86 protein-coding genes, 2 tRNA genes and 3 pseudogenes (1 of these 91 only partly in view) are annotated in these 115,343 nt (G+C 61.8%); 32 read left to right on the forward strand and 59 right to left on the reverse strand.

Annotated elements, in window-relative coordinates; translation table 11 throughout:
- Window positions 1–262: 262 nt before the first annotated feature.
- Both AC1AV0_RS03335 and AC1AV0_RS03340 read right to left on the reverse strand, forming a co-directional pair.
- Window positions 263–1,264 (reverse strand): DUF3152 domain-containing protein, encoded by a 1,002-nt coding sequence (locus AC1AV0_RS03335; protein ID WP_476571103.1) that lies wholly within the window; start codon window positions 1,262–1,264, stop codon window positions 263–265.
- Window positions 1,265–1,316: 52 nt separating this feature from the next.
- Window positions 1,317–2,048 carry an MIP/aquaporin family protein gene (locus AC1AV0_RS03340; protein WP_476571614.1) on the reverse strand — a complete coding sequence of 244 codons (732 nt, stop codon included), beginning with the start codon at window positions 2,046–2,048 and terminating at the stop codon, window positions 1,317–1,319.
- A 1,096-nt stretch (window positions 2,049–3,144) separates the two neighbouring features.
- On the opposite strand from AC1AV0_RS03340, the gene AC1AV0_RS03345 reads away from it, so the two are divergent.
- Both AC1AV0_RS03345 and AC1AV0_RS03350 read left to right on the forward strand, forming a co-directional pair.
- Window positions 3,145–3,390: a DUF6364 family protein gene (locus tag AC1AV0_RS03345; RefSeq protein ID WP_476571105.1), complete on the forward strand. Its 246-nt coding sequence runs from the start codon at window positions 3,145–3,147 to the stop codon at window positions 3,388–3,390.
- Window positions 3,387–3,806, forward strand: a complete 420-nt coding sequence (locus tag AC1AV0_RS03350) for a PIN domain-containing protein (protein WP_476571107.1) — start codon at window positions 3,387–3,389, stop codon at window positions 3,804–3,806. Before AC1AV0_RS03345 ends, AC1AV0_RS03350 begins: the two co-directional genes overlap by 4 nt.
- A gap of 52 nt (window positions 3,807–3,858) precedes the next feature.
- On the opposite strand, the gene AC1AV0_RS03355 is transcribed toward AC1AV0_RS03350, so the two are convergent.
- The 5 genes from AC1AV0_RS03355 to rpsF all read right to left on the reverse strand — a co-directional run bounded on the left by AC1AV0_RS03355 (window position 3,859) and on the right by rpsF (window position 6,071).
- Window positions 3,859–3,935: transfer RNA gene (locus AC1AV0_RS03355), tRNA-Lys, on the reverse strand.
- Window positions 3,936–4,334: 399 nt separating this feature from the next.
- Window positions 4,335–4,781 carry a 50S ribosomal protein L9 gene (gene rplI / locus AC1AV0_RS03360; RefSeq protein WP_476571109.1) on the reverse strand — a complete coding sequence of 149 codons (447 nt, stop codon included), beginning with the start codon at window positions 4,779–4,781 and terminating at the stop codon, window positions 4,335–4,337.
- Between the two features lie 18 nt (window positions 4,782–4,799).
- Window positions 4,800–5,048, reverse strand: a complete 249-nt coding sequence (rpsR, locus tag AC1AV0_RS03365; RefSeq protein WP_476571111.1) for a 30S ribosomal protein S18 — start codon at window positions 5,046–5,048, stop codon at window positions 4,800–4,802.
- A gap of 53 nt (window positions 5,049–5,101) precedes the next feature.
- Window positions 5,102–5,722: a single-stranded DNA-binding protein gene (locus AC1AV0_RS03370; protein ID WP_476571113.1), complete on the reverse strand. Its 621-nt coding sequence runs from the start codon at window positions 5,720–5,722 to the stop codon at window positions 5,102–5,104.
- Between the two features lie 55 nt (window positions 5,723–5,777).
- On the reverse strand, window positions 5,778–6,071 hold the full coding sequence (gene rpsF, locus AC1AV0_RS03375; RefSeq protein ID WP_072724607.1) for a 30S ribosomal protein S6: 294 nt from the start codon (window positions 6,069–6,071) through the stop codon (window positions 5,778–5,780).
- Between the two features lie 271 nt (window positions 6,072–6,342).
- On the opposite strand from rpsF, the gene AC1AV0_RS03380 reads away from it, so the two are divergent.
- Entirely contained in the window at window positions 6,343–7,356 is a 1,014-nt protein-coding gene (locus tag AC1AV0_RS03380) for a ribose-phosphate diphosphokinase (protein WP_476571115.1), read from the forward strand.
- A gap of 594 nt (window positions 7,357–7,950) precedes the next feature.
- Window positions 7,951–10,188, forward strand: coding sequence for an RNA degradosome polyphosphate kinase (locus AC1AV0_RS03385; RefSeq protein WP_476571117.1), 2,238 nt, complete (start codon window positions 7,951–7,953; stop codon window positions 10,186–10,188).
- A gap of 131 nt (window positions 10,189–10,319) precedes the next feature.
- Here AC1AV0_RS03385 and AC1AV0_RS03390 read toward each other — a convergent pair whose 3' ends face one another.
- The 9 genes and pseudogenes from AC1AV0_RS03390 to AC1AV0_RS03430 all read right to left on the reverse strand — a co-directional run bounded on the left by AC1AV0_RS03390 (window position 10,320) and on the right by AC1AV0_RS03430 (window position 23,915).
- Complete coding sequence (locus tag AC1AV0_RS03390; RefSeq protein WP_476571119.1) at window positions 10,320–11,027, reverse strand: HAD family hydrolase; 708 nt, start codon at window positions 11,025–11,027, stop codon at window positions 10,320–10,322.
- Window positions 11,024–11,878, reverse strand: a complete 855-nt coding sequence (locus tag AC1AV0_RS03395; RefSeq protein WP_476571121.1) for an AraC family transcriptional regulator — start codon at window positions 11,876–11,878, stop codon at window positions 11,024–11,026. Before AC1AV0_RS03395 ends, AC1AV0_RS03390 begins: the two co-directional genes overlap by 4 nt.
- Complete coding sequence (locus tag AC1AV0_RS03400) at window positions 11,875–12,720, reverse strand: helix-turn-helix domain-containing protein (RefSeq protein WP_476571123.1); 846 nt, start codon at window positions 12,718–12,720, stop codon at window positions 11,875–11,877. Before AC1AV0_RS03400 ends, AC1AV0_RS03395 begins: the two co-directional genes overlap by 4 nt.
- A 1,212-nt stretch (window positions 12,721–13,932) precedes the next feature.
- Window positions 13,933–15,093 (reverse strand): annotated as a pseudogene (locus AC1AV0_RS03405) (beta-galactosidase); the annotation flags it as partial.
- A 76-nt stretch (window positions 15,094–15,169) separates the two neighbouring features.
- Window positions 15,170–16,003: a carbohydrate ABC transporter permease gene (locus AC1AV0_RS03410; RefSeq protein WP_476571125.1), complete on the reverse strand. Its 834-nt coding sequence runs from the start codon at window positions 16,001–16,003 to the stop codon at window positions 15,170–15,172.
- Window positions 16,000–16,872: a carbohydrate ABC transporter permease gene (locus AC1AV0_RS03415; protein ID WP_476571616.1), complete on the reverse strand. Its 873-nt coding sequence runs from the start codon at window positions 16,870–16,872 to the stop codon at window positions 16,000–16,002. Before AC1AV0_RS03415 ends, AC1AV0_RS03410 begins: the two co-directional genes overlap by 4 nt.
- 185 nt (window positions 16,873–17,057) lie before the next feature.
- On the reverse strand, window positions 17,058–18,308 hold the full coding sequence (locus AC1AV0_RS03420; protein ID WP_476571127.1) for an ABC transporter substrate-binding protein: 1,251 nt from the start codon (window positions 18,306–18,308) through the stop codon (window positions 17,058–17,060).
- Between the two features lie 328 nt (window positions 18,309–18,636).
- Window positions 18,637–20,277: a carboxypeptidase regulatory-like domain-containing protein gene (locus AC1AV0_RS03425; RefSeq protein ID WP_476571129.1), complete on the reverse strand. Its 1,641-nt coding sequence runs from the start codon at window positions 20,275–20,277 to the stop codon at window positions 18,637–18,639.
- A 245-nt stretch (window positions 20,278–20,522) separates the two neighbouring features.
- Complete coding sequence (locus AC1AV0_RS03430) at window positions 20,523–23,915, reverse strand: DUF5107 domain-containing protein (RefSeq protein WP_476571131.1); 3,393 nt, start codon at window positions 23,913–23,915, stop codon at window positions 20,523–20,525.
- 311 nt (window positions 23,916–24,226) lie between these two features.
- Here AC1AV0_RS03430 and AC1AV0_RS03435 point away from each other — a divergent pair, with 311 nt between their 5' ends.
- From AC1AV0_RS03435 to rlmH, 11 genes are all read left to right on the forward strand, one after another.
- A complete protein-coding gene (locus AC1AV0_RS03435) occupies window positions 24,227–25,279 on the forward strand; it encodes an NUDIX hydrolase (RefSeq protein ID WP_476571133.1) in 1,053 nt (350 codons plus the stop codon).
- Between the two features lie 121 nt (window positions 25,280–25,400).
- On the forward strand, window positions 25,401–26,036 hold the full coding sequence (locus AC1AV0_RS03440) for a hypothetical protein (protein ID WP_476571618.1): 636 nt from the start codon (window positions 25,401–25,403) through the stop codon (window positions 26,034–26,036).
- A 118-nt stretch (window positions 26,037–26,154) separates the two neighbouring features.
- Window positions 26,155–27,150: a LacI family DNA-binding transcriptional regulator gene (locus tag AC1AV0_RS03445; protein WP_476571135.1), complete on the forward strand. Its 996-nt coding sequence runs from the start codon at window positions 26,155–26,157 to the stop codon at window positions 27,148–27,150.
- A 184-nt stretch (window positions 27,151–27,334) separates the two neighbouring features.
- A complete protein-coding gene (locus tag AC1AV0_RS03450; RefSeq protein ID WP_476571137.1) occupies window positions 27,335–28,510 on the forward strand; it encodes an ABC transporter substrate-binding protein in 1,176 nt (391 codons plus the stop codon).
- Window positions 28,511–28,659: 149 nt separating this feature from the next.
- The gene (locus AC1AV0_RS03455; RefSeq protein ID WP_476571139.1) at window positions 28,660–29,583 is read left to right on the forward strand and encodes a carbohydrate ABC transporter permease; all 924 of its coding nucleotides are present in this window, start codon (window positions 28,660–28,662) and stop codon (window positions 29,581–29,583) included.
- A 1-nt stretch (window position 29,584) separates the two neighbouring features.
- Window positions 29,585–30,400, forward strand: coding sequence for a carbohydrate ABC transporter permease (locus tag AC1AV0_RS03460; protein WP_476571141.1), 816 nt, complete (start codon window positions 29,585–29,587; stop codon window positions 30,398–30,400).
- A gap of 85 nt (window positions 30,401–30,485) precedes the next feature.
- Complete coding sequence (locus tag AC1AV0_RS03465) at window positions 30,486–32,558, forward strand: glycoside hydrolase family 31 protein (protein ID WP_476571143.1); 2,073 nt, start codon at window positions 30,486–30,488, stop codon at window positions 32,556–32,558.
- Window positions 32,559–33,171: 613 nt separating this feature from the next.
- Complete coding sequence (locus tag AC1AV0_RS03470) at window positions 33,172–35,229, forward strand: glycoside hydrolase family 31 protein (RefSeq protein WP_476571145.1); 2,058 nt, start codon at window positions 33,172–33,174, stop codon at window positions 35,227–35,229.
- A gap of 221 nt (window positions 35,230–35,450) precedes the next feature.
- Complete coding sequence (locus tag AC1AV0_RS03475) at window positions 35,451–36,641, forward strand: LacI family DNA-binding transcriptional regulator (RefSeq protein ID WP_476571147.1); 1,191 nt, start codon at window positions 35,451–35,453, stop codon at window positions 36,639–36,641.
- A 64-nt stretch (window positions 36,642–36,705) separates the two neighbouring features.
- The gene (gene upp, locus AC1AV0_RS03480) at window positions 36,706–37,347 is read left to right on the forward strand and encodes a uracil phosphoribosyltransferase (RefSeq protein ID WP_476571620.1); all 642 of its coding nucleotides are present in this window, start codon (window positions 36,706–36,708) and stop codon (window positions 37,345–37,347) included.
- Entirely contained in the window at window positions 37,347–37,826 is a 480-nt protein-coding gene (rlmH, locus tag AC1AV0_RS03485; protein WP_476571149.1) for a 23S rRNA (pseudouridine(1915)-N(3))-methyltransferase RlmH, read from the forward strand. The genes upp and rlmH overlap by 1 nt, the downstream gene beginning before the upstream one ends.
- Here the strand turns inward: rlmH and AC1AV0_RS03490 are convergent, their stop codons facing one another.
- The 12 genes and pseudogenes from AC1AV0_RS03490 to AC1AV0_RS03545 form a co-directional block, all read right to left on the reverse strand.
- Window positions 37,827–38,873 (reverse strand): glycerophosphodiester phosphodiesterase family protein, encoded by a 1,047-nt coding sequence (locus AC1AV0_RS03490; protein WP_476571151.1) that lies wholly within the window; start codon window positions 38,871–38,873, stop codon window positions 37,827–37,829.
- Between the two features lie 247 nt (window positions 38,874–39,120).
- Window positions 39,121–40,155, reverse strand: coding sequence for a tRNA glutamyl-Q(34) synthetase GluQRS (gluQRS, locus tag AC1AV0_RS03495; RefSeq protein WP_476571153.1), 1,035 nt, complete (start codon window positions 40,153–40,155; stop codon window positions 39,121–39,123).
- A 206-nt stretch (window positions 40,156–40,361) separates the two neighbouring features.
- Window positions 40,362–43,022 carry an ATP-dependent chaperone ClpB gene (gene clpB / locus AC1AV0_RS03500; RefSeq protein ID WP_476571155.1) on the reverse strand — a complete coding sequence of 887 codons (2,661 nt, stop codon included), beginning with the start codon at window positions 43,020–43,022 and terminating at the stop codon, window positions 40,362–40,364.
- Between the two features lie 277 nt (window positions 43,023–43,299).
- Entirely contained in the window at window positions 43,300–44,121 is an 822-nt protein-coding gene (locus AC1AV0_RS03505; protein ID WP_476571157.1) for a fumarylacetoacetate hydrolase family protein, read from the reverse strand.
- Window positions 44,122–44,313: 192 nt separating this feature from the next.
- A complete protein-coding gene (locus AC1AV0_RS03510; RefSeq protein WP_476571159.1) occupies window positions 44,314–44,550 on the reverse strand; it encodes a hypothetical protein in 237 nt (78 codons plus the stop codon).
- Between the two features lie 177 nt (window positions 44,551–44,727).
- A pseudogene (locus tag AC1AV0_RS03515) lies at window positions 44,728–44,965 on the reverse strand (HTH domain-containing protein); the annotation flags it as partial.
- Window positions 44,966–45,127: 162 nt separating this feature from the next.
- On the reverse strand, window positions 45,128–46,657 hold the full coding sequence (locus AC1AV0_RS03520; protein WP_476571161.1) for an isopeptide-forming domain-containing fimbrial protein: 1,530 nt from the start codon (window positions 46,655–46,657) through the stop codon (window positions 45,128–45,130).
- Between the two features lie 160 nt (window positions 46,658–46,817).
- Window positions 46,818–49,283 carry a DUF7604 domain-containing protein gene (locus AC1AV0_RS03525; protein ID WP_476571163.1) on the reverse strand — a complete coding sequence of 822 codons (2,466 nt, stop codon included), beginning with the start codon at window positions 49,281–49,283 and terminating at the stop codon, window positions 46,818–46,820.
- 279 nt (window positions 49,284–49,562) lie between these two features.
- Window positions 49,563–50,501 carry a class C sortase gene (locus tag AC1AV0_RS03530; protein WP_476571623.1) on the reverse strand — a complete coding sequence of 313 codons (939 nt, stop codon included), beginning with the start codon at window positions 50,499–50,501 and terminating at the stop codon, window positions 49,563–49,565.
- Between the two features lie 401 nt (window positions 50,502–50,902).
- Window positions 50,903–51,718 carry a YggS family pyridoxal phosphate-dependent enzyme gene (locus AC1AV0_RS03535; RefSeq protein ID WP_476571165.1) on the reverse strand — a complete coding sequence of 272 codons (816 nt, stop codon included), beginning with the start codon at window positions 51,716–51,718 and terminating at the stop codon, window positions 50,903–50,905.
- Window positions 51,719–52,199: 481 nt separating this feature from the next.
- Window positions 52,200–53,972: an ABC1 kinase family protein gene (locus tag AC1AV0_RS03540; protein WP_476571167.1), complete on the reverse strand. Its 1,773-nt coding sequence runs from the start codon at window positions 53,970–53,972 to the stop codon at window positions 52,200–52,202.
- Window positions 53,973–54,218 carry a phasin family protein gene (locus AC1AV0_RS03545; RefSeq protein WP_476571169.1) on the reverse strand — a complete coding sequence of 82 codons (246 nt, stop codon included), beginning with the start codon at window positions 54,216–54,218 and terminating at the stop codon, window positions 53,973–53,975. It lies immediately after the preceding gene.
- A 183-nt stretch (window positions 54,219–54,401) separates the two neighbouring features.
- Between AC1AV0_RS03545 and AC1AV0_RS03550 the strand changes: the two genes are divergently transcribed.
- Complete coding sequence (locus tag AC1AV0_RS03550) at window positions 54,402–55,628, forward strand: ROK family protein (protein WP_476571171.1); 1,227 nt, start codon at window positions 54,402–54,404, stop codon at window positions 55,626–55,628.
- 128 nt (window positions 55,629–55,756) lie between these two features.
- Window positions 55,757–56,986 (forward strand): AGE family epimerase/isomerase, encoded by a 1,230-nt coding sequence (locus AC1AV0_RS03555; protein WP_476571173.1) that lies wholly within the window; start codon window positions 55,757–55,759, stop codon window positions 56,984–56,986.
- A 254-nt stretch (window positions 56,987–57,240) separates the two neighbouring features.
- On the opposite strand, the gene AC1AV0_RS03560 is transcribed toward AC1AV0_RS03555, so the two are convergent.
- Together AC1AV0_RS03560 and AC1AV0_RS03565 are read right to left on the reverse strand one after the other, a co-directional pair.
- Entirely contained in the window at window positions 57,241–60,423 is a 3,183-nt protein-coding gene (locus tag AC1AV0_RS03560) for a mechanosensitive ion channel domain-containing protein (RefSeq protein WP_476571175.1), read from the reverse strand.
- 26 nt (window positions 60,424–60,449) lie between these two features.
- Window positions 60,450–61,316 (reverse strand): transporter substrate-binding domain-containing protein, encoded by an 867-nt coding sequence (locus tag AC1AV0_RS03565; RefSeq protein ID WP_476571177.1) that lies wholly within the window; start codon window positions 61,314–61,316, stop codon window positions 60,450–60,452.
- Window positions 61,317–61,645: 329 nt separating this feature from the next.
- Between AC1AV0_RS03565 and AC1AV0_RS03570 the strand changes: the two genes are divergently transcribed.
- On the forward strand, window positions 61,646–62,362 hold the full coding sequence (locus tag AC1AV0_RS03570; RefSeq protein ID WP_476571179.1) for an aquaporin: 717 nt from the start codon (window positions 61,646–61,648) through the stop codon (window positions 62,360–62,362).
- A gap of 77 nt (window positions 62,363–62,439) precedes the next feature.
- Here the strand turns inward: AC1AV0_RS03570 and AC1AV0_RS03575 are convergent, their stop codons facing one another.
- From AC1AV0_RS03575 to AC1AV0_RS03600, 6 genes are read right to left on the reverse strand one after another with little or no spacing between them, the layout of a single operon-like run.
- Window positions 62,440–63,189 carry a type 1 glutamine amidotransferase gene (locus tag AC1AV0_RS03575; RefSeq protein WP_476571181.1) on the reverse strand — a complete coding sequence of 250 codons (750 nt, stop codon included), beginning with the start codon at window positions 63,187–63,189 and terminating at the stop codon, window positions 62,440–62,442.
- 5 nt (window positions 63,190–63,194) lie between these two features.
- Entirely contained in the window at window positions 63,195–64,673 is a 1,479-nt protein-coding gene (locus AC1AV0_RS03580; RefSeq protein WP_476571183.1) for a DUF1727 domain-containing protein, read from the reverse strand.
- 1 nt (window position 64,674) lies between these two features.
- Window positions 64,675–66,036 carry a replicative DNA helicase gene (gene dnaB / locus AC1AV0_RS03585; protein ID WP_476571185.1) on the reverse strand — a complete coding sequence of 454 codons (1,362 nt, stop codon included), beginning with the start codon at window positions 66,034–66,036 and terminating at the stop codon, window positions 64,675–64,677.
- Between the two features lie 23 nt (window positions 66,037–66,059).
- A complete protein-coding gene (locus AC1AV0_RS03590; RefSeq protein WP_476571187.1) occupies window positions 66,060–67,187 on the reverse strand; it encodes a GHKL domain-containing protein in 1,128 nt (375 codons plus the stop codon).
- Window positions 67,188–67,189: 2 nt separating this feature from the next.
- A complete protein-coding gene (locus AC1AV0_RS03595; protein WP_476571188.1) occupies window positions 67,190–68,182 on the reverse strand; it encodes a hypothetical protein in 993 nt (330 codons plus the stop codon).
- A gap of 5 nt (window positions 68,183–68,187) precedes the next feature.
- Window positions 68,188–68,925 (reverse strand): LytR/AlgR family response regulator transcription factor, encoded by a 738-nt coding sequence (locus tag AC1AV0_RS03600; protein WP_476571190.1) that lies wholly within the window; start codon window positions 68,923–68,925, stop codon window positions 68,188–68,190.
- Window positions 68,926–69,372: 447 nt separating this feature from the next.
- On the opposite strand from AC1AV0_RS03600, the gene AC1AV0_RS03605 reads away from it, so the two are divergent.
- Complete coding sequence (locus AC1AV0_RS03605) at window positions 69,373–70,719, forward strand: MATE family efflux transporter (protein WP_476571191.1); 1,347 nt, start codon at window positions 69,373–69,375, stop codon at window positions 70,717–70,719.
- Between the two features lie 123 nt (window positions 70,720–70,842).
- Here AC1AV0_RS03605 and AC1AV0_RS03610 read toward each other — a convergent pair whose 3' ends face one another.
- The 4 genes from AC1AV0_RS03610 to ftsY all read right to left on the reverse strand — a co-directional run bounded on the left by AC1AV0_RS03610 (window position 70,843) and on the right by ftsY (window position 76,449).
- Entirely contained in the window at window positions 70,843–72,651 is a 1,809-nt protein-coding gene (locus tag AC1AV0_RS03610) for a [protein-PII] uridylyltransferase family protein (RefSeq protein WP_476571625.1), read from the reverse strand.
- Window positions 72,652–73,081: 430 nt separating this feature from the next.
- Window positions 73,082–73,420 carry a P-II family nitrogen regulator gene (locus AC1AV0_RS03615; protein ID WP_072727117.1) on the reverse strand — a complete coding sequence of 113 codons (339 nt, stop codon included), beginning with the start codon at window positions 73,418–73,420 and terminating at the stop codon, window positions 73,082–73,084.
- A gap of 1 nt (window position 73,421) precedes the next feature.
- Window positions 73,422–74,711, reverse strand: a complete 1,290-nt coding sequence (locus tag AC1AV0_RS03620; RefSeq protein WP_476571193.1) for an ammonium transporter — start codon at window positions 74,709–74,711, stop codon at window positions 73,422–73,424.
- A 514-nt stretch (window positions 74,712–75,225) separates the two neighbouring features.
- Window positions 75,226–76,449 carry a signal recognition particle-docking protein FtsY gene (gene ftsY, locus AC1AV0_RS03625; protein WP_476571194.1) on the reverse strand — a complete coding sequence of 408 codons (1,224 nt, stop codon included), beginning with the start codon at window positions 76,447–76,449 and terminating at the stop codon, window positions 75,226–75,228.
- A gap of 61 nt (window positions 76,450–76,510) precedes the next feature.
- Here ftsY and AC1AV0_RS03630 point away from each other — a divergent pair.
- Together AC1AV0_RS03630 and AC1AV0_RS03635 are read left to right on the forward strand one after the other, a co-directional pair.
- Window positions 76,511–77,126, forward strand: a pseudogene (locus tag AC1AV0_RS03630) (TetR/AcrR family transcriptional regulator); the annotation flags it as partial.
- A 243-nt stretch (window positions 77,127–77,369) separates the two neighbouring features.
- On the forward strand, window positions 77,370–78,404 hold the full coding sequence (locus tag AC1AV0_RS03635) for a glycosyltransferase family 2 protein (protein ID WP_476571196.1): 1,035 nt from the start codon (window positions 77,370–77,372) through the stop codon (window positions 78,402–78,404).
- Between the two features lie 340 nt (window positions 78,405–78,744).
- Here the strand turns inward: AC1AV0_RS03635 and AC1AV0_RS03640 are convergent, their stop codons facing one another.
- The gene (locus AC1AV0_RS03640; RefSeq protein ID WP_476571198.1) at window positions 78,745–78,906 is read right to left on the reverse strand and encodes a hypothetical protein; all 162 of its coding nucleotides are present in this window, start codon (window positions 78,904–78,906) and stop codon (window positions 78,745–78,747) included.
- A 100-nt stretch (window positions 78,907–79,006) separates the two neighbouring features.
- Between AC1AV0_RS03640 and AC1AV0_RS03645 the strand changes: the two genes are divergently transcribed.
- The 3 genes from AC1AV0_RS03645 to AC1AV0_RS03655 are packed head-to-tail and all read left to right on the forward strand — an operon-like array spanning window position 79,007 to window position 80,497.
- Window positions 79,007–79,927, forward strand: a complete 921-nt coding sequence (locus tag AC1AV0_RS03645) for a hypothetical protein (protein ID WP_476571200.1) — start codon at window positions 79,007–79,009, stop codon at window positions 79,925–79,927.
- A gap of 10 nt (window positions 79,928–79,937) precedes the next feature.
- Complete coding sequence (locus AC1AV0_RS03650) at window positions 79,938–80,201, forward strand: toxin (protein ID WP_476571202.1); 264 nt, start codon at window positions 79,938–79,940, stop codon at window positions 80,199–80,201.
- A complete protein-coding gene (locus tag AC1AV0_RS03655) occupies window positions 80,198–80,497 on the forward strand; it encodes a hypothetical protein (RefSeq protein WP_476571204.1) in 300 nt (99 codons plus the stop codon). Before AC1AV0_RS03650 ends, AC1AV0_RS03655 begins: the two co-directional genes overlap by 4 nt.
- Window positions 80,498–80,719: 222 nt before the next feature.
- On the opposite strand, the gene AC1AV0_RS03660 is transcribed toward AC1AV0_RS03655, so the two are convergent.
- The 5 genes from AC1AV0_RS03660 to AC1AV0_RS03680 form a co-directional block, all read right to left on the reverse strand.
- Window positions 80,720–80,992 carry a hypothetical protein gene (locus tag AC1AV0_RS03660; protein ID WP_476571205.1) on the reverse strand — a complete coding sequence of 91 codons (273 nt, stop codon included), beginning with the start codon at window positions 80,990–80,992 and terminating at the stop codon, window positions 80,720–80,722.
- Between the two features lie 1,114 nt (window positions 80,993–82,106).
- Window positions 82,107–82,182: transfer RNA gene (locus AC1AV0_RS03665), tRNA-Lys, on the reverse strand.
- A gap of 318 nt (window positions 82,183–82,500) precedes the next feature.
- On the reverse strand, window positions 82,501–82,779 hold the full coding sequence (locus tag AC1AV0_RS03670; RefSeq protein WP_476571207.1) for an Lrp/AsnC family transcriptional regulator: 279 nt from the start codon (window positions 82,777–82,779) through the stop codon (window positions 82,501–82,503).
- Between the two features lie 268 nt (window positions 82,780–83,047).
- A complete protein-coding gene (locus AC1AV0_RS03675) occupies window positions 83,048–84,271 on the reverse strand; it encodes a putative ABC transporter permease (protein ID WP_476571209.1) in 1,224 nt (407 codons plus the stop codon).
- Window positions 84,272–84,492: 221 nt separating this feature from the next.
- Window positions 84,493–84,930, reverse strand: coding sequence for a hypothetical protein (locus AC1AV0_RS03680; RefSeq protein ID WP_476571211.1), 438 nt, complete (start codon window positions 84,928–84,930; stop codon window positions 84,493–84,495).
- Between the two features lie 497 nt (window positions 84,931–85,427).
- Here AC1AV0_RS03680 and AC1AV0_RS03685 point away from each other — a divergent pair, with 497 nt between their 5' ends.
- The 3 genes from AC1AV0_RS03685 (at window position 85,428) to AC1AV0_RS03695 (ending at window position 88,760) form a co-directional block, all read left to right on the forward strand.
- Window positions 85,428–87,113: a beta strand repeat-containing protein gene (locus AC1AV0_RS03685; RefSeq protein WP_476571213.1), complete on the forward strand. Its 1,686-nt coding sequence runs from the start codon at window positions 85,428–85,430 to the stop codon at window positions 87,111–87,113.
- A gap of 175 nt (window positions 87,114–87,288) precedes the next feature.
- Window positions 87,289–87,903 carry a hypothetical protein gene (locus tag AC1AV0_RS03690; protein WP_476571215.1) on the forward strand — a complete coding sequence of 205 codons (615 nt, stop codon included), beginning with the start codon at window positions 87,289–87,291 and terminating at the stop codon, window positions 87,901–87,903.
- Between the two features lie 272 nt (window positions 87,904–88,175).
- Complete coding sequence (locus AC1AV0_RS03695; protein ID WP_476571217.1) at window positions 88,176–88,760, forward strand: GNAT family N-acetyltransferase; 585 nt, start codon at window positions 88,176–88,178, stop codon at window positions 88,758–88,760.
- Between the two features lie 78 nt (window positions 88,761–88,838).
- Here AC1AV0_RS03695 and AC1AV0_RS03700 read toward each other — a convergent pair whose 3' ends face one another.
- The 6 genes from AC1AV0_RS03700 to AC1AV0_RS03725 all read right to left on the reverse strand — a co-directional run bounded on the left by AC1AV0_RS03700 (window position 88,839) and on the right by AC1AV0_RS03725 (window position 98,083).
- A complete protein-coding gene (locus AC1AV0_RS03700; protein WP_476571219.1) occupies window positions 88,839–90,149 on the reverse strand; it encodes an ATP-binding protein in 1,311 nt (436 codons plus the stop codon).
- 424 nt (window positions 90,150–90,573) lie between these two features.
- Window positions 90,574–93,459: a glycoside hydrolase family 3 protein gene (locus AC1AV0_RS03705; RefSeq protein ID WP_476571221.1), complete on the reverse strand. Its 2,886-nt coding sequence runs from the start codon at window positions 93,457–93,459 to the stop codon at window positions 90,574–90,576.
- 68 nt (window positions 93,460–93,527) lie between these two features.
- A complete protein-coding gene (locus tag AC1AV0_RS03710) occupies window positions 93,528–94,196 on the reverse strand; it encodes a hypothetical protein (protein WP_476571223.1) in 669 nt (222 codons plus the stop codon).
- 13 nt (window positions 94,197–94,209) lie between these two features.
- Window positions 94,210–95,736 carry a family 43 glycosylhydrolase gene (locus AC1AV0_RS03715; RefSeq protein ID WP_476571225.1) on the reverse strand — a complete coding sequence of 509 codons (1,527 nt, stop codon included), beginning with the start codon at window positions 95,734–95,736 and terminating at the stop codon, window positions 94,210–94,212.
- 296 nt (window positions 95,737–96,032) lie between these two features.
- Window positions 96,033–97,361 (reverse strand): ATP-binding protein, encoded by a 1,329-nt coding sequence (locus tag AC1AV0_RS03720; protein ID WP_476571227.1) that lies wholly within the window; start codon window positions 97,359–97,361, stop codon window positions 96,033–96,035.
- The gene (locus AC1AV0_RS03725; RefSeq protein ID WP_476571229.1) at window positions 97,358–98,083 is read right to left on the reverse strand and encodes a LytR/AlgR family response regulator transcription factor; all 726 of its coding nucleotides are present in this window, start codon (window positions 98,081–98,083) and stop codon (window positions 97,358–97,360) included. The genes AC1AV0_RS03720 and AC1AV0_RS03725 overlap by 4 nt, the downstream gene beginning before the upstream one ends.
- 151 nt (window positions 98,084–98,234) lie before the next feature.
- Here AC1AV0_RS03725 and AC1AV0_RS03730 point away from each other — a divergent pair, with 151 nt between their 5' ends.
- From AC1AV0_RS03730 to AC1AV0_RS03740, 3 genes are all read left to right on the forward strand, one after another.
- Window positions 98,235–101,021 carry a YhgE/Pip family protein gene (locus AC1AV0_RS03730; RefSeq protein ID WP_476571231.1) on the forward strand — a complete coding sequence of 929 codons (2,787 nt, stop codon included), beginning with the start codon at window positions 98,235–98,237 and terminating at the stop codon, window positions 101,019–101,021.
- On the forward strand, window positions 101,018–103,180 hold the full coding sequence (locus tag AC1AV0_RS03735; RefSeq protein WP_476571233.1) for a YhgE/Pip domain-containing protein: 2,163 nt from the start codon (window positions 101,018–101,020) through the stop codon (window positions 103,178–103,180). The genes AC1AV0_RS03730 and AC1AV0_RS03735 overlap by 4 nt, the downstream gene beginning before the upstream one ends.
- 78 nt (window positions 103,181–103,258) lie before the next feature.
- Window positions 103,259–103,981 (forward strand): TetR/AcrR family transcriptional regulator, encoded by a 723-nt coding sequence (locus AC1AV0_RS03740; protein WP_476571235.1) that lies wholly within the window; start codon window positions 103,259–103,261, stop codon window positions 103,979–103,981.
- A gap of 91 nt (window positions 103,982–104,072) precedes the next feature.
- Here the strand turns inward: AC1AV0_RS03740 and AC1AV0_RS03745 are convergent, their stop codons facing one another.
- The 7 genes from AC1AV0_RS03745 to AC1AV0_RS03775 form a co-directional block, all read right to left on the reverse strand.
- Window positions 104,073–104,603 (reverse strand): FMN-binding protein, encoded by a 531-nt coding sequence (locus AC1AV0_RS03745; RefSeq protein ID WP_476571627.1) that lies wholly within the window; start codon window positions 104,601–104,603, stop codon window positions 104,073–104,075.
- 183 nt (window positions 104,604–104,786) lie between these two features.
- Entirely contained in the window at window positions 104,787–105,590 is an 804-nt protein-coding gene (locus AC1AV0_RS03750) for an ABC transporter ATP-binding protein (RefSeq protein WP_476571237.1), read from the reverse strand.
- A gap of 2 nt (window positions 105,591–105,592) precedes the next feature.
- Entirely contained in the window at window positions 105,593–106,780 is a 1,188-nt protein-coding gene (locus AC1AV0_RS03755; RefSeq protein ID WP_476571239.1) for an ABC transporter permease, read from the reverse strand.
- Between the two features lie 221 nt (window positions 106,781–107,001).
- A complete protein-coding gene (locus AC1AV0_RS03760; protein ID WP_476571241.1) occupies window positions 107,002–108,300 on the reverse strand; it encodes an ABC transporter permease in 1,299 nt (432 codons plus the stop codon).
- A 9-nt stretch (window positions 108,301–108,309) separates the two neighbouring features.
- Complete coding sequence (locus tag AC1AV0_RS03765) at window positions 108,310–109,581, reverse strand: Fe-S-containing protein (protein WP_476571243.1); 1,272 nt, start codon at window positions 109,579–109,581, stop codon at window positions 108,310–108,312.
- 205 nt (window positions 109,582–109,786) lie between these two features.
- A complete protein-coding gene (locus AC1AV0_RS03770; protein WP_476571245.1) occupies window positions 109,787–110,425 on the reverse strand; it encodes an iron transporter in 639 nt (212 codons plus the stop codon).
- Window positions 110,426–110,481: 56 nt separating this feature from the next.
- Complete coding sequence (locus AC1AV0_RS03775; RefSeq protein WP_476571629.1) at window positions 110,482–112,218, reverse strand: FTR1 family iron permease; 1,737 nt, start codon at window positions 112,216–112,218, stop codon at window positions 110,482–110,484.
- A 499-nt stretch (window positions 112,219–112,717) separates the two neighbouring features.
- Between AC1AV0_RS03775 and AC1AV0_RS03780 the strand changes: the two genes are divergently transcribed.
- Together AC1AV0_RS03780 and AC1AV0_RS03785 are read left to right on the forward strand one after the other, a co-directional pair.
- Window positions 112,718–114,178 carry an ABC transporter permease gene (locus AC1AV0_RS03780; RefSeq protein ID WP_476571246.1) on the forward strand — a complete coding sequence of 487 codons (1,461 nt, stop codon included), beginning with the start codon at window positions 112,718–112,720 and terminating at the stop codon, window positions 114,176–114,178.
- Window positions 114,175–115,343, forward strand: partial view of an ATP-binding cassette domain-containing protein gene (locus tag AC1AV0_RS03785; protein ID WP_476571248.1) — the 5' portion only. It continues 178 nt past the right edge of the window; 1,169 of the gene's 1,347 nt are visible here — the first part of the coding sequence; its start codon is at window positions 114,175–114,177; its stop codon lies beyond the right edge, outside the window. Before AC1AV0_RS03780 ends, AC1AV0_RS03785 begins: the two co-directional genes overlap by 4 nt.

Here is a 115,343-nt window from a genome sequence, read left to right on the forward strand (position 1 = left end):
TTTGCCCATCGGACAGCCGCCAAACCCCCAGCAGGCAGCTACCCAGCCCCAATAGAAAGCCATCCAACCGAGATCCTTCGACTCCGGCCTACGGCCTCCGCTCAGGATGACGGGAGGGGACTATGAGTGATTCGCACACGAATAAGCTATGTCCTCCGCTCAGGATGACGATGGGAAGACGACGGGACAAACGAACGGGAGGGCGGCAGGAGGATAGTGGGATAAACGACGGGAGGGCGACGGAATGACGACGGAGAGAGGCCTACTGTGCGACCCACAATTCCGAGTCGAGCGGCCATTCGTTGGGCGAGCATCCGCGCAGATCCATGGACTGCTGCTGCATCAAGGGCGCCGCCTGCCCTTCACCGCCGCAGGTCGTCTCGTTGTCGGCATGCCCCAGCCGATGCCCCACCTCGTGGTTGATCACCATCTTGCGGTATCGGGCCAGCGTGCCGCCGTTGGCAAGCCAATCCTCGGTCGCGGAATTCCAACGTTCGACGTTGATAATCACGCTGTCGCCGACCCGACAGCTATAAGATTCCGAGCATCCCTCGGAATACGAGCTCATATATTGCGCTTCGGAGAGGATCAGCGTCATATCGCATTGCCCGTCCGCGCTTTCCTCGAAGGTCACGCCCGCGCGCGGCCATCCTTCGGGGCTGTTCAGCGTGGAGAAGATTATGTCGGAGAACGCGCTCTCGTCGCCGACCTCTCCATTGGCGGCCACGCAATACCGGTATCGGATCGCGGTCTGACCACTCGCGTCCGCCGTCTGTTCGGCTTGGACCAGCAGCTCGGCCCGCTGTTCGGCGCTTAACGGGTCGGTTTCGCCCGTCTCAGCATCAGACGACTGTGCGCTTTCGTCCGGGTTCTCGCCGTCAGAGGCATCGTCGGAACCATCGGCGTCGGAACCGCCAGCGTCACCGCCCGACTCTCCCCCATCTTGCGCCGACGAGGGCGAGGATGTTTGGGATGACTGCGAGGCGTCACCGCCCGCGGTATCCGCCGCTTTGCCCGCATGCCATATCGCGAACACCACAGCCAGCGCCACGACCAGCAACGCACCCAAGGCTCCGAACACCACGATGCGGCGGATTCTGTAGATTCGACGCAGCTCCTGTTCCCGCCGCCGGGCATCCATCCGCGACGGCGAACGCCCACCGCCCGCAGGCGTCGCTCCATCATCGCCCCGGCTTGTCGCCTGCGGCTTCAGCGTAGATACGACAACACCCGCGAATCTGAGGAATGGACTGTTGCTGCTCATAACAACGCCAATTCTAGACTCGCGGGTGTGACGTAACGCTATCGGTCCCCTATTACGCGAACAGCGTCTGGTAGAGGAAGGCACCCACGATCGCGCCCAGGATCGGTGCGACCACCGGAATCCACGCCTCGGCCCAGCGCGAGGAGCCCTTGTGGGCGATCGGCAGGATGGCGTGCATCAAGCGCGGCATCAGGTCGCGGGCGGGGTTCAGGCCGGGGCCGGTCGGGCCGCCCATGGAGGTCACCAGACCCCACACGATGAAGCCGACGACGATCGCCGCGGCGGCCGGCGTCTGCTCGCCCCACGGGGAGGTCAGGCAGCACAGCGCGCCCAGCACCAGCATCAGGGTGCCGAAGAACTCGTTGAGGAAGTAGTTCACCTTGGAGCCGGTGGCGTCGGTGGTGCAGAAGGTGCCAAGGATGGCGCCCTCGTTCTCGGTGGACTGATAGTGCGGATAGTAGGTCACGTACACGATGAGCTGGCCCACGGCGGCGCCCAGCAGCTGGGCGATGATGTACGGCAGCACCAGCGACCAGTCGAACATGCCGTTGACGGCCTGGGCGATGGTCATGGCCGGGTTGATGTGCGCGCCGGAGATGGCGCCGAACATCAGCACGGGGAACATCACGCCGAAGCCGTAGCCCATGGCGATGGTCAGCCAGCCGGAGGCGTGGCCCTTGGTGCCCTTCAGCTCGACGTTGGCCACCGCGCCGTTGCCGAAGATCATCAGCACGGCCGTGCCCACGAATTCCGCGGCCAAAGTGGTGAACAGGGAGTATTCCACAGTCATTCTCTTTCTCTCTAACTTCGCCTCCGGGCCTGTGGGGAAACTCTCCGCAAGTTGGAAGCACGCGCGGCATTCCGCCGCATCGAACACCACAAGATTCTACCGCTGCCGCCGACCTGCCGCGCCATACGAGGCATCCTCACCAGCCGTCGGTCCGCTTCAGAGGATCTTTCATTCAAAAGGAATCATTACGGCAATGTTTGCAAGATACCGGATCCGGTTGCGCAACGCACCTTAGCGTGGACGGATTGATAGTAATTGACGATTCACCCACGGCAATGACTTCGTCACCGTGGACGGATTGCCAGACACTAACCATCCGCCCACGGTGGCACATACCTCAGCGTGGATGGAATGATAGACACTAACCATTCATCCACGGTGACGGCCTCGTCAGCGTGGACGGGTCGGCAGCTACTAACGGTTCATCCACGCTTGGAGCGCTCAGCGTGGATGGAATGACAGACAGTGACCATCCATCCACGGTGATGGCACCGTCAGCGTGGACGAATTGACAGCTACTAGCCGTTCATCCACGCTTGGCGTGCTCAGCGTGGATGAACCGGCAGTATGTGACGAGCCATCCACGCTGACAGCCCCCTCACCGTGGACGGATTGACAGATAATGACCATTCATCCACGGTGGCACATCCCTGAACGCCGACGAATCGCGGACAAACCGTGGATGAACCATCAACGCATGCCGCCCCATCCACGCCGGCATCCTCTGACATCTTAACGATCGCGAGAACCTCAGCCCTTCGAGACCCCGAGCGGAACGCCCTCAACTGGCCATGGCGAGTTTGGTGTGTCGGGCCGCCGAGCCGGCCTCATGTAAAACGATTGATTCGAGAGTTCGGTGTGCGAAATCGGCCCTATCCGGCAAATCCGACACACCAAACTCATCATCACCCCATATCGGACTACAGGGTTATAGGGGTTATAGGCCAAAATGTGTGTCCGGAATAGCCCGTTAGGCATTGAGTCTGTTGAGTTCCGGGACGCTCAAATGTGACGGACGAAAGATTCCGTTGACCAACCTCTGCCATACGTATACAATCGAGACTGTATACGTACAACAAGGAGGTGCGCAGTGACGAACAACCAAAAACTGACTCTGAGCGTGGACAGAGACTCCATCGAAAACGGCAAACGTTATGCGAAGGAGACGGGGCGCAGCCTCTCCGCAATCGTGGAGGACTACCTCACGGCGCTCCCCACCGTCGCTGCAGGCGACGACGAACGGGATCTCCCCTCGAACGTCAGAAGGCTGATCGGCATCGCCGCCGGAGCCGATGAAGGAGACTACCGCAGGCACCTGGAGGCCAAGTACGCATGAAGCTCGTCATCGACACCAACGTTTTTCTCGATGTGATCCTCGACCGTCCCAACCGCGACGCCGCGGCGAGGGTGCTCGCGTTGAGCGAAAGGGAGGATTTCGAACTGCTGATGCCTGCCCACGCGGCCGCCACCATCGCCTACCTCGTGGAAAAGAACAGGGACCGATCCACCGCCGCGCAGGCGCTGTCACTGTGCCTGGGCATCGCGCGCGTCGCACCTCTGGATGAATCGGCCATCCTCAGAGGGCTCTCCCTCGGGTTCCGGGACATCGAGGACTCGTTTGTGGCCGCCATCGCCATCCGCGAGCAGGCGGACCTCATCGTCACCGGCAACGTCAAGGACTTCGCCGGATCTCTTGTTCCCGCGACGACCGCCGCCGAACTCATAGCCAGACTCAGCCCGAAGGATTCGTGAAGCATCGGAAAAAACAAAAGAACCTCGGTCGAATATCGACCGAGGTTTCTCGTGGTGCCCCCTCAGGGACTCGAACCCTGGACACGCTGATTAAGAGTCAGCTGCTCTAACCAACTGAGCTAAAGGGGCGTTGGTCATTTCTTGAGCCGAGTGAATAGTTTACTCACGCTCGAGGAATGCGCAAGTCGGCGTGTCGCGACACCATCCCACCGATACCTGCACGGTGATCCCATCGTGCGATACATGATGCGGCGATGCCCATGGTTCGGCACTTTTCATGGTGCGATGCCTCGGAAACGTTGAAATTCCAACCCACCGCGACATGGAGACACCGCAACGTGGAGACGCCGCACCATGTGGAATGCCGCACCATGTGGAACGCCGCACGAGGAACCGCACGAGGAACCACGTCGTAGGGATATGTGTAGGGGAATATGCGAAAGCCTCCCCGGGCGGACCTGGGGAGGCTTTCGATGCTTAAGCTCAGACTTTGTGCAGTCTGATGGGGTCAGGCCGTAAGGCCCAACGTCACTCGGCCACGACCTTCACGGTGAAGGACGCGGTGATCTCCGGGTGCAGGGCCACCTTGGCGGCGAAGTCGCCGGTGGTCTTGATGGTCTCGACCTCGATGGCCTTCGGATCGACGGCGGCCTTGTCGGCCAGAGCCTTGGCGATCGCGTCGGCGGACACGCCACCGAACAGCTTGCCGGACTCGGAGACCTTGGCGGCGATCGTCACGGTGGTGCCCTCGATGGCATCCTTGGCGGCGACGGCATCCTCGCGGGTGGCGACGGCCTTGGCCAGGCGGGCGCGCTTCATGGCGGCGATCTGAGCCTCGGCACCCTTGGTCCACGCGAAGGCGAGGCCCTGCGGGATCAGGTAGTTGCGGGCGTAGCCGAGCTTGACCTCGACGACGTCGCCGGAATGACCGAGGTTGGAGACGGTCTTGGTGAGAATAACCTTGGTATCAGCCATGTTCTAATCCTCCTGAACTCAGCGACCCGAGGTGGCGTACGGCAGCAGAGCCATCTCGCGGGCGTTCTTGATCGCCTTCGAGATCTTGCGCTGTTCCTGCACGGACACACCGGTGATACGACGGGAACGGATCTTGCCGCGATCGGAGATGAACTTGCGCAGCAGCGCGACGTCCTTGTAATCGATCTCGGTGATCTTCGCCGCCTTCAGCGGGTTCGGCTTCTTCTTGAACGGCTTGACCGGCGGTTGCGGCCTCTTGCGTGACATGATGTTCTCCTTACAAACTATGTATTTAAATTCGCTGCGTAAGCTGGTACGGCTTAGAACTCGGGCTCGTCGCCCGCTCCACCGAAGTCGGCGGAACCGCCGAATGTGGAGAAGCCGCCTGCGCCACCGGCCTCACCCCACGGATCAGCCGCGGGTGCGGCGGCGGGGTTGGAGGGCATGGCGGAGGCGCCGCCGGAATATCCGGCACCGCCCTGGTAGCCGCCGTTGCCACCGGAGAAGCCGGAGCCGGCGTTGCCGCCGAAGCCCTGGCCACCCTGAGCGCCGCGTCCCTGGAAGCCGCCCTGACCGGACGACTGGCGGGTCACCTGCGCGGTGGCGTACCGCAGGGAGGGGCCGATCTCATCGATCTGCATCTCCACCACGGTGCGGCTGGAACCGTCGTTCGCCTGATAGGAACGCTGCTGCAGACGACCGGTCGCGATCACGCGCATGCCCTTGGTCAGGCTCTGCGCGCAGTGATCGGCCAGATCTCGCCAGGCGGAGCAGCGCATGAACAGCGCCTGTCCGTCATCCCACGAGTTCGTCTGACGATTGAACGTGCGCGGCGTCGAAGCGATGGTAAAGCTCGCCACGGTCGCCCCGGAGCCGATAGTGCGCAGCTCGGGGTCCGACGTGAGATTGCCCACGATGGTGATGGTGGTTTCGCCTGCCATAACGGTTACCTTCTTGTCTTTACACCAGCTGGTTGCAGCTGCTTAACGCTTGGTCTCAGGCGTCCTTACGAAGGATCTTCGTACGGATCACGGATTCGTTGAGGTTGAGCACACGGTCGAGCTCATCGCTGGTGGCGGGCTCGGCGGTGTAGGTCACCACGACATAGTTGCCTTCGGTCTTGCCGGCGATCTCGTAGGCGAGCTTGCGGCGTCCCCAGTAATCGGGTTCGTCGACGGAACCGCCTTCGTTGGTGACGATTTCCATATACTGCTCGGTCAGCTTCTTCAGACCGCGCTCATCCAGTTCAGGATCGGCAATGAACATCAGTTCGTACTTGTGTGCAGACATCACCCACCTCCTTCGGACTAATCGGCCACGGACGTTCCGCGGCAGGAGTGTGTTTGCATGTCGCTCCATATATCACGGCACGAGACGCACCGCTCCCTATGGGCAACTTGCCAACTATATGTCACCCCCGCGACGATGGTCGCCCTCTTTGGGAGCGTCGGATAGAGAGCGGATGATGACGCACGGCGCGGCCCAAGCCGGGGGTGCTTGTACACTGGACTACGGCGCAAAACAGCCCAACCATCGATCCAACCATGTAGAGGGATAGGACATGTCGACCATTCTTGAAGGCACGCCGGATAAGCGACTCGCTTTGGTCACGGGACGGGCATACCCGGAACTTGCGGATGAGGTCGCCTCGTATCTGGGCATCGACATCCTTGAGACCACGGCCTACGACTTCGCGAACGGCGAGATGTACGTGCGTTTCTCCGAGCCGGTGCGCGGCGCGGACGTGTTCGTGCTGCAGTGCCATGCGGGCGACCTCAACAAGTGGATCATGGAACAGCTCATCATGATCGATTCGCTCAAGCGCGCCTCCGCCCGCTCGATCACCGTGGTCGCGCCCTTCCTGGGCTACTCGCGCCAGGACAAGAAGCATCAGGGCCGCGAGCCCATCACCGCTCGTCTGATTTTCGACCTGTTCAAGGCCGCCGGCGCCGACCGCATTATGACGGTGGATCTGCACGCCACGCAGGAGCAGGGTTTCTTCGACGGTCCGGTGGACCATCTGACCGCCACGCCCGTGCTCATCGACTATGTGCGCGGCGCCCTGCCGCTGGAGAACACCACGGTCGTCTCCCCCGATGCCGGCCGCATCAAGGTGAGCGAGCAGTGGGCCCGCAAGCTCGGCAATCTGCCGCTGGCGTTCATCCACAAGCAGCGCGACATCACCCGCCCGAACCATGCCGAAGCGCATGGCATCATCGGCGAGGTGGACGGACGCGACTGCGTGGTGGTCGACGATATGATCGACACCGCCGGCACCATCTGCGAGGCGGTGCGCACGCTGAAGGATTCCGGCGCGAAGTCGGTGACGCTGGTGGCCACCCACGGTCTGCTGTCCGGTCCGGCGATCAAGCGCCTGTCGCAGTGCGGCGCGAAGGAGATCGTGTTCATGGACACCGTGCCGATTTCCGAAGAGAAGCGTCTGCCCAATATGACCGTGCTGTCGGTGGCACCGCTGCTGGCGGCCGGCATCCGTTCCGTGTTCGAGGAAGGCTCGGTGGCGATTCTGCTCGAGGGTCTGCCCGAGGATATGCGCCCGCGCAACATCTACGCTTAATCAAACCAACGCACGCCCCGCTTGACGAGTCCTCTGCTTGGCTCAGGCGGGGCGTTTCCATATGGAGAGCAGCGGGCACAGCGACGCTGGTCTGCATAACCGAGGCCTGCATGGCTGGTCCACATAGCTGGCCCACATGGCCCACATACGAGAAAGCCCCGCCGGAGCGGGGCTTTCTCTACAAGAACAACTGGAGCAGAATCTCTGCACAACATCATCGTTGCAACGGTAAGTCTTTCCAATGCCCGTCCAACGTAACAGTCTTTTTGACCATACACTTTTTGTGGGCTCTGCTCTGTTCTGTTCTTGTATCTCATAATCTATTCACCCACCGGCCCATGCGCAAGCCGCACTCCTGTGATGTGCGGTTTTTATCCCAACTGTTCGCATCTGTTCCCGGGAGCCTCACCAACGGCCGTTACTGTGCGTATCGAACGGGATCGATGTTCGTTTCGCACCATCAGCGAACATCGCGCGGCGTGTCGCACACCGTGCGCACACCACCTGTGCAACACATGAACAAATGCTTAAATTCCGTCTCATATGGGCGCGTTTTACTAGGCAGCAGACCACGCCAACGCATAGGATATGCGTATGGCACAGATATTTGACGCACCCTCGAAGGCGATTTTGCGCAGCCAGATTGCTGAGCATATCGCGGAAACCGACAAAAACGACAGACGCATCGAAAGGGAAGGCGAGGCGCCGCTGCCCGCCGACCGTTTCTTCGACCGCGAACTGAGCTGGCTCAAGTTCAACAAGCGCGTGCTCGAACTCGCCCAGGACGAGGATCTGCCGCTGCTGGAGCGCGCCAGCTTCGCCGCGATCTTCGCCAACAACCTCGACGAGTTCTTCATGGTCCGCGTGGCCGGCCTCAAGCGCCGCATCGACTCCGGCATCGCCGTCCCCTCGTCCGCGGGCCTGAGCCCCCGCCAGCAGCTGCGTTCGATCAGCGAGCAGGCGCATCATCTGCAGGATGAGCACGCGCATTACGTGATCGACACGATCCTGCCCGCGCTGGCCGACGAGCGCATCGTGCTGCTGGGTTGGGACAAGCTCACCACCGCCGAGCAGGAGCGCCTGTCGCGCTACTACCGCCAGCAGGTGTTCCCCGTGCTCACCCCGCTGGCCGTCGACCCGGCCCACCCCTTCCCCTACATCTCCGGCGGTTCGATCAACCTCGCCGTGATCGTGGAGAACCCAGCCTCGGGCAAGTCGCATTTCGCCCGCGTGAAGATCCCCGGCAACCTCAACCGCCTCGTGCCGGTCGACGATATGACCGACGAGGAGGCGCGTGACGAGCGTTACGGCTTCATCACGATGGAGAACCTCATCATCGCCCATCTGGAATCGCTGTTCCCGGGCATGATCATCAAGGAGGCCCGTTCCTTCCGCGTGACCCGTAACGAAGACATCGACGTGGAAGAGGATGATGCCGAGAACCTGCTCAACGCGATGGAGAAGGAGCTGCTGCGCCGTCGCTTCGGACCGCCGATCCGCTTGGAGATCTCCGACGAAACCAGCCCCTTCCTCTCCCAGCTGCTCGCCGACCAGCTCGGCGTCAGCGCCGACGAGGTGTACCGTCTGCCCGCCCCGCTCGACGCGACCGTGCTGTTCGAGCTCGGCGGCATCGACCGCCCGGACCTGAAGTACCGCCCGTTCATCCCGACCACCAACCGGCAGATCGCCGAGGTCGAGTCGAGCCGCGCGCAGGACATCTTCGCCGCCATCCGCGAGCATGACATCCTGCTGCACCACCCCTACGACTCGTTCTCCACCTCCGTGCAGGCCTTCCTCGCGCAGGCGGCGGCCGATCCGAAGGTGCTGGCCATCAAGCAGACGCTGTACCGCACCAGCTCGAACTCGCCGATCATCGACGCGCTGGTGGACGCCGCGCACGCCGGCAAGCAGGTGCTGGCGCTGGTCGAGATCAAGGCTCGCTTCGACGAGGACGCCAACATCGCGTGGGCCCGCAAGCTCGAACGCGCGGGCGTGCACGTGGTGTACGGCATCGTGGGTCTGAAAACCCACTGCAAGCTCATCGAGGTGATCCGCCAGGAGGCCGACGGCCTCAAGCGCTACTGCCACGTGGGCACCGGCAACTACAACCCGAAGACCGCCCGCATCTACACCGATCTGGGTCTGCTCACCTGCGATCCGGTGGTCGGACAGGATATGACCCGCCTGTTCAACCAGCTGAGCGGATACGCGCCCAAGTCGAGCTTCCACCGTCTGCTGGTCGCGCCGCGCACCGTGCGCACCGGCCTGATCCAGCGCATCCGCCGCGAGGAGGATGCCGCCCGCGCCGGCAAGGAGGCGTGGATCAAGATCAAGGCCAACTCGATTGTGGACGAGAAGACCATTGACGCGCTGTACCGCGCCAGCCAGGCCGGCGTGAAGATCGACATCGTCGAGCGCGGCATCTGCTCGCTTAAGCCCGGCGTTCCGGGACTGAGCGAGAACATCCGCGTGCGTTCGATCCTCGGCCGACTGCTCGAACACAGCCGCATCTACGCCTTCTGCAACGCCGACGGCCCGCAGATCGGCGAAGGTCCCGCCTCCGGCCCGGAGGTGTGGATCGGTTCGGCCGATCTGATGCACCGCAACCTCGACCGCCGCGTCGAGGCGCTGGTGCGCGTGACCGACGCCGAGCAGATCGACGAGCTGATCCGCTACATCGACCTGCAGATGGCCGACTCCACCGTCAGCTGGCATATGCAGCCGGACGGCACCTATCTGCGCCATGCCAAGGACGCCGAGGGCCGCCCGCTGGTCGACAGCCAGGAATACCTGATCAAGCGTCACCAGCGCCGCCCGCGCACCAACAACTAACCCAGTTGAACGCCCCTCTCTCGTCATCCCGAGTAGAGGGGCGTCTTTTCGTCATCCTGCGCGGAAAAGCATCACCTTTCTCGACACAATCCATGACGGCACCGCGTGTCGTGATTCAACAGCATCCAGAGTCATTGTTCGTTAAACCGTTGCCCACGCATAAATGAGGAAAGTGATTTCGCGTCAAGACCTCGAAAATCGGCGATACAGCGATAGTGTGGAGAAGGCGGCACCGGAGAACGAGACATCGCAGTGACTGCCACGACCCGCGCGCCGGCTGACAATCCAGCTTGTATACCAACACTGGAATCCTCAAACACCAGACATTCCCGAATATTGGCTCCAGTCATTCGCGCAGCTTCACAATATCGATCAGGTGCAGGCTTGGCCGGGAGGGGGCTGTCCGCGGTAATGGAGCCAATAAAAGCACCGTCTGGCGCATAATCAAGCACATGCTGCACGATGCGCATCGGTGTTCCAGTGACAAGAACGGAGGGGACCCCGATTGCTCGTAATGATTCCAGCAGCGAGACCGCTCCTTGCGCCCACGGAATGTCATCTTGGCCAGCAGTGAGACCACGCTCAACATCGTCAACGAGATGATCAATGATGACATCAGGGGGCATATCCACACCCGATGTGCGTAGAATACGAGCGCATGCTGGCAAACTTGCGCCTTCCAGCGCACGCTCCGATTCAACCGGCAGTTCATCGCCTGTTATGTTCCGGTAGAGATCGCGCTCAGCTTCCAGCCATAGCTTGTCGGAGTCAATAAGGGTTCCATCCAAATCCCACAACACCGCGGAAGGCAAATTTCTGCATGCCGCATGACTTGTCATGCCACGCCTCGGTTCCTTACACGGTATTCAAGAGGAGGAACACCCACTTTGCGACGGAAAGCAGCACAGAACACCGAAGTCGACGAGAAGCCGCACTGTTCGCATATGCGCTTGAGAGGCTCATCACCGTTGACAAGCAGATACTTGGCTGCATGGATACGCGCGTCCACGATATAGGCGTGCGGCGTGATGCCTGTAACCTTCTTGAACACACGGATGAAATGGTATTCGCTCACATACGCACGCGCCGCAAGTTCCTCTACCGTGAGAGGGTCACCCAAATGCGCAGAGATATATGCAATGGCGTCTTCTACGGCTTGCGATTGCCGCGCGGGAGCACCAGGCTCCTGCTCAGCAGCAAACTCAGTGAGCACGTCGGTGATGTATTTCGCCATCCGCACTTCGGAAAAGCCTTTGGCATCGTGGGACATCTGATTGATCTGCTCCATACGGCTAACCACATGGGAAGGATTACGCAAGGAGAAAGTGTTGCCAAGCTTACCGATGATAAGTTCATAGTAGGCCCGGGCGTTCACACCATCAAAATGTATCCACAGCACGTCGGTATCTCCATCGGCGCTATAGGCATGTCGATCATAACAATCAACCATCGCGAATTGTCCGGCTCTGACATGCCATGCGCCAGTCGGCAGATGCAAATCCAACGTCCCTTCACGCACGTACATGATTAGGAAGCTATCGAAGGTGGTGCGCTCAAGATGATAGCCTGGTTCGTAAACGAATTCGCCTGAACGCTGCAAGTACAGAAAAGTACGGCGGGCGATGGCCGAAGGCATGTGGATGATGAAATCCGACCGCTCAAGGTCGACGTGGCGTTCGGCAGGCTTCATTCGACGACCATTCTTTGCCGGTATTCCATCGGAGACATGCCGACATAACTTTTGAATGCGCCGCAAAACACAGTGGGCTGAGAATAGCCGCATGCGGCACAAATCTCTTGCAGACCCGCTTTGGAATTAGCCAGCATTTGCTTGGCTCGATCCATACGGGTGGCCACAACATAGGCATGCGGCGTATACCCGCTCTCACGTTTGAACGCACGCATGAAGCTTCGCTCCCTCATACCGGTCATACTGGCGAGACGCCCGACTTCAAGCGGTTCAGCAAGATGCGCATTAATGTAGGCCATCACTTTGCGCATATCGCTGTTTGAAGAGCTGGATTCCAGCGCGTCAAGTAGCAAAGCGGTGAGCATGTCGGTCAGATATTTGGCAGCTATAGGCTCGTTGATGTATTCGCCAGAACTGAACATATCGTAAATAGCCCGCAGGGGCTCTAGCACACTGTTCTCATCATCAACGGAAAATACCATGCCAAGGTGCTTGACAATGCCGTCATAATAATATCGTGCCGGCAGACCATCAAAATGCAACCACAGCACATCAGCGTCCGTCAACACTTCGTACCGATGATAGGCATAGCAGTCAATCAACACAAAGTCGCCGCTCTGGGCGATAGCATGGGTTTTGCCACCTATCACGTCCATGGAACCATTGCTTAAATGCATGATCTCAAAACTGGGATAGGACCGCCGTTCGGTCTCATGACCGGTGGCCATCCGATACATTCCCGTTTCCAGTGGATACAACAGGACTTCTTTCGCACTGCGAGTGGGTGTGTGCGTGTAGTAGTCAAACGTTCCCGACCAGAAACGATGCTTTGCCCGCTCCATGACACCTCCTATCAACGTTCCCTATGTCGGTGACGACGAATCAACGATCCGTCGTCACCGAAACTGGCGTCGCGGCAATCTTCAGACCACCATATATCGACGTTCAGCTACCGGCACCAGCTCGACAGACTCCAAGGATGCCACCAATGCATCGGCGCTTTCCGTACGGGCTGCCATCGCCGACTCGACATTTACCTTCGCTCCCTCCTTGAGAGGCGTGATGGTCAGCACCAACCTGTTGCCATTGTCTCGCATGATCTTGATATGATCGCGCAAACCAATCTCCCAGACATCGCCATTTGCAAAATTATCGCTCAACAGCGTCGATCCGGACCACAACCAGCCGATGTCACCACGGTATCGCACCTGCATTCTCACATCCTTGAGGCCGTCACTTTCCATCATCTCAAGAACGCTCGGTGGCACGGTAATGACGTAGCGTGTGTCCGACAGTCGTTCGACGGCAGCGTCAGTCAGTGCGATAGCATCATTTTCAAGCTGCGGCAATGCGTATCCTTCCGGAAGGATGCGAACCGGTGAGAACGCCCCTGCCGATTCAACTGCGATGATGCCAGGTTCGGGCACGTAGGCCGCATCATCGCCGCCGGCGAAGACCAGAGCCTCACCATTCACGACAAACATGTTGTTTGACGTGTCACGATCCACGACAAGGATATCCACGGCGCAATCATCTTTGACAGCGGTGAAGCAATCGTAATTCCTCGTCACCACATATGTCGTGCCGTCCTCGAGTGGAGCATCATTCGAAGAGGTCAGAACGGTGCCGTTTTCGAATACCATTGCGGCCTTGTCCATGCCGTCAGGGCGCATGAACACGAAAGTGCGGCGATTTGCTCCCGGCATGTCAACAACGGTAACGGGCTGCACCGTGGCGGAAACCAAAGTAATGCCATCAAGATCAAGATTGAACGGCAAAACACAATTCTCCCCATCATCAAGCCCAATCCCATCGATGGAGACAACGGAGCCGTCGGAAAGCGTCAAGTCGATACGCTCCCCACTCTTCGGAGTCATCGTGCCATGATCTTGGAAGTTGTCGATGAACACGAATCCCCGATATCCATCGGTACGCACGCACCATCGCAGGGTATCGGGATCTGACGGATCAATGGACTCCTGCCCCTCAGGTACGGCCACACCAAGCGGCGTCAACTGATGGGCGAAGGCCTGGGTGAAATAGTGCAAGGTCTTCAGTCTACGATAGGACTCCCGCACCTGTCCGAATTCGCCAAGCGCCGCCTGGAAATCATATGAACGCTTTGGGGTCTGTCCCTCATTAAGATACACACCGTCGCCCAGCGGATTCGTACCGCCTTGGAACATGTAGTAGCCAAGCACATTGCAGCCGGAGGCGAGCTTGATATTCGCCATCGCATCCACCGACTTCATCGGCAGGACGAACCGGTAATTGTACGAACTGAACATGCCGCCGCCCATCTCGCAGCAGGCATACGGCTTGGCCGAAGGCGGGTAGTTCGGGTCGAATTCCTCATTGCGAGGGCAATCATCATCATGGAAGTCGCGATAGATGTATTCATCGGTTTGCGGATGTTCACCAGAATGCGCATAGAACAGCCATGGGCGATAGGCGTACCCTCCCCACAGGGGCAGCACGTCCTCAGGCACAGGAGACCCGCCCCAACCGGTGGAGGTGTAGAACGGTACATTGATGCCGACTTCCATGGCGATTTCACGCAACTTATCCAAATACGCCATGCCGTCATGTCCGCCAGGAACCCATTCATCGGAAATCCCTGTGGTCATCTCCCACGGTGCGGACGAGTGCATGTATTCATTGTCAAGCTGGGCGGCGATGATGGGGCCGCCGTCTTTGTAATACAGGCCTTCGAATTGGGCAGCTTCGTGACGGTACAAATCATGCACCTTGTCGAGGAATTCCGGGTCGAGCGAACGCGCCTCATACGGTTTGCCATACATCCAATCAGGCAGACCGCCGTTGCGCACCTCGCCATGGTCGAAAGGTCCCATACGCACGATGACGTACAGTCCATGCTTGGAGCACAGCTCAATGAAATGACGAAGATCTTTATTGCCAGTGAAATCCCATTCGCCCTCATGTTCCTCATGATGGTTCCAGAAGATGTAGGTGGATACGACATTGACGCCGCCCATCGCCATCTTCGCCAGTTCCTCATCCCAACGGGAGGCATCCATACGCGAATAGTGGAATTCACCGCACACGCCGTAGAAAGGATTCTCTCCAACGGTCATGTAGTACGTAGTGAATCCGATGGCCTCGCCGCCGGGCGAAGTATCACACCCAGGCATTGTGATGAGAAAGGGTCTGGCCTTAGTCGCCTGAAAGCCGGTCAGATCAATACAATTGGTCATGATGAAGATTCCTTATGAATAGTTGAATGATTAGATACCCGGCACAAGCCGGCAGTGATGATTGAACGTTGCCCCGTCAGCCCTTGACAGATCCGGCCACCAGTCCAGCGACAATCCATTTCTGGCAAAAGAGGAAGAACACAAGCACCGGCACCAACGCTATGGTGGTGATGGTCATGAACAGAGGCCAGTTCGTGGTAAATTGACCCATGGCAGTGAACACCTGCAACACGATGGTCTGCTTCTCCGGCGATGCAATATAGATATTCGGCGTCATAAAATCGTTCCACGTCCACATCGTTTGAAACACGACGACAGTGGTCAGAATCGGACGAATCAGCGGCAGAACGATTTGCCAAAAAATACGGAATGGACCAGCTCCATCGATACGTGCCGCTTCGAACAACTCCTGCGGCAACCCCATCATGTATTGCACGATAAGGAAATAGCAGAACGTCGCTCCCGCCAAATAGAGAATAATAAGTCCAAGCAAAGTGTCGGTGAGGTGAGCCGCCGACTCCATCTTGTATTGGGGGATGAGCAGCGTCTGCCCCGGCAGCACGAAAGACAGCATCAGAAAAGCCCCGATTGCAGCGGTGAATTTGCTACGTTTCTGTACGATGCCATAGGCGGCGAGCGCGCCGATCAGCACCATAAGTCCCACACCCGCAACGGTGACGATAAGAGTGTTGACGAAAGCCGTCACAATCGGCAGATTGGAAAAAGCCTGAATATAGTTATCGAAGGTAAAGGCCTGCGGAATGCCGAACGGGTCTGCCATCATCTCTCCATTGGTTTTGAAGGTGTTGATGACCACCACATACAGTGGCACGGCACAGACAAGCGCAAGCGCGACAACAACGACGGAACGGATGATAGAACGAATGCGTTCCCTTTGATGCAAACTCATGACAGACTCTTTTCGATGAGGTTGGTGATGACCTGCTGCAGAGCGACAAGGGTCAGACAGCACAAGAAGAAAATCACACCGAGAGCGGAGCCAACGCCATAGCGGCCAGACTGCACGCCAGTGACGATGATGGACTGGGTGACGGTGGTGGTGGCGTTCCCCGGCCCGCCTGATGCCAGTGTGAACGGCAAATCGTACACCTTGAGACCGCCGGTCAGCAGCATAAAAATGGAAACACCCATGGCAGGCACCATCTGAGGTAATGTGATGTGCAGGAACTGCTGTCTCCGGTTGGCACCATCCACAGCCGCTTGCTCGTACAAGTCGGCGGGAATGGCTTGCAGATACGCAAGATACAACGTGGCATGCCAGCCAACCTGCGCCCACACGGCGATGAGAATCACACAAAAACGCGCAAGGGCCGGGTCTGACAACCAGGGCACGGAATCAAGACCGAGCTTGCCGAGAATCATATTCACCGCTCCATTGTCAAGCGGAGAGAAAATATACTGCCATACAAGTCCGAGCACGGCCATCGAAGGCACCGAGAAGAAAAAGAACAGCGATCGGGCGAAGTTACGCCCGAAGAACTTTCGGTTCAATGTCACTGCCAACGGCAGCGCGAGCAAAGTAATGGCAACGGTGGTCACCACAGTGTACAGCAATGTGAATCCAAGACCAGCGAGCAAGGTCGGATCGGAAAAAATAGTCGCATAGTTCTTCAAACCAACGAACTGGGCGGTGGAAAAGTCGAATCCGCCATAGTCCGTAAAGCTGAAGACGATGCTCTGCGCAAAGGGGATGAGAATAATGACGATATAGACCGCGAGCAACGGAAGAAGGAATCTCAATGAGACGAGGTTCTCCATCAGGTTGCGATGCTTGCGTTCCTTGATGCGCCGGGCTTCGTCGGAAGACGAAGCAATAGTATCGGCGCCGCGTTCGATTGCAGTCATGTCAGGACACTTTCTTGATGATACGGCTCCTGAAGTCCTTTCCCCCACCTCTCACGGATCAACGTGAGAGAAAGGACTTCGGGACGGTGAGTTCTGGCTCAGGAGAGCGTCTTGAGCTTGGTGTCCAGATTCACGCAGGCCTGATCGGGAGCGATCTGACCAAGTGCAACCTGCTGAAGTTGGGAGAAGGTTTCGGCGCGCAAAGCGGAACGTCCGGCGGTCGGCCATCCGAGAGTGTTCAGATAGACATGACCGGTGGCGAAGTACAGATCGTACGGCTCTTGAAACGTCTCATCGATTTCCGGCGTGTAGTTCTTGGTGGAAGGGATCAGTCCGGCACCGTCTTGAATGGCTTTGAGACCTTCCGGTGATGCGAGATACGTTAGGAACTTCTCTGCAGCCTCCAGCTTATCGCCGCTGGTCTTGGCGCTGATGGCATAACCAGAATCGGCAGAGCCCGGCGCCCATGCGTCATCGCCTTCCTCCAGCATAGGAATACGACCGAACGCGAAATTAATGCCAGCGTCCTTGAAAGTGTTCACATCCCAGTATCCAGAAGGCATAACCGCTAGACGACCGGCGGCAAATTCAGAACGGACTTGGTCATCAGCCAGACCGGTAACCTCGGAACCCATCACGCCTTCATCGAGGAGTTTCGCCCATTCGTCGTAATACTTCACATAGCTTTTTGCAAACGTAGTGTCACCATCACCGATCTGCTGATCAATGGACTTGTCCTGCGTCGAGGAATCATAGCCTATCCATGCTTCCACCGGAGCGCCAAGGCCGGCTTTGGGCTCCAGATAAGGCTTCTCCACACCGGCGTCCTTCAGCGCCTTAAGCATATCGATGAATTCATCCCAAGTTTCAGGAATGCTCTCGTACCCAGCTTTGGCCAGCAGATCTTTGTTATAGGCGTAGGCATTAGACCATGCCGTGGTAGACATTGAGTAGACTCTGCCATCCACAGTGGACTGCGCCTTATTCGTATCGCCGATGCTCTCCATGAACGGCTCGTCGGTCAGATCCTTCACCACGCCATTTTTGACGAGTTCAGCCAGCTGCTCGGGCGGCGCAACGAAAACATCCGCAAGCTGTCCGCCAGAGATACGGGTCTGCAAAGTCTGCTGATAGCCGGCCTGTGCACCGTTGGTGGTGCTGAACTTGACCTCAATATCAGGGTTGGCCGCTTGGAATCCTTCAAGAACCTTCGAATAGGCGTCCTGCGTGTTATTGGCAAAAAACGTGATCTCCGTTTTCCCGGAACCTCCCGCGCTGCCACAAGCAGCCAATGGCAGAACCAACGCTGCGATACCAAGGGCCGCCATCGGCTTCATGCTGAACTTCATCGTCCCTAACCTCCTTGTTGAAGACAATTCATGATCATTCTTATCATTTTTAACAACTCGTTGTCGAGATCACATCATTGTCTGTTTTTCTACTTTATTACAGAAGAGAATAGAAAATCTCAGCAGTTTTCTAAACTCTATATCATGGTTTGATACATGTCAATTATGTGTCCGATTTTCTACATATCATATTCTTTTTTTGCTATAGAATATATAATTCTTGACATCTGCTGTTATATAGCAACTGCACCCAATAAACAGTTCGGCCCCTTAAACGAAAGAGGTCCACGACTCCAGCCGCGGACCTCTTTCGGATATTGCCATGCCATCATCTGCGCATGCGTTTGAGCGCCAGCAGCAAGACACCCGCTGCGACCAGCGCACCAGATATCATCGTCGACACAATAGTCGCGGCACCCGTATTCGAGATATCATCCTCGTCTCCCGACTGCTGAACATTGTTCGCGCGCGCACCAGTTCCACGGTCATCATCTTGACCGGAACCATTATCCGTGTCGGAATCAGGATTCGCCGTACCGTCAGGATTTTCAGTATCCTTCACCGAGGCATTACCCAGATAACCGAACTCTACGGCATCGATAACCGCCCAATCTCCCGCTAAAGCATCAACCGCAAAGGTCACAACAGCATTCCCGCCATTCGTTGAGAATTCCAGCGAGCTCGGCAGATAACCGGCACTTGGCTCAATGACACGCTCAGCCAGTAATGCACCACTTTCGTCTCGTATTTGCATCGTGAGCACGCCGGTGACTCCGGAATAAGTGGCGGCACGCAGTACGTACCGCCCAGCTTCAAGTCCTATCAAATGTTGCGACACTTCAGCGGTATATGCAGATTCGTTCCACAATGACAGGCCGAATCTTCCCTCATACGCGCCACCGAACCCGCTACGATCCTGACGAATCACAGAATTGGCAGGTAGTTGCGTCACGTCCCAGTTTGCAATCGAATCATATCCGGAAGCCCCTTCTTCTTCGAATCCAGGGTTGAGAACAGGAATAGCACGAGCCAAATGCAAGGTGACTTCCGCCTCGCCCCCTTGGGAAACCATAACAGAGTCGTCCTCATCGGACAAGCAGCCTTCTAGCGTTACGGCAACGGTACGCGCGCCTGACAAGACACCTTCAAATCGGAATCTGCCATCCGCACTAGTCGTTACGGTACCGCCGCCGTCGTCAAGAGTGACCACCGCACCAGCGACAGGTTGATCGTCAACTCCGAGCACCATGCCTGAAATCGTTCCGACATCGCCCTCAAGAATCCGATTGACGCGCATGCCATCAGTAACATGCACCTGTTCGGATAGCGTCACAAAGCCCGGCTTAGTTATCTCCAGCGTATACGCCCCGGCAGGAACGTTGCGGATGGTAAACGCCCCCGTTATATCAGTACCGGTCGCATAAATCTCGCCGTAGGATGAGTCGATAAGCTTCACACCAGCCTCATCAAGCGAACCGCCGTCAGAACTCTGCACCATTCCGGACACATCACACAAACCTTGCACACCTGACAATTGGATGGCATCGACGTTCACAGTATCCCCTGCAGCGACGGAGACACCGACCTTTGCAGCCGCCCCCAGTTCACCGGCGGAGACCGTTACATCGACGACACCAGTTTCGACGCCAGCGACGAAAAACCCGCCATGGCGATTGGTCGTCACAGTAATACCGCCAGCCGTTACCGCAACGCCACGGACCGGCCGTCTTTCACCGTCCACAACAGAGCCGACGATGTTTCCACCGCTCACGCCACGAGTGTTCTGCATATAGGCATCAAGCGCGGGCAGTGCCTTGCCATCAAAATCAAACAAAGCGGTATTATCCACAACATTGACATCCAGAGAGTCGTCCTTTTCGGCCATTGCCCAACCGACACGCCCACCCGCATACAGCATCACTGGATCCCAATTCACCACTAGGCGATGTAACCATGATGAACGATGCATCAGACCTCCTTGTCATTCACATATTTCAAACATTGCTTGGGTTTTCTCATCCCATCTTTGGGATAATTCATCGTAATCTGACGTTCAGGCCACTCCATCAAACGGAATTGCGCACTGATATAGAAAAACAACTCATTCAAGCCTCAGACACGAAGATCAAAATAGCTGGAGGGAGAACCTGGTTAGGCTCTCCCTCCAGTCGAAAACCCCATGACACAAATCAAGTGTCAGTCGGCATCCAGTCCTTACAAGGTGTGACGGTGTTCCAGTTCGTCGAGGAACAGGTTGGCCTGGATGTGGCTCGGGTCCTCGGCCAGAGCTTCGGACAATAGCTCACTCGCCTTGTCAGCGTTCCCCAATCCGATGTTGGCAAGGGCCATCACGTACTCACAATGAATGTGGTTCATCCGTGTGTAGTCCTTGTCGTAGATAAGGAAATCAGGCAGGGACACGGCGAAGTATTCGATGCTGACCTCGTCTTCCAGATGCTGTTCGCCAAAGTCAAGCAGACGGTAGAAGCGGGCGTTGGCCGGACCGGTCTCGCCGAGCGCCTGATGTGCCAGTCCTTGGAAGAGGATCATCTCGGCGGGCTGGTCGTTGTAGTACATCGCGCCCTTCACCTCGTCGGGACCGACGGTTGCCCTGCGGAACTCGTCACATGCGGTCTGCTCGTTGCCGAGCTGGCGCTCGATCACGCCGAGATAGTAGTGCAGGTCGTTGTCTTTCTGCCCCTCGAGCTTACCCTCGCCCAAATTCTCCGGATACGACTGCGCCTCGACCAGCAATTCCTTGGCTCGAGCCCAATCCTCGGAGGCCATGGCGTCCTTGGCCAGCAGAGTGAGAGCAATGCGGTACTGCGCGGTGACCTTGCCTTCGCCTCCCTCCCACGGATGGAACCGCCGCTTGCCCATGAGTTCATAGGCTTTGGCGTGATTACCGGTGAGGTTGAGCACAGTGAGGTATTCGATGGTCAAATCGTCGCGCCCGTCAATCACGTCAAGATGCTTCTCGAATTCACACAGGCGGCGCTCATAGCTCCATCCCAGCGTGCGGTGCAGCTGATCAAGTTCAAGAAACACACGTGGATCGGACTCGTCCAGTCGGAACGCCTCCTCCATTTCGGCGAGCGACGCGTCTGCGTCATGCCGCTTGTTGTAATAGGCCAAGGACAGATTGCGGTGCACGGTCGGGAAGCCCGGGTCCGCATCCTCGCTGCGCTCCCACAGTTCGATGGCCGTATCGAACTGCAATCGGTCGTAATACAGACAGCCAAGATAGTAGGACGCCTTGGGCGTGGCAATGGCGCACGCTTGCCCGCGTTCGATCGCGCCTCGCAGCACGGCGATGTCCTCAAGCTTGTTCGGGAAGCAGTAGGCGCCATCCGCAGATTCGGCGGCCTTCAAGTGGACGAGCGCGTCATCGTCGTACCCAAGCCGGGCCGCGAGATCGGATTCGTAGTATCTCACCATCGGATCGCGCTGATCGGCGCGAGACAATAGCGCGAGGGCTTCATCGAACGCGCCGAAGGCGATGTAGTCACGGGCGGTTTTGAGGTAGTTCTGCGCAAAGCCGCGCATAAGAGCAAACACACGCTCGTCGCCGTCTGCCAAGAAGCGTTCGAAACCGGAAACGAAGTCGAACGCATCGTCTGCAAGATTCGCTTCAACCATGGCACGGGCTTCATCGACGCGTCCGAGACGACGCTCAATATATGCCTTGAGACCGCGGGCACGGAGGTTCTTCGTGTTTCTCGCCAACGAGCGCTCCATGAAATCGAGGGCGTTCTGCCATTCGCCGCGACGAGCGGCAACGGCGGAGAGCCAGTACCAGGCGTGCTCCTGCTGGGCATCGTCCCATGTGGCCTTGTAAAAGGCATCATAGGCCGCATCATCATGACCAAGGAACAACTCATTGAGACCAAGGTTCGTATAGACCTCGGAGTCGTATGGGTTCGGATTTCGATAAGTAAGACGATCAATCGCCGCATCGAAATATGGCTTGGCCTCCTCGAAAGCGCCACGGCGCATGAGCAGGCGACCATACGCGTTATTGATACGTGCGTCGCCCGAATCTCTCTTTAGCCCTTCCAGATAGTAGGAATCCGGCAAATACGTGGCGTGACGGTACTGCTCAAGATGCAAGCCGGTCAAAAAAAGCTCTTCGATGGAGAGGATGTCCTCGGGCGCGGCGGCGGCCCGCGCGGGCTCGGGCACCTTGTCGATCTTCTCTGGTTGTGGCGTGTAAGCCACGAGCGTGCGGCCGTCGACAGTGTCGGTCACCGTCACGGTCATATCGGTCGGAGAGGCTCCGTGAGTAGCGAACTCGGCGGACACAACGTTGGTTGGGGACATCGGCGCCACGGTCTCGAACAGTGTCTCACCCGCGGCGGTCGTCACAGCCACGTGCGCGGCGGCGACGGCATGGGTGGCATATACGGTGACGCGTCCCTGCCCATCGCTCAATCCTGCACCGTCGACGCCCTCAATCTCCCCGGCGGCCTTCGCCGGGTCGACCGGGCCGAACTCGAGGTTCACCGCGGCGTCGAGGGTGGCATTCTTGACCAGCCCCACGCCCTTGTATGGCATGAAGTATTGCGTGAACTTCTTCGATTCGAACGGTTTGAGCCAGGTGAAGTCGGGCTGGTTGTCGGTGTACACACCGGTCATGAGCTCGGCGTACGGACCGTTCTCATCCGTCAGGTTGCGGTCCCAGGTCTGACCGAAGTCGCCGCAGCCCCACACCCACTGCTTCTTACCAGGGCTGATGTGATGGTCGGCGTAGTGCAGAATGCCCGCGCCTACACCGAAATCGTAACCGCCCACAAAGTCGTACTCAGAACCTGCCGCCATATAGGAGGTCGGTACAGGGACGTTCTTATAGCGTCCGATGTCCACGCCCTCGGAATAGTCATGCTTGTAGTAAGTGCCAGTGGCGATCGGATAGCGGGAGACGTCGCGCTTGCCGTGGTCCATCACGGCGGCCACGTCCGGCGGCATGACTGTGCGCGTGTGCTCGTTGACCGGCACGGCCGGATTGGCCCACCACAGGAAGGTCTGCGGGAAGCTGGTGCCGTTGTATAGGTCGCCGGTGATCTCGATGTATGCCTTGCCCGGATACAGCGCGATGGTGGTGACGACCTCGGTGCCATGGATTTGGTCGACGTCGTGGCATTGCACGCCCTTGCCGCCATCGGACAGGTCGACGAGCTGGTAGTCGACTGGCATGTAGGTGGTCGGACGGTGATGTTGGGGCCAGTTGAATTCGATGCCGCCGGAAATCCACGGGCCAAGCAGACCGACAAGCGCCGGCTTGATCACGTCGTTGCGGTACACGAAGTCGTAGTCGTTGGTCTTGTCCTTGGCATACTGGATACGTCCGCCCAACTCAGGTAGCACCGTCACCTCGAGATACTCGTTCTCGATGATGACCGCTTTGTATCGCTTATCGACCTTCTCGTCCTTGATGGACTCGATTACCGGATACGGATATACCTTGCCCGTCGATCCCTGATACACACGCTTCTCAATGAACTGAGGGTTTTTATCCGGATCCCCGACCTCATAGGTGGGAATAACGAGAGTGGTGTCACGCACGGCTACAGCGGATGTGCGCGCGTTGTCGGTCGTGGTCTCAATCATGCCTGCGGCTCCTTTCGAATGCGGGGATGACTCATTTGCATTGTGTTCTCTTATTGGTTCACGACAACCATGTCGTTTTCCTGATTTAACGATATGACCGTTTTTCAAGTATCTGTATAGAATGCTTGCATCTTTATATCTAAAAATTGCTCACCACGAATACCACATTCGCACTGATTTACTTAGTAGCTGACACATGCGCGCAATCATCTATCCCCATCGACAAACAGACACTGCCTCCCGTGCAAAAACTTGCGCATTCCGTCGTGCACCGCGTTATCGCCGCATACAATACAACTATGGGAACCAAGATGAGACAGATCGTGGAGGCGGCCGGCGGAATCCTGTACCGGCTGCGTCCCGCGCCTTCTTCCGGTGAGGATGCCAAGCGCATCCTCGAGCGCATCGAGGTGTGCGTGGTGCACCGCCCGAAATACGACGATTGGAGCTGGCCGAAGGGCAAGCTGGAGATCAACGAATCGCATCGCCACGCCGCCGTGCGCGAAATCAGCGAGGAGACCGGCGTTCCCGTGGCGTTGGGACCCTACTTGGGCGAGGTCGAATACCCGTTGGACCAGGAGGGGCGCAAATCCCGCCGTTCCAAGGACCGCTCGGCGGACACCAAACACATCCTCTACTGGATGGCCACCCCCGTCAGCGATGAGGACGCCGAGCGCATGCACGCCGCTCTAGGCCCGGTGCAGCGCGCGGACGTCGGCGAAATCGACGATATCGTGTGGGTGTCGGTGACGAAGGCGCGCAAAATGCTCACCCACTCCACCGACCGCGATGTGCTCGCCCTGTTCGTGGACCGCATCGAGGAGGGCGCGGCGCAGGCCGTGCCGGTGCTGCTGGTGCGGCACGGCAAGGCCGAGGCGCGCAAGAACTGGAAGGGCACCGACGCGAACCGCCCAATCACCCCGAAGGGCGCGGCCGACTCCTACGCGCTCAACCGCGAACTCGCCTGCTACAACCCGACCCGTCTCGCCACCTCGCCGTGGCTGCGCTGCCAGCAGACCCTGCAGGGGCTCTCTTGGCAGACCAACCAGCCGATGGTCCATCTCGACGCGCTGACCGAAGACGCCTACGCCGAGAATCCGAAAGCCGCGTGGGACACGCTGCTGAAGGAGATCCAGCTCACATTCGCCAGCGGACGAACCGACGCGATCTGCATGCACCGCCCGGTGATCGGTGGTATGTTCAAATACCTGCGCGCGATGTGCGCGTCGAAAATGCTGGCGAAACGGCTGATCGCCAAATCGCCGTACATGCCGACCGGCACCGCCGTGGCCCTGTTCGTGACGGGTGGCCCGGACGGCCTCAAGATCATCGATATCCAAAAGGTGGCACCACTTGTCTATTAATCCCTCGCATTTCGGCCCCGGCAACGGGTCGGTGCGCGCGGCCGGCGCGGGATTCGCCCCGTCCGGCGTGGGCGCGCGGCCGAGCCGCCCGGGCCAACTCGCCCCCGGTCTGCTTGAGCAGATGGCCGGCGGCATGGATCCGCAGGCGGTCAGCGAACTGGCGCATGTCTCCGCGGCCGCGCTGCTCGACCGCGTGCATCACAGCGAGGATCCGGCCGTGGTGGAGCGCGTGCTCACGCTGGTGGACCGCGAGGGCGTGGATGTGATCGCCGAATTGTGGAGCTCCTCCGAACCGGATTCGCTGCCCGGCATTCTGTGGAGGCTGTATATGCTGCGCACGTGGATGCGCCAGCATCGCGATTCGATCGCGCGACTGTGGCGCGTGGGCGAGCCGGTGGCGACGTCCGCCTCCGCCATCGCCGGTGTGGATCAGGCCCCCACGGAGGATGACATCGCCCGGCTGGCGGATTCGATTCTCTCCGGCGCGTTCACCGGTGATTTCGCCGTGGCGCTGGAACGCGCCTACGCCTTCACCGACGTGGTGGCCACCGGATTGCGCGTCGAGGCCCACAAGATGGTCGTCGCCGCGAACAACGGCGCGGCCGCCGGTTCCGCCGTCGATTCGGCAGGCGGCATCGACGAGAACGCCCTGCGCACCAAGGCCGCGCGTCTGATGCACACCGCCGGCAATCTGTTCGCCACCGCCAAGGACTTTCAGCACGGCGCGAATCTGTGGCGTCGGGGACGCCTCGAGTAGGCCCTTAACCCCCCGATATTCCCCGCCTTTTCCGAGCAAGCGCCTGTCCGGGGTCGTATGACGGAGTAAGGTTGAAACCAAACGCATACGCGATTCACCCACGGCGGGAGGAGAAGCCATGGTCAACATCTCCGATGTGGCGCGCGCCGCCGGGGTCTCCAAAGCCACCGTCTCCTACGTGCTGTCCGACGATCCGCGCATCACGGAACAGACGGCCGCCAAAGTGCGCAAAGCGGTCGCGGATCTGGGCTATACCGTCAACCACGCGGCCCGCGCGCTGTCGGTGAAGAAAACCATGACCTTGGGCATCATCTCGCCCGCATACCACGGCTCGTACCTATCGGCGCTGTTCGGCCTGCATATGTATCTGCTCTCCGAGCAGGCGGCGAAATTCGGATACGACACTCTCTCCATCTGCAGTGACTCCGGCGACCAGGCGCTGAACAAGGCGTGGGCCTCGAAGAAGGTCGACGGATTCATCCTGATGGACGTCAGCGACGACGATCCGCGCCTGTCCATGGCGGCCTCGCTGGGCGCGCCGACCGTGGCGTTCGGCTCCCCGAAGGATTCCTACGGACTCGACACCGTCGACAGCGATTTTCCCAAGGCGGCCCGACGCACCATCGAATACCTCGCGCAGGAGGGGCATACCGAAATCATCCTGCTGCTGTGGTCGCATAACATTTTCCGCAGGAAGATGGGCTTCGCGCTGCGATTCCGCGACACCATCATCGAAGAGGCCAAAGCCCGCGGCATCCAAGTGCATATCGTCTTCCCCGAAGACGACGAATCCGACCCCGCCGTGACGATTGCAGAGTCGCTGCGTGATTACCCGAGCGCCACCGCCATGGTGCTGCACAACGAATCGGCCACCATCGTCGCCTCGCAGACCTTCACCGACCTTGGGGTGCGCGTGCCCGACGACCTGCGCGTCGTGACGCTGTTCCCCAAACAGCTGTTCAATTCGATGAGGATTCCCTTTGTCTCCATCGACATCGACATCTCGGTTTTGGCGGAGACGGCCATCATGCTGCTGCTCTCACGCATCGCCAACCACGACGCGCCGATGGTCAGGCAGGCTTTTGACTTTCCTATGTCGCTTAAATACCAATAATCACAAGGGTTTGCGGCCTTAGTGCCAAAAAACGATTTGCATTGTATTGATAAGGGTGTTATATTTATCCCATTGAACCGGTTAAATAACCACAGGCCAGTCGTCATCAGCGCTGTTCACGACGAGCCTCCCCTAGGAACGGCACCGAAACCGCCCAATCAAAAACCCTCCGAAAGGAACAGAGATGAACACCTCCACTGCCCGTCGCATCCTCGCCTCAATCGCGGCCTGCGCCACCGCCGTCAGCCTCGCCGGCTGCGGCTCGGCCTCCTCGCAGGACGCCAACACCATCGAATTTTGGGATCCGTACCCCCAGAAGACCGCCGACAGCACCTGGGAGGCCTTCGTCAAGGACTGCGCCCCCGAGGGCTACACGGTCAAGCGCGTCGGCTACGCCCAGTCCGATCTGCTCAACAACCTGACCACGGCCGTCAAGGCCGGCAACGCCCCGCAGATCGCCCTGATCGACAACCCGAAGATGCCGACCGCCGTGGATGCCGGCCTGGTCACCGACATCGAGGCCGCCGGCGTGGACGTCTCCGGATTCGACGCGAACATCGAGGGCCCCGGCATCATCGACGGCGTGCAGTACGGCGTCTCCTATGGCTCCAACGCCCTCGGCCTCTACTACAACCCTGAAGTGCTGGAGAAGGCGGGCGTCGACCCGGCCTCCATCACCGACTGGGATTCCCTGAACGCCGCCATCGAGAAGGTCGTCGAATCCGGTGCCAAGGGCATCACCTTCGCCGGCATCTCCGGCGAGGAGGGCACCTTCCAGTTCCTGCCGTGGTTCTGGGGCGCGGGCGGCGACCTGACCGACGCCGCCGGCTCGCAGGCCGAGCAGGACGCGCTCGATCTGGTCTCCGGCTGGGTCAAGAACGGCTGGGCTCCCAAGTCCGTGGCCACCGACAACCAGTCCGCCGCCTGGGATCTCTTCCTCACCGGCGAATACGGCTTCTCCGAGAACGGATCCTGGCAGGCCGAATCGGCCAAGGAACAGGGCTTCGAGATGATCTCCATCCCCGCCAAGGACGGCGGCGTGGCCCCCGTGCCCACCGGCGGCGAGTTCATCACCATCCCCACTCAGGAGAACATCAGCGACGAGAAGCTGCAGGCCACCGTGGACGTCATCGAATGCCTGATCGGCACGGATGAGAACCTCAAGGCCACCAACGACGAAATGGTCTACCTCGCGGCCAAGAGCGACGTGCGTGAGCAGCAGGTCGCGGAGAACGACGTCTGGGCCCCGTGGGTCGACGCCGTGGAGAGCGCCGAGGGCCGCACCACCGAGGTCGGACTCGAATACGAGACCATCTCCGCCCAGCTTTCCGAGGATCTTCAGGCCGCGCTCAACAGCTGAGCCCGCACCTCAAGCCCCACTCCACACTTCCCTTCCCCTTCCTTCATGGGTACGGCCCAGTGCCTACCGGGCCGTACCCTTTCCCATACCTTCGCACACCCCGCCATCCCCCTCCAGCTTCATCGTTCCACTCGAAAAAAAGGTGCATTATGTCCCATTCCGCTCCACAGGTGCAGACGCGACGCCGCGTCAAGCCCACCACGCTGGCGGCGATCGGTTTCGCCGCGCCGCTGGCCATATACATGCTGATCTTCTACGTCGCTCCGCTCATCCAGAACATCTCCATGAGCCTGCACCGCTTCACCCGCAAAACCTTCATCACCGGAGACGCCCCCTGGTCGGGACTCGAGGTCTACAAGGAGGTGCTCTCCACCCCCGAATTCTGGACCACCCTCAGGCAGACGCTGATTTTCGTGGCGTTGTCCATCATCTTCCAATACGCGCTCGGACTGGCTCTGGCCGTGTTCTTCAACCAGCATTTCAAACTCTCCGGCCTGCTGCGCGGCGCGTTCCTCGTGCCCTGGCTGCTGCCGCCGATGATCTCCGGCACCATCTGGCAGTGGATGATGGACGCCGACAACGGCATCATCAACAGATTCATCGGACTGTTCGGCATGGATCCGGTCTGGTGGCTGCAGGCCGACCGCTCGCTGTGGGCCGTGATCATCGCCAACATCTGGCTGGGCATCCCATTCAATCTGGTGATTCTCTACTCCGGACTGCAGAACATCAGCGTGGACCTGTACGAGGCCGCCTCACTGGACGGCTGCAACGCGTGGCAGCGCTTCTGGAAGATCACCTTCCCGCTGCTCAAGCCCGTCACCATGATCACCCTGCTGCTGGGCTTCGTCTACACGCTCAAAACCGTGGACATCATCTGGATCATGACCAAGGGCACCGGCTCGTCGCGAACCCTCGCCACCTGGGCCTATGAGATGGCCTTCGGCAAGGGAACCTCCGCGACCATCCAATACTCCGAGGCCTCCGTCATCGGCACCATACTCATCGCCATCGCACTGATCTTCGCGTTCGTCTACCTGTGGGCGCAGCGCAACGAAGAGGAAGGAAAGTAAGATGCAGCAACGCTCCACTTGGTGGAAGACCGCGATCGGCGTGGTCCTCACCCTCATCATGCTGTTCCCCATCTACTGGATGATCAACATCGCGTTCACCGACCGTTCCGCCATCCGCTCGGGCGACCTGTACCCCAAGAGCTTCACGATGGAGAACTTCCAGCGGGCCTTCTCCGACCAGCTGCCCTACCTCGGCACCTCGCTGCTGATCGCCATCGGATGCGTGCTTTTCACGCTCGTCATCGCGATGCCCTCCTCGTACGCCATCGCGTTCCTGCTGCATAAGGGGCGCAAAACCACCAACTTCCTGCTGATCGTCGCCCAGATGATTCCGGCCGTGGTCATGGCGCTCGGCTTCTACCAGATCTTCAACGAGATCGGCCTGCTCGACACCATTCCAGGCCTGATCATCGCCGATTCGACGGTGGCCGTGCCTTTCGCCGTGATGCTGCTGAGCTCCTTCATGATGGGCATGCCGCACTCCCTGATCGAGGCCGCCCAAATCGACGGCGCGAACCAGTGGACGGTGTTCGCCAAAATCGTGGTGCCGCTTTCGCGCAATTCGATTGTGACCACCTCGCTGTTCAGCTTCCTGTGGGCGTGGAGCGACTTCATGTTCGCCTCCACCCTCAACGCGGGCGGCGGGCGTCTGCGCCCCATCACCATGGGCCTGTACGACTACATCGGCGCGCAGAACCAGGAGTGGGGTCCGATGATGGCCACCGCCGTGCTGGCCTCCATCCCCACCGCCCTGATGCTCATCGTCGCCCAGAAGTACGTGGCCGCGGGCGTGACCGCAGGCGCCGTCAAGGACTGAGCGCCCACCCATCCCAAAACAATGCGTTCCGTGGAGAGGCCGTCGCCGGCTTCCCCACGGAACTCCAACCAACAAAGGACCCATCATGACCGTAGTAACGTTCGCAGCGGACGGCAACGCACTGACCTGGACCGGCGACGGCGAATACCTGCGCATAGAGCCGTGGGGAGCGGATTCCATCCGCGTCCGCTCCGCCCGCATGCACGAAGTGGAGAATCCCGAATGGGCGCTGCTGCCCGAACCGGCCTCCCCCAGCCCCGACGCGCGCGTCGACATCGACGAAGCGGCCAACACCGCCCAACTGCGCAACGGCAACATCGTGGTCAAAGCCGTGGCCACCGACGGCGTGTACAGCGGATCGGGCTATGAGGAGCCCCGCTGCGCGCTGACCTTCCTCACCGCCGACGGCAAGGAACTGCTGCGTGAAGCGCCGCGCGGCGGATCGCTGAACCTGCATGCCCGCCGCTTCCAGCCGATCACCGGCGGGGAATGCAAAGTCACCGTCTCCTTCGAAGCCCCCGCGGACGAACGCCTCTACGGCATGGGCGAATACCAGCAGAACGTCATGGATCTCAAGGGCTGCACGCTGGAACTCGCGCACCGCAACTCCCAAGCGTCAGTGCCGTTCGTGGTCTCCTCCGCCGGATACGGCTTCCTGTGGAACAATCCGGCCATCGGATCGGTGACCTTCGGCAAGAACCGCACCGAATGGAAGGCCGACGCCACCAGCCAGATCGACTACTGGATCTGCGCGGGCGGCACCCCCGCCGCCATCATGGAGCATTACGCCGACGCGACCGGCCACGCGCCCGTCATGCCCGAATGGGGACTCGGCTTCTGGCAGTGCAAGCTGCGCTACTGGAACCAGGAGCAACTGCTCGAAGTGGCGCGCGAATTCAAGCGCCGCGAAATCCCCATCGACCTGATCGTCATCGACTTCTTCCACTGGCCCCACATGGGCGACTTCCGCTTCGAGGAGGAGTTCTGGCCCGATCCCAAGGCCATGGCCGACGAACTGCACGAGATGGGCATCAAACTCATGGTCTCCGTGTGGCCGCAGGTGGCCGTCGCCTCCGAGAACTACGCCGAGATGAAGTCGCGCAACCTGCTGGTCAAGGCGGACGCGGGCGAGGACATCGGCATGATGTTCGAGGGGCCGAGCCAGTTCTATGACGCCACCAACCCCAGGGCTCGCGCCTACGTGTGGGGCAAATGCCGCGCCAACTACGCCGAGCTGGGCGCCGACGCGTTCTGGCTCGACGAGGCCGAACCGGAGTACGGCACCTACGATTTCGAGAACTACCGCTACTTCGCCGGCCCCAACCAGCAGATCGCCAACCTGTACCCGCGCGAATACAACCGCGGCTTCTACGAGGGCCAGCTGGCCATGGGCCGCGAGAACGAGATCGTGAACCTCACCCGTTGCGCATGGGCGGGCTCCCAGCGCTACGGCGCACTGGTGTGGAGCGGCGACGTGGGATCCACCTTCGACGATCTCAAAGCGCAGGTGACCTGCGCCATCCATATGGGCATGGCAGGCATTCCGTGGTTCACCACCGATATGGGCGGATTCCACGACGGCGACATCAACTCCGACTACTTCCGCGAGGTGCTCGCCCGCTGGTGCCAGTTCTCCTGCTTCTCCCCCGTGATGCGCAACCACGGCGACCGCAGCGGGCTGCAGCCGGACGGCACGATGAAGCAGACCATCACCAACGCCGCCGGCGAGCATCGCTCGCCCTCCGGCGCGGACAACGAGCCGTGGAGCTACGGCGAGGATGTGGAGGCGGTGTTCGTCAAGTACATCGGCATCCGCGAGAAGATGCGCGAGTACATGCGTGAGCTGTTCGACGAGGCCCACCGCACCGGACATCCGCTGATGCGCGGCCTGTTCTACGAGTTCCCCGACGACGCCACCGCCGCGGACATCGCGGACGAATACATGCTGGGCGCCGATCTGCTGGTCGCGCCGGTGGTCGAGGAGGGCGCACGTTCACGCGAGGTCTACCTGCCGGGAGACGCCGGCACCAGCTGGACCAGCCTGCATGACGGCAACGTGCACCAGGGAGGCGTCACGATTGAAGTCGACGCTCCGCTCGATGTGATTCCGGTGTTCGCCCGCAACGGCCGCGACCACGGTCTGGCTGGCGCGCTGTAACCGGAAGCGTCTCCGCGCGGCGGCAAGCCGCGAACCATTCCTGTGCCCCATCGACGAGAATTCGTGGATGGGGCACATCGCGTCGAACGGCGGGCTTACGCGGGGCGGCATCTTTTTTAAGCGGAACGCATCATCCGCGCGCGCCCTCAGCCGCGCGTGCCTTATACTGATATCCGCGTCGGGCCGTGCTTAAGCCCCGGGCTCCATTTTTTGCCGCCGCGAGCGGCCCTTGCGCCGACAGGCGCTTTCACGGTTCGGCGCATTCCCTCTTTCTTGAGCGATTCTTGTCTCGAATTCCGCTTAGTGCCTGCACCGGCGGTATCCGTCATAGCAGAATGCAAATAACTCGCGTGACTTATTGGTATGAATTACCAAAAAGTCGCGTGACTTTTTTGCATCAGCGCATAAAACTCGCGCAAGTTATTTGCATTAGGGCACATGCGTCCGGTTTACCGACACCTCACGAAACGCCGTGGTGCGACTTTGTTGTAGCGCTACAATTTTAGCGCTACAATGATACTGGCGCGTGACGTCGGATACCTCTTCCCCGAACGTCACGCACACCTTATCCGCACCGACGCCTCAGACGGCGCCGACCAGCACAGGAGCTGCCATGACCACCACCCACACTTTCCGAGCCTTGGGCAACGCCCTCGAATGGACCGGAGACGGAGAGTATCTGCGCATCGAAGCATGGGGAGCGAACAGCGTGCGCGTGCGCGCCCGACTGATGGAACCCATCGCCCCGGCCGACTGGGCCCTGCTCGAGCCTGAAGCAGGCACCGCGCCCACCATCGCCATCGAGGAACGCGCCGACGGTGGCGCCACCGCCAGCCTGACCAACGGCGATCTCGTCGTCACCGCCGAAGCCAACGCGGAAGGCAGCGCCTGCCGACTCGGCTTCGCCAAAACCGACGGCACCATGCTGCTGCGTGAATCGGGCGACGGCGGCGCGCTGCGTCTGCGCGCCCGCAAGTACGAGTCGCTGCCCGGCGGCGGCGCACGCACCACCGTGACCTTCGAGGCGAACGACGCCGAACATCTTTACGGCATGGGCGAATACCAGCAGCCGGTGATGGATCTCAAGGGCACCACGCTGGAACTCGCGCACCGCAACTCGCAGGTCTCCGTGCCCTTCGTACTCTCCTCCGCCGGATACGGCTTCCTGTGGCACAATCCGGCCGTCGGACGCGCCACCTTCGCGCGCAACACCACCCAATGGCAGGCCGCCGCCTGCGACCAGATCGACTACTGGGTCACCACGGGCGGCACCCCCGCGCAGATCGAACGCCAGTATGCCGACGCGACCGGCCACGCGCCCGTCATGCCCGAATGGGGCCTGGGCTTCTGGCAGTGCAAGCTGCGCTACTGGAATCAGGAGCAACTGCTCGAGGTGGCGCGCGAGTTCAAGCGCCGCGACATTCCCATCGACCTGATCGTCATCGACTTCTTCCACTGGCCGCTGATGGGCGACTTCCGCTTTGACGAGGAGTTCTGGCCCGATCCCAAGGCCATGGCCGACGAACTGCACGAGATGGGCATCAAACTCATGGTCTCCGTGTGGCCGCAGATCGACCTCGAGTCGGAGAACTACGACGAGATGCGCCGCAACAACTACCTGGCCAAAACCCGCCAGGGCAAGGACGTGGGCATGTGGTGGCCGCGCGACAACCAGTTCTTCGACGCCACCAACCCCGAGGCGCGCGCGTACGTGTGGGCGCTCTCCAAGAAGAACTACACCGACCTCGGCGTGGACGCGTTCTGGCTCGACGAGGCCGAGCCGGAATGGGGCGGCGACTACGACTACGACCACTACCTCTACCATCTCGGCCCGGTGAACAAGGTCGGCAACGTGTACCCGCAGCTGTACAACAAGACCTTCTACGACGGCCAGCTCGCTATCGGCCGGCAGGACGACATCGTGAACCTCACCCGCGCCGCCTGGGCCGGATCCCAGCGCTACGGCTCGCTCGTGTGGTCGGGCGACGTGCACTCCACCTTCGATGACCTCAAAGCGCAGATCACCTGCGCCATCCACATGGGCGTCGCAGGCATCCCGTGGTTCACCACCGACATGGGCGGATTCGCGATGGGCGACCCGGAGAGCGAGGAGTTCCGCGAGCTGTACGCGCGCTGGTGCCAGTTCTCCTGCCTCTCCCCCGTGATGCGCAACCACGGCGACCGTCTGCCCGGAACCCGCGTGCCCGGCAAGCCCACCACCGACCGCAAGGGCAACCCCATCGACCACATCCACACCGGCGCCGACAACGAGCCGTGGAGCTACGGCGAGACCATCGAGAAGCTGATGATCAAGTACATCCACGTGCGCGAGGCCCTGCGCCCGTACACGCGCGAGCTCTTCGACGCCGCCCACACCGACGGGCAGCCCTTGGTGCGCGGCCTGTTCTACGAGTTCCCGAACGATGAGGCGGCGGCCAACGTGGCCGACGAGTACCTCTTCGGACCGGACCTGCTGGTCGCGCCGGTCACCGAATTCGGCGCGCGCTCGCGCGAGGTGTATCTGCCCGGCGATGCGTCGACCACATGGACGAATCTGCACGACGGCGCGCAGTACGCCGGCGGCCAGACCGTCGCCGTCGAGGCTCCGCTCGATGTGCTGCCGCTGTTCGCCCGCAACGGTGCCGACCATGGAATCGCGGGGATGATCTAGGGCTGATGCTGACGTCAGTGGGGTCGTGCGGGGAGTGCCGCACGGCCCCACTGACGTGCGCGAAGTCATGCGTCTCATGTGATTCATGACTCCGCGCGAGCACGGCCTTACGCGAAGCGATAGGAAGACAGCCCGGCCATCAGCTAGACGCGGACGTGCGTGGGTGCGGCTCCCACGCTGTAGCATGAAGAGACGCAACATGAGGGCGAAAGGAGGCGGGTATGGTCACGCTCGATGATGTGGCGGCGCGCGCCGGAGTATCGCGGATGACCGCGTCGAACGCGCTGCGCGGCAAAACGATCGTCAAAGCGGAAACCGCGCGACGCGTGCTCGCCGCCGCCAAAAAGCTCGGATACCGGCCGAATATCGCGGCGCGACAGCTCAGCTCCGGACGCACGCACGTCATCGGCCTGACCATGACCGACTTCGACCTCATCTTCCCCGCAGACCTCGCCGCCCGCGTCTCCGATTTGGCGCAGGAGCGCGGATATCAGGCGATCGTGCAGCAGACCCGCTTCTCACGCGACTTCGAACAGCGGGTTCTGGCCAGCCCGGCCACGCAGGTCTGCGACGGCACGATCGTGTGCTGGCCCAGCTCCGACGCCGCCGACATTCTGGCGTTCGGGCGCACGCAGCCGCTGGTGTTCTTCGACGGATTCGGATTGGAGGAACAGGCGGATTGCGTGTTCACCCCATGCGTCGAGGGCATGCGGGCGGCCGCGCGGCATCTGGCCCAGCAGGGCTGCCGCAACGTGCTGGTGATCGGCGATGACTATGCGTCGCCCGAGGAACTCGCCACAGCGAACACCTCCGGACGGCGGCGTCTGCTCGGCGCCATGCGCGGGCTGCGGGAGTCGGGATTGGAGTATCGCGAGGAAAACGTCTACGGGTGCCTGTGGAGCCGCCAGGGCGGATACGAGCTGATGACGCGGATTCTGGCGGAACGGCGCGATTTCGACGGCGTGTGCTGCCTGAACGATCCGATCGCCATCGGCGCGCTGAAGGCGCTGACCGATGCCGGGATCAACGTGCCCAACGAGGTCGCCATTGTGGGCTTCGACGGCGTGGAGGATGGGCGCTACACCACGCCCGGACTGACCAGCGTGTGCGTGGACGCCGGCGAGGTGGCCGCCGCATGTTTGGATTTGCTGATCTCACGTCTTGACGGCGGGGTTGCGGGGGCCGGAGCTACCGGCGCGGACGGCAAAGCCAAGGCGGACACGGTTGGCGGAGCCGCAGCTGGCAAGACCGACGGAGCCAAGAATGCCGGCACAGGCGGCGTGACCCGTACGGCCGACGCAACCAGCGTAACCGACGCGACCAGCGCAGCCGACACGTATACACCGCAGATTCGCACCGTCGGATTCACCCTCGCACGGCGTGGCAGCGCCGAACGGAATCCGGCGCTCTAGGGGAGGCTCTCGCGCGGCGCGGTCGCGGCCGGGCGGCAGTCGCGTTAATCTTGGACGTATGAGTATTGATCTTCATGTTTTGGACCATCCGCTGGTCGAGCATAAGCTCACCGTGCTGCGCAACAAGAACACCCCCTCCTCCACCTTCCGCGAGCTCGTCACCGAACTCGTGATGCTGGAGGCCTACGAGGCCACCCGCGGACTCGCCGTGGTCGACAAGCCCATCGAAACGCCGGTCGCACCGATGGTGGGCAAGCATATCGCCTCCCCCGCGCCGATCATCGTGCCCGTGCTGCGTGCGGGACTCGGCATGCTCGACGGCATGACCAAGATGATTCCGACCGCCGAGGTCGGCTTCCTGGGCATGAAGCGTGACGAGGAGCATCCCACCCAGCAGATCACCTACGCGAACCGTCTGCCCGACGACCTCTCCGGCCGTCAGTGCTTCCTCATCGACCCGATGCTCGCCACCGGCGGCACGCTGGTCGCCGCCACGCATTATCTGGCGGAACGCGGCGCGAAGGACGTTACGGCGATCAACATCATCGCCGCGCCCGAAGGCATCAAGTTCGTCGAGGAGAACATCGACCCGTCCATCGACTTCAAGATCGTGGTGTGCGGCGTCGACGAGAAGCTCGACGAAAAGTGCTACATCGTGCCGGGTCTGGGCGACGCGGGCGACCGCCTGTACGGCGTGATCGACTGATGCAGATCGACATCGCGTGCGTCGGCAGGATCAAGGAACGTTATCTTGCCGACGCCATCGGTGAGTATGCCAAGCGGCTTTCCCGTTATTGCAAACTCTCCATTCTCGAAGTGGCGGACGAGAAGACGCCCGACCACGCCAGTGAGGGCGTGGAGCGTCAGATTCGCGCCAAAGAAGGCGAGCGTATCGCCAAACATCTCAAATCAGACGCGTTCGTCGTGGCGTTGGCCATCGACGGCAAGATGCTCTCGTCGGAGGAGCTGGCGTCGAATCTCGCGCAATGGGGATTGCGCGGCATCAGCCATATCCAATTCGTGATCGGCGGATCAATCGGGCTCGACGAGGCCGTGCTGAGACGCGCGGATATGAAGCTCAGCTTCTCGAAGATGACGTTCCCGCATCAGCTCATGCGCGTGATTCTGCTCGAACAGGTGTATCGGGCCTACAAAATCAACGCGCACGAGCCTTACCACAAGTAATTACTGTCGAGAATCCGGCACGAAGGATTCGAAGATGTGGCGGTCGAACCAGGCGTCGCATTCGGCGAGTTCGTCTTGGCTGCGCACCGTCCATGAGACGGTGGTCGCGCCCATCGAGCGGGCGGCGCGCACCTGCGGTGTATTGCCGCCGCGCCAATCGTAAGCCACGAAATCGGGGCGGGACAGGCAGTCGAACACCAGCAGGCCGGCGGCCCACGCCGACGCTCCGGCCTCGCCCATCGACGCCGCTTCGGCCAGCTGACCGCGGCACACCTCCGGGCGATGCTCCTTGTACCAACGCATGGCCTGGGGGTGGAACGACTCGACGACGTACGCACCCTCGTAGTTTTGGAGCAGCGCGTCGCCCTGCTCCATCAGCAGATCGCAACGCTCATTCCAGCGGGCGTCGCAGTCGAATTTGTATTCCACAATCAGCGGCACACGGCCGGCCACAACCTTGAGCACGTCGGCGAACAGCGGCACATGCTGGTAGTAGCCTTGGGGCGCGGTGGAAGGCGTGGTGACCAGCGGCGGGCGCTGCTCGGCGCCGGGCAACGGCTTGGCCGCAGCGTCGCCCGGCTTGGAACCTTGGAACAGCGGGATGCGGGTCAGCTCGTCGTAGGTCAGGTCTTCGATGCGACGCGGGTCTCCGGCCACGCGCAGCAGATCGTCATCATGCACGACCACGACCTGGCCGTCCAACGTCAGCTGGATATCGAGTTCGATGCCGTAGCCGGCCTCGCAGGCGGCGGCGAAGGAGGCCAGCGAGTTCTCCGGAGCGATCGGACCGGTTTCGTCCGGCGTGGCGTATCCCGCCTTCATCGCCATACGGCGGGCGAGGGCCACATAGTCGCCGCTGCCCACGGCGTATTGCGCGGTCAGACCGGAGCCGGCGTCATGCAGACCGCGGTGGGCGTACCACACATCGGGAACCGCCGGCACGTAATTGCGACGCTTGTCTCCGAACGCGCGCGGGGCGAGAGCCCACGCTGCGGCGCCTGCGGCAACCGCGCCGCCGACCAGAACGTTCCTGAGGAATTTCGACATTTCGCTTCCTTCCATTTGGCTTGTCTCAAGGGTAGCCCCAACGCGCGTCAAGCCGTCGATGCGAGTTTGGTGTGCCGGGGTCTCGCCACGTCTCCAGCTAAACCGTTTGATCTGCGAGTTTGGTGTGAGGAATCGGCCATATTGGGCGAATCGGACACACCAAACTCGTTTTTCGCCTTTATGGACAGCTCAATATGGGCAACGATTGCCTCTGTCTGGTTCATATGATTGTGACGTATTGTCCGGTTTATCGTTCAACCAGCCAATCCGGACAAGAAGGGTTCGAAGGATCGACGGCACGGTCTTCATGCTCGGCGCGCAATGGCTCCCATGAGAAGTCCGATACTAATTCGGCAGCGGAGCACGATGCGGCATCGGGTCGCAGATTGAGCAGGTATGCACAGTAGCCAATCACCTGTTCGGCGGTCACTCCGCGAGCGCGTAGTGCTCCCATATCGAGTGAACGTTCGCGTTTGGCAAGACGCTTGCCGGCCGCGTTGTCAATTAGCGGCAGATGCGCGTAAACCGGATGTTCCGATACGCGATCAGCTGACTGCGGCACGAAGCCCGCGTCGAGCAACGCCGCGCGAATCCAGCGTTGCAGGGCTGTGGAGCGCAGCAGGTCACGACCGCGCACGATGCGGTCAACGCCCATATCGAGGTCATCAACAACGACGACCAGCTGATAGGCGAACAGTCCATCGGCGCGACGGATCACCGAATCGCCGACCATGCGCGGCAGGTTGAACAGTTGCGGGCCGAACACCTCATCCACGAATCCCGAATAAGCGTCGGCGGCGGTCTCGTGCGGAGCAGCCCAGCCGCCGGGCATGATGACGCGCAGCGAATGTCGATCGCCCCTATCTAGCCGCGCCTTGACCTCGTCGGGATGTTCGTCAATCAGTCGGCGGCAGGTACCGGAATACACCATGAATCCGTCGCCCTCGTTGGGCGCGGAGGCGGCGCGCAGGTCGGCGCGCGAGCAGAAGCAGGGATAGACCAGACCGGCTTCAGTCAAGCAAGCCAGCGCCTCCTCGTACCGGGTCTGGCGTTCGGGCGCGGATTGGTAGACGGGCTGGCCATCCCAGTCGAGACCGAGCCAGGTCAGGTCGTCCATCATCAGACGGTCAGCATCGGGCAGCACGCGCGGGGTGTCGATATCCTCGATGCGCAGCAGCATGCGTTCGCCGCGCGAGCGCGCGTCCAACCACGCGGCGAGCATCGCGTACGCGTTGCCGATATGCATGCGCCCCGATGGCGTGGGTGCGAATCGTCCTGTCATGACCTCTCCAAAAAAGATGGGCGGATATTGCAAACGCAACACCCACCCATCATCGTACAGACATCACCAACTCGTTATGCCGAGCGCAACCCACCCCGTCATGCCGAGCGCAACCCTCCCCGTCATGCCGAGCGTAGTCGAGGCATCTCAACAGGGATTCCTCGACTACGGCTGCGCCTCCGCTCAGAATGACGTGGGGCGGACGATCAGTCTTCTTGGACGTTGCCGACCGACACGGTCGGATCGTCGCCGACAAGCTGGTCGGAGGCCCAGGCGGTGAGTTCCAGGTGATCGCCGCCGGTCTGGTCCACGAGCACGGTGTCGCCGTCGTGCACCTTGCCGGCGAGCAGCATGCGGGCCAGCTGGTCGCCGACCTCGGTCTGCACCAGGCGGCGCAGCGGACGCGCACCGTAGGCCGGATCGTAACCGGTGTTGGCGAGCCATTCGCGGGCCGAATCGGTCACGTCGAGCGTGATGCGGCGTTCGGTCAGGCGCGCGGCCACGGCGTTGACCTGGATGTCCACGATGCCGCCGAGCTCCTCGCGGGTGAGCGGCTGGAACATCACGGTGTCGTCCAAGCGGTTCAAGAACTCCGGCTTGAAGTTCATGTGCACGGTGTCCATCACGGCCTTGCGCTTGGCGTCCGCGTCCATATCCTCGTTCACGAGGAACTGCGAGCCGAGGTTCGAGGTCATGATCAGAATCGTGTTCTTGAAGTCCACGGTCCTGCCCTGCCCGTCGGTCAGTCGGCCGTCGTCGAGCACCTGCAGCAGCACGTCGAAGATCTCCGGATTGGCCTTCTCCACCTCGTCGAACAGCACCACCGAATACGGGCGGCGACGCACGGCCTCGGTGAGCTGGCCGCCCTGCTCGTAGCCGATGTAGCCGGGCGCGGCGCCGATCAGGCGGCTGACGCTCGACTTCTCCATGTATTCCGACATGTCGATGCGCACCATGGCACGCTCGTCGTCGAAGAGGAAGTCGGCGAGCGCCTTCGCCAGCTCGGTTTTGCCCACGCCGGTGGGGCCGAGGAACAGGAAGGAGCCGGTGGGGCGGTTCGGGTCGGAGATGCCGGCGCGCGAGCGACGCACGGCGTCCGAGACGGCCGCGATGGCTTCCTTCTGCCCGATGACGCGCTTGCCGAGGTAGTCTTCCATGCTCAGCAGCTTCTCGTTTTCGCCCTGCATCAGGCGGCCGACGGGGATGCCGGTCCAGTCGGAGACGATTTCGGCCACCGAGTCGGCATCCACACGGTCGGGCACCATCGGTTCGACTTGCGCGGCGTCCGCTTGGGATTCGGCGTCCGCGGCCTGTTCGGCGGCGGCGAGTTCCTTCTGGATGGCGGGGATTTCTCCGTAGAGGATCTTCGAAGCCTTCTCCAGATCGCCTTCGCGGGTGAACTTGTCGGCCTGCACGCGCAGGTCGTCGAGCTTGGCGCGCAGGTCGCCGACCTTGTTATGGCCGGCCTGTTCGGCGTCCCAGCGGGCTTTGAGCCCGGCGAGACGCTCGCGCGTGTCGGCGAGTTCGCCCTGCAGTTTGCCCAAACGGTCCTTGGATGCGGGATCCTCGGCCTTCTTGAGCTGCATCTCCTCCATTTCCAGTCGCGTGACCTTGCGCTGCAGCTCGTCGATCTCCTCCGGGGAGGAGTCGAGCTCCATGCGCAGGTGCGCGGCGGCCTCGTCGACCAGGTCGATGGCCTTGTCCGGCAACTGGCGGCCGGAGATGTAGCGGTTGGACAGGGTGGCGGCGGCCACAAGCGCGTCATCGCCGATCGTCACCTTATGGTGGGCCTCATAGCGCTGCTTGAGCCCACGCAGGATGGCGATGGTGTCTTCCACGCTCGGCTCGCCGACGAACACCTGCTGGAAGCGGCGTTCGAGGGCGGGGTCCTTCTCCACGTTCTCGCGGTACTCGTCGAGCGTGGTGGCGCCGATGAGGCGCAGTTCGCCGCGGGCCAGCATGGGCTTGAGCATATTGCCCGCGTCCATGGACCCCTCGGCCGCGCCCGCGCCGACGATGGTGTGGATCTCGTCGATGAAGGTGATGATCCGCCCGTCGGCGTTCTTGATCTCCTCCAGCACGGCCTTGAGGCGTTCCTCGAATTCGCCGCGGTATTTGGAGCCGGCCACCATGGAGCCCAGGTCGAGACTGATGAGCTTCTTGCCTTGCAGGGTGCTGGGCACGTCGCCCGCCACGATACGCTGGGCCAGGCCTTCGACCACGGCGGTTTTGCCCACGCCGGGCTCTCCGATCAGCACCGGGTTGTTTTTGGTGCGGCGGCTCAGGATCTGGATCACGCGGCGGATTTCCTGGTCACGGCCGATGACGGGGTCGAGTTTGCCGTCTTTCGCGGCGGCGGTCAGGTCGGTGGAGTATTTCTCCAGCGCCTTGTAGTTGCCTTCCGCGTCGGGGCTGGTGACTTTCGCGCCGCCGCGCACGCCGGGCACGGCCTTGCGCAGGGCTTCGGGGGTGATGCCGTTGGATTTGAGGATGTCGGCGCCTTGGTTGGGCGTGCTGGCGGCGATGCCGATGAGCAGATGCTCGGTGGAGACGTATTCGTCGCCCATGTCGCGCATTTCCTTTTCGGCCTGCGCGATCGCCGCGGTGAGCTGGCGGCTAGCCTGCGGTTGCGAGGTAGTCGAGCCGCTGGCGCTCGGCAGAGCGACCAGCGCGTTGCGCACGGCCGCGCCGACGGACTGCGCGTCGCCGCCGGCTGCTTCGATCAGCGAGCGGACCGGGCCATTCTCCTGACGCAGCAGCGCATCCAGCACATGCAGGGTGTCGATTTGCGCGTTGCCTGCAGCCGAAGCGCTTTGGATAGCGTCTCCGATGGCCTCTTGGGCCATGGTGGTGAGCTTCTGTTCCATGTCTGTTCCTCCATTGTTGCGCGCCGTGCGGTTTCCGCGGATTTCCGCGGCCCGCCACGGCGCATTCGTCATGTCCTGACATGCTCAACCACAGGAGGAACCAATCTATTCCCAAAACTTGAGTGACTTCGACTCAAGTTTTAATATCCCATGTCATCTTGAGCGGAGGCGAAGCCAGAGTCGAAAGATCTCAAGTCCTCGCCGACGAACGATTTGAGATCCCTCGACTTCGCTCGGGATGACATGGGCTGCTCAGGATGACGGAGAGGAGCACGACTTAGCCGCGAAGGACTACGTTGCGCAGGGAGCCGATGCCTTCGACGTTGACGATGGCCTCGTCGCCGGGGTTGAGCTGGCCGGAGGCGTGCGGGGTGCCGGTGAGGATCACATCGCCCGGCAACAGCGTGGCGAACGACGAGATGGCGGCGATCTGCTCGGGAATGCCGTGAATCAGATTGGCAGTGGTGCCGTTGGCTTCCGGCACATCCTCGCCGTTGAGCGTGAAGGAGATCTTCGCGTCGCGCCAATTGAGCTCGTCGCGGCTCACGATCCACGGGCCCAGCGGGCAAGCGGTGTCGAAGCCCTTGGCGCGCGTCCACATCGGGTCGAGGCCCTGCAGGTCGCGCAAGGTCACGTCGTTGGTGCAGGTGAAGCCGAGCACGTAATCCATGGCCTGCTCGACCGGCACGTTCTTGGCGATGCGGCCCATCACCACGGCCACCTCGGGCTCGTAGTTCATATCGTTCGAATAGGAGGGAATCACAATCGGATCATCCGGGCCAATCACCGAAGTGGACGGCTTGGAGAAGATGACCATATCCTCGGGCGCGTGGGCGATGTCGGAATGGCCGGCCTCATGCATGAACTGGGCGTGCGCCTCATAGTTCTTGCCCAGGCCGTAGATCTTGGAGGGGATGACCGGCGCGAGCAGGCGGATGCCGTCGCCGTCGACCGGATAGCGCTTGCCCGTGGGTGCCACTTCGCCGCCGAGCAGCGGATGGCCGTCGAGCTCGACGAGGTAGTCTTTGCCGTCGGATTCGTCGGTTTGGACGAAGGCGTAGCGGGGCGATTCATTGAAGGAAAAACGTGCGATTCTCATAGCCACCAGTGTAGGCATGGCCGGGCACAACGCGCGGCTTTCGGCCGTCGGCTTTGCAGCCCGCACGTCATCCCGAGCGGAGCCGAGGGATCTCTTGATTGGCCAGGTTATGAGATCCTTCGACTCCGGCTCCGCCTCCGCTCAGGATGACGTGTGGGAAGGCACCCTCTGCCTCCGCTCAGAATGCTGTGTTTACTCATCCTGTGGGGTCGACTCCTCGTTGGAATCTGCGTCGGAGTCCGTGGTATCGGGTGATTCCGCTGCGTCTTCTGGAGTCGACGAATCTTCGACGCCGACACCAAACTCTCGCCGCAAGACGAAATCGGGAATGGAGGCGAGCTGTTCGGACACTCCTTCAGCGTGCTCCAGCACGAAGGCGAGTTCCTGCTCCAACTGGTCGATGCGGCGGGCCTGCTGGGCGATGATCATATCGCGCACGCCTTCCCAGGAATCACGCGACGACCGAGAAGAGGCAATAATGCCCCCCCCCCCGTTTTTTCGTGCGAGAGGGGACGACCTCATGGGACGCGAACAACGCCGACGAGAAGTCGACAGCATCGGAGGCATCGGACTCGGCGAGATATTGCTCCATACCTTCTTTCTTCGCCTGCGCCTTCCAGCGTGCGAAGCATCGTTCGATGCGCTTATATCCGACAAGCGACGGGTCGAGCCCGGCCTCGCGGAACATCCTCACCGGGGATTCGCCGGCGAAATACCGGCGCAGACAGGACCGTTTGAACGCCTCCGAATACATGATTCGACTGCGCGTGACGTTCGCCACCGCCGGCAGTTTTCTGAGATACCGCACTTCCTCGGCACTGAATATGCCTCCACCTGTCGCCATTTGGCTCCCCCATATCACTAACCATCCCTGGTTGGATGCCCCGTCCGCATCACAGTTCCCATCAAGCCGACGAAACCGGCTGCGGACAATTCGGTTCGTCGGCTTTCAGCGAAGAAAGGGGGCGACGCGCTTCGCGGCCCCCTCTCTTCTTTTAGACATACATCACGCGTTCAAATCGCGCTTCATGTTACGGGTCTTGGAATAGACCGTGAAGGCGGCACCCGCGAGCAGCAGCGCAATCACGGAGAACAGCGTCGTGCCGGCGGCACCGGTCAGCGGCAGCTGGGTGATGGACTTGACGTTAGTCACCTTGATGTTGCCTTCGCCGTCCTGCTTGACCAAATCGTAGGGATCGCTGGTCAGGTTGTCACTGAACTCCACCAAAGTGGTGTCGGACTCCTCGTCATAGGTCAATTCCACAGTGAAGGATCCGGTGACATTCTGAGCGCCATCGGCGACCTTGGTTTCGCGGACGGTGTAGGTGCCGTTCTTCAGACCGGAGAACTCGAAGACATTGCCGGAGTTCTTCTCGATCTTGCCGACGGATTTGCCGTCAGCGTCGAGCACCTCGAAGGAGGCGCCGGTCGCGGCGGTGCCGTCAGACCACACCTTGGTGAAGGAGAACTTGTTGGCATGCAACGTCACAGTTCCCTTGCCGGACGCATTGCCGCCGTTGTTGATCTCGGCGGAGTTGGTCACCGGGTTCTTCTCGGCATCTTCAGTCACGGTGGCGGAGTACTTCACGGACAGCTTCTTGCCGGCGGAGGCCTGCAGCTTGTCCAGTGCAGTCTTCGTCAGGGAGACGGTGAAGGTGGCGTTAGTGCCGTCGCCAGTCACAGTCTGATTGTCCGGGGTCACGGTGTATTCGGACTCCGCAAGAGGCTCTTCCACGCCTTCGACGTAGACCTTCACATTGCTCTTGCCCGTATTGATGGACAGGCCAGCGGAGGCATAATCCACAAACGAATAGGTGTAGTCATCAGCCTGATCGGTGGTGGAGGGCACCATACCTTCGATGGTGTAGGTCAGCGTATCACCGACGCTCACCGTGCCATCGGTGTCGCCTTCGACGCTCTTGGTCGGCGGCACGTTGGGATCCTGGTTCTTGACGTTGATCTCGCCGGTCATGCCCACGGCTTCGTTAGCCGTGCCCACGATGATTGGCAACGACTTCTCGGTCGCGGTCGCGCCGTCAGTCACATCGATCAGCAGATACAGGCCGCCGTCGAGGCCGTTGATAGTGAACGGCTCGGTATTCGCAGTCACCGTAGTGCCTTTGCTCTCCACATAGGAGACCAGCGCGTTAGCGAATTTACGCGAGGCGTCGTTTCCGCTCCAGGGGAACGCCGAATTGTCACCGAACAACGGGCTGCCAGTGCCGTTGAGATCGCCAGACTGCGCCCACACCAACGGATCAACGTCCGCAGGCACGTCCGCACCGGTGGCGGTCTTGATGGCAGCCACCACAGTGTCACGATTCGCGACGGTTTCGATTTCACCGCTGGTTCCATCGACATACGAGGCCAGCTCCACATACTTGAACGTATGTCCGTCAACCACGCCATAGCTTCCTGCGTTCAGCGTCAGCGTCTGATCGGCAGGCGCCGCGCTTGCGGTGGTCGCGCCGAAGGCGAGACCGGCCATCATCGTCGCGGCCGCGGCGATTGAGGCGAATACTTTCCTCATCTTCATGAGAGGATGTCCTTTCTTTTGGTTTTTTGCCCTCGCGGAAGTCGGAGCCACATACTTCAGACTCCGCGATCCGCAAATTTTTGAAATTATTCGACTCGTGGCGGTTGAAACAGTGAGACTATGACAGCCGCCACGAGATTGGATGAAAACTGACTGAAAATCAGAGCAAACGCTGCTTACCGCGCCAGATGCCCGCGCCACCGATCAGCAGCAAAGCGAGCACACCCAACCCAGCTCCACCGATCAGCCAGTCGCGTTCGGACGCCCCACCAGTCAACGGCAGTGAAGACACTTCGATACGTGCATTGGAAATGACACCAGCATCAATGACGAAACGTCCTTCACCTTCAGTGCCACTGCTAGGCAGTACGCTGACGCTGTGCTTGGCATCGTCACCGGCCGGAGTCTGGTACCCCGTCGGAGCCTTGGTTTCGGTGAGGGTGTATTCGCCCCAGACCAAACCGCCCACGGACAGCTCGCCGGCAGTATCGGAGGATTGGTCGTTCTCGCCGTTATCCATGATGTTCAAATCTTCGAAGTCTTTGACATCGCTAGACAGCGTCCACTGAGAACCGTCAAGCAGCTTCGACTGGTCACGCTGGTCGACTTTCTGCCAGAAGATCGCCCCCGGCAATGCAGTGTTGGTCACGGTGCAGGTCACTTCATCTCCTGGCTTCAGAGTCACCCGCTGCGAATTGCCACTGGTCAGGGTGACGTCTTTTCCGTTTTTGTCGACGCACTTCCACTGCCCGTCCGCATATCCGGCGAAATACTGGTATCCAGTGGAGGCGTCTGCAGTTTCAGACAAGGTATAGGTACCTGGTGCCAATAGGGTTGTAGGCACCGACTGCGTGGACACGGAACCGTTGGTGGTTGTCTCTCCACTCGGGGAAGTCGGGTTGATACCGTACGCACCGTTGTTCTTCAACGCCGATAGCGTCCAGTTCGTAGGCTGTGCACCGTAGTCGCCGGCGTAGGTGTTATCCACGCTCTTGGACAGTGTCAGACTTGGCACCTTTACCTGAATCACCGGACGGTCATAGAGCGCGCTTTGCTGTTCGCCGACCTGCTCCTCACCGTTGACCGTGGTGACCACTTTGTAATACACCGTCGCCGACGTGGTGTCACCATCCGTAGTGGCGTTCGCATAGAAACCGGGCTGGTTAGAGCTGGTCGTATTACCCTCGGCGTCGGTATTGGCGTCACCGGTGTTCGGATACGCGCCGCTATGCGCGATGAAGTAGTCGTACGCCTCGTCGGAGGGTTTAATCAGAATGCGCGCCACATAGGTGACATTCGGGCTGAGCGTCGTTCCTTCGGGGAAGCTCAGTGACAGTTCCTTGGTCGTCTGATTGTATTCCACTTTCATGGAGAGCGCAGCCGGATCGGTCCGCGAGACATCGCCGTTCGCATCGTATGCGGACATTTCCGTCGCAGCTCCCGTACCACCTTGGCTGTCCGTCGCCACGGCATACTGGGACAGTGTGTCTTTAATCAGCACATCCCGATACGTGGATTGACGGGTGATCTCCTCGATAATGGAATCGAACGCCGCCGTGAGCTTCTCTTCGTCAGTACCATCGAAGAAGGTGCCCTTGGTATCGTCGGCGAATTGACTCATATCGCCATTCGCTCCGGAACCCGTACTCACCACATACAGTTCGGCGCCATTGCGCCTGTTCGCTTCGATGACAGCAGCGTTGTAATTGCGATCCTCGCTATCGCTGTTTCCGTTGCCATAGATCCCATACTCACCGTATCTTCTGCATTCACCGCCCGATGACGACGAACTGCAGGTGGTTCCCATCGAAGAATTGCGGTAGGTCGGCTCGCCATCAGACAGGAAAATGATGTACTTTTTTACACCCGCACGAGCCGAATTCAACGAATTCGCACTGTTCAGGCCCGCCTCCCAGTTGGTGCCGCCGCCAACATTCATATCTCCAAAAGAGCTCGTGACGGCCGAAGCGGATGTGGTCCATTCCTGAGTGCCCCATCGCGAACTGAGATCCATAACCTTTGAAATGACGTTGAAATCCACCACCGCCATCTGCACCTGCTGATTCGTCGGCAACGCCGCGTTCTCATCAGTCAATAGCTGATTGGCCAACGCCGAAGCAGCAGAAGTCGCGATATCCCACCGGTCTTGTCTACATTTTCCTCCCCAGCCGTTGACAACACAGTCATTCATACTGCCTGAGGTATCCATCACTAGCACCACGTCCGCGGCCTGGTAGTTCTGCTCGGTGCTGGCGCGGGAGGCGCCGGTCACGTCCAGAGACAGCCAATATGTGCCATCACCGTTGTCTTTGATGTACTTGCGGTGCGCGGGAGCTTCCAAATCCGTGTCGCCGTCCGAGGCGACAGCCACCCCGTCGTCCGCGCTCTCAGCAGGACGAATGTCATCGGCTTCAGCCGCCAGCTCCTCATCGGTTTTCGCTGTTTCGTCATTCGCATCCGTCGTCTGGGATGATGAGTCCGACTGCCCTGATTCGTCCGACTCGTCGGCGACGGCGGTTCCTACGCAGGCGACGCTGACCACCATGGCGAGCGCGACGACCAACGCCACGGCTTTATTTACGCACGCCCCTACAATCCGGGCGAACAACTCGCGTATTTTACCCATATTCTGTCCGTTCCTCTATCGCCGATGACTACACAACCCACTTCGGCGGCTGTCTTCCTAAGCGCCCCATAGGGCATGAGACGCCCATACACTGCGCCAAACTAATGAGCTTCCCCAGCCGGTGCGTACACCCTGAACAAGGCAATACCCATCCCCTCGTGAGCATCGTCAAACAAGCAATCGCAGAGCCTCAGACCTTGCCCTATATCCCCTCGTACTCCACCGGCACACGCACGAAACGTTCATATACCGACCCGAATGAGGCGTTTCGCGAGATGACTACCCCCGCTTGGGCCAGCGGGCGGCATGGCGACGGATATGCCACGGCGAGCGACGGAACCCGAGCACCATCAGCCCAAGCACCAGCACGCCCACACCCACACCCACGGCGATGACGCGGGCATCCATCACCGCGTCCTGCTTGGCGGGAATCACATCCGGAATCGATGAACGCACGGCGGAAACCAGCAGACGATGCGTGTTCACGCCGTAGGGCGTGCAGGTCATCAGCGTGACGCGATCCTCGCCGGAGACGATCTTCAGCTGCGAAGTGTCGTCCGGCTCGATCACGGTGATGCGGTCCACCTGATACCCCAGCGTCTCGCCCATCACCTCGATATAGAAGTAGTCACCCACCTCCATCTCATCGAGCCGCGTGAACATCGCCGCCTCCACCAGGCCGCGATGGCCGGTGATCACGCTGTGGGTGTTCTCGCCGCCGACCGGCAGGCTGGTGCCGTAGAGGTGGCCCGCGCCCGAGGCGAGCGCGGTTTCGGAGGTGCCGTGGTAGATCGGCAGCTCCACGGAGATTTTCGGAATGCTGATGGTGCCCATCACACCGCCGCCGCTGTCGAGCAGCGACTGGTATTCCTCGTCTTGCTGCGAGGCGGACTCCGTTTCGGCTGCGGCGCCATCGCCGTTGGCGGCGTTTTGGATGGCGGAGAAGGGGTCGATGGCCTCGCCCAGAATCGCCTGCCCCGATTCGGCAAGGCGCGTGTTGTACGCCTGCGCCTGTTCAAGCGCGGTTTCCGCCTGAGGATACGGCCAGCCTGCCACGCGCTGGGCGGCGCTCGTCGACGTGTTCGCGAGTTCGCGCGCGGAACGGTATTGCATGGCCAGGGGAAATCCACCCACGCCGACCGCGGCGAGGACCAGCAGTATGGCGACCACGCGCATCGCCCACAGTTTGAGGCGCAGCGACCGTTGGCGGCGGACGATATGGGAGACGTCGATTATGGCGGCAAAATCAGTGGGCGAGGCGGAGACGGTGGGATAACCGGAGTCAGCGTGCGGACTGGGAGATAAAGTGCGGGTGGAGTCGTGGGCGGAAGACGCACCATGTGATTGGGCGAAGGGTTGGGCGGAAGGCTGTCCGGAAGGTCGATCAGAAGACGCAGTCGTGGAAGTTGTGGGGTTTGTGACAGCTGCGGCATCCACGGAAACTGTGGAATCTGTGGGTTGCGCGACGTGCTTCGCACCCGCACGAATCGCCTTGTCTATAGACCTCACGCCGCCCCTTTCGTCGCACGCCCTTGCGGGTCACCCCCGCGCTGGTGGTAGCGTACGACGTCCTCGCCGAGGATGGATACCCCCATACCCCCGTCAGCGACGAAAACGGGTCAGATGAAGTCGCGTTCTCCGAAGATGGCAGTGCCAACCCTCACGATGGTGGCTCCTTCGGCGATGGCGAGTTCCATATCCTGGCTCATCCCCATCGACAGTTCCACGCAATGCTCGACGCCTTCGGCACCGGACTCCAGAATCAGATCGCGGGTGCGGCGCAGATGGGCGAAACCGGAGCGAATCACGCGCTCGTCGTCCACATGCGCGCCGATGGTCATCAGCCCCTGCAATTCGAGACCACCCATGGCGCCGATGCGTTGCGCCAGGTCGATGGCGTGGCTGGGCGGGCAGCCGGATTTGGAATCCTCACCGGATTCGTTGACCTCCAGCAGCACGCCGACGCGTATATTGCGAGCCACCGCGCGGCGGGCGATCTTCTCCGCCAGTTCGATGGAATCCACCGATTCGATCGTATCGGCCACGGGCAGCACTTTGCCGATCTTATTCGACTGCAATTGGCCGATGAGATGGAAAGGAATATGTTCGACCGGATCGACCATGGTCGTATCCGCTCCCAGCGCGAATCCGCGCTCGGCCAACCGCTTGGCCAATAGCGGGGCCTTGGCCGCGATCTCCTGCGGACGGTTCTCTCCGATCATGCGCACACCCGCGTCGATGGCGGCGAGAATCTCACCCACATCGCGGGTTTTGGTGGCGGCCAGCAAGCGCACCGAACCCATCTCCCGGCCAGCCTCGACCTCGGCCATGGCGACGCGATCGAGCGCGCGATGCGCGTTGTCCGTGATTTGGCGGGCACGCGCTTCGTCGATCGCCTCGTTGGTGAGATCCTTATGTTCCATATATGCCGTCATGACACTCCCCTGGCCGCGCCCGCATGGGGCTCGCTTATTGCCTTACCCTCATCGTAGTAGCCGCGTATGAAGAACGGCCTGAACGGCACACTCAAGCGCCCGCGCAGGGCGCGCACGGGCGCGTAATCTCTCGTACAGACCGTCATTTTTGGGTGCATATCGAGTTTGGTGTGTCGGATTCGCTGGAAACGGCCGATTTTCCACACCAAACTCGGCGATCAAACGCTTTAGCAGAGCATGGTCTCGGCACCCCGACACACCAAACTCGATATGGTCACTTCCGGGGAGCATTCGACACGTCATCAGACGGGGAGAATGCACTTGGAAAGTGGCCATACTAGATTTTTCGAATGATTCAGACTGGGTTTTTCGAATGGGCCTTTGCGGAGTCGAAGGAGATGAGATCCTTCGACTCCGGCTACGCCTCCGCTCAGGATGACGGAGGGAAAGCACGCTCCGCTCTAGGACGACGCAAGCGGGGCTAGCGACGTTTGGATCTGCGGCCTTTGAAGTAGATGTCGAACACGATCCACACGGACAGCACGAATGCGACGACGTAGCCCATGAATCCCACGACGGGGATGCCGAAGATGATCGGCTTCATGCCGGCGAAGTACACAATCGACGAGCCGACGAACAGGCCGACCACAATCAGCGCCATGGTGATGCGGTTGACCATGTCGCTGAGTTTGCGCATCGGCTCCTCGGCGCCTACCAGCTCCATATTGACGCGCAGCTGCCCGCGAGTGAGCATGCGCGAGGCCACTTTGAGCTCGGCCAATGTGGCCAACGTGCCGTGCAGGGCCTGATACCCCTCGACGCCAAGCGCCTTGAGCTCATCCTGCGCGGCCTCTTTCATGGACTTCGACGTGGCGATATGGTCGGAGATGATCTCGATCATGTTCACGTCGGGAATGAATTCGTCCAACAAGCCTTCCAAGGTGACGAGCGCGCGGCCGACCGTGGTCACTGTGCTCGGCACTTCGATGCCGTGGCGCGAGGCGAGCTGGGTGAGCGAGGTGAGGAACGCGGCGATGTCGAGTTCGGCCAGATCCACGGTGCCGAATTCCGTGACGATCACGTCGAGGTCGGCGAGCAGCGCCGGATAGTCCGCGGGGTCGGCGTCGGTGCCAGCAAATCGCAGCAGTCCGTCAGCCAGCGCGGGCGAATCCTGTTTGGCGACCGCGAAGATCATCTCCTTAAGCACCGAACGGGTGCGCTGGTCGAGACGGCCGGTCATGCCAAGGTCGATGAGCACGATCTGCCCGTCGCGGATGATGATGTTGCCCGGATGCGGGTCCGCGTGGAAGAATCCGTCGTCGAGGATCTGCGTGGCGTAGTTGTCGACGAGTTTGGTGCCGATCTCCTTCAGGTCGTAGCCGGCCTCGATCAGCTCGCCCGGATGCGAGACGGAGATGCCGTCGACGTAATCCATCACCACCACATGCTGCGTGCACAGGTCGGTGTAGGGCTTGGGGCAGTCCATGTAGCGGAACCGCTCCGAAAAACGTTTGAATTTGGCGAGGTTGCGCGCTTCCACCAGAAAGTCGGTTTCCGACTGGAACGTCTCCCACAGCTCCTCGACCACGCCTTTGAGGTCGACGATCTGCGCCGAAGGCACCATTTTGGTGGCGGCCTTGGCGATTGATCGCATGATGGAGACATCCTGCGCCATGGTTTCGCGCACTCCGGGGCGCTGCACCTTCACCGCCACGTCCTCGCCGGTAGACAGCGTGGCGCGGTGCACCTGCGCGAGCGACGCGGAGCCCAGCGGTTTGGCGTCGATATTGGCGAAGATCTCTTCGACGGGGCGACCGTATTCGGCGGCGAGCACCTCCAACACCGTGGCGTACGGCATGGGGTCGGCGTCGGCGCGCAGCTTCGCCAGCTCGTCGCAGAAGCTTTGCGGCAGCATTTCGGAGCGCATCGACAGAATCTGCCCGACCTTGACGAAGGTGGGTCCCAGCGCCTCGAACATCAGACGCATCTTCACCGGCGTCAAGCCGTGCAGAACGTCGAACTGCTCGACGATGCGCGTGATCTGCGCCAGACGCTTGAGTTTGCCGCGTCGGGTCAGATGATACCGCGCGGAAAACGTATCTCTACGGCCGCTGAACAGGCCGATGGTCTCATCCGCCGGCGTTCCCGGCGTTTTGGATGAGTTCGCCTCTTTGTTGGCGGCCGCGGGGGTGAGAACCGCGTCGACCCTGCTGTGCAGCGGGGCCGACGACGGTTCGCCATCGCCGAACGTCACTTATTCGCCTTCGGTCTCGTCCGACTTCTCGGCGGCTTCGGCCGCGGACTTCTTGGCATCGTCCACAGCTTCGGTCACCTTGCGCTTGAGTTCGGTGTTCAGAGCCTTGCCCTGCTCAACGGTGAGCTCGCCCTTCTCCACCAGTTCGTTGACGATTTCCGTGCCCTTCTCGTAGGTGGTCGCCAGAGCGCCGACGCCCGCGAGAAACACCTTGCGCAGGCCTTCGCCCAAATCGAAATCAGCCATGATACGCCTCCTTTGGTTGTTGCGTGGTTTCTACTGTACCCCAGAAGAGGCCGCGAAAAACGCAGTCCCACGCGAATATCGCCGCGAACGCAACCGCCCCGACGCATTACTTGACGCTCACCGTCGCATTGCCGACGCATTAGTATGGGAGCAGTCCAACCGCACGAAGGAATCGCGAGAATCATGAGCCAGCCGCTTCCCATCATCGGCAATCTCACCGCCCTGACGGAGTACAACCGCGCGCGCGTGGTGCGCGCCCTCTACCGGCGCGGCGTCTGCTCGCGCGCGGACATCGCCCGCGAGACGGGGCTCACCCCCACCGCCATCACCAAAATCACCGGCGACCTCATCGCGCTCGGTGCGATCACCGAGGTGGGCGACATGCCCGGACGCGCCGGACGCCGCTCGATCGGCATCGCGCTCAACGGCACCGGCCTGCGCGTGATCGGCGTGACTTTCGAACGCAGCTCCATCACGGCCGGCGTGTTCACGCTGGAAGGCAATCCGCTCGACGAGCCCGATTCGCGCGCCGAACTCTCCATCGGTGCGGGAGAACACGCCAAGGATGTGGTCGCGCGCGCCCAGGATTGGATTCGGGAGAGACTGGAAGCCGACCGGGCCATCGTCGCCGTCGGCATCACCATTCCTGGCCCGTATCTTCCGCAGGACGGGCGCATCGCGGTGGTCACGCAGACCAATGATTGGGAGTCGGTGAATTTCCGCGAATCCTTTGTGGATGCGTTCGCCGTGCCGGTGACGCTCGCACATGACGCCGGCGCGGGCGCGCTGGCCCAGCAGCTGCTCAATCCGCATTGCCGTATGGCCGATTCCCTCGCCTACCTGCTGCTCGGCGAGGGTACGGGCCTGGGGGTGATCGACCACGGGCAGCTGTTGGTCGGCGCGCACGGAGGTGCCGGCGAAATCGGGCACATCTCCATCGACGTCAACGGGCCGGCGTGCAAATGCGGCAACCGCGGCTGCTTGGAGCGGTACTGTTCGGCGGAGGCGGTGCGCGAGCGGCTGATCGCGCGCACGCCGCTGCTGGTGGAGGATGCGGAGCGTCTCTCCCCCATCGCGGCATGCCGCGCCCTGTTCGCGCTGGCCGCCGCGGGGGATGCGGACGCGCTTGAGCATGTGCGCGAGCTGGGGCGCTATGTGGGGTATGGATGCGTGACGGTGATCAACGCCTATGATCCCGAAATTATCGTGTTGGGTGATTTGATGGCGGAGGCCGGCGAGCCGCTGCTGGCCGCCGCGCAGGCCGTGGTGGACGAGCGTGTGGCACCGGCGTTGCGCGCGCGGGTGCGGCTCAGTCTCAACACCATGGGCGGTGACGAGGTGCTCAGCGGCGCGGTCGCGCTGGCCATCGAGCATGCGCTCGGCAATCCCACCGCGATGCTGCCGCGCTGAAAGGACACAAATCATCTTCGACATGCCGCGACGTTATTTATAAGAGCTGCTAATATATAAACAGCACTCATATAGCGACCGTTCATCGCAGACGGCCGCGCCTAACGTCGAAGGAGACCACCGACACCATGACCAACGCATCATACGAATACGGCACCGACGCCAACAAGGCGCTGCTCGAGCGCGAAACCAACGAACTGCTGGCGTTCGGGCGCAACTTCCCCGCCTCCGACGGCGGCTCCTGCTGGCTGGACGATCTGGGCAATCCCGATCCGAGCCACGGCATTCAGACCTGGATCACCTGCCGCATGGCCCACGTCTACACGTTGGGCGCTTTGCACGGCATGGAGGGCGCCGAACAGCTGGTGGACCGCGCACTTGACGGTCTGCGTGGCCAGCTCCACGACGATGCCAACGGCGGCTGGTATCCGGAGGTCTCCATCGAAGGCGTTCCCGCCGAGGGCAAGATCTGCTACACGCACGCCTTTGTGATTCTGGCCGCCGCATCGGCCACGCTGATTGGCCGCCCTGGCGCGCGCGAGCTGCTCAGCGAGGCGCTGGCCACCTTCGACCAGCGTTTCTGGGATGACGAGACGGGACTTGCGGTCGACACCTGGGACACCGCCTTCACCACGCTCGACCCATACCGCGGCGTCAACGCCAACATGCACACCGTTGAGGCCTTCCTCGCGGTCGCCGACGTTCTCGGCGATGGAACCTACCGCGTGCGGGCTGGGCGCATCGCCGATCATGTCATCGACTGGGCCTCGCATAACGACTGGCGCATTCCCGAGCATTTCCACGCCGATTGGTCATTGGACCTCGAATGCAATCAGGACAAGCCCGACGACCAGTTCAAGCCGTATGGCGCGACTCCGGGCCACGGCATCGAATGGGCGCGACTCATCACGCAGTACGCCCTGAGCTCCGGCAAGCCGCAGGAGGAAGTCGACCGTTATATCGCCGCCGCCGAGCAGTTGTTCCTGCGCGCGCTCGAGAACGGCTGGAACCGCAACGGCACCATCGGCTTGGCCTACACCACCGACTGGGAGGGCGAGCCGGTGGTCACCGACCGCATGCACTGGACGCTCGCCGAGGGCGTGAACACGGCCGCGGTGCTGGCGCGCGTGACCGGCAAGCAGGTGTTCAAGGATTGGTATGCCACGTTCTGGCAGTACATCGACGAGTATCTCATCGACCATGAGCATGGCTCCTGGTTCCACCAGCTCGACAAGGACAATAAGGTGATCGGCACGGTCTGGCCGGGCAAATCCGACCTGTACCACGCCACCCAGTGCACGCTGATCCCGCTGCTCGACCCGGCGGTTTCCGTTGCCCCGGCCCTGAAGGCGGCATGATAACGAGTTTGGTGTGTCGGGTTTGCCAGAGAAGGCCGATTTCGCACACCAAACTCGTAAATCAAACGTTTTAGCAAAGCCCGGCTCGGCGGCCCGACACACCAAACTTTCCATAGCCTGTTGAAGAGGGTATTTCGGCGCGTTTGGTCCACTCAAATGACATCGGGCGGCCGCACGGTGAAACGTTGCGGCCGCCCGATGGAGCCAGGTGGCCGCTCAATCTGCCGAGTGGCCACCTACAAAGGAGAGGTCAATCACTCCCTTTCGTCGTCATCCTCTTCGTTGCCGATGAGGCGGGCGGATTCCTTCTGCTCCTCGTTGAAGCGATCGGCCTCGCGCAGCTCGTACAGCGTCGGCTTGGCCGCCTCCGCGGGCTCGTGGACCACCACCTGCTGGAACGGTGTGAGGATGCCGTGCTTGGAGATAAGCAGCTTCATCTCGCGCCTCAAATCGCGCTCCAACTGGCCACGGCTGCTTTCGACGCAGCGCGCGACGATGCGGATCGTCGCGGTGCCGTCCGGATTGAGCACGGCGACGCCCTTGTAGAACGGGCCGTCGAGGATGGCGGGCAGGCGCTTCTTGACGTTCGGCAGCTCGCGTCCGAGGATGTTCTCGACGCGCGGCAGCGATTCGCCGTATTCGAGCGTGATATCCACCGAAGCGTAGGAGTCGAGCTTCGTCTTGTTCATCACGTTGCTGATCTCGCTGTTGCGCAGCACCAGGATGTTGCCGGAGCCGTCGTCGATCTTCGTGGTGCGCACGCCGATTTCGATCACGGTGCCGCCCATGGAGCCGACCTGGATCACGTCGCCGACGCGGAACTCGCCTTCGAAGATGATGAACAGGCCGGAGAGGATGTCGGAGACCAGCTGCTGGGCACCGAAGCCGATGGCCAGCGTGAGCAGGCCGGCGGAGGCGAGCAGCGTGGCGGTGTCCACGCCGAGCAGGGCCATGCAGTAGTACAGGATGCCGATGATGGATCCGTACTTGATGACGCTGCACAGCAGGCGCACCATGGTTTCGCCGCGAGCGCCGAGCACGCCGGTGAGCATGCGCAGCAGCTCCTGTACCACGGCGGCCACGGTGATAATCACGCAGGCGGACATCAGCGCCGCCGTGATGGCGAAGATGTTCAGTCCCTTGTTCCAGCCGCCGCCGAGCACGTAGGCGAACACGGACTGGCTACCGAAGATCTCGTCCTTGAACATCACGCCGATGAACACGATCACGACGAACAGGCCGAAGAACCAGCGCATCACCGTGCCCAGCTTGCCCTCCGGGGTCTTCTCGTCCCAGTCGAAGGACTGGTTGAGCCAGCGGCTGGCGGCGGACTGGGTTTTCATCCTGCGTTCGGTGCCGGGCACCTTCACTTCGAACACGTGGGCGTCGAGTGTGCTCGCATCGCCCTCGGATTCGGGCGCGGCGGCCTCACCGGCCACACCAAGATCACCGGGCTCACCAGCGGCTCCAGAAACGGCAGCAGCGGCCTTCTTCGCACGGGCCTTGGGGTCGCGCTCGAAGACGAGGATCAGGAACACCGCGATCAGGCACACCAGCGCGATGCCGGCGGTGGAAAGCGTCAGCGGCACACGTTCGGCCATCAGCTCGGAATCACCACCCGTGACGTACAGGTAGTAGTCGGAGGTCTCCACGGACGAGGCGTAATACGTCGTGCCGTCGATCGTCAGATAGTCGGAGTAGCCGCCCTTGAGCTGGGCGTCAGTCATGCCGACGCTGGTGGCCTTCTTGCCCTGGATGAGGCTGTCGGGGAAGTAGACCAGCTTGCCGCTGCTCTTGCTCACCGCGAAGGCGAAACCGTCCTTGCCCACCTGCACGCCGTCGAGCACATTGTCGATCTCCACGCTGGTGAGCAGCTCCTCGAGCATCTGCGGATGGACGGAGATCTGCACCAGACCGTTGATCAGGCCCTGCTCGTCGTAGGTGGGCACGCCGATGTACTGGCGCATCGCGCCGGTGCTGTCGTCCTCGGTCGGCTCCTGCACCAGCGATTCGACTCCCTGCAACAGCTGGCGGAAGGCGTAGGACTGGTCTTCGGGATCCTCGCTGAGCGTGAACGAACGGCTCGAATCGGTGGAGGCGGTGCGTACGCCGTTGGCGTTGAACACGCTGATCATGTCGACGTCCAGCGCGTCGGCCAGCTCCGTCAGATCCGACTTGTTCGCCAGATCGGGGTTCTGGTCGAGCACATACGCCGCGACTTTGACCTTGTTGAGATAGCGGGTGTTGTATTCCTGCTTGAGAGCGTTCGCGCGCTTGGTGGTATTCGACATGGTCTGGGCGATGGAGGAGGCGCGGTCGGCGTTGACCAGCGATTCGCTGGAAAGCGCGAACAGCGTCTGCATGTAGAACGACACGGCGATGACCACCACAAGTCCCACCACGGAGAGCACGACCGCCTTGCCGCCGACCTTGCGGTTGTAGCGCAGCGGGCCGAACGAGAGCAGATCCTCATCGCGGTGGCCGTTGCGTTCGTCGTCGCGCAGCACGAACACGCCGTACAGCACCACGGCGGCCATCACCACGACAAACGCGAACAGGATCACGCCCACGGTGACGTTGCGTGAGGCTGACAGCGTGTGCTCGGGCACGGAACTGATGTAGTACGTGTCGCCGATTTTGGTCACGCCACTGTACAGGCTGGTGCCGTCGAAGTCCATGTGGAAGAACTTGCCGTCTTCGAGGTCGTCGACGTTCAGGCCGTTCGTCAGGGCGTCCGCGCCGATCAGATCCGCGTTCGGATGGTATTGCACGGTGTAGTCCTGCGCGGACACGGCCATCATGTAGCCCTGCTGGCCGACGGTGATGTCTTTGAGCGTGGCGGTGAGCGAGCTGCTGGAGTCGATGATGTCGTCCAGACGCTTGGGACTGGCCTCCACCACGGCCATGGTGCTGTCGTCGATTTTGGCCGAATAGTAGCGGTAGTTCCAGTCCTGATCGGGCAGGCTCACCTCCACGGATTCGGACGATTCGTCGCCGCTGAACACCGTGCGCAGCTGGTTGAAGCGCGCATGATGGAAGTCGGCCTGGGTGTCCTGCGCCTTGGCGACCACGTCGCCGCTTTTGGTGACCACCAGCACGTTGTCGACGGCGAGCAGCGTTTTGAGCTCGTTCATCTTGGCGTCGGTGGCTTCGAAGCCGGCGTTGTTGTTGGCCATGTAGGCGACGGATTCGGCCTTCGCGCTGAAGGTCTCGTCGAAGCTTTCCGTGCTTTCCTGCGTCTCGAGGTCGGCCTGTTCCAGCGTTTCCTTGAGTTGCTCGTTCTGCTGACGCATCTCATCGGTGTAGCCCGACAGCGATAGCTGGGTCTGCACGCCGGCCAGCAGCAGGCCTGTGATCGCCACGCTTGCCAGCACCACGGCCAGCAGGGCGGCGATTTTGATTTTCAGTCGTTTGGACATAGGTTCGTTGGTCACCATGTTTCCTTGTTCCCTCTCAGTCCCGATCAGTTCCACTTGTCGACGAGCTGGTCGATGGTGCCGTCATCGAGCATGCTTTGGATCGTCGTGGACACCGGCTCGCTCAGGTCGGAATCCTTCTGGGTGGCGACGCCGTATTCCTGCGGGTCGATGCTGAAGTCGTCCAGCGTGCGGCGCTCGTCGTTCATATAGGTTTTGGCGATGGCGCCGTCCAGGGCCATGCCGTCGACCAGCCCCTCCTCCAGAGCGTCGGAAAGCTCCTGGTAGGACGGGTACTGAATCAGGCGGTAGTTGTCGAACTGCACGTCGGTGTTGTCTTCGTTGGCGGAGCGCACCACGCCGTCGGAGAAGCCTTCGTCGGCCATTTTCTGTGCCAGCATCGGAGCGGTGTTCGCGCCCGACATCGTGCCGATGGTGCCGCCCTTGAGTCCGGTGAGCTGGTCGATCAGCGAGCTGTTCTGCACCACCATCACCACCGAGTTGTTGTAGTAGGCCGGGGAGAAGTCGAAATTCTTCCTGCGTGTGTCGGTGATCGAATAGCAGGCGACCAGCGCGTCGACCTTGCCGTCCGCCAGCGTCTCCTTGCGGTCGTCGGGCGTGACGGTGACGAACTCGACGTCCCCGTAGCCCATTCTGCTCGCCATCTCGGTGGCGATGTCGATCTCAAGACCGTAGTACTTGTTGGTTTTCTCGTTGAGATAGCCGAAGCCGATGATGTCGGCGCGCACACCCACCCTCAGGGTGCCTTTGTCGCCGGCGATGCCCGACGTACAGCCGCCAAGCAGCGTCAGCGCGACCGCCGCGAGCAAGGCGACGACGGCCAGCATCCACCGGCGCGAACGCCGTATCGTATTGCCGGAGCCATGCATAATGGTCCCTTCCGTTCTCTTCATTCTTTCCTGATACATGCACGCGCGCGGGCCGGCCCTCACATGCCCGCGAATGCCCACACGGGCCCGCAGGGCTTTGCAAAAAGTTGAAATCCAGAATCAAGGGCGCACCCGCCGCTCAACGCACTCTTTCCATGATTTCGCGGGATTCCGCGGGAACGCGCGCGCATGGGCCTGATTCTGCCCTTGTGGGGTATGAGGCCATCTGCCCCTTTTGGGCCTATTGAAGAGGTCCGCTCCTCGAGCCCCATGCCGAGCTCGCCTACGCTGGGGCGAGCGACGCATCATCGACATACGCATATGCGCCGAACTTTGAAAGAAAGGGATTGTTCATGAATTTCCGTAAATACGTCGCCGAATTCGTCGGCACCATCATTCTTGTGCTGGTCGGCTGCGGCACCGCCGTCGGCTCCACCGCGCTGACCGGCGCGCTCGGCCTGGAGGGCTCCGCCCTGGCCGTCGCCTCCGTGGTGATCGCGCTGGCCTTCGGTCTGTCGATCGTCATCGCCGCCTACTCCGTGGGCAACGTCTCCGGTGCGCACCTTAACCCGGCCGTCTCGCTGGCCATGCTGATCGACGGCCGCATGAGCGTCGTCGACTTCGCCGGCTATGTGGTGGCCCAGGTGCTGGGCGCGCTGGCCGCCGCCGGAATCCTCGTCGGCTTCACCGGCTCCAACGCCTCCCTCGGCACCAACGGCTACGGCGACGCCTCGGCCCTCGGCACCAACGCCGGCCAGGCCTTCCTGGTCGAAACCGTGCTCACCTTCGTGTTCGTGCTGGTGATTCTCGGCGTGACCGCCAAGCCGGAGTTCAGCAACATCGCCGGTCTGGTGATCGGCCTGTCGCTGGTCGCCGTGGTTCTGGTCGGCCTGCCCTTCACCGGCACCTCCGTGAACCCGGCCCGTTCCTTCGGCCCGGCCCTGCTCGCCGGCGGCGAAGCCCTCGCCCAGGTGTGGCTGTTCATCCTCGCCCCGCTGGTCGGTGGCGCTCTGGCCGCCGTGCTGCACCGCTTCGTGCTCGCCCCGGCCTACCTGGCTGACGCCGAGTAAGCCTTTCGCTTCGCGACGCACTACCATCTCAAAGGCGCTCCTCACATCCTGAGGAGCGCCTTTCTTGGTTTCAGCGATTAGCGGGGGCGGGTTATGGCTACGCGGCGGGCTTCTTGGGCGAATCGGTCCAAGCGCGCCAGCTCCGTCTGCTGTTCGGCGGTAGGCTGCGGGGTGAAGTCGCCGTAGCGGCGCTCGACGGCGGCGCGGATCAGGAAGTCGCTGATGGCGGGGTTTTTGGGCAGCAGCGAGCCGTGCATGTAGGTGCCGATCACATTGTTGACGCGCGCGCCTTCGGTGTGGTCCTCGCCGTTGTTGCCGCGCCCCTCCTGTTCGACGTGTCCCAGCGGCCGCGTGCCCTCGCGCAGGAAGGTCTGCCCGGAATGGTTCTCATAGCCGACGATTTGGCCGAAATCGTCGCTGGATTCGACAAGATTGCCGATCATACGCACGTCGCGGCCGATCGTGTATGCGCCGAATACGCCGATGCCGTCAAGCCGGGTGCCGTCGATCGTTTCGAAATACTCGCCGAACAGCTGGTAGAGGCCGCAGATCATCAGCATGGGCACGCCGTCGGCCGCGAGCGCGCGCAGCAGGTCAGCCCGCGCGTAGAAGTCGTCGATGATCTTCTTCTGGCCGGTGTCTTGCCCGCCTCCGCCGAGAATCATATCGACCTGTTCGGGCCAGTCATCGCCTTGGTTGTAGGCGTGGACGCGCGGCTCATAGCCGTACAGTTCCAGCCGGCGCTTGATGGTGAGCACATTGCCGGAATCCCCGTAGATGTTCATATCCTTGGGGTAGAGGGATACGATGTCGATCACGTTGGCCATCCCCGTCACCTTCCCACTCCGGCGTCGCTGACTTGCGCGACACGACCCAAGGCGGCGCGCGCGGCGAGCATCGCGGTGTATGTGCAGTACATATGTTTCGGCTTGCCGGGGTTCGCGTTCACGAACGCGCTTACCGCGGACTCAAGGTCGGGTTCCACCGTCTCGACCGGCACTTCGTCGTAGCCGAGACGCAGCGCCATATCCCACGCGCGCACGCCGGAGACCATGCTCACGCCCGTGCCGCGCAGGCTGGCGAAATCCACATCCCACAGCCAGCTCATATCGCGGCCGTCGGCGTATTCGTCGTTGATGGCGATCATGGTGTCGCAGCCTTCGGGTGCGAAGGAGGCGAGCGACAGGCGGAATCCCATGGGGTTCTTGACGAGCAGCAGCTCCACCGGCGAACCGTTCACATCGATCACCTCGCCGCGTCCGAACGCGGGGGTCACCTGGGCGACGGCATGCACCAGACGGGAGTTATCGGCGGCGGCGGATTGGGCGGAATCGGCGGACTGCCCGACAGTGCCGGTCTGAGAGGCAGCGCCAGGCTGAGAGGCAGTGCCGGTCTGAGAGGCTGCGGATTCACGGCCTCCCTGAGGCAGACCGGCGTCATGGACCACGCTTCTGGCGATCGCCAGCGCGGCGGCCGCGTTATATAAGTTGTATACACCCTCGAGTTTGACGGAGGTCTCGTAGGTCTCGCCGTCCATCGCGAAGGTGGCGGCATGGTCGCCGACCCGCATCAGCGTCACGTCGGCGGGGAGGGCGTGGCCAGCATTGGACTTTGGTTCCGCGGAGTCAGGGCTGATAGCAGGAGATTCCACCGTCGTCGCGTCTGTCGCAGCCGCCACGGTGGTGGCCATCTCATCGTCGGATGGGAAGAAATGCGTGAGTTCGTCCGCAAGACCGAAGTAGCGCACCTCGGTGCCCTCCGGCACCAGCTCGGCGAGCCTGGCGATACGCGGATCCTCGCGGTTGAGCACCACCGTGCCGGTGGTCGCCTCGGCCACATGACCCAGCAGACGGGCGGTGTTGTCGATCTCGCCGAAGCGGTCGAGCTGGTCGCGCATCACATTGAGCAGCAGCGCGTAACGGGGTTTCACCTGACGCACGAAATGCACGGCATAGGCCTCGTCGAGCTCCAGCACGGCGATATCCGCGTCGAGACGGCCGCCCAGACTCACCTCCTGCAGCAGCGCGGAGACCACGCCGCGCGTGAAGTTGGAGCCGGTGGGGTTGGTGAACACCTTGAATCCCAAGTCCTCCAGCATCATGGCCACCATGCGGGTGGTGGTGGTTTTGCCGTTCGTGCCGGAGACGAGCACCACGCCATAGGGCAGCTGGGCGAGCGTGCGCTTCAGGAAGCCGGGGTCGAGCCGTTCCGCGATTTTGCCGGGGAAGGCGCTGCCGCCGTGGCGGGTGAGGCGGGCGAGCGAGCGCACCGTTTTGCCGATCAGAGGCGTGGCGAAGGAGAGTACGGCCATCTCACACCCCCCGGTTGAAGTCCTGCGGCATATCCTTGAACTTCGAAGTCGCGCCAAGGAAGGCCAGATGGAAGGTGTCGGTGGGGCCGTTACGGTGCTTCGCCATGATCACGTCGGCCTCGCCCGGGCGGTCCTCATGGTTGTAGTAGTCGGGACGGTGCACCAGGAACACCACGTCGGCGTCCTGCTCGATAGAGCCGGATTCACGAAGATCGGAAAGCTGCGGCAGCTTGTCGTTGCGCATCTCGGGACCTCGGTTCAGCTGCGAGAGGGCGATCACCGGCACCTCGATCTCCTTGGCAAGGAGCTTCAGCGCACGGGAGAATTCCGACACCTCCTGCTGGCGGCTCTCCACCTGTTTGCCGGAGGTCATGAGCTGCAGGTAGTCGATAACGACCAGCTTCAGGTCGTTGGTCTGCTTGAGGCGGCGGCATTTCGCGCGGATCTCCATCAGACTCATATTCGGACTGTCGTCGATGAAGAGCGGCGCCTCCTGCATTTTGCTCCAGAAGGTATTCAGCGTGTTCCAACGCTCCGGGGTGATCTCCTCGGCACGGCCCAGCGCGCCCAGCGGAATGTTCGTTTCGGCGGAGATGATGCGCTTGGCGAGCTCCACCTTGTTCATCTCGAGACTGAAGATCACGGCGGCCATATTATGGTGCAACGCGGCCGAGCGCGCGAAATCGACGCCCAGCGTGGACTTGCCCATGGCCGGACGGCCCGCGACCACCACCATCTGGCCGGGCTGCAGGCCCTGGGTCAGATTGTCGATGTCGCGGAAACCGGTCGGCACGCCCTTGGGAATCTCGCCGTTCTGCATTTTGTCGAGCTGGTCGAGCGTGTCGTGCACCGCGTTGCCGATGGACACGTAATCCTGGCGCACCTTGCCCATGCTCATCTCGTAGATCTCGCTTTGCGCGAGATTCACCACGTCCTCAGCCTGCGAGCCCTCGGCCGCATAGCCGAGCTGCGCGATTTTGGTGCCGGCGGCGATCACATTGCGCAGGATGGCGCGCTGGTGCACGATCTCCGCGTAATAGGTGGCGTTCGCGGCGGTGGGCACGGAAGCGACCAGGCTGTGCAGATAGTCGGCGCCGCCCACCTTCTCGAGATTGCCGGCCTTGAGCAGCTCGTTGGCCACCAGCACCACGTCGACGGGCTGGCTGGCGGCGAACAGGTCGATAACCGCCTCGTAGATCGTCTGGTGCTTCGGCTGGTAGAAGTCGGTGACGTCGATCATCTGCGAGACCTCGCCGACGGCGTCCTTGCTCATCAGCATGCCGCCCAATACCGCCATTTCCGCATCGTCGTCATGCGGGGGCACGCGATCGAACATCGCGTCGCGTTCATTTCCTTCAGCCATAGGCACCCAGTATAGAAGATGGGTCAGGCCACAGCCGCGCTGTTCTGCCTAGGACGGTCGGGAAGCGGGATGATTACCGTCGCGCGCCAGCGGTATGGCACGTCCGAGCTGGGCTGGGCCATGTCTGGGGACGCACCTTGAGCCGCACCTCGGAACGCGACCTGGAATGCATTTCGGGATGCACCGCCCGTAATCGGACCGCAATCCCCGGCTTCGGGGGCGAAGGCGCGGTCGAGCACCCCGAAGTCGGCACTGCCGTGATGCCGTCTTGCGATGCGGCGCAGAATCGACAGGCCCCAGCCGTGCTCCGACGAGAGCGAGGGCGTGGAGGGCCCGCAGGCCGGTCGCTGGGCGCAGGGATTGGTCTCTTGGACCACGAAATTGCCGGCGGCCACCCGCGCGCGCAGTTCGATGCGCCGCTGGCCCTGCGGCAGCTGCGAGCATGCGGCGATCGCGTTGTCCATGATGTTGGAGAACAGCGCGCAGACCTCCACACTGGTCAGCGGCAGATTCTCCGGCACCTCAAGCCGATAGTCGACCTCGATTCCCGCACGGGCCGCCTGCGCGAGCTTCAACGCCATCAGCGCATCCGCCACCGGATGCTCGCAATAGGACGCACCCGTGGGCAGCGCGCCGACGGTGTGCGCGACCGCAGCCGACACCGCCTCCGCATCCCCGCACTCCACCGCGGCACGCACCGCGCGCAACCGTTCCGTAATCAGCGCATCCTGCGCACGAGCCGCCTCCATCTCCCGCGCGGCACGGGAGGTGTGGGACCGCTGGGCTTGCAACTGCGCGCGCAGCATCTCCTCACGCCGCCGCAGCAGCGCGTCCTGTTCGGCGCGGTACAGGTTGCTAAACAGCGCGTAATCCACCGCCGCGCAGACCACGGCGAGCGCGGCCAGCACCAGCAATGGTGCGACGGCGTCCACACGCAGCCACACGAACGCCATGTTGAACGCGATGAACACCAGCTGGCTGAGCGGAAACAGCAGGTTCACCAGCACGCGCCGCACATGGAATCCGCGCATCAGAGCGGCCAGACGCACCATCATCGCACCCAACGCCACCAGCGAGAGCACCGCCACGATGCCGCACAGCGCTCGTATGAACGGCGCAAGCCCGGCGCCAATCGCATTCATATCGACCATGCTCATCCGCGGACCTCGCTGTCTCGAAGCGCAGCGTCCTGAAACTCGCCGTCTTCGGCCAGCCAGTCGCGCTGCAGAGCATCCATATGGCGCGCGGCCGATTCGAAATCCCCACGGCGGGCCAATATCTCGACCGCGCCGAGCTGGTTGCGCAGGTCATGACGACGCCGTGCGGCGGCCTTCACATGGTGGGCGATGGCCGCGTATTCCTCCAGCTGCGCGTCCAGACGCTCCTCCAGCAACGCGTTGCGCGCCTGATGCTTGCGGGCTTCCATCTCGCGAGACATCGAGGTGGCGACGGCCATATCCGTCACCAGGCACACGACGGCCAGCACGTCCGCCGCGATGGTGAACGCCGTGGCGTCGTGGAATATAGTGACGGCCATGATCAAAGTGAAGCACAGCACCGCCAGCTGCACGGCGGAGAACATGAGGAAAGAGTCACGTTCCCGGTCGGCGCTTTGCACGCGGCTGAGTATGGCCGCGCGCACCTGTCGGGCGAACAGGGTGTCCAGCACCATCAGCGTGCCGGCGGCGATCACCGCGACGGCGACGATGTCGGTCTCATCGGCCAGCGACGCGCCCGGCCCATACAGCAAGGCCTTCACCCGCACCGCACCGTAGGTGAGCAGCACACTCACCGCGACGATGATCAGATTGCGCACGATCGCGAATCCACGCACCCTCGGCTCGATCCGATACCAGTAGTACGGCACCACCACCAGCATCAGCGCGGGCAACAGCGCGTACCGCACCGCCATCACCATGAACCGCACACCCAGTGGCAACTGCTCGAATGGCTCGGGTGCCACCACGGACAGCACCGTCGGATCGAGCGCGAGGAACACCGTGAGCAGCGCGCATTGCACCGGCGTGAACGACACCCGCACCGGAACCAGCCAGATCTGCGCGTGAAATTGCGTGATGCACACCACGGTGACCGCCAGCAGCCATGCCATCGTATGCGGGTCGGACAGCAGCGAGATCAGGCCCATAGCCGCTACCTCACGTAGGCGAGGAAGGCCTCACGCGCCTGTATCGCCTTGCGTTGGCTCACCGGAACCGTCGCTCCGTTGGACAGTTCCATCTGCGTGGATTGGAAGCGCCACACATACGCCAGATTCACCAGATAGCTTTTGTGACTGCGCACGAAACGCGAGGGCAGGCGCGCAGCGAGCTCGTCCAGTTTGAGATACGACTCGATGACGCCGTGCTCCGTGTGGATGCGCGAGATGCGGCCGCGGCTTTCCGCGTAGAGGATGTCTCGGGGCGTCACCGAATATTCGGTTTTGCCCACGCGGATGCGGATGGGGCATTCCGATTGCTCGCGCAGACGGGCGGCGGCGCGCGTCAACGCGTCGCGCAGGTCGGATTCGCGCACGGGTTTGAGCAGGAAACTCACATGGTCGGTGGCGTAGACGCGCGTGCAGTATTCGATATGGCCGGTCACGTAAATCACCTGCGTGCCGCAGGAGGCCGGGAAGAGGCGGCGGACCGCGTCGATGCCGGTGGTGGCGTCGGGGTCGGTTTCGTCGCCGTCGCGCAACGCGATGTCCATCAGCACGATATCCAGATGTCGGGAGGCATGTTCGGCGAGATGGCGTTCCAGTTCGTCGGGGCCCGAAAACGTCAGGACGGCGACGCCGGGGCCGAGGACCTCGGCGCCCACTCGTTTCGCAGTGTCGGCCAGCGCCTCGCGCTGCAACCGGTCGTCGTCAACAATGGCCAACGTATACATACACTGTCACCCCCTTTCCTCTCTGGTTATGAATATACGAGCCCATGCATCAAACGAGGTCATTGATGGCAAAAATGCGGACGTTGATGTCATAATCGCGTTTTTCATTATCGAAATCGCGCGGCGGACCACACCCGCCGCACACGAACGAGGCCCACCCGTAACCCTCGTTCGACACGTTTGCCCAACCATGTGTGGATATCCACAGGCGACACGCGCGGGGAGGAATGTGGATAGAAAAGTGAGTTATCCACATGATGGGGATAAGCGTGTGGATAACCTAGTGAATTATCCACACAATGGGGATAACTTGGTGCATAACTTGGGGATAACCTCAAGCGTCCCCAGCGGGTACTTGCATCACATCCACACCCGTGGTATTTGGAGCGCGGGAAACCGCCCGGAATGGCCGGAACCCTTCCCACATATTCCATGTGGACTAGGCTCGTGAACGTGAATATCAACCGTCGTATCCTCGCGCTGGCGATCCCGACGTTCGGGCAGCTGATCGCCGAACCGGCGTTCATTCTCATCGACACGGCCATCGTCGGGCATGTCGGCGATTCCGCGCTGGCGGGACTATCCATCGGCTCGACCATCATCCTCACCACCGTGGGGCTGTGCGTGTTCCTCGCGTACGGCACCACCAGCCAGGTCGCCAAACTCATCGGCGCGGGCCGCCGCCGCGAAGGGCTCGAAGCGGGTATCGACGGACTGTGGCTGGCGCTCGGCATCGGCGTTGTGGTGTCGGCGGTGCTGTTCGCGGCAGCCGAACCCCTGTGCTGGGCGATGGGCGCACGCGGCGACGTGCTCGCCAACGCGGTTGGATATCTGCGCGCCATCGTGTTCGGACTGCCCGGCATGCTGCTCGTCTACGCGGCCAACGGCATTTTCCGCGGACTGCAGAAAGCGCGCATCACGTTGATCGCCGCCGTGGCCGGCGCCATCGTGAACACCGTGCTGGATCTGTTGTTCGTGTTCGCATTCGGTTGGGGCATCGTCGGCTCCGGCGTGGCGACGCTCATCGCGCAATGGTTTATGGGCGTGTTTCTGGTGGTGCCGGCGATTCTCTGGTCGCGGGCGGATGGCGCAAGCGTTCGACCGCGCTTGGGCGGCATTCTGCGCAGTGCGGGCGACGGCGCTCCCCTGTTCCTGCGCACGCTGGCCTTGCGCGCCTGCATGGTCGCCACGGTGATGCTCGCCGCGCGCATGGGCGACCAGGTGCTGGCCGCCTATCAGGCCGTGAATTCGAGCTGGAATTTCGTGATCAACATGCTTGACGCCATTGGCATCGCAGGCCAGGCGCTGGTCGCCACCGAATTGGGCGCGGGACGGCGTGATTCGGCTCGGCAGATGACCTCGGCGGCCGCACGCGCCGGATTGGTGGGCGGGGTGATCATCGGCCTCGCATTGGCGTTCGTCGGTGCGCTGGCCGCACCCTTGTTCAGTGCGAATCCCGCGATCCAACAGCTGATTGCCACCGGCATGGTCACACTGGCCGTGTTCCTGCCGTTGGGCGGTTGGATGTGGGCGTTGGACGGCATTCTGATCGGCGCGGGTGACTACCGGTATCTCGCCGCGACCTGCCTGATCACCGCGGCCGTGTATCTGCCGTGCCTGTTCGGGGCCGGCGCGGTGGATGCGTGGATCGCCTCGAGCGGACTGCTCAATGGCACGCCGCTCAGCCTTGATATGCTGCGCACCATCACCGTGTGGGCCATCATCAACGTGATCTTCATCGGACTTCGCGCAGTATTCAACGGCGCTCGGGCCCGCACCGACCGCTGGATGTAGCCCACAACGAGTTTGGTGTGTCGGATTCTTGAAACGAGGCCGTTTTTCCACACCAAACTCGCGAATCAATCGTTTTACACGGCCAACTCCGGAAAGCCGCACACACCAAACTCGATATTCGGGCTATCGGGATGATTCAGAGCGGGTGCGAATGCCTCGCTGCGCGGCGTTGTACATGGCGGTTACCAGTTTTTCTCGCCAAGCGCTCCAGCCGTACTGCTTGGTGATGGACTCGCCCGCGGTCGCCCCCAACGAGGAGCCGTCGGCGCGGGTCAGGTCGAAGAGCATGTCCAGCAAGACGGGGTCGTGGTCGAGCCGCGCGGCGAGCTCCTCCCCCACCGCGGGATCATTGGGATTGCGGCCCGTGGCGAAGTCAGACAGCGTGAGATGCTCGCGCGTCAGCAGCGTGGCCCAGCCCACGATATCCTCATCGAAACCCATACGCCGCAGAATCACCGGCACATGACGCGCGCCTTCGGCGGCGTGGTCGCGCACGAACGCGCGTTTGCCCACATCATGCAACAGTCCGGCCAACAGCAGCGCGGCATAATGGCGGTCGTCATACGCTTCCTCACGGGACTGGGAGAGACGAGACACGACTTCGACGCTGTGGCGGTCGATGGTGTAGCGGTGCGCGGCCGACGCGCTCGGGCGGTTGCGTACGCCCAGCCATTCGGGAATCCAACGGCCGGGCAGGTCCACAAAATCGATCTCCTCCCACACGCGCATCAACTCCGGCCCGCAGGCCAGCAGGCGCAGGAACAGCGCGCGCGACTCCTGTGTCCATTGGCTGTCGCGAATCGGGCAATGTTTGAGATTCGCGAGCGTGGAGGGATTGATCGGCAATCCGGTTTCGCCGGATGCCACGGCCACGCGCAATGCCAGCGTGGCGTCGCGCGACGGCTCGGTGCCGGGCGCCAACACCAGTTCGCCCTCATGCTTGGCCACGCCGGGCGCGACCAACTCGAATTGCGGGGCTTCGCGGCGGCCGCCCCCACGCGGCGACATGATCTGGAAGAACGAGAACCGGGGCTTCTCATGCACCAACGAATGCTCGGCGCGGGAGGCGGTGGAGTCGAGCGAAAACGCGATACGGCGGCCGATGCGCGCCAGCAGCGTCTGCAGATCGTCGATCGCGTAGGCGGCGCGCTCGGCTTCGGGCCAGGTCGGATCGGCGAGGCCGAGCATGGCGGCGACCTGCGCCTGATAGGGGGCGAGCAGCAGATTCGTATCCTTGCCCGCGGCCACATGAATGCAATCGCGCACGTCGAGCAGGCGCTCCACGGCTTCGTCGTAGACGCCGTGCGGGCGGTCGGCCAGCCATGAGGCGGCGAGCGCGGAGACGAGTACCGTGTCGCGCAGACCGCCGCGCGCCTCTTTGATGTCGGGCTGGTTGATGTAGGGCAGACGGCCGAATTCATTGAGTCGCGAGGAGGCCGAGTCGAGCAGTTCGGGTAGGCGTTTGCGCGCGGCTTTGCGCCATCGTTCGAGGATTGAGGCGGAGGTGGATTCGATGAGTTCCGCGTCGCCGGCGACGGCGCGCACGTCGAGCCATCCCATGGCGGCGGGCAGGTCGTGGTCGGTGACCGACTCGCATTGTGCACGGGTGCGCACCGCATGGTCGAGGTCGAGTCCGCTGTCCCAGAGCGGATACCAGAGTTTGTTGGCCAATTCGTTGATTTGGGCGTCGCCCAACGTATGCGGCTCGTAGATCAGCACCAGGTCGAGGTCCGAGCTGGGGCCGACCTGCCCGCGGGCGAGCGAGCCCACGGCGGCGAGTCCCACGCCTAAGGCGGGCACGTCGAATGCGACGGACTCGCAGGCCTCATGCCACAGCTCGCGCAGGCATTCCATCGCCAGTGCGGTGCGCGCTTGGCGTTTGGCCGCGCCGTCGCGGTACACGCCGTCCCTGTCCGGCTGGCTCATCGACATGAAGCGCTGCTTCAACCCATCCACTGCCGACACCGGCCACTCCTTTCGATTCAATACACAATTGTCGCTCTGCTATCTGCGTTACGGGTAGTGGATTATGAGCGTCGCGGACATCGATCTGCGTTACGGGTAGTGTGTCTTTGGCGTCCTCTCATTTAGAATCGGCCAAATATCAACGTTGATAGTACGTAACAACGCATAAGCACACTACCCGTAACGCAGATCGATGTCCGCAGAGGTCGAAATCCACTACCCGTAACGCAGATTGGACCATCACCGCCTTGCGTAAAAACGCAAAGCAGTGGGAACATCGCGCCGGCGATCCAAAACACGCACCGGCCGAATATGCGATCGGCTCCCGCGTGGAATGTGCACACGGGAGCCGATGGTCTATTGATAGCCCGAATCCTTTAGGGACTCGGACGGCCTATCAGATCGCGGCGGAGCCGGTCTCGCCGGTGCGCACGCGGGTCACGGAGTCGAGCGGGGCGACCCACACCTTGCCATCGCCGATGGTGCCGGTGCCGGAGGCCTTGACGATCACGCCGACCAGCGTTTCGGCGTCGGCGTCGTCGGCCAGCACTTCCACACGGATCTTCGGAATCAGATCGACGGTGTATTCGGCGCCGCGGTAGACCTCGGTGTGGCCGCGCTGACGGCCGTAGCCGTTCGCTTCGGACACGGTCAGGCCGTGCACGCCGGCGGCCGCGAGGGCCTCCTTGACGTCGTCGAGTTTATGGGGCTGGATGATGGCTGTGATGAGCTTCATCTCACTTCACCTCCTTGAGGACGGAGCTGGCGGTACCAGCAAAATCGTAAGCGCGTTCGCCCTGGTCGGCAAGGTCGATGCCGCCGATCTCCTGGGCTTCGGTGACACGCCAACCGATCGTCTTCTCGAGCGCGAAGGCGATGATCGCGGTGATCACGGCGGAGTAGAGCATGGCCACCAGAGCGATGACCACCTGGACGGCCAGCTGACGCCAGTCGCCGCCGGCCAGCAGACCGGTACCCTGGCCGAAGAAGCCGATGAGAACGGTGCCGACCAGACCGCCGACGCCGTGCACGCCGACCACGTCGAGCGAATCGTCATAGCCGAACTTGAACTTGAGACCGCAGGCGAGGCAGGTCAGGATGCCGGAGATCGCGCCGATCACGATGGCCCACAGCGGGGAGACCACATCGGCGGCCGGGGTGATGGCGACCAGGCCGGCGACCATACCGGAGGCGGCGCCCATGGCGGTGTAGTGGCCGGAGCGGATCTTCTCGGTGAAGCCCCAGGCGAGCATGGCGGCCGCGGTGGCGGCGGAGGTGGAGACCCAGGCATAGCCGGCGGTGCCGTTGGCGGCGAAGGCGGAGCCGGCGTTGAAGCCAAACCAGCCGAACCACAGCAGGAAGGCGCCGAGCATCACGAAGGGCACGTTATGCGGGCGGAACGGCTGCGTGCCGAAGCCCTTGCGCTTGCCGATGATCAGTACGATGATCAGCGCGGCGACGGCGGCGTTGATATGCACGACGGTGCCGCCGGCGAAGTCGTGGGCCGCGGCGCCGATGGCCTGAGAGATCGCGCCGTCGGCGGAGAGCAGACCGCCGTTCCAGACCATGTGGGCCATGGGCGCGTAGTCGAAGGTGACCCACAGGGCCACGAAGATCATCCAGGTGCTGTACTTGACGCGCTCGGCGATGGCACCACAGATCAGGCCGACGGTGATCATCGCGAAGGCGACCTGGAAGGCCACGTCCACGCTCACCGGATAGTTGTTGCCGTTCAGGCCGGTGGCGGTGAAGACGCCATCCTCGGCGACCATGGAGTCGCGCAGCAGGAATCCGGCGGCCGGATCGCCGAAGATGCCGGCGATGTCGGAGCCGGCGTAGGCGATGGACCAACCCCACAGGGTCCAGATAAGCATGGTGACCGACAGCGCGGCCGCCTCAAGCATCAGCATGTTCAGTACGGCCTTGGCTCGCACCATGCCGCCGTAGAAGAACGCCACACCAGGCGTCATGAGGAAAACCAGGGATGCGGAAGTCAATATCCAAGCGGTATTTCCGGAATCCAACATGTCTACCTCCCTCTCTTATGTTCGCGCCCGGCTGGGCAACCGGTCGGACGTCTCGGGTTATTCATTCTGCAGCTCTTGCGGGCTAACAGTTGGCAGTGAACGCCCGACGCGTTTTGATTTCGTTACGACAAGTTACGCGGTTGTTAAGCATTTTCGGCCCTTTTTCGGCCCGCGGCGGCGGATGGCGATGCGCAAAACGGCGAAATTACGGGGAATACGAAAACGCCCCGAATCATGTTTCGAATATGATTCGGGGCGTTATTACGTTATTGCCGGCGTCCACAATCCGTTCATCGCGGGCGCTCATCGCCATTCCGAGCGAGCACCTTGCCTTCGCGAACGGACACCCGTCATTCCGAGCCAACACCCGTCATTCCGAGCGGAGTCGAGGAATCTCTCGTTCCTTGAGATCCTTCGACTCCGCTGCGCTCCGCTCAGGATGACGAGGAAAGGCTAGTGAGTGCTTCTGCTCAGGATGACGAGGCGGAGGGCTGAACGAGAGACACGGCGAAGGCTAGGCGAGGATGCCGTCGACGAAGCCTTCCGGGTCGAAGGGGGCCAGGTCGTCCGGGCCTTCGCCGAGGCCGACGAGTTTGACCGGCACGCCGAGCTCCTTCTGCACGGAGACGACGATGCCGCCCTTGGCGGAGCCGTCGAGCTTGGAGAGCACCACGCCGGTGATGCCGATCGCTTCGGCGAACACCTTGGCCTGCGCCATGCCGTTCTGGCCGGTGGTGGCGTCGAGCACCAGCAGCACCTCGTCCACGGGCAGGTTCTTTTCGGTGACGCGGCGGATCTTGCCCAGCTCGTCCATAAGATTCGACTTGTTCTGCAGACGGCCGGCCGTGTCGATGATGAGCACGTCGGCCCCCTCCTCCTTGGCCCGCGCGCTGGCTTCGAAGGCCACGGACGCCGGGTCGGCGCCGTCCTTGTCGGAACGCACCACGGGCACGTTGACGCGCGCGCCCCACGTCTCGAGCTGGTCGGCGGCGGCCGCACGGAAGGTGTCGGCCGCGCCCATCATCACCTGCTTGCCGTCGGCCACGAACAGGCGGGCGAGCTTGCCGGCGGTGGTGGTTTTGCCGGTGCCGTTCACGCCCACCATGATGATGACGGACGGCTTGTTCGCGTCGGGCTTGTTCGCGTTGAGGCTGCGGTCCGTGTCACGGCCCACGATGTCGAGCAGTTTCTCGCGCAGGGTCGCGCGCACCTCGTTCGGATCGGCTTTGCCGGTGATGCGCGCGTCGGCACGCAGCTCGTCGACCATCTGTCCGCTGGCCTCGGCGCCCACGTCGGCGAGCAGCAGCGTGTCTTCGACTTCCTCCCAATCCGATTCGGAAAGATTGTCTTTGGTGAGGATGGAGAACAGCGCCTTGCCGAAGGGATTGGAGGATTGCGCGAGTTTCGCCTTCAGTCGGGTCAGGCGCGAACCCACGGATTCCGGGGTTTCCGTTTGCGGGGGGACGGGGGCCTCGGCATCATCACCGGACTCATCCGCACTCTCGGTATCCGACTGACCTCCGGTGCCAGCGTCAGCGTCCTCATCGGCCTGAGCCTTGCGCTCCTGCTCGATCAGCGCGTCGGCCTTCGCCTTGGCCTGCTCGGTACGGGCCTCGGCCTCCTGCTGGGATTTGGCGAGCGCGCGCTTGCGCGAACCGCTGAACCACACGCACAATCCGATCAATACGACAGCGATAACAACCACGCCCACAATGGCGAGAATATTCATAGTATCCATGCCCTCCAGTCTACGCGGCACAGTGCCGACTACACTTGGGCGCATGGCAAACGCTTCCCGTATGACTTCGCTGCAACGGCGTGAACAACTCATCCGCATCGGCCGCTCGCTGTTCGCCGACAAAGGCTTCGAAGCGGTGAGCGTCGAGGAGATCGCCTCGCACGCCAAAGTCTCCAAGCCCATCGTCTACGAGCATTTCGGCGGCAAAGAGGGGCTGTACGCCGTGGTGGTGGATCGCGAAATGCAGGCGCTGACCGGCACGCTCACCGCCGCGCTGGGCGACACGACGGCGCATCCGCGGCAGATCGTGGAGCGCACTGCGCTGGCGCTGCTCACCTATATCGAGGAGAACGCGGAGGGTTTCAAAGTGCTTTCGCGCGATTCGCCGAGCACCGATCCGGCCGGTTCGTTCAGCTCGCTGCTGGGCGACATCAGCGTGCGGGTCGAGGATCTGCTCACCGCCTCGTTCAAACGGCAGAAGCTCTCGCCCAAGGGCGTGCCGTATTACGCGCAGATGCTGGTGGGCATGACCGTGTTCACCGGGCAGTATTGGGCCGACCGGCCGAAGGTGAACAAGGAGCAGCTCGCCGCCTATATCGTCGACCTCGCCTGGCATGGCCTGTCCCGTTTGGATTCCAAGCCGCAGCTGCGCTTCGAGGGTGTCAAGGCGAAGCGCGCGGCGGACAAGGAGCAGACCGATACGGACGCGGAGGCGGCCGCTGACATTGCGGCAGACGAGTAGGACCCGCATCCGGCCTTCCAGATGACACTCAGGGAGGAATCAGGGATGCCGAATGTGAATTCAGGGAGGCAGATTGTGCGTTTCCCTGTTCGGGGTACCGCCTGAGGTGTACCCTATGGTCTCGGAAAGAGAAAATAGTCAAGTTGACCACCGTCGACCGTTTGTGAGGAAAGGCCGCATGCAGACCCCGGCAAAGACGCTTACTTTTGTGGTGCCCGCATACAACATGGAGGCGTATCTGGAACGATGCGTCCATTCACTGACCGCAGCCAGCCGTAACGACGACATCGAAGTGCTGATCGTCGACGACGGCTCGTCGGACGGGACGGCGGCACTGGCCGACACCTTCGAGCGGCGCATGCCCGGCATCGTGCGCGCCATCCACCAGAACAACCGCGGCCACGGCGGCGCGGTGAACCACGGCATCGCCGAGGCGCGCGGCGCGTACGTGAAGGTCGTGGACGCGGACGACTGGGTGGGACCCGAATCGCTGGAACAGGTGATGGAGGTGCTGCGCGCGCAGACCACGTCCGAATCGCCCGTCGACATGGTGGTGGTGAACTACGTCTATGACAAGGTGGGCAAGCGGCGCAAGCATGTGGTGAACTTCCGCCATGCGATGAAGTCCGGCGCGGTGCTCAGCTGGGACGATCTGGGTCATTTCGGACTGGCCGAATACATTCTGATGCACGCGCTGATCTACCGCACCGACGTGGTGCGCGCTTCGGGCATGCAGCTGCCGGAGCACACCTTCTATGTGGATTTCATCTACGCCTACCAGCCGTTCCCGTGGGTCAAGACGCTGATGTACGTGGATACGCCGTTCTACCACTATTTCATCGGCCGCGACGGGCAGAGCGTGCAGACCGATGTGATGATTCGCCGTGTCGACCAGCTGCGCCTGATCAACCGCATCATGACGGAGGCGACGCCGGAACGCGGCACCGTGCCGGATGGCCTGTACCGCTACATGATTCACTTCCTGGCGATTCAGAGCTCGGTGACCAGTGTGTTCCTGATCCTCTCGCGCGACAAGGAGAACTACGCGAAGAAGGACCAGCTGTGGGCCGACATGCGCGAGTATTCGCCGACCATCGGCCGTGACGTGCGTCGCAAGATCACCTCACGCGCGCTGAATCTGCCCGGCTCGGTGGGACGCTTCATCATCCGCTGGGGATACCGCGTCGCCGAACGCATCGTCGGTTTCAACTGATTTCGGGCGGTTCCGATTCGTCTCGGGCGGCTCTATTCCTTTACGGGCGGTTCCAATCCGTCTTGAGCGGTTGCCCTTCAGGCGATGAGCGGCCCACCCGCTGGCGGAAGGTTTTAGAAACGTTGATTTTCCAACGTTTTGCCTGATCTGATATTTGCCGTGCACCCTGATTGCATGAGAGGCCAGCCGCCCGTAGGAGATTGGAACCGCCCGTAAGAAAACCGGAACCGCCCGGAAGAGTCCAAGACCGCCCGAAAAGGATTAGAACCGCCCGCGGATAATGGCCAATAGCGAAGAGCCCTGACCACTTCAAGCAATGGCGAACCACAACGACACGCTGTCACAACAGAGTCACATCGATACGCCGCGGCGAACCAACAACACCGTCTTCATAGCGGAACCACGCCACCGAACCGGACACCACCAGCCGGATGCCGTCGAGCCAGATATCATCATGGCTTTCCCTCAACCCTTGCAAAACAACGCGGCATCCGTTATCCACATTCACCATTTTTCGGTGGATTACGCCGATTTATGCACCGCCGTCCACCAGTTTTCGAAGCCGCTAGCGCATACCAAACAGGTCGGTTTACATTGGCGCAATGAGCACACCAACGACATCTTTCGCCAATCGCCAACTCATCGAACTGAGCATGCGCGAAGAGGACCGGCTAAGGCGCTTCCATGAGCGACGGAGAAGCGCGACCGAATGCTGCCTGACCACCGCGTTGCGCATCGCGATGATTGAGGTCCCCATCCTGCTCAACACCGTCGAACCAGACCACCGTCCCCGACTCGACGACCAGCGCCTCCACCTCGTCGTACCCACCAAGGGCAATCGTTCCCAATGCAAGGATGCCCAGTACCATTCGTTCCAGCGAATCAGCACCGCGTCGATGAGCGCCGAATGCAGAGACACCTATGCGCCGATCAAAATCTGCCCGAACATCACCATGACCCATCCACTGCTCACATGGGCGCAAATGGCGGCTTACCTCAACGGAGGCGAGCTCATCGTCTTGGCGGACTCGCTGATGCGGCGCAATGCGGTGCAATACCGTTATAGCATCCAAGATTTCGCCGACCTATTGGACGCGCTGCCTCAGAAGTTCCGACGGCGCGAGAATTGCGAGAGAGCGCTTCTGTACATGAGAGAGAATACCGACTCCTCCATGGAGTCACGAATGCGCATCCAACTCATCAACACCAAGGTGCCCGAGTTGCAGGGGCTTGTCGTCAATCATCCGGTGGCGATCAGCGAAAGCAAAACCGTCTATCTGGATATGGCGATACCCGGGCTGCGCATCGGCATCGAATATTCGGGGCGGCACCACGCCGAGCAATGGGAAAGCGACGAGGAACGACGAACCGCTCTGACGGCAATCAACTGGCGGAACTTCACCGCCAACGCGGAGACCATGAACAACGAAACCAAATGGAACACATTCGTCACCCAACTTCGCCTCGCCATCCTCGAACAGCAGCGAGCGGATGGACCGTCGTCATCAGGAACGAATCCCTAGGAACGTAATTATGTGGTACAATATTCCGGAAATCGTATTGCGATCCGCCCTCAAACATGGGGTGAATCCAGACGATGCCTTGTACGTCATCGAACGCCCGATCATGTCTCTCGCCATAGAGGAGGAACCGCTTAAGATTCTGCATCTCGGCATCTCGCCCGAAGGCATCCCTCTGGAGGTCGTCACCGTACGCACCTCGCAAGGGGACGCGGTTATCCACGCCATGCGCATGCGCACCAAATACGTCAAGCTCCTGGAAGGAGGAGGACGATGAGCGACAAGAAGTACCGGCTGCTTTCAGCCGACGACTTTGACACGGCCGAAGCAAGGATGCTCAAGGAAGCCTCCGAGGAAGCACAACAAGGATATTCGGACCGGCAACTGGCCGCGGCCACCGCCAGACCGGTCGGCAGACCGCTATCCGTCGGATCTTCCCGTGCCTCGAACGTCATACGCGTGCGACTGGATGACGAGCGCGACAAGCGAATCGAGGCATATCGGCAACAGCGCCAACTCACCAGAAGCGACGCAGTGCGCGAACTGATTGACAAGGGCCTGGCCACAACATAGAACGAAACGCCTCCGGGATTGAGCCCCGAGGCGTTTCATGAAGAAACAAAAGAAAGCCTGTATTACATACGGGCGACAGCTCCTTTGGATGACAGTCAACGGGAGGCATGGAGTCGAGCAGCAAAACGAATATCTACATGCCTGATTGCATGTGACGCCGAAGCCCATCATGAGGCAGTCGTTCCGGATGGCCCGTTGGCTATGAATCATTCGACGTGATGGCTACGAGGCGTTCGCCATCGCCCTCATGTCGTCATACAGTTCGGACAGCGCGTCATTGTCCCAGAACTCGACCTCATAGCCGAACTCCGTCATCAGGTCGTCGGGAAGGACGATGCCGTTGCGGATAAGACACATGGCGGCCGATTCCAACGCGGCCTCGTCCTCGCCCGCGCCGAGCGCGGCGAACCTCACAGTCCGCCCACTATCCCGAAGACCGTTAGCCTCCAACACCGCGACAAGCCGGTTGATGAACACCTCAAAATCGTCTGCCATGACTCAAATCCTAGCATCGACGCGACAGGCCCACGGATACCCCCTCCAGCCGGCACCTTCCCGCGCATAGCGCTAATCCCTCCTCCGAGAATTCAAACGTCACAATCCACCCATTTGAAAACAGTCGAAACGGTGGTATATCAACGATTCAAATAGAGGGGAGGCTGAATTCAGCCATTTGAAAACGTCACGCTTGCCGACGCTTGGAAACGAGTAAGGATGCTCACGATGCCCCCTAAGCCCGACTTCGACCGATCCATCCGCTTCCACCATGGAGGCAGTTGTGGGCGCGACACCCACGGCTGAGCGATTCCGTCTAGGGTTATAGGTCAAAATGTGTGTCCGGAATGGCCTGTGAGGCGTTGTGCCGGTTGGGTTCCGGGGCGTTCAAATGTGGCGCACCGTTTTGAGGCCGGCCGGAATGTGTGTCCGGAAACGCGCCTGAGGCGCTGTCCCGGTTGGCGTGCGCGGGGTTCGAAAGTGGTTCTCTGGATGGCATGAGGATCCCATTGCCCCCGGCGTGCGGCGGCAGGACGAAGAAGAACGGTATCCCAACCGGTACGGCACCGGCATCGACCGGAACGAATCCCACACCCGACATCACCGAATACCAAGAACCGCCAGACGCACAATTTGGCCTATAACCCGCGGTCACGCCATCCATTCGGACGGCTCCATCATCTCTCGGGCGGTTTCGCCATCTCTCGGGCGGTTCCAATACCCTTCGGGCGGTTGACGTTTATGCGCATCCCTTGCCGTCTATTCGCAACAAGAGTCAAAAACGTTGAAACTCCGCCATTCTTGATTTCGATGAATGATCCGGCAACGAGGAATCCCCAATCCGGTAACCGCCCGAGCGGTATTGGAACCGCCCAAGAGATGATTGGAACCGCCCGGGCGATATGGAACTTCGCCCCCGATACCCGACACCACCGAATACCAAGAACCGCCAGACGCACAATTTGGTCTATAACCCACAACTACGGCATTCAGCCATTTTGCATTTTGCTATTGAATGCGATGGGTAAATGATGGGTCACGCCCCTTAATTGCCAGTGAGACACGAACGGCGGAATCTCGTTTTCTTGAGATTCCGCCGTTCAGCGAGTGGTGTTGGTACCCCCCGTGGGATTCGAACCCACAACCCACGACTTAAAAGGACGCTGCTCTAACCGTTGAGCTAGAGGGGCACGGTGCGTAGCACCAGTGGGATATTGTACAACGAATCGTGAGACACGCCAAACTCAGTTGAGGCTGTGCCGCGATTATGCCAAGCCCACGAGGACAGGACTAAGGCGCGATTTCACCAAACTCAACCGAAGCTACGCCGCGACTGCGCCGGCCCCATGCGGACAGGGCTGAGGCGAGGCCCCACCAAACTTAGCCGAAGCCGCATCGCGATCATGCCGGATCCATGCGGACCGGACTAAGGCCCCGGCAACACGGTACGCGTCCCGTACCATTCGCCGGGCTTATGAAGACAGAGCCAAGGCGCGGACTCGCCAAACTCAGTCGAGGCCGAGTTCGTAGGCGGCGGCCATCTCCTTGCCGGAGTAGGTTTTGAACGCCATCAGCGTGCGGGTGCGGGTCACGCCGTCGACCTTGGCGATGCCGCCGGGAATCACGTCGGTGAGCGCGTCATGGTCCGCGGCGGAGACGACCGCGACCAGGTCGATGTCGCCGGCCACCGAATACACCTCACGCACACCGGGAATGTCCGCGATCGCCTGCGCGACCTCGTTCACCTTGCCACTGACCACATCAATCAGCACGATTGCGTTCGTCATAACAACTCCTTTGTTCCGTCATTCATTCCGCCAGCACTCATTATAGGCGGACGTTCTGCGTTTCCGCATGAGTTCGGACGCCCTTCACACCAACTTGCCAACACTCACCATGCCCGCCATGCCCGCGCACGAACGGACTCGGCCAGAGTGCGGGCCGCACTTCCGCCTGTTCGATGAAACGTTTACGCGCGACTCGACTTGGCGGGGTCGCAACAGACTTGGTGGGGCCGAAACAACCTATTGCTCGAAAGCCTCACCTGCTAAACGACTACGCGCGGCCGGACTTGGTGGGGTCGATGCTCATCGTCTGGAAGCGGTCGGTCATGAAGTCGTTGCCGAAATGGTCGGCGAAGAATTGGGTGATGGGCGAGTCGGGAAGTTCGCCGGAGACGCGCGTGAACCAGCAATCGAGCGCCATCAGCGTCATCACACAGTCCACCACCATCAGCGCGAAGCAGAGCGTGGTGAGCGAGTAGCGCACCTGCCATGGGATCTTGTTGATCAGCCACAGCAGCCACGGCAGAATCAGCTTGACCCACAACAGGCCCAGCACACCCCAGAAGAACATGTATTTGCCGGAGGTGCGACCGCCGATCGACAGCCATTGGCCGGTGTAATCCCACGCGGTGATGCCGAACGCCACTTCCATGAACCAGCTGACGAACCATTCGAACGCGCCGCCGATCACCGCGGAGGAGAAGAAGATCGCCACCGGATTCGCGCGCCACAGGCGGTTGAGGCAGGCGGTCAGAATCACGGCGCCGAAACCGTAGATCGGCGAGAACGGGCCCCACAGCAGCCCGGCGCGGTCCTCATATTCGCCGAACAGGATGTAATGGTAGATCGTCTCGATCACCAAGCCGAACACGCAGCCGATCAGGAACAGCCAGAACACGTTGAAGAAGTCCAGCGAGATATAGCCTTTGCCACTCTGGTCGCGGCCGAGCATGCCCGTGCGCACGGCGTCCCAGTAGTTGTCGCGCTCGTCCATGCGTTTGAGGGTGCGGCGAAGGCGGCGTTCCTCATGCAGCGCCGGGTCCGCCACGATCGAGATGGTCACGAGGATCGCCAGCTGGATCGTGGGCATGATCAGGTTTCCGCCTATGCCTTGCAGGGCGAGCGAGAACATCGCCTCGGCGATGGTGAGCGGCATCAGCGTGTAGGCCCAGCGCGCGGCGTGCTTGCGTTTGTTGCGCAACAGCAGCACACCGAAGATGATCAGGCAGGTCGCGTTCACGGCCAGCAGGGCGGTGTCGGCCACGGTCAGCATGAACGTCAGGTCCATGAAGTCCACGTGCATGCGGCCGGCAAGCAGCTCGCGGATCGCGTACAGGCTGGACAGCACGATGGCCGGCAACGTCATGATGCCGTTGAGCAGCACCAGCACGCCGTAGATGCGGGCCGCCAACGGCAGCCGCTTGTCGTCGATATCGATCACGCCGTCGCCGTTCACGTCGGCCTCGGCGGCACCCTGGTTCGTCACTTCACTCATAATCCACTAGGCTATCAGGCTGCCTTTCGCCGCCGACGGAAGACCTCGCCCAGGGCCGGCGACTTATCGCGCGAAAGACAGGACGGCGGGGCAGCGGGGCAGGCCGACGGACTGCCAACCGCCGACGCGACCAGCACCGGACTCAGTGCCGGCGCTATGGGCGCGTATGCAACAACGGCCGCCCAATCGGCAACGGCACTGACATTGGATAGGGATTAGCGCTAGCGCTTGGCGGGGTTGCCTTTGGGCTTGCGGTCGCGGGTGGCGTAGAAGCCGAGCGCGACGGCGAACACGATCAGCGACAACGTATCGAAGGTGACCAACGAGAACACCAGCACGAATACCAGCCAATACACCACTTTGCGGTTGGGATGGCCCGGAACGATGTATTTGAACGCCACGAAGGTGCTCACCGCGGCGACGGCGATGGAGGCGAGCGCGTACAGCGCCACGTACCCGACCTGGCCTCCGCCGACCAGCGTGCCGTCCGCGGAGGGGATCACCCCCATGCTGCCGAGCACCAGCACCACGGCCATGCCCGTAAGGTAAAGGGATCCGGCCCAGATCAGCACGCGCTCCGGCGTGCGTTTCTGGAAGGAGACGGTGGCCGCCCGCTGCTGGCGCAGATAGTTGTTGTCATGCTTCATCGCATTCGCCATGATATGTCCTTTGTGAGTTCGTCCCTCACAGTCTAGCCCTGACCCAGGTGGTTCGGCGGGAGCGACCTTCGCACGGCCCCGTCACCCCATGCGGAGGGCGGTGACCGAATGCGGAGCAGTCACTTTGGTGCGTGTAGTCATCGTCCCACGCGGAGGGCGATGGCTGGATACAACCGGAACCGGCGAGGAATCATCATCACCCCCAAGCGGAGGATGGTGGTGTGACCTCATCACATCCAGCAAGCATTCAGCAAACGTCCGGAAACCATCGGTGAAGCTCGCAGGGCACGCCCCGGCCAACCCCAGCGGGCAGCCGGGCCGGTGCGGTTCACTCGTATGCAGATCACTTAACGCATGCAGACCATTGAACACACGTAAACCATTTAGCGCATGCAGACCACCGAGCATGGTGCGGCGCGAAACCATCCGCCGAACCATACCGACTTCGTTGATCACGGCGGCATATCAGCCGCGGCACTCACGAAAGGAATAACAGAATGAACGGCTTCACCACCGACCACAACGTCACGGCAGGCGACGCTCGAGCCGACTATGGCCGCCCCTCCGGCGATGATCCCTACCGCCAGCCGCTACGGAACCGCACGCATGCGGCCCGCGCACGCACGGCACGTACCGGCAGAATCGCCGCAATCACCGCAGCCAGCGCGCTGGTCGTCGGATTCGGCACCGGAGCAGCGAGCATGGCGTTCATCCGCGCGACTGCGACGAACACGAGCACACCCGGCGTCATGACCGGCCAACCCGGCGGCATGGGCGGCGGCGCCAACACCATGACCTTCGACTATTCCGGCACCTACTCCGCCGCGCTCACCGCCGACGGGGAAAGCGTCGAATCGAATGGAGAAACCACCGCAGCCAGCGAAACCGACCAGAACGTGGCCTTGGCCGAAAACGGCGGCACGCTCACACTCAGCGGCGCAACCCTGAACAAAAGCGGCGACTCCGACAACGCCGACAACTGCAATTTCTACGGCACGAACTCGATCTCACTGACCGTCGGCGAAGAGTCACGAACCATCATCAGCGACTCCACGCTCACCGCCGACTCGGCCGGGTCGAACGGCGTATTCGCCACCGACTCGGGCACCGCACTCGTCAACAACACCACCATCACCACCTCCGCCGATAACTCGCGCGGACTCGATGCGACCTACGGCGGCACGATCCTCGCCGCGTCGATCACCGCCGACACGGCCGGAGACCACAGCGCCACTGTGGCCACCGACCGCGGCGGCGGATCGATCTCGCTGAACACGGCCGACCTGAGCACGGCCGGATCGGGCTCGCCGCTGCTGTATTCCACCGGCGACGTGCAGGTGACCGGCGTGACGGGCACGGCGAGCGGATCGCAGATCGCCGGCATGGAGGGATACAACACCATACTGATCAACGACTCCACGCTGGAAAGCACCATCACCGAGAAAACCGCCAGCGACCCAGTCGCCAACGGCGTGATCATCTACCAGTCGACCTCGGGCGACGCGGAAACCTCGACCGGCGAGCATGCCACCTTCCAAGCGAAGGATTCCACGTTGAAGTCGGCCATCGAATCCGGTTCGATGTTCTACTTCACCAACACCACCGCCGACGTGGCGCTTTCGAACACCACGCTCGACTTCGACACCGACAAGGCGGCCCTGATCACCGCGGCCGGCAACGATGCGAACAACTGGGGGCAGGCGGGCTCGAACGGCGCGACCGTGACCTTCACCGGGCGTAATCAGACGCTCGCCGGCACGGTGGCGGCCGACACGATCTCGTCGGTCACGCTCAATCTGTTGGAAGGCTCGACTTGGACGGGCGCGGCCGAGATCACCGAGAACGCGAGCGCCACGGACGAAACCACCACCGACGCGCCCATCACCGTGAATGTGGATGGCACCTCGACTTGGGTGGTGACCGGCGACACGACGGTGTCCGCGCTGAACGTGGCCGACGGCGGCAGCGTGGTGGACGAGGACGGGCGCACGGTGAGCATCGTGGCGGGCGGTAAAACCGTCGTCTCCGGCACCAGCGACGTGACCGTGACCGTCACCGGCGAGTACGGCACCACCGTCGGCGAGGATCAGACCGGCGAATACACCGAACTCAGCGAGGACCTCATCGACCGCAGCGACTTCGACGAGCAGTTCGGCACCTCCACTTCGTGGAGCATGGCGTAACGCGGCGGTTGTGCCGCTGCCGCGGGTTGCGGGCGCACCCCGACCCGCGTGGTCATGCAACCGCGCAGTCACATCAGTACACAGCACTAATCACCCTCACGACCCAACGACCATATCCACATAACCACCCATCATTCGACCGCGTTTCATTCGCGGCCATACGAAAGGACATCCCATGACCGACAACACCACTCCTCTCTCCAACGAACAGCCGAACGCCGCCACCAACGCGCCTGCGGGAGGCACACAACAGAACATATATCCGTATGTCACACCCCAGTATGGTTCCGTGTATGAGGGTGCGCCTTATGGCGGCTATGCGCCGTATCCGCCGACACCCGCGCCTGCGGGCGTAGGTGCGAACGCGGCCCTGCAAGCGAAGAATGGCAAGCTTGCGCTGGGCGGAAAGACCATCGCTCTAATCGCCGGCATCGCGCTGGCCTGCGGACTGGTCGGCGGCGCGGGCGGCGCGTTCGCGGTCAACGCGCTGGTCGGGCAGACCTCGACCACGCAGATGGAGATGCAGATGCCGGGCGAAATGGATAGCGATATGGGCGGCATGGGCGGATTCGGCGGCCAGTCCAGCGACGGGCAAAGCGGCCAGATGGAAGCACCCGACGGCATGTCGCAAGGCGGTTCGTCCGAGAGCGGTCAGTCCGCTGACGGCCAGTCTAGCGGACAGTCCAACGACGGCGACAACACCGGTAGCGACGGCACTGGCAGCAATAGCTCCAGCAGCGACAGCGACGCTGGCACCAGCGACTTCGGCGATTCCTCCATGACCATCTAGGCCAACCCGTTGAGGCGTCGTCACTGGCGAACATGCCCGATGACGCCTCAACCGAAGCCGAAACCACTCTCGAAAAGAGGCTGGAACGAGTTTGGTGTGTCGGATTTTCCAGACAAGGTCAATTTCGCACACCAAACTCGCGAATCAATCGTTTTACCCAAACGAGGCTCAACAAGCCCACACACCAAACTCGAAAAGCACTATTTGAGGCCCGCCATTCTGAGCGGATGGACATGAAATAACGGGCAATATAAGGCGGAATCGCGCCTTCCGTGCAGACAGGTGCGGATAGAATTGCACGAATGATTATCGTCGTCGGAGGCGACGCGCTGAGCCCGCCCGACCGGGACGGCATTGAATCTATCTATTCGACCGCGCGTCAGGAGGCAGCAATGAGCGATATCGTCATCAGAGAGGCCACCGCCCGTGATCTTCCGCGGATTGTGGAACTGTTGGCGGACGACGACTTGGGGCGGCTTCGGGAGGAATACACGCTGCCGCTTCCGCAGTGCTATATCGACGCCTTCGAATGCATCGCGAACGATGCCAACAACCTGATTCTGGTCGCCTGCGACGGCGAAACCGTCATAGGCAATCTGCAGATCACCTTCACGCGATACCTCTCGCATAAGGGCAGCCTTCGCGCCACTCTTGAGAACGTCCGCGTGGCACAGAGCAGGCGAGACCTCGGCATCGGAACGATACTCGTGAACCACGCCATCGCGCTCGCCGAATCGCGGGGCTGTTCCGTGGTGCAGCTCGCCACTGATAAAACGCGAACGCAAGCGCACCGCTTCTACGAAAAGTTGGGTTTCCACCCAACGCACGAAGGCATGAAACTCCACCTTCCGCGCTGAAGCCTCGGGATTCTTCAATCACCCGGAACGACAGGAAAACGCCGCACCGCAACAGATCACTCAAATCACCGACATCGCTTACCTGCCAAGGGCTGTGATGGGGATGACGTAGATGTCGTCGTTACGGCGGTAGGCGAAGTCGCCTATGCCGATGAGCACGGCCAGGAATTCCGGAGTCCTCGTGCGCGCGCCCGTGCTCTCCGTCAGTTTTACTTTCAACCGGTTGAGGTTGGCCGCCGCCTCATCCACCTTGTCTTGGCTGGCTTTGATTTCGATGCCCGCCCAGCGCCCGTCCGCGAGTTCGATGATCGCGTCACGTTCCAAACCGGAATCGTCATGGTAGTAACGCACCGGCTCCACACCGACGTCCGGCAAGGCGCGCGCGTACACCAGCAGATCGCGTATGCATAGATTTTCGAACATCAGCCCGAACATCTGCCAATCCTCCAACAACGCTGCCGGCCCCATGCCGAGCACCGCGGCCGCGATGGAAGGATCGGCGAAATACCGCCGCGCCTTGGTCTGCAAACGTTTAGGAGAACGCGCAGGCGGCACCCATCCCGGAACCGGGTCGATGACGAACATCCGCTCGAACATCGCCGCGTATTCGGATACCGTTCGGGCGGAGATGAAATCATCGAGATTCTCTTCGGCACCGTACATATCTTTGCGCAAGGTTTCGAAGGTCACGGATTGGCTGACGTTGCGGGCCAGAGAGTTAAGCAGCCTTCGCGCGGATTCTGGGTCTTTCCCTTGCCGTGGCACACCTTCGGACAGTGTGAGACGCACATATTCGCGAATCAGCACTTGGGCGTCGGCCACCGGCATGGACTGCGCTTCCGGCCAGCCGCCGCGGCAGACCATGTCCAACAGTTTGGTCGTATCGCTTTCGACTTTCGTGGGGGTGAACTCGCCTGCGAACAGACCGGAAAGGCTGACCTCCCCTGTGGAGTCGCCGGTTTCGAGCAGCGTCATCGGACTCATGCGGATGCGTCCGATGCGCCCGGAACCGGTATACTGCGGGCGCTGATCGTCGCGAGGCGTGGAGGAACCCGTCAGAATCCATTGCCCCTTGTTGCCGGGTTCGTCGTCGGCCTGATGGCGAACCTCGTCCCACACGGCGGGCGCCAACTGCCATTCGTCGATGACGTGGGGTCGCTCGCCGAGCAGCATCAGGGAGGGGTCCGCGGCCGCGAGCGCGAGATTGTTGTCGCGGTCCACATAGGTGATGCTTTCCGCATGCTGCCGTGCGGCCCACGTCTTGCCGCACCATTTGGTTCCGGCGATTTCCACCGCGCCGAAAATGCGCATGTAGCGTTCGATCTGATCGTCGACGATGCGTGGGCGATAGCCTTCGGGTTTGACTTGAGATGCTCTCTGTTCGGCCATATTCCGCCCTTTCTCGACTTTTGAACATCCACCAACGACCAAAATCCGAACTTCTCAACTACCAAAATCCGAATCCTCCAACTACAATAATCCGAATCGTCATTAAGTAAGATGCCTCGACTCCGCTCGGCATGACGCCGCAACCATCGCAACGTAACGTCATCCTGAGCGCAGGCCGCTAGGCAGAAGTCGAAGGATTCTTACATGTCCATCTGTCAAAGACACTTCGACTCCGCTGCGTTCCGCTCAGCCTTGATGGAGGATAGACGGACTCCGATCAACGCGATGGGGCAAATAAGTGCCTAACGCAACATGACGGGAGACACACTGCATCACGAGACAGCACAACGAAAGGGCGGCCGACGTATGCACGCCGACCGCCCGTTGCAAGGGAGAGAAAGGAAGATTAGCTATTGGAGAGCCGTCACTTGGCGGCGGGCACCTCCTTCGCCACGGCCTTGGGCTTGCGGTTGCGCAGCACCAGAGCCGCGACGCACAGCACCATCAGCAGGACGAGCTCCACACCCAAAGCGACGGAGTACGCCTGCCAGTTGGCGATGTTCACCGGCATGAGGTTGCCGTTGGCCATCGCATACAAGGTGTTATGCGCGGAACGCTGCAGATAGTAGATATCCGCGTCGCTTTCGGCTCGCACCGAAATACCCCAGCGAGTCAGCCAACCGTCAAGGCCCGCACGCATCGCGGCATTCGCGCCTTCGGCCATGCCGCCCTGATCCATATCGGTCAGCACCTTGCCATTGAAGCCCCACTCGTTGCGCAGCACCTCAGTCAGCAAGCTTTCGTTGGCACCGGCATAGGTATCACCGATGAAGTTCATGCTGGCCATCACTGCGGTCGCGCCGCCCTTCTTCACACAATCCTCGAAAGGCTTGAGATAGATCTCACGAATGGCCTGCTCATTCGAGTAGGTGTGAAGATTCTCATGACGCACGGATTCCATGTCGTTGAGCGCGAAATGCTTGATGTATACAATCAGACCACCTTCACGGGCCGCCTTCACCTGAGCGCTGGCGGTGGTTCCGGCCAGAACCGCATCTTCGGAATAGTATTCGAAATTACGGCCGGAGAACGCCGAACGGTGGTTGTTCATCGCAGGCGCATACCAACCTGAAGTTCCGTAATACTGCGTCTGATCAGCCATTTGCTCACCGAACTCAGTGGCGATATCCACATTGAATGTAGCAGCCAACAGCGGAATGCAGGGATAGGCGATGCCATTCATCGATGTGGTCCACATCGACGAGATCCCCATCGGACCGTCCGAATCAACCGTACGGAAATCTTTGCCAATGGACAGCAAAGACGGCGAGGCATAGGTGGAATCCTCAACCAAAGACTTCAGCTCGTCGACCGTCAGCTGCTTGATCAGTTCATCCCACTGTGGATCGTCATAGTCGAGCCCACGAACGTCATCCAACGTCAGATCGCCATCAGCGGCGTAGTCGACGCCCTTGGTCATCGACGGGATGTTCTCGTCATAAGACGCATCATAGGCATCCTTGTCGTCTTCGTTGGCGGTGGAGTTTACTTCGTCCGACACGGATTCCATCGCCTCAGTGTAGTTGGCGAATCCATCGGCGCGGCTGAGATACACGCCACGAGAGGCTTCATCGAACTGATTCGAGGCGGACTGCCCATCAGAGGCACGCTGATCATCGCCGGAGTAGAAGTGGCTCTCGGCGAGTTCCGCCGTCACCTCATCCAACGATTCGTGAGCATTGGCACGAACGGAGAACACGTATTCACCCGCGTCCAGCATGTACGCGCCTTGCGTGCCGTCACCGTTGTCATGCGAGGTGTCATAGGCAGCAAGATCCTCAACCGGCACCTCGACAGTGACGGTTTCGCTGGTGCCCGGCGCAAGCTCAGCGGTCTTTCCGTAGCCGATCAGTTGCACGGCGGCCTTTTCAACGCCGTTCTCGCGGTCGTAATCGGTATACGGCGCGGTCATGTACAGCTGCACGACCTCCTTGCCAGCCACGTCACCGGTGTTGGTGACCTCCACGTCAACGCTGACCGTTCCCTTCGGGTCCAGCGTCGAAGCGTTGAATCCAGTGATCGTCTGCGCGAACGTGGTGTAGCTCAGGCCTGAACCGAACGGGAACGACACGATGGAGTCGTAGTCGCTGCCATAGTCGAAGGTTTCACCGGTTGTGGTATTGGTCACCACCGCACCCTCGGCGTAGGCGGTCTCATACCACTTGTACCCCACGTAGATGCCTTCGACATAATCCACGTAATGGCTGGCCTCGGCGTTTGACGCGACCTGCGTGCCGTAGTTTTCGTTCGCCGGAGCGCTGTCGTTATCGGTGACCCAGGTGTCCGGAAGTTTGCCGGACGGATTGATCTCACCGGTCAGGATCTTGCCCAACGCGTCGAAGCCGTACGGTCCGGGCAATCCGGCCCACACGCATGCGTCAACGCTATATTCGTCCAAGAATCCCATTTCAAGCGCGTTGGCGCTATTAATCACGACGATGATCTTGTCGAAGGTTTCGCTGGCACGCTGCATCAAGGCTTTCTCATTGTCATTGAGCTGCAGATAGTTCGCGTCATCGATCTGCTCGTAAGAGGTCAGATCCGCTCCCTCGCTGCCCGTACGGCCCAGCACAATCACTGCGGTGTCGGAGTATTCCTTCATCGATTCGAAGGAAGCGTCTCCGGTGAACTTGTCGATGGTCACCTCGTTGACCGTCAGCGGGGAGACATGGAAACCGATCTGCACCGGTTCCGGCGGCAGCACCTCATACACACCGGCGGACTGCAGCGCCGGGTTGATTTCGATGCCCGCATCTTCCAGCGAGGACAGCACATCAGCGGAATCCTCCGTGGCCGACACACGGCCAGAGCCGCCACCGCTGAAATACGGGTTGTAGGCGTAGTAGCCCAGCAGATTCACCTTCGCGCCCGACGACAAAGGCAACGCCTCATTGTTGTTGCGCATCAGCGTCATGCCTTCTTGCCCGATCTGTCGAGCCAAATCTTTCCAGTCATCTTCAGTGGTGTCGACTTCCTCCGAACCGACCGCGCCCACATAGAACACATTGTTGAGCTGGTTCGCGAACATATTCGTCGCGACGCCAAGAGCCACCACTGCGGCCAGCAGCAGCACGCCTAGCGACCCCAGAATACCGTTGCCCACCTTGAGGTGTTTAACGGCACGCCCCTCCCGGTAACGTTTGCGTGTGCCCAACGCCAACACCACCGCCGCAATGACGATAATCACCGCCAGAACGGCAATGCCGATCATGCAATACATGGCGAGCTGTCCGCCACTGCCTTCTTTCATGTCGTCCTCCTTTGGACTTCTCTCTAGGTGTAAGGACGTCGCGGTTGCGCCGCCCGATCAGTTAAACGTCACTTTTGCTTGAAGATGATCTTCATGATGGGGTAGAAGACCCAGAACGAAATCGCGCAGTTGATGAGCATGGTCACCAAGTCGGCGACCGTGGCACCGGTGCCGGAGCCCATCATGCCGATGCACCAGCCGTAGAGCGGTGCCTTGTACAGGCCCTGCAGCGCGGCCGCGCCGATGGTGATGATCACGTAGGCGAGCACGTACCAAGCCGCGGCCTTCCACACATTGCCGGTGGATTTGAAGGTCACGTTGCGCTGGGTGATGAAGTTGATCACCTGCGCCACTGCCATCGCGATCTCCACGGCGAGGAAGTACGCGAGTCCGCCGCCACCGCCGGCCGCGATCGAACCGGCTGCGTAGTCGAACACGTAGTAGGCGCTGCCGTCGATGCTCTGCCCGACGGGAAGCACCCGGAACGTGGTGTCGACCAGCGCGGTGAAGCCGAACGCCCATTTGAGCACCGGCATCAGCACCAGTTGCAGCACGGTCACCGCGTTGCACACGATGAAGAACATGATGAACTCGGCCAGCCCGTGATGCTTGGCGTCGAACGCCGCCCACCAGCCTTTAATCGCACGCACGACGGTGTTGCCGCCCACGCCGGATTCACCGACGACTTCGCTGCCGACGTTGCCCTCAACATTGATTCCGACTGTGTTCTGCGTCATTGTTTCACCTCCTTTAATTGAGTTCGAACGACTGGAAATCTATGGATCCCTCGCCCCGGTACGTGAAGTACAGGGCGGCCGGCCGCTCTCCTACCGCGGACGTATCGGCCGAAGCGCTATACGCACGCCACGTCCCGCCTGCCGCGGATTCGCCCACCTGCACGGGGATCGCGGCGATGACGCGCCCGCCGTCCGGGTCGAGACTGACGCGCATCTCGCCTTGCGCCGGTCCGCGAGCGCCGTCGCCCTTGTGGGCGCGCACCGTGGCCGAGATCGACGAGATTTGGTCGAGTCCGTCGAAGTATTTGAATCCGGCGACCGCGCCGTCGCGCATATTGGCGACGTACTGCATGGCGACCGGCTCCGCACCGACCGCGGCCGGGCTCACGTCGCGCCGGTCCTGCGTGAAGTAGGGATGTGCGGCGAGTCGCTTCTTCGGATTCGACCCGTCGTATCGGCCCGCGCCGTCCGCGCTCCACAGATTGCAGGCGATGCGCGCCTCATACGCGCCTTTGCCGCGCAATGGGCCGCCGTTCAATCCGCAGCTGGTGACTTCGGCTTGGGCAAAATGCCAGACGCCCCGCTCGTCGCGCGCGGCCTCCAGCTTTTCGGCGCAGGCTTGGCGCGCGTAGGAGCTGCGGTTGGTCTGGCGATGGTAGAAGGTGTAGAAGTCGTCGCCGATGCGCAGCATGCCGCCGTGGGTGTTGCCGGTGTAGTTCGAGGCGGTCGCTTCGTCCACATGATTGCCCAGCCCCACGTCGCCGACGCTGACCAGCGTACCGCCGAATTCGAAGCCTTCGGTCGGGCGGTCGGAGACGGCATAGCACAGTTCATGGTTGAGACGGGACGAGTACACAAAGTAGTAGCGGCCGTCGTATTTGCGCATCGAGCTGGCTTCGAAGAACTCATGTCCGGCGAACGAACCGGGGCCAGACTTGGGGAACAGCAGCTTTTCCGGCGTTTTGATGGTGACCATATCGGATTCGAGCTCGAGCACGTATCCGCCGTCAAAACCGAGCTTGCGGCCGCCGGTCGCGATGGACGGCACGGGCGTGTAGAAGCCGGAATACAGGTAGACGCGATTGTCGTCGTCCACCAGCACGCCGGGGTCGAAGGGGAAGGAGTCGCCCTTACGGCGGCCCCACAACGTGCCATCGGGGTAGCGCACGTGGCCGTGGAATTCGAACGGACCGGCCGGACTATCGGCCACGGCCACACCCATCAATCCCATGAAGTCGAAGGCGTAATACAGGTAGTAGCGGCCGTCCGGGCCGACGGTCACGTCGGGCGCGAACAGCAGGCGCAGGCCGAGGCGGTTCTTCGGATCCTGGTTTTTGCGGTAGATCACGCCCTCGTAGCGCCAGTCGCTCAGGTCATCCACGGGGGCGGACCAGGTGACGTAGTCGTTCATGCAGAACATCGGTGCGCCGAAGCGGTCGTGCGAGCCGTAGATGTAGACCCGGTCGCCGAACACGTACGGTTCCGCGTCGGGAATGTACTCGCCGCCCGGCAGATAGGGGTTGAGCGCTTGACTGTTCACGGTCGGTTCCTTCGTCGTCGAAAACTCCACATTGATGTTGGAACCATATTCGCAAAGTCGGGCGCGGTGCGGCGGCCCGTTGCACAAACGGAAAGTTTATTGCACGAACGAAGTGGGAGATTCCTCGACTTCGCTCGGAATGACGAGAGGACCCGCCCGGAATAACGAGAAGGACCCGCCCGGAATAACGAGAAGGACCCGCCCGGAATAACGAAACACCGCTCGAAATGACGGAAATACCTTACTCGTCATCCCGAGCGGAGCCGAGGGATCTCCACGTCCGAAACGACCAACGGCTAGCGCAAGGGAAGGAGCACAGTGAGTTCGAACCAGTGGTCTTTGGGGCCGACGGTGAGAGTGCCGCCGTATTTGGCGGCGGTGTGGCGGATGCTCTTCAACCCGAAACCGTGGTAGCGCTTGTCGCGTTTGGTGGTGGTTGGCAGTCCGCCGTTCGCGGTGCCATCACGTCCATCCGAATCCGCGTCCATCAGATAGTTTTCCACGCGCACAAGCGCGAAGCCGTTCGCTTCGGAAACCGAAACGTGGATGAGCCGTTTGGCGGGGTCGGCTATGCGCCGTTCGTATTCGATGGCGTTGTCAAGCGCGTTGCCGAATATCGTGCAGACATCCATCTCGCTCACACGCGCGAGCAGCGTGCCGTCGGCCACGCAGGTCAGTTCGATGCCGTCCTTCGCGCACACCAGCCCTTTGGCGGTGAGCATGGTGTCGAGCACCGCATTGCCGGTTTTGTATTGCGCCTCATATTCCTTGATGCCCTGCTCGATGTCGTCGAGATGCCGTTCGCGCCGCCCCGGGTCGCTTTCGGCGCGCAAAACCGCAATCTGATGTTTGAGATCGTGGTATTTGTGGTTGATGACGGCCACGCTTTCCTTCGACTGCTGGTATTGCGCGTACTGCATGTCGAGCAGGTTGCGGATCGAGTCCAGTTCCTTGCGCGCGTGGTTCTCGCACAATTGGATATGGAAGGCGTACATGAAGGCCACGCCGCCGAAGCCCACCAACGTACGGATGTTGAACACTTCGGTGCCGATGGTGCTGGTGAACGGAGTGGCGGTGGAGACGTAGCTGAGATTGCTGAGCGTGAAGGTCGTGGCCGCGATGATCACCGTGGTCAGCAGCTCATGGCCGGTGACGTCGGGCGCGGCGAGGTCGGGCCGCCGCTCAAGCAGCACCACCGCACCGAACACGGCGCCATACACCACCAGCAGCATCAGCGCCTGCACCCAAACGGCCTGGCTCCAGTCGTACCGCGACACCATATGGAAGTACAGCTGCCATTCGATGGACGCGGCGAATTCGGCGAGCAGGAACGCGCGCATCAGCCAGTAGACTGCGGTGACGGCGGTGAAGCGACAGCACACCCATATCGTCAGCAGCATGATGCCCAGCGCGAGCGCCATGCCCGGCAACCACAGGGCCACCGGCACGATGCCGATGCCGATCTGCACCAGAACCAGCGCCGCAAGCGAGACCACCGCCACCGCAACGTCCCGCAGGCGGGGCAGCTTGCGCACGCATAGCGTGATGATCACCATGCACGACAGCCATTCGGCGAGCGCCGTGTAGATTTTCGGAATATCGGGAATGACGCCGACGCTGTTCATTTGGCGACCGCACCCAGATAGTTGGCGAGCGCGTCGAGCAGTTCGCGCTGTTTGGCGCGGCTGACCATCACCAGGTCGCCGCCGACCTTCGCGTAGCCGTCTTCGATGCCGCGCACGTGGGCGAGGTTGACGAGATAGCCTTTGTTGCAGCGGAAGAAGCCTTCGTCGCGCAGGCGCTCCTCCACCTCTTTCATGGATGAGGTGGTGGATTCGAACACGCCTTCCTTGGTGTGGTAGGCGAGGCGGTGACCGCTGCTTTCGATCCACAGAATCGACGAGACGGGCACGCGGCTGGTGCTTGATTTGGCCGTGATCGTCACGTAGGTCTCCTCGCGGCGGCGCATGCGGGAGATCGCGCGGCCGAGCCGTTGGGTGAACGCGAAGTATGAGATAGGTTTGAGCACGTAGTCGAGCGCGTCCACTTTGTAGCCTTGGATCGCGTATTGGGCCATGTTGGTGATGAACATGATGACGACTTCGTGGTCGATGTCGCGGATGCGTTCGGCGGCGGTCATGCCGTCCATCGAGGCCATTTCGATGTCCATAAGGATGATGTCGTAGGCGGTGCGGTAGTTCGCGACGATGTCTTCGCCGTCGGGGAAGCGGGTGACGACGAAACGTTCGCCGATCTCCTCGCCGTAACGCGTGAGGTAATCCTCCAGCGTGCGCGCGTATTCGTTTTCGTCTTCGACAATGGCGACCTGTATCACCGCTTCAATCACCTCCTGTCGGAGCCTCGATGCCCCGAGCCCATAATAACTTACGACCTCGGTGTGGTGATGTTCGAGGGGTGATGTACGCTACATGGAGCGTAGCGCTACGGAAAACGTATCGCTACGCGAAACGTAGCGAACATATCGATCAAGGGGAATCGTGGGCAATATCCTCGCCATACTGAAGCGCGATATTCTGCGGCTGATCAAGGTGCCTACCGCATGGGTGATCATCCTCGGCCTATCCGTGCTGCCGTCGTTCTACGCGTGGGTCAACATCATCGGCTTCTGGGATCCGTACGGCAACACCGCCAGTCTGCAGATCTCGGTGGCCAACAACGACCGCGGAAGCACCACCGAAGCCCTCGGCGAGGTCGATCTCGGCAGCCAGATTGTCGACCAGCTGGGCGAAAACCACGATATCGGCTGGCGCTTTACCAACGCCGAACAGGCCATGGCCGACGTGGAATCCGGCGACAGCTACGCCGCCATCATCATCCCCGAGGATTTCAGCGAACGGCTGGCCGCACTGCTCAGCGGCGACGGCGAGCGCCCGGAGCTCGAATACTACGTCAACGAGAAAACCAGCCCCATCGCCCCCAAAGTCACCGATTCGGCGGCCAACACCGTGGACCAGCAGGTGAACTCCGCCTTCGTCTCCACCGTCAGCGAGGTCGTCACCCAAGCGCTGAACGACGCCAACGACGAAATCTCCGCTTCGGCCGGCGAGGCCAGCTCAAACACGGTGTCCGCGCTGCGCACGGTGGTGGACAATCTCGGCAAGGCACGCGACGCGATCGCCACGTTCAACCAGCAGACCAGCACCACTCCCGACGACATCCAAAGCGCCAAGCAGGCGCTGCAATCCGCACGCCAGCTCGGCAGCGACGCGAGCCAAAGTCTGACCGCCGTCTCCGGTCTCATCGCCTCCACGCAAACCTCGCTGAACGGATTCGTCTCCACATCCTCGTCGGCGCTCGACCAAAGCAACAGCCTGCTCTCGCAAGCCACCGCCCAAGCCACCGGCACAGTCTCCACGCTCGCCGGCAGCATCACCACCGCCAACGGGCATGTGGGAGGCGCGCTGGCCACCCTGCAGGACGTCAACGACCGGCTCGACCAAACCATCGACGATTTGGAAACGGCGTTCCCCGAGCATTCCGACATCGCCGACCAGCTGCGCGAGGCGAACGCGCGCACCAGCGAGGCCATCGACTCGCTCTCCGCGTTGAACACGTCGCTGGGGACCACCGCCACCGACACCGGCGCTCTGGCCGACAATCTCAACTCGTCCACGCAAAGCACCCTGGCCAACGCGCAGACCGCACGGCGCAATCTCATGGATGGTGCGCTGCCCCAGCTCAATACCGGGCTGAACACGCTCGGCGGCGCGGCCGGCACGCTCGGCGGGCAGATCGCCAGCCAATCCACCCTGCTCGACCAAGCCGACCTGATCCTCGACCAGGTGAACCAGGCCGTGTCCAACGCGCGCACGGCGCTGGACCGCACCGACACCTCGCTGGCAGGGCTCGAAACGCGGCTGAACACCACCATCACCGACATCAGCGCGCTGACCACCTCGAACCTGCTTTCCGAACTGTTCGGCGGCGACGGCAATCTGGACGTCAACGCCGTCGCGGACTTCATGCTCTCCCCCACCGTGCTCGACACCCAAACCGTCTACCCGGTGAATTCCTACGGCTCCGGCATGGCGCCGCTGTTCACCAATCTGGCGCTGTGGGCCGGTGCGTTCATGCTGGTGGCGCTGATTCGACTGGAAAGCGATGACGAAGGCATCGAGGGCCTAACCGTCACGCAGGCGTATCTGGGCCGGTGGGCGCTGTTGGCCATCGTGGCCGCCGCGCAGGGGGTTATCGCCACCGTCGGCGATCTGATCATCGGCGTGCAGACGGTGAACGCGGCCGCCTTCATCCTCACCGGCGTCATCGCCTCGCTGGTGTACATTTCCGTCGCCTATATGCTCGCCGCAACATTCCAGCATGTGGGCAAAGGGCTGATTATGGTGATGATTATCGTGCAGATCCCCGGTGCGGGCGGCATGTATCCCATCGAAATGATGCCCGATTTCTTCCGTAACCTGCACCCCTTCTTCCCCTTCACCTACGCGATCGACGCTTTCCGCGAAACCATCGCCGGATTCTACGGCACCACGTGGGTGGCCAGTCTGGCGCGGCTGCTGCTGTTCGCGGTGCTTTCGTTCGTCGTGGGACTGTACATCCGGCCGCTGTTGGCGAACCTCAACCGCCTGTTCGCGCGCGAAATCGCCGAAAGCGACATTCTCAACGGCGAGCCGACGCTGCTCAAGGGGCACGAGTACCGCATCTCCCAGATCGTGCAGGCCTTGGCCGACCGCGACGAATACCGCACGGCCATCGAAACGCGGGCGGCGCGCTTCACCGCGCTGTACCCCCAGCTGAAGCACGGCGCGCTGATCGTGGGATTCGTGGTCCCCGCCATACTGTCCATCACCTTCTCTCTGACCACGGGCGCGAAACTCGTGGTGCTGGGCACCTGGGCGATATGGGTGCTGATCGTCATCCTGTTCCTCATAGTCGTGGAATTCATGCACGACAGCCTGCGCCGCCAAGTGGCGCTCGGCAACCTAAGCGACGAGGAGATCCGCGCCACCTTCGCCCAGCGCCGGCGCAAGCGGCGTCCCAAGCGCTCCATGCGAAGCACGCAACACGAATCCACCACCCGTCATTCCGAGCGGAGTCCGGAGGACGGAGTCGAGGAATCCCAGCAGGAGAGATCCTTCGACTCCGGCTTCGCCTTCGCTCAGGATGACGAAGAAAAAGAAGCCCGCCCCACTCAGGATGACGAAGAAAATGCCACCCCCACTCAGGGTGACGAAGAAAATGCCCGCCCCACTCAGGACGGGACCGAGAAACAAGCCACCGAACGTACTGAAAGGAGCGAGGCATGAGGGTTATGTGGAAACTGTTCGTCGGCGACGTCAAACGCATCACCAGCAACGTCGTCTCCATCATCATCGTGATCGGCCTGGTGGCCATCCCCAGCCTGTTCGCCTGGTTCAACATCGCGGCCAGCTGGGATCCATTCAGCAACGTGAAGAACATGAAATTCGCCGTGGCCAACAACGACGAAGGCTACCAATCCGACCTCATCCCGGTGAAAATCTCCGTCGGCGACCAAGTGGTCAACGCCCTGCGCGCCAACAGCCAGCTCGACTGGACCTTCACCACCGAAAGCGAAGCCATCGAAGGCACTAAATCCGGCGAATACTATGCGGCCATCATCATTCCGGAAAGCTTCAGCGCCGACATGATGACCTTCTTCTCCGACGACGCCGACCACGCGCAGCTCACCTACCTGCGCAACGAGAAGAAAAGCGCGCTGTCGGCGAACATCACCGGCCAGGGCGCCGACGAAGTGGCCAATGAGATCAACACGACCTTCGCGCAGACCATGACCAGCACCGCGCTGGACATCATCTCGGCACTCTCCGACCGGCTCGACGACCCCGAAGCGCAAGCCATGCTCACCCGCTTCACCGCCAATATCGGCGACTTCTCCACTCAGCTGACCGGCGCGGCCGATACCCTCGAGACCATCGGCACACTGGTCGATTCCGCGGACGACCTGCTCTCCAGCTCGTCCGCACTGCTCGAGCAGACCGCCCAGGCCGCCACCGACACGCGCGGCCAACTGTCCGACGCCAAACAGGGCGTCACCAGCGTGGCCGACGCGTTGAGCGGCAGCGCAAGCACCGTGCAATCCTCGCTTGAGGCCAGCGCCGACAGCCTCAAATCCGTCTCCAGCAGCGTCGATACACTGTTCGACGACGCGGCCGGCAACGCCTCCGCCGTGGCGCAGGCCCTGCGCTCGCAGTCCGACGCCGTCGCCTCGCAAGCCCAGACGTACCAGTCCATCCTCACCTCGCTGCAGGACGCCGGATATGGTGATTCCACCGCCGCGCAGTCGCTCACGCGCGCCATCGAACAGCTCAACTCCCTGAGCGAGACCTTGGACAGCGCGGCAGACCAAGTCGAGTCCAGCGCCTCCGACACGGCGGCCAAACGCGAGCAGATCCAGCAGATCATCACCCAGGCCACCGATTCCATCGGCACGGCGAAGCAGGATTTCACCAACAGCATCGCCCCGCAAATCAGCCAGCTTTCCAGCACGGTAGCCAACGCCTCGGCCCTGCTCGGCGAGGACGCCGACCAGCTCACGCAAACCCTGAACCAGCTCGACGGCACCGCAACGTCCGCCGAAAGCCAGCTGGCAGACATGCGCGAGATCCTCGACTCCACCATCTCCCAGCTGCGTACGGCCGGCGGCAAACTGGCGGATTTCAACACGAAGCTGTCGCAGGCGCTGGCCAGCGGCGACATGAGCCAGGTGCGCGACGTGCTCGGCGACGACACGGAGGCCTTGGCCGCGTCATTGGCCGCGCCGGTCACGCTTACGCGCAAGGCCGTGTATCCGGTGGAGAATTTCGGCTCCTCCATGACGCCTTATTACACCTTCATTCCGCTGTGGACGGCCTCCATCCTCATTCTGCTCTCCGTCAAAACCACCGTCTCGCGCCGCCGCCGCAAAGAATTGGGCGACCCGAGCTCGAACCAGCTGTTCTTGGGACATTTCGGCATTTTCGCCGCCATTTCGCTGCTGCAAAGCACGGTCAGTTGCGCGGGCAGCCTGCTGTTCCTACGCGTGCAGGCCGTGCATCCGCTGCTGTTCATGCTCTCCGGCTGGGTGGGCGGACTGCTGTTCGCGTTCATCATGTACACGCTGGTGGTGAGTTTCGGCAATATCGGCAAGGCGATCGGCATGCTGCTGCTGGTGTTCCAGGTATCCGGTTCGGCCGGCTCCTACCCCATCCAGGTGCTGCCCGACTTCATGCAGGCGATCAGCCCGTTCCTGCCCATCACGCACGCCATACGCGCCATGCGCGCGGCGATCGCGGGCATCTACCAGAACGATTTCTGGGTTGAGATCGGCATTCTGCTGGCGTTCACGCTGCCGCTTCTGCTGCTTGGGCTGGTGTTGCGCAAGCCGCTGACCGGGCTGAACCGTTGGATTTCGGAACAGCTGGAACGCACCAAGCTCATCGGATGACGGTGGTTGCGCCTGTCTCGACGGCGAGACTGGCGCATTTAGCCCATGACTCATATGTGAATACGTGAAGGAGAGAAGATGACCGCAAGGCATTCCGCGATGGACTCCACGATGGACTCCATTGCTGCGTCTGCGCCCGAGGCTCCTGTGACGCCCGCCGCGCCAGTGGCATCCGCTGCCACCACAGCATCCGCAGCGTCCACGGCACCCACGCTTGGCCCCACCCCCTCGCGCGCGCGTGAGCGGCGCGGCGAACGCACCCGCGAGGCCACCGACCGCAAAATCGCGCGGGCAACGCTGCAGATTGCCACATCGAAGGGCATCGGCGGCGTGACCATCGAGGAGGTGGCGCGTGTGAGCGGCGTGGCGAAAACCACCATCTACCGCCGCTACCGCAACGCCGACGACCTGCTGAACACGGTGCGCTCCTGGCAGCTCGACGGCTTGCAGGAGCCCGGCGAGTTCGGACCGACGCAGGAGGATTTCACGCGGATGATGGCGCAGGTGGTGCGTCGCTTCGATTCCGGCATCGGCATCAAGGCCGTCGGCATGGTGCTCTCCAGCGAGGGGCCGTTCTTCCGCGGCATCATCGAACAGGTGGTGATGCCGGCCAAGGCGCGCCTGCGGGAGTATGTGCGGCAGGGCGAGCAGTCGGGCGCGTTCCGCCCCGGAATCGACGTGGATTTTCTGTTCGTCACGATTGTGGGATCGATGATCGCCTGCGAAACCCTGCATGGCGAGGTCGACGACGCGTGGGCCGGGAATATCAGTGCGCTGATCTGGCCCACCATCGCCGCATAAAACCGAACCAGCCGGTCACCGACGCATAGCCGTCGGCTTGCGCGATCCGCACCGCGCGGGTTTTGCGCCGCCGCTACGGTCCTTACCGGCTCTACTGGCTGACCGAAGCCTCCTGACGCACGACCTTCAGCGCCTCATTGAAAGCGTCGGTGGTCCAGCTGGCACCGGCCACCGTGTCGACCTCGAGATCCTTAAGCGGCTTGCCATCCACCACGCCGTTGATGGCCTCCGCGAAGGCGTCCTGATGGTTCTGGGAGATCGTGGTGAACGGATGGCCCACGATTTCCACATTATCGATGGCGCCGTCGGTGATGGTGACATGCACGTCGATGGTGTCCTCGCCGATCGGGCCGTACTGGCCGTTGACCGAATACGTGCCGTCGGCGTAGACGCCGGTGTCCTGCTTCTCCTCGTCGGAGGAATCAGCGTCGCCGTCGCTCGAATCAGCATCCGACCCGCCTGAGTTCTGCGCCTGCGATTCGGCGGTTTCACCGGAGTTGCCCGCGTATTCGTCGTCCATCGGCGTGGCCGTCGGCTCGCCGCAACCGGCCAGCAGCGCGCCGGCCACCACCAGCGAAGCGGCGGCGAGCGTCGCCACGCGCACAGTGGATTTCGGATTCAGTTCCTTCTCGTCGTTCATAGCTTCCACCTTATTCATTCCAATCCCAACATCATGTGCCATGTTCCACCTCACCCGTCATTCCGAGCATCCCACCCGTCATTCCGAGCGTAGTCGAGGAATCCCACAACCGAGATCCTTCGACTCCGGCTGGAAGCCTCCGCTCAGGATGACGGCATCGATGCATCAGGCGATGCCGTCACCTGTTTTCGCCGCCTTGGTGGGGTTTGCGAACGCGACCGGGGCGTCGCCGTCGTGCTGCGCGCCTTCGGCGGTCGAACCGGTGAAGGCGGGCTTGCCGCCGGCCGCCTCGTAGGCCTCACGGGCGGCTGCGTTGTTCCACTGTTCACCCACGAGCACGCCGTGGTTGAGCATGATCTGGCGGTCGGCGCAACTGGCGACCAGCGCGTCATGCGTCACCACGATGATCGTGGTGCCCTGCTCGTGCAGCTGGCGGAACAGGTCGAGCACGATTTTCTCGTTCTTCTCGTCGAGGTTGCCGGTGGGCTCGTCGGCGAGGATGAGCTTGGGGCAGTTGATCAGCGCGCGGGCGATGCACACGCGCTGCTGCTCGCCGCCGGAAAGCTGGCCGGGCAGGTGGTGCGCGCGGTCCTTCAATCCCACGCGATCCAACGCATCCAGCGCCTGCTGCTGGTTGACGACGGAATGGTAGTACTGCGCAACCATCACGTTCTCCACGGCCGTCAGATGCGGCACGAGATAGAACTTCTGGAACACCAGACCGATCATGTTCTTGCGCACGTCGGCCAGCTGCGAGGCGTTGAGATCCTCCAGCTTGCGGCCTTCAAGGCTGACGGAACCCTTGGAGGGGGTGTCCATGCAGCCGATCATGTTCATCAGGGTGGTTTTGCCGGAGCCCGACGAGCCGACGATGGCGAGCCACTGGCCGGCGGGCACGGTAAGCGTCAGGTCGTCGACCGCATGCAGGTCGCCGTAGATTTTCGAAATATGATCCAATTCAAGCAGCATGATTATTCCTCTCTTAGGACGACGGCGGGGTCGATGCGGGTGGCGCGGCGCACCGGGGAGACGGAGGCGATCACGGCGAGCAGCATGCTCAGCAGCACCGAGGCCACGCCGAGCAAGCCGTTGAACGCCAGCGTGCGTTCGAAGACGTTCTCGCACAGCACGCGGGCGAGCGCGTAGCCCAATCCCATGCCGACCAGGCCGCCGATCAAACCGTATAGCGCGGATTCCACGAAGAACTCCGCCGCCACCGAGCCCGACGAAGCGCCGAGCGCCTTACGCAGGCCGATTTCGTTGCGTCGCTGCGAGACGATGGACGACATGGTGGTGGAGACGCCGACGAGGGTGAGCACCAGCACCACCAGCGAGACGATCCAGAACAGGGTTTGCAGCATGGCGATGATGCGCTGGTTGGAGGCGGTCATTTTGGTGACCTGCTGCGCGGAGACGCCGAGTTCGGTGTTGCCGTTGAGCGCGGAGACCAATGTGCTCAGTTGTTCGTCGCCGGCGCTGGATGAGAATTCGATCACGTCCGGTCCACGTTCGCCGGCGATGGCATCGACGTCCGAGGCGATGGCGTAGACGATTTCGTCCTCGCTGCCGCCGGTGTCGAGAATGCCGGCGACGCGATAGTCCACGCCGTCGGTTTCGAGAATGTCGGTGGAGACGCGGCCGTCGCGCATCTGCCCGGACACCGAGTCGGTGTCAGAGTCGGATGATGCACTCGTATCGGCATCATCGCGGTAGCCGATGGTGATGGTGGAGCCGACTTCCAATCCCATCGCCTCGGCCACGTCGGTGCCGACCAGCACATTGCCTTCGCTGGGCCACGAGCCGTCCACGCTCCAGTGGCGGTTCAACGCCTGCACCTCGCTCACGTCGATGCCGGCGAGCACATAGGGGGCGGAGTTGATGCGCACCGTCTCATAGCGGTAGGTGGCGGCGCGCGCTTCGGCCACATCGTTCACTTCGTCTTCGATGGCCCGCACGGTGGCGTCGTCCAGTCCGGTTTGCGATGTGACGATGAGGTTCGCGCCATACGAGCGCATCTCCTCGTTCATCTGCTGCGGCACGGTCAGGCAGATCGCGGCCAGGCAGAACAGGGTCGCGGCCCCCACCAGCGAGGCGACCACCGCCATCAGCGCGCGCGAACGGCGGCGGAACACCGCGCCGAACAGCATCGTGAAAAACATCCTACGATTCGAAAAATTAGTCGAGACTTGCATACCAAACTCACCTACCGTGGAGGACTTTGGCTGACGAACAGTCCAGTGGACTGTTCGTGACCGAGACCGCAGCCGCGGTCGAGATTAACGAGCGGGTCTTAACGTCCATGCAACACCTCCGCGGACAGACGATCCAGTGGATCGTCTGTGACCGAGACCGCAGCTGCGGTCGAGCCATACAAGCAGACCTAGCGTCCATGGAGAACCTCCGCCGGACGTACCCGCAATATCGACCGCATCGACGAAACCGACGCGAGCAGAATCGTCAGCGTGAGCAGCACGAACACGAGCACGAACACCATCGGCCGCATGGTGATGCCCGACGCGAACACCACCTGTCCGATCAGCTGCGCGACGGCGGATCCCAATCCCGCGCCGACCAGCGCGCCAGCCAGCGAAATCACGGCGGTTTCCATCAGCATCAGGCGGATCACCGCGCCGTCGGTCGCGCCGATGGCCTTCAGCAGCGCCAGTTCGGCCGAACGCTCACCAATCGAGGCGGCCATCAGGTTCGCCACGGCGATGGCGGCGGCGAGCAGACTCAGCGCGGTCATCACAATCATCACCGCACGCGTTTTGGTGAGCACGTCGCCCTGCAGGGAGGCGACCTGACGCACCTGCTTGGCCACGGCGCCCGGAATCACCTCCTCGATCTGGTAGGCGATGGACGAGGCGTACGCGGTGCAATACCACGTCTCCCAATCCTCCTGGCTGAGCGCGGCCGGGTTCTTCGCGGCGCGGCGGGCCAGGTCGTTTTCGGGGGTGGTGAGCGCCTTGACCTCGATTTTGTCGACCTTGTCGGGCAGGTCGGCGAGTATCTGCGCCACCGACGAGGGCATGTACAGCGAGCCGTTCTCCTCGTCGCCGGAATCGTAGATGCCGACGATTTCAAGCTCCTGCGTGTGGGCGTTCCCGGAGGTGGTCTGCTTGGTCAGAGTGATCGTGTCGCCCACGCCCACACCCAACTGTTCGGCGAGCTCCCGGCCCATCATGCCCTGCGCGGTGTCGTCTTCGGGCCATTCGCCTTCAACGGTCCACCACGAACGCATGCCTTCGACGCCCGCCACCGTGGTTTCGCCGGTTTCGAGCTGCAAAGTTTTGTTGAACCAAGTGCCGACGATGGGCACGCTGGTCTCGCCGATGGAGGCGCGGATGTTGAGCTGAGGCGCGAAATTGGTGATGTTGAACGCCCAGAAGATGGTTTTGATCTTCACCGCGTCCGACTCGTTGAGGAACGAGGTCGGGTCGGATTCGCTTATGTCCGATTCGGTGGAATACAGGTCGGAGATCACCGCGTCGGATTTGGGCTGCACGGTGATGTTCGAGCCGTAGGTGGAGAGTTCGGCGTTGAGCTTGTCGCCCACGTCGAACACCACGCCGAGCATCGCCACCGACACGGTGGCCGACAGGCATACGGTCACGGCGATGAGCAGGCGGCGGCGCAGCTGCCTGCTGAAGGAGCGGAATATCATTCGCAGAAAGAACATCACGCCTCCTTACTGGAAATGCGCCGACAGGGCGTCGAGGGTGGAAGTCTGGATGGTGATCTCGCCGTCGCCCACCGTGTAGTCGAAGGGCACCGGGTTGCAGCCGCCCTTGAAGCCGATGGTCGCGAGGTTGATGGCCACGTCGCAGCGCTTGCAAATGATTTTGCCGTCCTGCTCGTAGTAGCCCGCGTCGCCGCAGGTTTCGCAGGCGTCGAGGCCGATGCCGTACGCGCCGCCGTTCTTTTTGATGATGATGAAGCGCATCACGGTGCCGTCTTCGGCGGTGTATTCGAAGCGGTGCAGATGGCCGTCGCTCACCTGGTCGAAGGTGATGGTGGCCACGCCGTCTTGCAGCGAATAGGGCTCCGGCTCGGAGAGTTCGGGCACTTTGTTGTTCTCGTACACACCCCAGGTGAGCGAGACGGTTGCGGCGATCATCGCGATCAGACTCCACACGGCCGCCGCCTTGGCGCGGCGCTTGAAGGCGATATGCGAGCGGACGATGGCTTCGTTCGCGCCTGTTTTCGGCATACGGAAGCCCGCCACCATGGAGGCCACGGCGGGGATGATGAACACCAGCGCCTGCGCGATGGTCAGTTGCGTGGTGTGGTTGTGGAACAGGATCAACGTGCGGAAGGCCGGGCCATGCAGCACGAGGATGAGCATGTTCATCATCAGCGCGAACAGCTCGGTCAGGTGGTGGATGAGGTTCAGCACCACCACCAGCAGGGCCGCGAGGGTGAAGGACAAGCGCACGGCGGTCGACCGCATGGTGCGGAAAATCGCCGCCACCACGACGGCGGTGCCGATGCCGAGCGCGAAGCCCAGCGCGCGCAGCAGCATTTCGGAGGTGAAGGGGGATTCGTCCGGCTCCACGAAGTTGGTCAGCTGCAGGATCACGTCCGGCGTGCTGTAGAACGTGGTGAACGCGATGCCCGCCGCCGCCACGGCATTGGCCGCATGCAGGGCGATTGCGTGCCGATGCCAGTCGCGCGTGAGTTTGCGGGCGGCGAGGACGACGGCGATCATCAGCACGTCGAAGATGACGCAGGCGATCAGCGTCGGCAGGTTCACCGTGGAACGACGGTCGACCACGGCCGTCGCACGCAGCGCGGCGAACACGACCGCGCCCGTCAGGCCAATCAGCAGGCCGGCCAGACGCCAGCGCGCACTGACGGGCTTGTCACGCCCCTCGCCCACGGTGAGGAGCACGCTCATGCACATCACCAGCAAGCACGGGCCGAGCATCCCCGGCAGCGCCTGCACATATTGCCCCAGCATTCGTCTCCTTTGGTTCGACTATCGCAAGATAGCCCTGAGTACGGTGATGGGCACTTCACGTATTTGGACGTGAAGTGCCCTAACCGAGAGCTGTTATCGTTCTCGACAACCGTAGCTGTTCACTAGCTAATCATTGTTGCGCGCCGAAATTGTGGCGCGCTTGAAATCCGATAGAGAGCCCACTGGGCTCTCTATTATTCGGATTTCACCATTGATGCACGGTGTAATCCCAGTCGAAGGTGGCCTCGAGGGGTTCGGTCCAGAAGCTGCCGGTCACACCGGTCTCCTTGTCGACGTGCAGCAGCCAGCCGTTCTCCTCCGGGGAGTGGATGGTGAAGGTCAGCGTGTACTCGCCGTCCTGGTCAAGCGCGAGGTTCGCGCCGTAGTGCGGGCCGTCGGAGGCGTTCATCTCCATGAAGGTGCCTTCCTGCACCACGGAGCCGTCGGACTTGTTGGAGATGGTGTAGTCGACGGTGAGCTTCGGAATGAAGTCGCCTTCGCCGTAGCCCAGGTTGTTGTCGGCCAGGGCGTGGATGTCGGCCTCGAGATGCAGGTTGGACTCGGCGGCGGACAGACCCATGCCGGCCGGTTCCATATCAACCGGCTGGAAGTAGACGGCGGCCACGTTCAGCACGCCGACCTCCTGGTCGGTGCCGATCGGGATCTCTTCGAAGCCGGCCTCATCGGCCGCATCCGCCTCCGTGTCCTCCGTGGTGGTGGAGGTGTCGGCGGTGTCGGAGGTGTCCGACGCGGTGTTGGTGTTGCCGCAGGCGGACAGCGAGAAGGCCATCGAACCGGCGAGCAGAACGCCAAGCAGGGCGGCGAGCTTCTTGTTCTTCAACATGATGTTTCTCTTTTCTTTTCCTTATGTGTTGAATAGGGGAAAACTTGTGGGGTGGGTCAGGCGGCCGTCTTGTCGAGCGTGGCCTTGGCCTTGCGCTGTTTGACGAATCCGACCACGAACAGGGCGATGACGGCCACGGCCGCGAGCGCCTGGGCCACCAGGGTTTCGACGTACGGGTAGAAGCCGAGCCAATCGTTGGTGGGCACGCCTTCGAGGTACATGCCGCCCAGCACATCGCCTTCGATCAGCGCGTGCACGCCGCCGCCGGCGAAGATGACGACCAGAACGGACATCAGGATGCTGGTGACGAGGAAGAACGGACCAATCGGAATCTTCACCGAGGTGAAGCGGATGATCACGAACACAATCACCAACGCCACGGCCGCGGCGATGCCGCCGATCCACATGCCTTGCGAATCCTGGGTCATCGAGTAGATCGACTGGTAGAAGATCACGGTTTCGGCGCCTTCGCGGAACACGGCGAGGAAGCTCAGCATGGCGAGCGAGACCACCGTGCCCAGCGTGGTTTTCTCGGCCGCGCCCACGGAAGTGTTCGCCGCGGCGACCGCGGATTCGGTTTTGGTGCGGATGTAACGGTTCCACGCCTCGACGCTGGACTTGTTGAGCATCCAGTTGCTGGTCCACAGCAGCATGCACATGGCGATGAGCGCGCACACGCCTTCCATGGTCTCCTGCACCGGGCCGGAGCCGCCGAAGAGCAGCGTGAAGATCACGGCGACGATGCCGGAGCCAATCAGGCCCACGACCACGCCGAGGTAGATCCACTTGGTGAAGCGCTTGTTGCCGGACTTCACGAGGTAGGCGATGATGGCGGCCACGACGAGCAGCGCCTCGAGTCCTTCACGCACGAGAATCAGGAAGGCCTGGCCGATGGAGCTGGTGACCCACTTGGTGAAGCCGCTCACGTTCTCGCCCGCGCCGCCGTCGAGTTCGGCGCCGTCTTCGACGAGCATGGTTTTCAGGTCTTCGATGTATTGGGTGGCGTCCTCGCCTTTGACCATGGCCTTGCGCGCGTTCTTGAAGGTGCTTTCCACCTTGGAGACGCGGTCGCCGCCGATGGCGTTCATCACGTTCTTTTCGAAGCCGAGCTTCTCGTAGTACTGGTAGTAGGCGTTGTTCACGCCGTCCGAGCCCTTGGTGCCGTCGGTTTTCGCGTCTTCGAGCGCCTGATCGAGGATTTCGCTCATTTCGGCGGCCACGTCGCTCCACGAGCGGTCGCCGCGGCCGGTGTTCTTGTTCACCTTGTTGGCGTCGAGCACCTCGCGTTCGGCCTTGGTTTTCTCCTCGCGGGCCTTGGCGTAGTCGCGCGGCTTAGCGAGTTCGGTATTGGCGTCGAGTGTGGCCGCGGTGGTGTCGAGTTCAGCGCTAAGCGCGGCGGTCTGCGTATCGATGTCGGCTTCGGAACCCTGCTTGTAGGCCAGCTGTTGGATGGAGCGGAACTGCTGGGTCTGCGACTGGTAGGTTTCCGCACCGATGGTGTCGTTGGTCACGGTCGCGAAGTTGGAGGCCACATAGATGGCGTTGAGCGCGGCGCTGAAGTCGGCCGCCGCTCCGGCGCGGTCGCCGTCCTTATAGGTCTGCGAGCCTTCGGCCAGACGCGCGTCGATCGCGTCGGCGATGGCGCTCCAGGAGTCGTAGTCGGCATCGTCTTCATCCGCGTGGGCCGTCGCCGGCGTCATCATCGCGGCCATCATCAGCACCGCCACCATCAGCGCCAACCATGCGCCCAGCTTCGCCGTCACGCGGCCGGTGCCGCGGGATGCCGTCGCCATGCGTGCAGACATGCCTGTTCCTCTCTCTTATCAGGTTGCGTCTTTGGGAAGTCCAAAGCCTCACGATAGAGAAAAAAATTGTTGAACAACAGTCTTGTTTTTCTGATTTTCTTGGTGTATAAAGCGACGGTTTCGCCCGTGAAAAAGCGTTGTACCGCACTTTGACTGACCCTCGGCCGTCGGCGATGGCCACCGAAGCGTCTCTTATTGTGGTCATCGCCAGCCAGCGTTTCGCATTGTGGACGGGGCCGGCGGCGGAATTTACGCGGGAAACGGCGAACCTCCATAATTTGCGCCGCTGACCAAAAGTCATCGGCGGAATTTACGCGGCAAACGGCGCAGTTCCGTAATATCTGCCACTGACTCAATCTCAGCGATCAGATTTACGCGAGGCACCCATCAGCATGGCCGCGACGGACCACACGCCACACCCTGGCTTTCAGGAAGCGTTCAGGTTTTGCTGAGAGGTATAACAGTAACGCACAAGAAAACGCACACAATGCGCGACCATAGTGGTGGCGTAGTCCTGACCGCTGGCGGCTGCGTCGCCGCCGCACGAGAACTGGAGAAGTATCGCATGTTCGTCCTCAGCAACGCTTGGTCGGCGTTGATGCGCCATAAAGGGCGCTCCGCAGCGACCGCGGCCATCGTATTAGTGGTTGTTTTCGGCACCATGACAGCAGCCGCAATCGTGCAGGAGAACACCGAAGCCACCGGTTCCACCCGCGCCGAGCAGACCGCCAACGCGTCCATCCGCCCGAACGCGGCCACATGGGAAAAGGTCTCCGCGACTGACTCATCATCCACGGAACAGTATCTAACCTGGACCGACTACACCACTTTCGCCACCGCGGCGCAGAACGCGGGGCTCAGCTACGACTTCACCGTCACCGAGACGGTCCCCGTGCGCGCGACCGACGGCATCACCGCGCTCTCCGGCGGCAGCGTCGACGGCGAGGATGACGACACCACCGGCGGCGCGCTGATCTGGCGCGCGTTCTACACGCTGGACGCGGCGCATGCCAACGATATGGGCCGTTACAAGGTGATCGAAGGCAAGCATCTGAACTACAGCACCAGCACCACGGACACCACCGGCGCGCTGATCTCGCAGGCCTTCGCCGACGAGAACGGCCTGGAAGTCGGCGACACCTTCGAAGTGGCCACCGCGTCCGACGCCGACACCACCTACGAGCTCACCGTGCGCGGCATCTACGAATACGTGGCCGAAGCCAGCACCGACAATCCGGTGACCGCCGCGCGCAACCGCGAGAACGCGATCTACACGAACTACCCCTCCTTCTCCAACGCCGGACTGGACCCGACCTCCAGCGACGGCGCAAGCGGCTGGGCGATCCCCGACCTTGACGTGCTGTTCAACGTCGGCACCTCCGATTCCTACGAATCCTTCGTCACCGCCGTGAAGGACACCGGCGAGCTGGACGGCTATGAGGTGTCCTCGCCTTCGCTGGAGGCCTACGACGCCTCGATTACGCCGCTGACCAACGCCGCCTCCACCGCCCGCGTGGCGGGTATCGCACTGGCCGCGGTCGGCGGTGTGGCCGTGCTCGCGCTGGCTCTGACGGGTGTGTGCGTCCGCTCCCGCCGCGATGAGATCGGCATGGCCCTGTCGTCCGGAGTGACCCGCGGACGCCTGGGATGGCAGTTCATGCTTGAGGTGTTCATCGTCACGCTGCCGGCGCTAGCCGTCGGCGTGCTGGCGGGCGGTTTCCTCGCCAAGCCGATCGGATCCGCTCTGGTCTCGTATGAGACGCCGGCCACATCCAGCCTGATCTGGCATTCCATATGGCTTGGTTTGGGGGCTGTTCTGGCGATCGCCATCGTGACCGCGCTGCGCACCGTGGCGTTCACGCCGCAGCAGTTGTTCGCCGCGGAAATCCCCGCAGCCACCGACTCCCCCACCCATGACGACGACGCCGATACGGAGGCCCAGGCATGAGCGAGAACGAACTGACGAACGAGGAGAACGCGATGGACGAGAATCTGAAGGACGGCGAAACCGCCGCAGCAGCCCCCGAAACCACGGACGCTACGGAGTCTACGGCAACCGAGGAGCCCACCACGGACGCCGCGGGAGAATCCGCCGAGGAGCCCACGGCTGACGCGACAACCGAGGATGACGAACCCAACGTCGAGTCTGCGGACGAAACCGAAACCGGCGAAGAGATCGAAGAAGAACCCGCATCGGTCGAATTCAGCATTGTATTCGACGAGGATGCGGACGAGGATCTTGTCGCCTTCGACGAGCCCGCGCCGGCCGACGGTCTTGACGCGCTTGGCCTCACCGACGATTTCTCCATCCCGGCCGGCATCGCCGACGAAGCGGACGCGAGCGCAGCCGCCGCGGCCGAAACGGAAGCCGAGGGCGAATCCTCCCTCGATGAGGATTTTGCCGTGCCGCACAGCTCATCGGCGCAGATTACCGCGGACAACGCCCGTCGCGTCGACGAGACGCTGAAACTGGCGCAACAAGACGCCGAGGCGGAGGCGGAAACCGTCGACGGCCACCCCGTCGACCATGCCGCGGCCGCGGAACCTGCCACCTCGCTCGCCTCGCGTATCGACCGCGAGATCATCAGCGGCAGCGAGGATGCGATTCTGCTCAAGTCGTACCCCACCTTCTCCTTCAACAAGGTGACGCTGGCCGGAGCCAAAGGCAAAGTCGACATTCTCAGCGAAGTGGATTTCGCCTGCCATGCGGGCCACACCTACGCCGTCATGCCGGTCGGCGACGAGGATATGGACATTCCCACGGACACGAAACGCGTCGCGCTGATGGGGCTGATGAGCGGCATGACGCTGCCGACCTCCGGCGCGGTGATGAACAAAAGCGCGAACCTGCAGGAGTTGGAACCCATCGAGCTGCGCGGCCATCGCCTCGGCCTGGTGCCGCAGCGGTATGCCGTGCGTCCGGATCTCGACGCCGAAGGCAACGTGCTGTACGCGATGGAGGCCTCGAACCGCAACTTCCTCAAGCCCAAGCCGGTGATCGCCCGCGAACTGCTGGCCCAGGTCGGTTTCGACGAAGCCACCACCGGTGTGGCGATCGGCACGATGCCGCTGGTGCAGCAGCGTCTGGTCGCCATCGCCCGCGCCATCAGCAC

It is taken from the genome of Bifidobacterium sp. LH_558, from assembly GCF_056356295.1.

Coding starts and splice junctions, on each gene's coding strand:
- AC1AV0_RS03335 (WP_476571103.1), bottom strand. CDS start 1,264: ATGAGCAGCAACAGTCCATTCCTCAGATTCGCGGGTGTTGTCGTATCT.
- AC1AV0_RS03350 (WP_476571107.1), top strand. CDS start 3,387: ATGAAGCTCGTCATCGACACCAACGTTTTTCTCGATGTGATCCTCGAC.
- rplI (WP_476571109.1), bottom strand. CDS start 4,781: ATGGCTGATACCAAGGTTATTCTCACCAAGACCGTCTCCAACCTCGGT.
- rpsR (WP_476571111.1), bottom strand. CDS start 5,048: ATGTCACGCAAGAGGCCGCAACCGCCGGTCAAGCCGTTCAAGAAGAAG.
- AC1AV0_RS03370 (WP_476571113.1), bottom strand. CDS start 5,722: ATGGCAGGCGAAACCACCATCACCATCGTGGGCAATCTCACGTCGGAC.
- rpsF (WP_072724607.1), bottom strand. CDS start 6,071: ATGTCTGCACACAAGTACGAACTGATGTTCATTGCCGATCCTGAACTG.
- AC1AV0_RS03380 (WP_476571115.1), top strand. CDS start 6,343: ATGTCGACCATTCTTGAAGGCACGCCGGATAAGCGACTCGCTTTGGTC.
- AC1AV0_RS03385 (WP_476571117.1), top strand. CDS start 7,951: ATGGCACAGATATTTGACGCACCCTCGAAGGCGATTTTGCGCAGCCAG.
- AC1AV0_RS03390 (WP_476571119.1), bottom strand. CDS start 11,027: ATGACAAGTCATGCGGCATGCAGAAATTTGCCTTCCGCGGTGTTGTGG.
- AC1AV0_RS03395 (WP_476571121.1), bottom strand. CDS start 11,878: ATGAAGCCTGCCGAACGCCACGTCGACCTTGAGCGGTCGGATTTCATC.
- AC1AV0_RS03400 (WP_476571123.1), bottom strand. CDS start 12,720: ATGGAGCGGGCAAAGCATCGTTTCTGGTCGGGAACGTTTGACTACTAC.
- AC1AV0_RS03410 (WP_476571125.1), bottom strand. CDS start 16,003: ATGAGTTTGCATCAAAGGGAACGCATTCGTTCTATCATCCGTTCCGTC.
- AC1AV0_RS03415 (WP_476571616.1), bottom strand. CDS start 16,872: ATGGAGAACCTCGTCTCATTGAGATTCCTTCTTCCGTTGCTCGCGGTC.
- AC1AV0_RS03420 (WP_476571127.1), bottom strand. CDS start 18,308: ATGAAGTTCAGCATGAAGCCGATGGCGGCCCTTGGTATCGCAGCGTTG.
- AC1AV0_RS03425 (WP_476571129.1), bottom strand. CDS start 20,277: ATGCATCGTTCATCATGGTTACATCGCCTAGTGGTGAATTGGGATCCA.
- AC1AV0_RS03430 (WP_476571131.1), bottom strand. CDS start 23,915: ATGATTGAGACCACGACCGACAACGCGCGCACATCCGCTGTAGCCGTG.
- AC1AV0_RS03435 (WP_476571133.1), top strand. CDS start 24,227: ATGAGACAGATCGTGGAGGCGGCCGGCGGAATCCTGTACCGGCTGCGT.
- AC1AV0_RS03440 (WP_476571618.1), top strand. CDS start 25,401: ATGGCCGGCGGCATGGATCCGCAGGCGGTCAGCGAACTGGCGCATGTC.
- AC1AV0_RS03445 (WP_476571135.1), top strand. CDS start 26,155: ATGGTCAACATCTCCGATGTGGCGCGCGCCGCCGGGGTCTCCAAAGCC.
- AC1AV0_RS03450 (WP_476571137.1), top strand. CDS start 27,335: ATGAACACCTCCACTGCCCGTCGCATCCTCGCCTCAATCGCGGCCTGC.
- AC1AV0_RS03455 (WP_476571139.1), top strand. CDS start 28,660: ATGTCCCATTCCGCTCCACAGGTGCAGACGCGACGCCGCGTCAAGCCC.
- AC1AV0_RS03460 (WP_476571141.1), top strand. CDS start 29,585: ATGCAGCAACGCTCCACTTGGTGGAAGACCGCGATCGGCGTGGTCCTC.
- AC1AV0_RS03465 (WP_476571143.1), top strand. CDS start 30,486: ATGACCGTAGTAACGTTCGCAGCGGACGGCAACGCACTGACCTGGACC.
- AC1AV0_RS03470 (WP_476571145.1), top strand. CDS start 33,172: ATGACCACCACCCACACTTTCCGAGCCTTGGGCAACGCCCTCGAATGG.
- AC1AV0_RS03475 (WP_476571147.1), top strand. CDS start 35,451: ATGGTCACGCTCGATGATGTGGCGGCGCGCGCCGGAGTATCGCGGATG.
- rlmH (WP_476571149.1), top strand. CDS start 37,347: ATGCAGATCGACATCGCGTGCGTCGGCAGGATCAAGGAACGTTATCTT.
- AC1AV0_RS03490 (WP_476571151.1), bottom strand. CDS start 38,873: ATGTCGAAATTCCTCAGGAACGTTCTGGTCGGCGGCGCGGTTGCCGCA.
- gluQRS (WP_476571153.1), bottom strand. CDS start 40,155: ATGACAGGACGATTCGCACCCACGCCATCGGGGCGCATGCATATCGGC.
- clpB (WP_476571155.1), bottom strand. CDS start 43,022: ATGGAACAGAAGCTCACCACCATGGCCCAAGAGGCCATCGGAGACGCT.
- AC1AV0_RS03505 (WP_476571157.1), bottom strand. CDS start 44,121: ATGAGAATCGCACGTTTTTCCTTCAATGAATCGCCCCGCTACGCCTTC.
- AC1AV0_RS03510 (WP_476571159.1), bottom strand. CDS start 44,550: ATGATCATCGCCCAGCAGGCCCGCCGCATCGACCAGTTGGAGCAGGAA.
- AC1AV0_RS03520 (WP_476571161.1), bottom strand. CDS start 46,657: ATGAAGATGAGGAAAGTATTCGCCTCAATCGCCGCGGCCGCGACGATG.
- AC1AV0_RS03525 (WP_476571163.1), bottom strand. CDS start 49,283: ATGGGTAAAATACGCGAGTTGTTCGCCCGGATTGTAGGGGCGTGCGTA.
- AC1AV0_RS03535 (WP_476571165.1), bottom strand. CDS start 51,718: ATGACGGCATATATGGAACATAAGGATCTCACCAACGAGGCGATCGAC.
- AC1AV0_RS03545 (WP_476571169.1), bottom strand. CDS start 54,218: ATGGCTGATTTCGATTTGGGCGAAGGCCTGCGCAAGGTGTTTCTCGCG.
- AC1AV0_RS03550 (WP_476571171.1), top strand. CDS start 54,402: ATGAGCCAGCCGCTTCCCATCATCGGCAATCTCACCGCCCTGACGGAG.
- AC1AV0_RS03555 (WP_476571173.1), top strand. CDS start 55,757: ATGACCAACGCATCATACGAATACGGCACCGACGCCAACAAGGCGCTG.
- AC1AV0_RS03560 (WP_476571175.1), bottom strand. CDS start 60,423: ATGGTGACCAACGAACCTATGTCCAAACGACTGAAAATCAAAATCGCC.
- AC1AV0_RS03565 (WP_476571177.1), bottom strand. CDS start 61,316: ATGAAGAGAACGGAAGGGACCATTATGCATGGCTCCGGCAATACGATA.
- AC1AV0_RS03570 (WP_476571179.1), top strand. CDS start 61,646: ATGAATTTCCGTAAATACGTCGCCGAATTCGTCGGCACCATCATTCTT.
- AC1AV0_RS03575 (WP_476571181.1), bottom strand. CDS start 63,189: ATGGCCAACGTGATCGACATCGTATCCCTCTACCCCAAGGATATGAAC.
- AC1AV0_RS03580 (WP_476571183.1), bottom strand. CDS start 64,673: ATGGCCGTACTCTCCTTCGCCACGCCTCTGATCGGCAAAACGGTGCGC.
- dnaB (WP_476571185.1), bottom strand. CDS start 66,036: ATGGCTGAAGGAAATGAACGCGACGCGATGTTCGATCGCGTGCCCCCG.
- AC1AV0_RS03590 (WP_476571187.1), bottom strand. CDS start 67,187: ATGGTCGATATGAATGCGATTGGCGCCGGGCTTGCGCCGTTCATACGA.
- AC1AV0_RS03595 (WP_476571188.1), bottom strand. CDS start 68,182: ATGGGCCTGATCTCGCTGCTGTCCGACCCGCATACGATGGCATGGCTG.
- AC1AV0_RS03600 (WP_476571190.1), bottom strand. CDS start 68,925: ATGTATACGTTGGCCATTGTTGACGACGACCGGTTGCAGCGCGAGGCG.
- AC1AV0_RS03610 (WP_476571625.1), bottom strand. CDS start 72,651: ATGTCGATGAGCCAGCCGGACAGGGACGGCGTGTACCGCGACGGCGCG.
- AC1AV0_RS03615 (WP_072727117.1), bottom strand. CDS start 73,420: ATGAAGCTCATCACAGCCATCATCCAGCCCCATAAACTCGACGACGTC.
- AC1AV0_RS03620 (WP_476571193.1), bottom strand. CDS start 74,711: ATGTTGGATTCCGGAAATACCGCTTGGATATTGACTTCCGCATCCCTG.
- ftsY (WP_476571194.1), bottom strand. CDS start 76,449: ATGGATACTATGAATATTCTCGCCATTGTGGGCGTGGTTGTTATCGCT.
- AC1AV0_RS03635 (WP_476571196.1), top strand. CDS start 77,370: ATGCAGACCCCGGCAAAGACGCTTACTTTTGTGGTGCCCGCATACAAC.
- AC1AV0_RS03645 (WP_476571200.1), top strand. CDS start 79,007: ATGAGCACACCAACGACATCTTTCGCCAATCGCCAACTCATCGAACTG.
- AC1AV0_RS03650 (WP_476571202.1), top strand. CDS start 79,938: ATGTGGTACAATATTCCGGAAATCGTATTGCGATCCGCCCTCAAACAT.
- AC1AV0_RS03655 (WP_476571204.1), top strand. CDS start 80,198: ATGAGCGACAAGAAGTACCGGCTGCTTTCAGCCGACGACTTTGACACG.
- AC1AV0_RS03660 (WP_476571205.1), bottom strand. CDS start 80,992: ATGGCAGACGATTTTGAGGTGTTCATCAACCGGCTTGTCGCGGTGTTG.
- AC1AV0_RS03670 (WP_476571207.1), bottom strand. CDS start 82,779: ATGACGAACGCAATCGTGCTGATTGATGTGGTCAGTGGCAAGGTGAAC.
- AC1AV0_RS03675 (WP_476571209.1), bottom strand. CDS start 84,271: ATGAGTGAAGTGACGAACCAGGGTGCCGCCGAGGCCGACGTGAACGGC.
- AC1AV0_RS03680 (WP_476571211.1), bottom strand. CDS start 84,930: ATGGCGAATGCGATGAAGCATGACAACAACTATCTGCGCCAGCAGCGG.
- AC1AV0_RS03685 (WP_476571213.1), top strand. CDS start 85,428: ATGAACGGCTTCACCACCGACCACAACGTCACGGCAGGCGACGCTCGA.
- AC1AV0_RS03690 (WP_476571215.1), top strand. CDS start 87,289: ATGACCGACAACACCACTCCTCTCTCCAACGAACAGCCGAACGCCGCC.
- AC1AV0_RS03700 (WP_476571219.1), bottom strand. CDS start 90,149: ATGGCCGAACAGAGAGCATCTCAAGTCAAACCCGAAGGCTATCGCCCA.
- AC1AV0_RS03705 (WP_476571221.1), bottom strand. CDS start 93,459: ATGAAAGAAGGCAGTGGCGGACAGCTCGCCATGTATTGCATGATCGGC.
- AC1AV0_RS03710 (WP_476571223.1), bottom strand. CDS start 94,196: ATGACGCAGAACACAGTCGGAATCAATGTTGAGGGCAACGTCGGCAGC.
- AC1AV0_RS03720 (WP_476571227.1), bottom strand. CDS start 97,361: ATGAACAGCGTCGGCGTCATTCCCGATATTCCGAAAATCTACACGGCG.
- AC1AV0_RS03735 (WP_476571233.1), top strand. CDS start 101,018: ATGAGGGTTATGTGGAAACTGTTCGTCGGCGACGTCAAACGCATCACC.
- AC1AV0_RS03740 (WP_476571235.1), top strand. CDS start 103,259: ATGACCGCAAGGCATTCCGCGATGGACTCCACGATGGACTCCATTGCT.
- AC1AV0_RS03750 (WP_476571237.1), bottom strand. CDS start 105,590: ATGCTGCTTGAATTGGATCATATTTCGAAAATCTACGGCGACCTGCAT.
- AC1AV0_RS03755 (WP_476571239.1), bottom strand. CDS start 106,780: ATGTTTTTCACGATGCTGTTCGGCGCGGTGTTCCGCCGCCGTTCGCGC.
- AC1AV0_RS03760 (WP_476571241.1), bottom strand. CDS start 108,300: ATGTTCTTTCTGCGAATGATATTCCGCTCCTTCAGCAGGCAGCTGCGC.
- AC1AV0_RS03765 (WP_476571243.1), bottom strand. CDS start 109,581: ATGCTGGGGCAATATGTGCAGGCGCTGCCGGGGATGCTCGGCCCGTGC.
- AC1AV0_RS03770 (WP_476571245.1), bottom strand. CDS start 110,425: ATGTTGAAGAACAAGAAGCTCGCCGCCCTGCTTGGCGTTCTGCTCGCC.
- AC1AV0_RS03775 (WP_476571629.1), bottom strand. CDS start 112,218: ATGGCGACGGCATCCCGCGGCACCGGCCGCGTGACGGCGAAGCTGGGC.
- AC1AV0_RS03780 (WP_476571246.1), top strand. CDS start 112,718: ATGCGCGACCATAGTGGTGGCGTAGTCCTGACCGCTGGCGGCTGCGTC.